The sequence below is a fragment of the Streptomyces sp. NPDC006384 genome (genome assembly GCF_042870695.1).
Lineage (GTDB): Bacteria > Actinomycetota > Actinomycetes > Streptomycetales > Streptomycetaceae > Streptomyces.
Genome location: NZ_JBIAHR010000016.1, coordinates 34225 through 148578 on the forward strand (window position 1 = coordinate 34225; position 114354 = coordinate 148578).

Annotated in this window: 97 protein-coding genes, 4 pseudogenes and 1 riboswitch (1 of these 102 only partly in view); of the genes and pseudogenes, 32 read left to right on the forward strand and 69 right to left on the reverse strand. The window is 70.8% G+C overall.

Annotation, left to right across the window (positions count from 1 at the left end):
- Window positions 1-41: 41 nt before the first annotated feature.
- Window positions 42-566 (reverse strand): dUTP diphosphatase, encoded by a 525-nt coding sequence (gene dut, locus ACFYOJ_RS22145; RefSeq protein WP_388597568.1) that lies wholly within the window; start codon window positions 564-566, stop codon window positions 42-44.
- Window positions 563-1147 carry a PaaI family thioesterase gene (locus ACFYOJ_RS22150; RefSeq protein WP_356558044.1) on the reverse strand — a complete coding sequence of 195 codons (585 nt, stop codon included), beginning with the start codon at window positions 1145-1147 and terminating at the stop codon, window positions 563-565. Before ACFYOJ_RS22150 ends, dut begins: the two co-directional genes overlap by 4 nt.
- Before the next feature lie 57 nt (window positions 1148-1204).
- Between ACFYOJ_RS22150 and ACFYOJ_RS22155 the strand changes: the two genes are divergently transcribed.
- Complete coding sequence (locus ACFYOJ_RS22155; protein WP_356558043.1) at window positions 1205-1666, forward strand: DUF3093 domain-containing protein; 462 nt, start codon at window positions 1205-1207, stop codon at window positions 1664-1666.
- Between the two features lie 13 nt (window positions 1667-1679).
- On the opposite strand, the gene ACFYOJ_RS22160 is transcribed toward ACFYOJ_RS22155, so the two are convergent.
- The 4 genes from ACFYOJ_RS22160 to ACFYOJ_RS22175 form a co-directional block, all read right to left on the reverse strand.
- Window positions 1680-2630, reverse strand: a complete 951-nt coding sequence (locus tag ACFYOJ_RS22160; protein WP_356558042.1) for a hypothetical protein — start codon at window positions 2628-2630, stop codon at window positions 1680-1682.
- 13 nt (window positions 2631-2643) lie between these two features.
- Window positions 2644-2940: a DUF4193 domain-containing protein gene (locus ACFYOJ_RS22165; protein ID WP_003993510.1), complete on the reverse strand. Its 297-nt coding sequence runs from the start codon at window positions 2938-2940 to the stop codon at window positions 2644-2646.
- A gap of 408 nt (window positions 2941-3348) precedes the next feature.
- Window positions 3349-4596 (reverse strand): HAMP domain-containing sensor histidine kinase, encoded by a 1248-nt coding sequence (locus tag ACFYOJ_RS22170; RefSeq protein WP_356558041.1) that lies wholly within the window; start codon window positions 4594-4596, stop codon window positions 3349-3351.
- A 6-nt stretch (window positions 4597-4602) separates the two neighbouring features.
- The gene (locus ACFYOJ_RS22175) at window positions 4603-5256 is read right to left on the reverse strand and encodes a response regulator transcription factor (RefSeq protein ID WP_003993508.1); all 654 of its coding nucleotides are present in this window, start codon (window positions 5254-5256) and stop codon (window positions 4603-4605) included.
- 459 nt (window positions 5257-5715) lie between these two features.
- On the opposite strand from ACFYOJ_RS22175, the gene ACFYOJ_RS22180 reads away from it, so the two are divergent.
- A complete protein-coding gene (locus ACFYOJ_RS22180; protein WP_356558040.1) occupies window positions 5716-5889 on the forward strand; it encodes a hypothetical protein in 174 nt (57 codons plus the stop codon).
- 75 nt (window positions 5890-5964) lie between these two features.
- Here the strand turns inward: ACFYOJ_RS22180 and ACFYOJ_RS22185 are convergent, their stop codons facing one another.
- A complete protein-coding gene (locus tag ACFYOJ_RS22185; protein ID WP_356558039.1) occupies window positions 5965-6786 on the reverse strand; it encodes an inositol monophosphatase family protein in 822 nt (273 codons plus the stop codon).
- A 7-nt stretch (window positions 6787-6793) separates the two neighbouring features.
- Window positions 6794-7921, reverse strand: coding sequence for a ferrochelatase (locus ACFYOJ_RS22190; RefSeq protein ID WP_356558038.1), 1128 nt, complete (start codon window positions 7919-7921; stop codon window positions 6794-6796).
- 142 nt (window positions 7922-8063) lie between these two features.
- Here ACFYOJ_RS22190 and ACFYOJ_RS22195 point away from each other — a divergent pair, with 142 nt between their 5' ends.
- Window positions 8064-9320, forward strand: a complete 1257-nt coding sequence (locus tag ACFYOJ_RS22195; protein WP_356558037.1) for an MFS transporter — start codon at window positions 8064-8066, stop codon at window positions 9318-9320.
- Window positions 9262-10599, forward strand: coding sequence for a D-arabinono-1,4-lactone oxidase (locus tag ACFYOJ_RS22200; RefSeq protein WP_356558036.1), 1338 nt, complete (start codon window positions 9262-9264; stop codon window positions 10597-10599). Before ACFYOJ_RS22195 ends, ACFYOJ_RS22200 begins: the two co-directional genes overlap by 59 nt.
- On the opposite strand, the gene ACFYOJ_RS22205 is transcribed toward ACFYOJ_RS22200, so the two are convergent.
- The gene (locus ACFYOJ_RS22205) at window positions 10523-11419 is read right to left on the reverse strand and encodes a hypothetical protein (RefSeq protein ID WP_356558035.1); all 897 of its coding nucleotides are present in this window, start codon (window positions 11417-11419) and stop codon (window positions 10523-10525) included. The genes ACFYOJ_RS22200 and ACFYOJ_RS22205 overlap by 77 nt on opposite strands.
- 483 nt (window positions 11420-11902) lie before the next feature.
- Here ACFYOJ_RS22205 and sepH point away from each other — a divergent pair, with 483 nt between their 5' ends.
- A complete protein-coding gene (gene sepH, locus ACFYOJ_RS22210) occupies window positions 11903-12973 on the forward strand; it encodes a septation protein SepH (RefSeq protein ID WP_356558034.1) in 1071 nt (356 codons plus the stop codon).
- A gap of 115 nt (window positions 12974-13088) precedes the next feature.
- Here the strand turns inward: sepH and ACFYOJ_RS22215 are convergent, their stop codons facing one another.
- Window positions 13089-13940: a sulfurtransferase gene (locus ACFYOJ_RS22215; RefSeq protein WP_356558033.1), complete on the reverse strand. Its 852-nt coding sequence runs from the start codon at window positions 13938-13940 to the stop codon at window positions 13089-13091.
- Between the two features lie 261 nt (window positions 13941-14201).
- Between ACFYOJ_RS22215 and ACFYOJ_RS22220 the strand changes: the two genes are divergently transcribed.
- Window positions 14202-14996 carry a VOC family protein gene (locus ACFYOJ_RS22220; protein ID WP_356558032.1) on the forward strand — a complete coding sequence of 265 codons (795 nt, stop codon included), beginning with the start codon at window positions 14202-14204 and terminating at the stop codon, window positions 14994-14996.
- A gap of 66 nt (window positions 14997-15062) precedes the next feature.
- Here the strand turns inward: ACFYOJ_RS22220 and ACFYOJ_RS22225 are convergent, their stop codons facing one another.
- Together ACFYOJ_RS22225 and ACFYOJ_RS22230 are read right to left on the reverse strand one after the other, a co-directional pair.
- Window positions 15063-15443, reverse strand: coding sequence for a hypothetical protein (locus tag ACFYOJ_RS22225; protein ID WP_356558031.1), 381 nt, complete (start codon window positions 15441-15443; stop codon window positions 15063-15065).
- The gene (locus tag ACFYOJ_RS22230; protein ID WP_356558030.1) at window positions 15440-15697 is read right to left on the reverse strand and encodes a hypothetical protein; all 258 of its coding nucleotides are present in this window, start codon (window positions 15695-15697) and stop codon (window positions 15440-15442) included. The genes ACFYOJ_RS22225 and ACFYOJ_RS22230 overlap by 4 nt, the downstream gene beginning before the upstream one ends.
- A gap of 520 nt (window positions 15698-16217) precedes the next feature.
- Between ACFYOJ_RS22230 and ACFYOJ_RS22235 the strand changes: the two genes are divergently transcribed.
- From ACFYOJ_RS22235 to ACFYOJ_RS22250, 4 genes are all read left to right on the forward strand, one after another.
- Window positions 16218-16754, forward strand: a complete 537-nt coding sequence (locus ACFYOJ_RS22235; RefSeq protein WP_356558029.1) for an RNA polymerase sigma factor — start codon at window positions 16218-16220, stop codon at window positions 16752-16754.
- Window positions 16751-17419: a hypothetical protein gene (locus ACFYOJ_RS22240; protein WP_356558028.1), complete on the forward strand. Its 669-nt coding sequence runs from the start codon at window positions 16751-16753 to the stop codon at window positions 17417-17419. The genes ACFYOJ_RS22235 and ACFYOJ_RS22240 overlap by 4 nt, the downstream gene beginning before the upstream one ends.
- 316 nt (window positions 17420-17735) lie before the next feature.
- The gene (locus ACFYOJ_RS22245) at window positions 17736-18671 is read left to right on the forward strand and encodes a helix-turn-helix domain-containing protein (protein WP_388597637.1); all 936 of its coding nucleotides are present in this window, start codon (window positions 17736-17738) and stop codon (window positions 18669-18671) included.
- Window positions 18668-18883, forward strand: coding sequence for a DUF397 domain-containing protein (locus ACFYOJ_RS22250; RefSeq protein WP_356558026.1), 216 nt, complete (start codon window positions 18668-18670; stop codon window positions 18881-18883). Before ACFYOJ_RS22245 ends, ACFYOJ_RS22250 begins: the two co-directional genes overlap by 4 nt.
- A gap of 118 nt (window positions 18884-19001) precedes the next feature.
- Here ACFYOJ_RS22250 and ACFYOJ_RS22255 read toward each other — a convergent pair whose 3' ends face one another.
- The 7 genes and pseudogenes from ACFYOJ_RS22255 to ACFYOJ_RS22285 form a co-directional block, all read right to left on the reverse strand.
- Entirely contained in the window at window positions 19002-19826 is an 825-nt protein-coding gene (locus ACFYOJ_RS22255) for a hypothetical protein (protein WP_356558051.1), read from the reverse strand.
- A 122-nt stretch (window positions 19827-19948) separates the two neighbouring features.
- Window positions 19949-20254: pseudogene (locus tag ACFYOJ_RS22260) on the reverse strand (type I restriction enzyme endonuclease domain-containing protein); the annotation flags it as partial.
- Window positions 20255-20272: 18 nt separating this feature from the next.
- The gene (locus tag ACFYOJ_RS22265; protein ID WP_356558025.1) at window positions 20273-21166 is read right to left on the reverse strand and encodes an endonuclease/exonuclease/phosphatase family protein; all 894 of its coding nucleotides are present in this window, start codon (window positions 21164-21166) and stop codon (window positions 20273-20275) included.
- Window positions 21167-21268: 102 nt separating this feature from the next.
- A complete protein-coding gene (locus ACFYOJ_RS22270; RefSeq protein WP_356558024.1) occupies window positions 21269-21919 on the reverse strand; it encodes a thymidine kinase in 651 nt (216 codons plus the stop codon).
- Window positions 21920-21969: 50 nt separating this feature from the next.
- Window positions 21970-23163, reverse strand: coding sequence for a nucleotide pyrophosphatase/phosphodiesterase family protein (locus ACFYOJ_RS22275; RefSeq protein ID WP_356558023.1), 1194 nt, complete (start codon window positions 23161-23163; stop codon window positions 21970-21972).
- The gene (locus ACFYOJ_RS22280) at window positions 23163-23759 is read right to left on the reverse strand and encodes a DUF5998 family protein (protein ID WP_030402578.1); all 597 of its coding nucleotides are present in this window, start codon (window positions 23757-23759) and stop codon (window positions 23163-23165) included. The genes ACFYOJ_RS22275 and ACFYOJ_RS22280 overlap by 1 nt, the downstream gene beginning before the upstream one ends.
- Before the next feature lie 118 nt (window positions 23760-23877).
- Window positions 23878-26775 carry a GNAT family N-acetyltransferase gene (locus ACFYOJ_RS22285; RefSeq protein ID WP_356558022.1) on the reverse strand — a complete coding sequence of 966 codons (2898 nt, stop codon included), beginning with the start codon at window positions 26773-26775 and terminating at the stop codon, window positions 23878-23880.
- 197 nt (window positions 26776-26972) lie between these two features.
- On the opposite strand from ACFYOJ_RS22285, the gene ACFYOJ_RS22290 reads away from it, so the two are divergent.
- A complete protein-coding gene (locus tag ACFYOJ_RS22290; protein WP_356558021.1) occupies window positions 26973-27254 on the forward strand; it encodes an HPr family phosphocarrier protein in 282 nt (93 codons plus the stop codon).
- 193 nt (window positions 27255-27447) lie between these two features.
- On the opposite strand, the gene ACFYOJ_RS22295 is transcribed toward ACFYOJ_RS22290, so the two are convergent.
- From ACFYOJ_RS22295 to ACFYOJ_RS22305, 3 genes are all read right to left on the reverse strand, one after another.
- Window positions 27448-28212 carry a M23 family metallopeptidase gene (locus ACFYOJ_RS22295; protein ID WP_356558020.1) on the reverse strand — a complete coding sequence of 255 codons (765 nt, stop codon included), beginning with the start codon at window positions 28210-28212 and terminating at the stop codon, window positions 27448-27450.
- A gap of 12 nt (window positions 28213-28224) precedes the next feature.
- Window positions 28225-28388, reverse strand: a riboswitch (cyclic di-AMP (ydaO/yuaA leader).
- Window positions 28389-28577: 189 nt separating this feature from the next.
- Window positions 28578-29966, reverse strand: a complete 1389-nt coding sequence (locus ACFYOJ_RS22300) for a pitrilysin family protein (protein ID WP_356558019.1) — start codon at window positions 29964-29966, stop codon at window positions 28578-28580.
- Window positions 29963-31321, reverse strand: a complete 1359-nt coding sequence (locus ACFYOJ_RS22305) for a pitrilysin family protein (protein WP_356558018.1) — start codon at window positions 31319-31321, stop codon at window positions 29963-29965. The genes ACFYOJ_RS22300 and ACFYOJ_RS22305 overlap by 4 nt, the downstream gene beginning before the upstream one ends.
- 295 nt (window positions 31322-31616) lie before the next feature.
- On the opposite strand from ACFYOJ_RS22305, the gene ACFYOJ_RS22310 reads away from it, so the two are divergent.
- On the forward strand, window positions 31617-34073 hold the full coding sequence (locus tag ACFYOJ_RS22310; protein WP_356558017.1) for a DNA topoisomerase IV subunit A: 2457 nt from the start codon (window positions 31617-31619) through the stop codon (window positions 34071-34073).
- 7 nt (window positions 34074-34080) lie between these two features.
- Here ACFYOJ_RS22310 and ACFYOJ_RS22315 read toward each other — a convergent pair whose 3' ends face one another.
- Window positions 34081-35157, reverse strand: a complete 1077-nt coding sequence (locus ACFYOJ_RS22315; RefSeq protein ID WP_356558016.1) for a GTP-binding protein — start codon at window positions 35155-35157, stop codon at window positions 34081-34083.
- Between the two features lie 227 nt (window positions 35158-35384).
- Between ACFYOJ_RS22315 and ACFYOJ_RS22320 the strand changes: the two genes are divergently transcribed.
- The 3 genes from ACFYOJ_RS22320 (at window position 35385) to ACFYOJ_RS22330 (ending at window position 38867) form a co-directional block, all read left to right on the forward strand.
- Window positions 35385-36332, forward strand: coding sequence for a sucrase ferredoxin (locus ACFYOJ_RS22320; protein WP_356558015.1), 948 nt, complete (start codon window positions 35385-35387; stop codon window positions 36330-36332).
- Between the two features lie 136 nt (window positions 36333-36468).
- On the forward strand, window positions 36469-38190 hold the full coding sequence (locus ACFYOJ_RS22325; RefSeq protein ID WP_356558014.1) for a sensor histidine kinase: 1722 nt from the start codon (window positions 36469-36471) through the stop codon (window positions 38188-38190).
- Window positions 38187-38867 (forward strand): response regulator, encoded by a 681-nt coding sequence (locus ACFYOJ_RS22330; RefSeq protein ID WP_356558013.1) that lies wholly within the window; start codon window positions 38187-38189, stop codon window positions 38865-38867. The genes ACFYOJ_RS22325 and ACFYOJ_RS22330 overlap by 4 nt, the downstream gene beginning before the upstream one ends.
- Window positions 38868-38897: 30 nt before the next feature.
- On the opposite strand, the gene ACFYOJ_RS22335 is transcribed toward ACFYOJ_RS22330, so the two are convergent.
- From ACFYOJ_RS22335 to ACFYOJ_RS22345, 3 genes are all read right to left on the reverse strand, one after another.
- A complete protein-coding gene (locus tag ACFYOJ_RS22335; RefSeq protein WP_356558012.1) occupies window positions 38898-40490 on the reverse strand; it encodes a cation acetate symporter in 1593 nt (530 codons plus the stop codon).
- On the reverse strand, window positions 40487-41038 hold the full coding sequence (locus ACFYOJ_RS22340) for a DUF485 domain-containing protein (protein WP_356558011.1): 552 nt from the start codon (window positions 41036-41038) through the stop codon (window positions 40487-40489). The genes ACFYOJ_RS22335 and ACFYOJ_RS22340 overlap by 4 nt, the downstream gene beginning before the upstream one ends.
- An 87-nt stretch (window positions 41039-41125) precedes the next feature.
- On the reverse strand, window positions 41126-43249 hold the full coding sequence (locus ACFYOJ_RS22345) for a DNA topoisomerase IV subunit B (RefSeq protein WP_356558010.1): 2124 nt from the start codon (window positions 43247-43249) through the stop codon (window positions 41126-41128).
- Between the two features lie 444 nt (window positions 43250-43693).
- Between ACFYOJ_RS22345 and ACFYOJ_RS22350 the strand changes: the two genes are divergently transcribed.
- Window positions 43694-43924 carry a hypothetical protein gene (locus tag ACFYOJ_RS22350; RefSeq protein WP_356558009.1) on the forward strand — a complete coding sequence of 77 codons (231 nt, stop codon included), beginning with the start codon at window positions 43694-43696 and terminating at the stop codon, window positions 43922-43924.
- 129 nt (window positions 43925-44053) lie between these two features.
- On the opposite strand, the gene ACFYOJ_RS22355 is transcribed toward ACFYOJ_RS22350, so the two are convergent.
- The 6 genes from ACFYOJ_RS22355 to ACFYOJ_RS22380 form a co-directional block, all read right to left on the reverse strand.
- Complete coding sequence (locus ACFYOJ_RS22355; protein WP_356558008.1) at window positions 44054-44911, reverse strand: serine protease; 858 nt, start codon at window positions 44909-44911, stop codon at window positions 44054-44056.
- Between the two features lie 178 nt (window positions 44912-45089).
- Window positions 45090-46622, reverse strand: coding sequence for an RNA polymerase sigma factor (locus ACFYOJ_RS22360; protein WP_356558007.1), 1533 nt, complete (start codon window positions 46620-46622; stop codon window positions 45090-45092).
- Window positions 46623-47081: 459 nt separating this feature from the next.
- Entirely contained in the window at window positions 47082-47969 is an 888-nt protein-coding gene (gene whiH / locus ACFYOJ_RS22365; RefSeq protein ID WP_356558006.1) for a sporulation transcriptional regulator WhiH, read from the reverse strand.
- A gap of 162 nt (window positions 47970-48131) precedes the next feature.
- Window positions 48132-50501 (reverse strand): ATP-binding cassette domain-containing protein, encoded by a 2370-nt coding sequence (locus tag ACFYOJ_RS22370; protein WP_388597641.1) that lies wholly within the window; start codon window positions 50499-50501, stop codon window positions 48132-48134.
- A gap of 110 nt (window positions 50502-50611) precedes the next feature.
- On the reverse strand, window positions 50612-51370 hold the full coding sequence (locus tag ACFYOJ_RS22375; protein WP_356558172.1) for an NUDIX hydrolase: 759 nt from the start codon (window positions 51368-51370) through the stop codon (window positions 50612-50614).
- A gap of 354 nt (window positions 51371-51724) precedes the next feature.
- On the reverse strand, window positions 51725-53260 hold the full coding sequence (locus ACFYOJ_RS22380; protein WP_356558171.1) for a DUF4192 domain-containing protein: 1536 nt from the start codon (window positions 53258-53260) through the stop codon (window positions 51725-51727).
- A 177-nt stretch (window positions 53261-53437) separates the two neighbouring features.
- On the opposite strand from ACFYOJ_RS22380, the pseudogene ACFYOJ_RS22385 reads away from it, so the two are divergent.
- A pseudogene (locus ACFYOJ_RS22385) lies at window positions 53438-53848 on the forward strand (DEAD/DEAH box helicase); the annotation flags it as partial.
- 371 nt (window positions 53849-54219) lie between these two features.
- Here the strand turns inward: ACFYOJ_RS22385 and ACFYOJ_RS22390 are convergent.
- From ACFYOJ_RS22390 to ACFYOJ_RS22405, 4 genes are all read right to left on the reverse strand, one after another.
- A complete protein-coding gene (locus tag ACFYOJ_RS22390; RefSeq protein WP_356558170.1) occupies window positions 54220-55335 on the reverse strand; it encodes an XRE family transcriptional regulator in 1116 nt (371 codons plus the stop codon).
- A gap of 88 nt (window positions 55336-55423) precedes the next feature.
- Window positions 55424-56221: a hypothetical protein gene (locus tag ACFYOJ_RS22395; protein WP_356558169.1), complete on the reverse strand. Its 798-nt coding sequence runs from the start codon at window positions 56219-56221 to the stop codon at window positions 55424-55426.
- A gap of 948 nt (window positions 56222-57169) precedes the next feature.
- Window positions 57170-57598, reverse strand: a complete 429-nt coding sequence (locus ACFYOJ_RS22400; protein ID WP_356558168.1) for a hypothetical protein — start codon at window positions 57596-57598, stop codon at window positions 57170-57172.
- 65 nt (window positions 57599-57663) lie between these two features.
- A protein-coding gene (locus ACFYOJ_RS22405; protein ID WP_356558167.1) for an IS3 family transposase occupies window positions 57664-58889 on the reverse strand; the annotation gives its coding sequence in 2 pieces (ribosomal slippage) (window positions 57664-58577 and window positions 58577-58889; 1227 coding nt in all).
- 607 nt (window positions 58890-59496) lie between these two features.
- Between ACFYOJ_RS22405 and ACFYOJ_RS22410 the strand changes: the two genes are divergently transcribed.
- The 3 genes from ACFYOJ_RS22410 to ACFYOJ_RS22420 are packed head-to-tail and all read left to right on the forward strand — an operon-like array spanning window position 59497 to window position 63212.
- Entirely contained in the window at window positions 59497-60729 is a 1233-nt protein-coding gene (locus ACFYOJ_RS22410) for an ABC-three component system protein (protein ID WP_356558166.1), read from the forward strand.
- Window positions 60726-61214 carry a three component ABC system middle component gene (locus ACFYOJ_RS22415; RefSeq protein ID WP_356558165.1) on the forward strand — a complete coding sequence of 163 codons (489 nt, stop codon included), beginning with the start codon at window positions 60726-60728 and terminating at the stop codon, window positions 61212-61214. The genes ACFYOJ_RS22410 and ACFYOJ_RS22415 overlap by 4 nt, the downstream gene beginning before the upstream one ends.
- A gap of 42 nt (window positions 61215-61256) precedes the next feature.
- Window positions 61257-63212 carry a DUF3732 domain-containing protein gene (locus ACFYOJ_RS22420; RefSeq protein WP_356558164.1) on the forward strand — a complete coding sequence of 652 codons (1956 nt, stop codon included), beginning with the start codon at window positions 61257-61259 and terminating at the stop codon, window positions 63210-63212.
- A gap of 189 nt (window positions 63213-63401) precedes the next feature.
- Here ACFYOJ_RS22420 and ACFYOJ_RS22425 read toward each other — a convergent pair whose 3' ends face one another.
- Window positions 63402-65555, reverse strand: coding sequence for a recombinase family protein (locus tag ACFYOJ_RS22425; RefSeq protein ID WP_388597594.1), 2154 nt, complete (start codon window positions 65553-65555; stop codon window positions 63402-63404).
- A 52-nt stretch (window positions 65556-65607) separates the two neighbouring features.
- On the opposite strand from ACFYOJ_RS22425, the gene ACFYOJ_RS22430 reads away from it, so the two are divergent.
- A complete protein-coding gene (locus ACFYOJ_RS22430; protein ID WP_356558162.1) occupies window positions 65608-67050 on the forward strand; it encodes a hypothetical protein in 1443 nt (480 codons plus the stop codon).
- Between the two features lie 39 nt (window positions 67051-67089).
- Here ACFYOJ_RS22430 and ACFYOJ_RS22435 read toward each other — a convergent pair whose 3' ends face one another.
- Window positions 67090-69249 carry a DEAD/DEAH box helicase gene (locus ACFYOJ_RS22435; RefSeq protein ID WP_356558161.1) on the reverse strand — a complete coding sequence of 720 codons (2160 nt, stop codon included), beginning with the start codon at window positions 69247-69249 and terminating at the stop codon, window positions 67090-67092.
- A gap of 292 nt (window positions 69250-69541) precedes the next feature.
- Here ACFYOJ_RS22435 and ACFYOJ_RS22440 point away from each other — a divergent pair, with 292 nt between their 5' ends.
- Window positions 69542-69925, forward strand: coding sequence for an endonuclease domain-containing protein (locus ACFYOJ_RS22440; protein WP_356558160.1), 384 nt, complete (start codon window positions 69542-69544; stop codon window positions 69923-69925).
- A gap of 40 nt (window positions 69926-69965) precedes the next feature.
- Here ACFYOJ_RS22440 and ACFYOJ_RS22445 read toward each other — a convergent pair.
- From ACFYOJ_RS22445 to ACFYOJ_RS22460, 4 genes and pseudogenes are all read right to left on the reverse strand, one after another.
- Window positions 69966-70127 (reverse strand): annotated as a pseudogene (locus ACFYOJ_RS22445) (IS5/IS1182 family transposase); the annotation flags it as partial.
- A gap of 259 nt (window positions 70128-70386) precedes the next feature.
- Complete coding sequence (locus tag ACFYOJ_RS22450; protein WP_356558159.1) at window positions 70387-71496, reverse strand: hypothetical protein; 1110 nt, start codon at window positions 71494-71496, stop codon at window positions 70387-70389.
- A 164-nt stretch (window positions 71497-71660) separates the two neighbouring features.
- Window positions 71661-72431: a transposase gene (locus ACFYOJ_RS22455; protein ID WP_356558158.1), complete on the reverse strand. Its 771-nt coding sequence runs from the start codon at window positions 72429-72431 to the stop codon at window positions 71661-71663.
- A gap of 42 nt (window positions 72432-72473) precedes the next feature.
- Window positions 72474-72734: a hypothetical protein gene (locus tag ACFYOJ_RS22460; RefSeq protein ID WP_356558157.1), complete on the reverse strand. Its 261-nt coding sequence runs from the start codon at window positions 72732-72734 to the stop codon at window positions 72474-72476.
- Between the two features lie 108 nt (window positions 72735-72842).
- Between ACFYOJ_RS22460 and ACFYOJ_RS22465 the strand changes: the two genes are divergently transcribed.
- Entirely contained in the window at window positions 72843-73457 is a 615-nt protein-coding gene (locus tag ACFYOJ_RS22465) for a TetR family transcriptional regulator C-terminal domain-containing protein (protein ID WP_356558156.1), read from the forward strand.
- A 129-nt stretch (window positions 73458-73586) separates the two neighbouring features.
- Here ACFYOJ_RS22465 and ACFYOJ_RS22470 read toward each other — a convergent pair whose 3' ends face one another.
- From ACFYOJ_RS22470 to ACFYOJ_RS22490, 5 genes are all read right to left on the reverse strand, one after another.
- Window positions 73587-74237 (reverse strand): hypothetical protein, encoded by a 651-nt coding sequence (locus tag ACFYOJ_RS22470; protein ID WP_356558155.1) that lies wholly within the window; start codon window positions 74235-74237, stop codon window positions 73587-73589.
- Window positions 74238-74261: 24 nt separating this feature from the next.
- Window positions 74262-74909, reverse strand: a complete 648-nt coding sequence (locus ACFYOJ_RS22475; protein WP_388597600.1) for a hypothetical protein — start codon at window positions 74907-74909, stop codon at window positions 74262-74264.
- Window positions 74910-75048: 139 nt separating this feature from the next.
- Window positions 75049-76287 carry an IS701 family transposase gene (locus ACFYOJ_RS22480; protein WP_356558175.1) on the reverse strand — a complete coding sequence of 413 codons (1239 nt, stop codon included), beginning with the start codon at window positions 76285-76287 and terminating at the stop codon, window positions 75049-75051.
- Window positions 76288-76409: 122 nt separating this feature from the next.
- The gene (locus ACFYOJ_RS22485; RefSeq protein WP_356558153.1) at window positions 76410-76787 is read right to left on the reverse strand and encodes a VOC family protein; all 378 of its coding nucleotides are present in this window, start codon (window positions 76785-76787) and stop codon (window positions 76410-76412) included.
- Window positions 76788-76877: 90 nt separating this feature from the next.
- Complete coding sequence (locus ACFYOJ_RS22490; RefSeq protein ID WP_356558152.1) at window positions 76878-77684, reverse strand: IS5 family transposase; 807 nt, start codon at window positions 77682-77684, stop codon at window positions 76878-76880.
- A 277-nt stretch (window positions 77685-77961) separates the two neighbouring features.
- Between ACFYOJ_RS22490 and ACFYOJ_RS22495 the strand changes: the two are divergent.
- Together ACFYOJ_RS22495 and ACFYOJ_RS22500 are read left to right on the forward strand one after the other, a co-directional pair.
- Window positions 77962-79740: pseudogene (locus tag ACFYOJ_RS22495) on the forward strand (helicase-related protein); the annotation flags it as partial.
- 280 nt (window positions 79741-80020) lie between these two features.
- The gene (locus ACFYOJ_RS22500; protein WP_356558151.1) at window positions 80021-80635 is read left to right on the forward strand and encodes a hypothetical protein; all 615 of its coding nucleotides are present in this window, start codon (window positions 80021-80023) and stop codon (window positions 80633-80635) included.
- 260 nt (window positions 80636-80895) lie between these two features.
- Here ACFYOJ_RS22500 and ACFYOJ_RS22505 read toward each other — a convergent pair whose 3' ends face one another.
- The 3 genes from ACFYOJ_RS22505 to ACFYOJ_RS22515 all read right to left on the reverse strand — a co-directional run bounded on the left by ACFYOJ_RS22505 (window position 80896) and on the right by ACFYOJ_RS22515 (window position 82990).
- Window positions 80896-81519 (reverse strand): hypothetical protein, encoded by a 624-nt coding sequence (locus ACFYOJ_RS22505; protein ID WP_356558150.1) that lies wholly within the window; start codon window positions 81517-81519, stop codon window positions 80896-80898.
- 67 nt (window positions 81520-81586) lie between these two features.
- The gene (locus tag ACFYOJ_RS22510) at window positions 81587-82288 is read right to left on the reverse strand and encodes a ribonuclease HII (RefSeq protein ID WP_356558149.1); all 702 of its coding nucleotides are present in this window, start codon (window positions 82286-82288) and stop codon (window positions 81587-81589) included.
- An 81-nt stretch (window positions 82289-82369) separates the two neighbouring features.
- Window positions 82370-82990, reverse strand: coding sequence for a TetR/AcrR family transcriptional regulator (locus ACFYOJ_RS22515; protein ID WP_356558148.1), 621 nt, complete (start codon window positions 82988-82990; stop codon window positions 82370-82372).
- 186 nt (window positions 82991-83176) lie between these two features.
- Here ACFYOJ_RS22515 and ACFYOJ_RS22520 point away from each other — a divergent pair, with 186 nt between their 5' ends.
- Complete coding sequence (locus ACFYOJ_RS22520; RefSeq protein ID WP_356558174.1) at window positions 83177-84724, forward strand: MFS transporter; 1548 nt, start codon at window positions 83177-83179, stop codon at window positions 84722-84724.
- A gap of 101 nt (window positions 84725-84825) precedes the next feature.
- Here ACFYOJ_RS22520 and ACFYOJ_RS22525 read toward each other — a convergent pair whose 3' ends face one another.
- The 3 genes from ACFYOJ_RS22525 to ACFYOJ_RS22535 form a co-directional block, all read right to left on the reverse strand.
- Window positions 84826-85758 carry an ADP-ribosylglycohydrolase family protein gene (locus tag ACFYOJ_RS22525; protein ID WP_356558147.1) on the reverse strand — a complete coding sequence of 311 codons (933 nt, stop codon included), beginning with the start codon at window positions 85756-85758 and terminating at the stop codon, window positions 84826-84828.
- Window positions 85759-85770: 12 nt separating this feature from the next.
- Window positions 85771-86430 (reverse strand): phosphoglycerate mutase family protein, encoded by a 660-nt coding sequence (locus ACFYOJ_RS22530; RefSeq protein ID WP_356558146.1) that lies wholly within the window; start codon window positions 86428-86430, stop codon window positions 85771-85773.
- A gap of 62 nt (window positions 86431-86492) precedes the next feature.
- On the reverse strand, window positions 86493-87098 hold the full coding sequence (locus ACFYOJ_RS22535; RefSeq protein ID WP_356558145.1) for a YdbC family protein: 606 nt from the start codon (window positions 87096-87098) through the stop codon (window positions 86493-86495).
- 155 nt (window positions 87099-87253) lie between these two features.
- On the opposite strand from ACFYOJ_RS22535, the gene ACFYOJ_RS22540 reads away from it, so the two are divergent.
- A complete protein-coding gene (locus tag ACFYOJ_RS22540) occupies window positions 87254-87787 on the forward strand; it encodes a TerD family protein (protein WP_356558144.1) in 534 nt (177 codons plus the stop codon).
- 68 nt (window positions 87788-87855) lie between these two features.
- On the opposite strand, the gene ACFYOJ_RS22545 is transcribed toward ACFYOJ_RS22540, so the two are convergent.
- Together ACFYOJ_RS22545 and nrdR are read right to left on the reverse strand one after the other, a co-directional pair.
- Window positions 87856-90750 carry a vitamin B12-dependent ribonucleotide reductase gene (locus ACFYOJ_RS22545; protein ID WP_356558143.1) on the reverse strand — a complete coding sequence of 965 codons (2895 nt, stop codon included), beginning with the start codon at window positions 90748-90750 and terminating at the stop codon, window positions 87856-87858.
- A gap of 164 nt (window positions 90751-90914) precedes the next feature.
- Entirely contained in the window at window positions 90915-91466 is a 552-nt protein-coding gene (gene nrdR / locus ACFYOJ_RS22550) for a transcriptional regulator NrdR (RefSeq protein ID WP_356558142.1), read from the reverse strand.
- Between the two features lie 573 nt (window positions 91467-92039).
- Between nrdR and lexA the strand changes: the two genes are divergently transcribed.
- Entirely contained in the window at window positions 92040-92819 is a 780-nt protein-coding gene (gene lexA / locus ACFYOJ_RS22555) for a transcriptional repressor LexA (RefSeq protein WP_356558141.1), read from the forward strand.
- Window positions 92820-92919: 100 nt separating this feature from the next.
- Here lexA and ACFYOJ_RS22560 read toward each other — a convergent pair whose 3' ends face one another.
- From ACFYOJ_RS22560 to ACFYOJ_RS22575, 4 genes are all read right to left on the reverse strand, one after another.
- Window positions 92920-94920, reverse strand: a complete 2001-nt coding sequence (locus tag ACFYOJ_RS22560) for an ATP-dependent DNA helicase (RefSeq protein ID WP_356558140.1) — start codon at window positions 94918-94920, stop codon at window positions 92920-92922.
- A gap of 161 nt (window positions 94921-95081) precedes the next feature.
- Window positions 95082-95861 carry a GNAT family N-acetyltransferase gene (locus ACFYOJ_RS22565; protein ID WP_388597608.1) on the reverse strand — a complete coding sequence of 260 codons (780 nt, stop codon included), beginning with the start codon at window positions 95859-95861 and terminating at the stop codon, window positions 95082-95084.
- Window positions 95862-95906: 45 nt separating this feature from the next.
- Entirely contained in the window at window positions 95907-97865 is a 1959-nt protein-coding gene (locus tag ACFYOJ_RS22570) for an IucA/IucC family protein (protein WP_356558139.1), read from the reverse strand.
- Window positions 97866-97929: 64 nt separating this feature from the next.
- Complete coding sequence (locus ACFYOJ_RS22575; protein ID WP_388597611.1) at window positions 97930-99354, reverse strand: aminotransferase class III-fold pyridoxal phosphate-dependent enzyme; 1425 nt, start codon at window positions 99352-99354, stop codon at window positions 97930-97932.
- Window positions 99355-99658: 304 nt separating this feature from the next.
- On the opposite strand from ACFYOJ_RS22575, the gene ACFYOJ_RS22580 reads away from it, so the two are divergent.
- Window positions 99659-100882 (forward strand): trypsin-like serine peptidase, encoded by a 1224-nt coding sequence (locus ACFYOJ_RS22580; RefSeq protein ID WP_388597614.1) that lies wholly within the window; start codon window positions 99659-99661, stop codon window positions 100880-100882.
- Window positions 100883-100945: 63 nt separating this feature from the next.
- Here ACFYOJ_RS22580 and hflX read toward each other — a convergent pair whose 3' ends face one another.
- The 6 genes from hflX to miaA all read right to left on the reverse strand — a co-directional run bounded on the left by hflX (window position 100946) and on the right by miaA (window position 109134).
- On the reverse strand, window positions 100946-102439 hold the full coding sequence (gene hflX / locus ACFYOJ_RS22585; protein WP_356557947.1) for a GTPase HflX: 1494 nt from the start codon (window positions 102437-102439) through the stop codon (window positions 100946-100948).
- A gap of 145 nt (window positions 102440-102584) precedes the next feature.
- Entirely contained in the window at window positions 102585-104111 is a 1527-nt protein-coding gene (locus ACFYOJ_RS22590; protein ID WP_356557946.1) for a M1 family metallopeptidase, read from the reverse strand.
- A 93-nt stretch (window positions 104112-104204) separates the two neighbouring features.
- Window positions 104205-106373 carry an HD domain-containing protein gene (locus ACFYOJ_RS22595; protein WP_356557945.1) on the reverse strand — a complete coding sequence of 723 codons (2169 nt, stop codon included), beginning with the start codon at window positions 106371-106373 and terminating at the stop codon, window positions 104205-104207.
- Between the two features lie 216 nt (window positions 106374-106589).
- Window positions 106590-107459 carry a diaminopimelate epimerase gene (gene dapF / locus ACFYOJ_RS22600; RefSeq protein ID WP_356557944.1) on the reverse strand — a complete coding sequence of 290 codons (870 nt, stop codon included), beginning with the start codon at window positions 107457-107459 and terminating at the stop codon, window positions 106590-106592.
- A gap of 128 nt (window positions 107460-107587) precedes the next feature.
- Window positions 107588-108088: a hypothetical protein gene (locus ACFYOJ_RS22605; protein WP_356557950.1), complete on the reverse strand. Its 501-nt coding sequence runs from the start codon at window positions 108086-108088 to the stop codon at window positions 107588-107590.
- A gap of 107 nt (window positions 108089-108195) precedes the next feature.
- On the reverse strand, window positions 108196-109134 hold the full coding sequence (miaA, locus tag ACFYOJ_RS22610; RefSeq protein ID WP_356557943.1) for a tRNA (adenosine(37)-N6)-dimethylallyltransferase MiaA: 939 nt from the start codon (window positions 109132-109134) through the stop codon (window positions 108196-108198).
- A 243-nt stretch (window positions 109135-109377) separates the two neighbouring features.
- Here miaA and ACFYOJ_RS22615 point away from each other — a divergent pair, with 243 nt between their 5' ends.
- Both ACFYOJ_RS22615 and ACFYOJ_RS22620 read left to right on the forward strand, forming a co-directional pair.
- Window positions 109378-109566: a gliding motility protein gene (locus ACFYOJ_RS22615; protein WP_356557942.1), complete on the forward strand. Its 189-nt coding sequence runs from the start codon at window positions 109378-109380 to the stop codon at window positions 109564-109566.
- A 24-nt stretch (window positions 109567-109590) separates the two neighbouring features.
- Window positions 109591-109884: an antitoxin gene (locus tag ACFYOJ_RS22620; protein WP_356557941.1), complete on the forward strand. Its 294-nt coding sequence runs from the start codon at window positions 109591-109593 to the stop codon at window positions 109882-109884.
- Between the two features lie 146 nt (window positions 109885-110030).
- On the opposite strand, the gene ACFYOJ_RS22625 is transcribed toward ACFYOJ_RS22620, so the two are convergent.
- From ACFYOJ_RS22625 to ACFYOJ_RS22640, 4 genes are all read right to left on the reverse strand, one after another.
- On the reverse strand, window positions 110031-110750 hold the full coding sequence (locus ACFYOJ_RS22625) for a class III extradiol dioxygenase subunit B-like domain-containing protein (protein WP_356557940.1): 720 nt from the start codon (window positions 110748-110750) through the stop codon (window positions 110031-110033).
- Between the two features lie 48 nt (window positions 110751-110798).
- Window positions 110799-112316, reverse strand: coding sequence for a tRNA (N6-isopentenyl adenosine(37)-C2)-methylthiotransferase MiaB (miaB, locus tag ACFYOJ_RS22630; protein ID WP_356557939.1), 1518 nt, complete (start codon window positions 112314-112316; stop codon window positions 110799-110801).
- A gap of 77 nt (window positions 112317-112393) precedes the next feature.
- Window positions 112394-113053 (reverse strand): response regulator transcription factor, encoded by a 660-nt coding sequence (locus ACFYOJ_RS22635; RefSeq protein ID WP_356557938.1) that lies wholly within the window; start codon window positions 113051-113053, stop codon window positions 112394-112396.
- Complete coding sequence (locus tag ACFYOJ_RS22640) at window positions 113053-114147, reverse strand: HAMP domain-containing sensor histidine kinase (RefSeq protein ID WP_356557937.1); 1095 nt, start codon at window positions 114145-114147, stop codon at window positions 113053-113055. Before ACFYOJ_RS22640 ends, ACFYOJ_RS22635 begins: the two co-directional genes overlap by 1 nt.
- Before the next feature lie 106 nt (window positions 114148-114253).
- Here ACFYOJ_RS22640 and ACFYOJ_RS22645 point away from each other — a divergent pair, with 106 nt between their 5' ends.
- Window positions 114254-114354, forward strand: the 5' portion of a protein-coding gene (locus ACFYOJ_RS22645; RefSeq protein ID WP_356557936.1) for a TrkA C-terminal domain-containing protein. Its footprint extends 385 nt past the window's final position; only the first 101 of its 486 coding nucleotides appear in the window; the start codon lies at window positions 114254-114256; the stop codon falls past the right edge of the window.

Below are 114354 nucleotides of genomic sequence, written 5' to 3' on the forward strand. Positions count from 1 at the left end.
CCCGACCAAACCCCACACTGCCCCCCCCGGCCTCAAACCCCCTACCCCCCCCCCCCCCCCCCGGGGGGCCCCCCCGCGGCCCCCCGACCCGTTGTGCCGCTCGCACGGTCCGTCCCGGCGTGGCCGCCGGTGGACCCGAAGCCCCCTTCGGCCCGCGCCGAGCCGGGAAGCTCCGCGACCGGACGGAAGCGGACCTTCTCGACCTGCTGGACGACCAGTTGGGCGATCCGGTCGAAGCGCTCGAACCGCACGCTCTCGCGCGGGTCGAGATTCACCACGATCACCTTGATCTCTCCACGGTACCCGGCATCGATCGTCCCCGGGGCATTCACGAGGGCGACGCCGCAGCGTGCGGCCAGACCGGAGCGCGGGTGCACGAAGGCCGCGTACCCCTCGGGCAGGGCCACGGACACACCGGTGGGCAGGACGGCGCGTTCGCCGGGGGCCAGTTCGCAGTCCACGGTGGTGCGCAGATCCGCCCCCGCGTCGCCGGGCTGCGCGTACGCGGGAAGCGGTACGTCGGGGTCGACGCGGCGGACGAGGACATCCAGGGGTTCGCGGCTCACGGGTTCACCTCGAAGGCGCGGGTGCGGCGGAGGTGGTCCGGGTCGTCCATGGCGGCGCGGATCTCCTCCTCGCGGCCGTTGTCCACGAAGTGGTCGATCTTGACCTCGATGAACACCGCGTCGGCGCGGACGGCGACGGGGCCGTCGGGCCCGCCGGTGCGGCCGGTGGCGGTGGAGTAGATCTTCCGGCCGGCCACCGCGGTCGCCTCGGCCTCCAGGTACAGGGTGGTGCCGACGGGCACCGGCCGCAGGAAGTCCGTCTCCAGCCGGCCGGTGACCGAGATGGTCCGCAGCAGCCAGTTCAGCGAGCCGAGGGTCTCGTCCAGCGCGGTGGCCAGCACGCCGCCGTGCGCGAGGCCGGGGGCGCCCTGGTGGGCGGGCTGGACGGTGAACTCGGCGGTGACCGACACACCTTCGCCGGCCCGCGCCTGCAGGTGCAGCCCGTGGGGCTGGTCGCCGCCGCAGCCGAAGCACTGGCCGTAGTGCGCGCCGAGCAGCTCGCCCGGGGCGGGCGCGTCGGGGTGCCGTACGGGTTTCGCGGCGTCGGCGGGGGGCTGGAGACCTGGGGAAGTACCACTCACAGGCGCAGACCTTACCCGCGCGTCGGCCGATCGCCGATACCGTGCCAAGCTTGCTTCATGCAGCTCTCCGCCACCCCGTACGAAGAACGTCTCACCGCGCCCCGCTCCTGGTGGCTGATCTCCTTCCTGGTGGGGGTCTCGTTCGCCCTGATCCTGCTGCCGCTGGGCACGCTGCCGATGCTGGGCGGTCTGGCGGGCGGCACGGCGGTGGCGGCGGTCGCCGCGAGTTCCTACGGCGCGGTCCGGATCCGGGTGGTGGGCGGCTCGCTGATCGCGGGCGAGGCCAAGGTGCCGGTGTCGGCTCTGGGCGAGGCGGAGATCCTCGACGCCGAGGAGGCCCGCGCCTGGCGCACCTACAAGGCCGACACCCGCGCCTTCCTGCTGCTGCGCGCCTACATCCCGACGGCCGTGCGCGTCGAGGTCACCGACCCCGAGGACCCGACGCCGTACCTGTATCTGTCCACCCGCGAGCCGGAGCGGCTGGTGGAGGCGCTGCGGGCGGCGAAGGCGGCGGCGTAGAGCGTCGCCGGGGTCAGTTCCGGCCTCTTCTTCGGCGGCGGCGCCCGGTCTCCTCGGCGAGGGCGTCCATGTCGAGGGCGTCCATGTCGAGGGCGTCCTGCGGGCTCTCCAGGGCGGGAAGCTCCTTGAGGGCGTCCCACGGCACCTGGCGTCCGCGCAGGTCCGCGCGGACCCGGTCGGCCAGCTGTCTGGTGTCGCGCCGGTTCATGACGGCGCCGACGGCCGCGCCCACCATGAACGGCATCAGGTTGGGCAGGTTGCGCACCATGCGCTTCATGATCTGCTGGCGCAGCTGGCGCTTCATGTGGCTGTTGACCGCCGTGCCGAGGGTCGACGGCTTGGTGACCTCGACACCGCGCTCGTCCGACCAGGCGTTCAGGTACGCGGTGCTGCGCTGGGTGAGGGTGCCGGGCGGACGTACGCCGTAGACCTCGTGGAGTTCGGCGATCAGCTTGAGCTCGATCGCGGCCACGCCGGTGATCTCGGCGGCCAGTTCGGCGGGCATCGCCGGCGGTACGGGGAGCATCGCCGCGGCGCCGATCCCGGCGCCGACGGTCGCGGTGCCGCGGGTGGCGCCGGCCACCAGCCGGTCGGCGAGCTCCTCGGGCCCGAGGCCGGGGAACTGCCTGCGCAGTGTCGCCAGGTCCCGTACGGGCACGCGCGGGGCCAGTTCGACGATCCGGTCGGCGATGTGTGCCAGGGCGGCCCTGGCGCGGTCGCCGCCCCTGCGGACGCCCCGTCCCGCCCGGTCGCGGAACGCCGCTGCCCGGCGCCGGGCAGCGGGCTCCGGTGTCGCGGCGGTCGCCGGGAGGTCACCCCGGTCGGTCCCCGGTTCGAGCGAGGCCGTCCCGGAGTCGGTCGGGCCCCGCTCGTCGTCGTGCGCGCGCTGCGGGCCGTCGGACGGCCCTTGGTCCGCTCCCCGCTTGGAGAAGCGGCGCTTCCAGGGAGGGGTCGAGCCAGTCACGGCCGACCCCGCCTCAGTCGCAGTCGCGACAGATCGGCTGGCCGTTCTTCTCACGGGCCAGCTGGCTGCGGTGGTGCACCAGGAAGCAGCTCATGCAGGTGAACTCGTCCTGCTGCTTCGGCAGCACACGGACGGCCAGTTCCTCGTTGGAAAGGTCTGCGCCGGGAAGCTCGAGGCCCTCTGCGGCTTCGAACTCGTCGACGTCGACGGCCGAGGCGGACTTGTCGTTCCGCCGGGCCTTCAGCTCTTCGAGACTGTCCGAGTCGACGTCGTCGTCGGTCTTGCGTGGAGTGTCGTAGTCGGTAGCCATGGTCGCTCTCCCCCTCTGGGTGTCTGCGGTGTCTCTCCAGCGCACGTAACGCGTGAGAGGCCGGACTTGTGCCCGACCTGAGGCGGAGATTTTGCCTCACATCAAGGTCTGTTACTCAATCGACACCCAACCGGATCTCTCGAGAGTGATCGGCTTGGATGGCGATGGGGACCGTACACGGTCCGAATGCCGCACTACAAAGGCGTCTCACCGTGTACTTCCCGTGACCGGGAACCCCGAAAACCGGGATTTTCCCGGCTTTCCGCCAGGGTGCATGATCACGGAGAGTGGGGAGCGGGAATGGCGCCACTGTGATCGATCACACATGCGAAACTCTGGACGTCGACCTGGGAATTCCGCCCAAAGCGAACATCCCCGAGGTTCCGGCGAGATGCCGGGGCCATGGTCTCAGACCGGGAGCGTGACACGCATCACGAGCCCTCCGCCCTCGCGCGGCTGTGCGTAGATGTGCCCGCCGTGCGCCCGGGCCACCGAGCGGACGATGGACAGACCGAGGCCGACGCCCTTGTCGCTGCCGGTGCGCTCGGTGCGCAGCCTCCGGAACGGCTCGAAGAGATTGTCGATCTCGTACGCGGGCACGACCGGGCCGGTGTTGGTGACGACGAGGACGGCCTGGCCGTTCTCGACCGTCGTGGTGACCTCCACCCAGCCGTCCTCGGCGATGTTGTAGCGCACGGCGTTCTGCACCAGGTTCAGGGCGATCCGCTCCAGCAGGACGCCGTTGCCCCGGACCACCGCGGGCTCGCGGTCGCCCGTGATCCGTACGCCCTTGGCCTGCGCCTCCGCGTGCACCTGGTCGATGGCCTGGCCGGCGACCTCGGCGAGGTCCACGGGCCCCCGCTCGACGATCTGGTTGTCGCTGCGGGCGAGCAGCAGCAGGCCCTCCACCAGCTGCTCGCTGCGCTCGTTGGTGGCCAGCAGCGTCTTGCCGAGCTGCTGGAGCTCCACCGGGGCGTCCGGGTCGGACAGGTGCACCTCCAGGAGGGTGCGGTTGATCGCGAGCGGGGTGCGCAGCTCGTGGGAGGCGTTGCCGACGAAGCGCTGCTGGGCCGTGAAGGCCCGCTGGAGGCGCTCCAGCATGTCGTCGAAGGTGTCCGCCAGCTCCTTGAGCTCGTCGTCCGGGCCGTCCAGCTCGATGCGCCGGGAGAGGTCGGAGCCCGCCACGGCGCGCGCGGTGCGGGTGATCCGGCCCAGCGGCGACAGGACGCGGCCGGCCATGGCGTAGCCGAAGGCGAAGGCGATCACGGCGAGGCCGAGCAGGGCCAGCAGCGAACGGCTGAGCAGGTTGTCCAGGGCGACCTGGCGCTGGCGGTCGATGCACTCGCTGATCGCGGCGTTGAACGTGGACAGCGAGAGGTTGTCCGCGTTGTTGACGACCGGGCACTTGTCGCTGGCGACCCTGATGTCGGTACCGCCGACGATCTTGAACAGCGGTTCGTTGCCGGTGGTCAGCGCCTGCGCCGCGAGCAGGTAGATGATCGACAGCAGCAGGATGCCGGCGATCAGGAACATGCCGCCGTACAGCAGCGTGAGCCTTATCCGGATGGTGGGCCGCAGCCACGGCAGGGGGGTCGCCGGGCGCGGGTCCCAGGTGGGTTTCGGAGGTGCCCCGGGGGGCGCGGGTGTCGTCGCCACGGCCGGTCAGATCCGGTAGCCGGAACCGGGCACGGTGACGATGACGGGCGGCTCGCCCAGCTTGCGGCGCAAAGTCATCACGGTCACGCGCACCACGTTGGTGAACGGGTCGGTGTTCTCGTCCCAGGCCTTCTCCAGCAGCTGCTCCGCGGAGACGACCGCGCCCTCGCTGCGCATCAGCACCTCCAGCACGGCGAACTCCTTCGGGGCGAGCTGCACCTCCTTGCCGTCGCGGAAGACCTCGCGGCGGTTGGGGTCGAGCTTGATGCCGGCGCGCTCCAGGACGGGCGGCAGCGGCACGCTGGTGCGCCGGCCCAGGGCACGCACCCGGGCGATGAGCTCGCTGAAGGCGAAGGGCTTGGGCAGATAGTCGTCGGCGCCGATCTCCAGGCCCTCGACCCGGTCGCTGACGTCGCCGGAGGCCGTGAGCATCAGCACCCGCGTGGGCATGCCGAGTTCGACGATCTTGCGGCAGACATCGTCGCCGTGCACCAGGGGGAGGTCGCGGTCGAGGACGACCACGTCGTAGTCGTTGACGCCGATGCGTTCCAGGGCGGCCGCACCGTCGTACACGACGTCGACGGCCATGGCCTCCCGGCGGAGTCCGGTGGCCACCGCATCGGCGAGCAGCTGCTCGTCCTCGACGACGAGTACGCGCACGTCGCTTGTCCTTCCTGTGTCCGCCCGCGCGGCGCCGGTCGGGCGCACGAGGGCAGGGGATCCGTGGGTGTGTTGCCCTCCATCCTGCCCTTTTCGGCCGTAAGTCGGCTGTAAGGCGGGTGGGGCGCGGGAGGCGGCGGTGACGGCACGGGAGGCCCGGCTGCGCGGGCGGCCGGGTACGGCCGTCGGAGCGGGAACGCGGAATTTTCTCGTGCGGTTGAGGTTTCCGCGAAAGAAAGCGGGGGGAGGACGGCTTTACACCCCGCGATCACGCTCTGCCCTGTACCGCGCGCCACGCGGTGCGACACGGTCCGCTTCCGCAGAGCGGGCGTGGGTGTCCGGCACCGTCGCCGCCCGGCAGGGTGGCGCTGGGCACTCCACCGGAGACGTGATCGTCCCTTTTTGACATCGGCACACCCCCGTGCCACCGACCCATGACCCAGGACGAGGGGGCGCAGCATGGACGCTTTCACCGCAGGACTTCTGCAGCGCATAAAGACGACCGAGTCCGACCTGTCCCGGGCCCGCGACGAGGGCGACGAGTTCCTCGTCGAGGTCGAGCTGGGCGAGCTGGACGACCTGCGCCGTCTCGCCGCGGAGCACGGTGTGGAGGTCGGCACGGTCGGCGTCTGACCGGCCCGTGCGTGTGAGGAGCCCCGGCGGGATCCAGCGCCGGGGCTCTTTCACGTCGGGCCGCGGCCGGCCGGGTCAGGCGCCGAAGTCCGCCAGGAGCCGCTGGAGCGGCTCGAAGAGGTCCGGGGTGGCGGCGATCGTCAGCTCGCGTGACGGGCGCTCCCCGGGGCGTCCGCCGGTCACCGCGCCCGCCTCGCGGGCGATCAGGTCGCCCGCGGCGAGGTCCCAGGGGTTCAGCCCGCGCTCGTAGTAGCCGTCGAGACGGCCCGCGGCCACGTCGCACAGGTCGATCGCGGCCGAGCCGCCGCGCCGGATGTCGCGCACCACCGGGATCAGCCGTCGCACGGTCTCGGCCTGCTCGGCGCGGACGTCGGCGACGTAGTTGAAGCCGGTGGAGACGAGGGCCTGGCCGAGCGGCGCCGGCGGGCGGCAGGCGAGCCTCCGTTCGCCGTCCCAGGCCCCGGTCGCCCAGGCCCCGCCGCCTCGCACCGCCCAGTACGTCTCGCCCCGCATCGGGGCCGCGACCACGCCGGCGACCCGCTCGCCGTCCTGTTCGGCGGCGATGGAGACGGCCCAGGTGGGCAGTCCGTACAGGTAGTTGACCGTGCCGTCGAGCGGGTCGATCACCCAGCGGACGCCGCTGGTGCCCTCGACGGCGGAGCCCTCCTCGCCGAGGAAGCCGTCGTCGGGACGGCTCTCGGAGATCAGGCCGGTGATCAGCTTCTCGGCGGCGATGTCCATCTCGGTCACCACGTCGACGGAGCTGGACTTGGTGGCGGCGACCCCGAGGTCTGCCGGGCGGCCGTCGCGCAGCAGTCCGCCCGCCCGTCGGGCGGCCTCCCGGGCGATCTCCAGCAGCTCGGTGTGCAGCGGGTCGGTCGTCGTCGTGTCGGTCATGGGTTCCTCACGCGTAGGGGCTGTCGGCGCCCGCGGCGGCGGGGCGGGGCGCGCGGGCGGGGCAGCAGCCGACCGGGCAGATGTCATGGCTCGGGCCGAGCGCGCCCAGGGCGCAGGGGGCGGTCTCCCGGCCGCGCTCTGCGGTCGCCCGCTCCAGGACGAGGTCGCGGACGGCGGCGGCGAAGCGCGGGTCGGCGCCGACGGTGGCCGACCGGCGCACCGGCAGCCCGAGCTCCTCCGCCTTGGCGGTGGCCTCCGTGTCGAGGTCGTAGAGGACCTCCATGTGGTCGGAGACGAAGCCGATGGGGGCCATCACCACGGCGGGGGCGCCGGCCGCGTGCCGCTCCTCGAGGTGGTCGCAGATGTCGGGCTCCAGCCACGGGATGTGCGGGGCGCCGGAGCGCGACTGGTAGACGAGCTGCCAGGGGTGGTCGACGCCGGTGCGCTCGCGGACGGCGTCGGCGATCACCTGGGCCACGTCCAGGTGCTGGCGGACGTAGGCACCGCCGTCGCCGTGCTCCTCTGCGGGGCCGGAGGTGTCGGCCGCGGAGGTGGGGATCGAGTGGGTGCAGAAGGCGATGTGCGCGCCGTCCCGGACCTCCTCGGGGAGGTCGGCGAGGGAGCGCAGGACGCCGTCGACCATGGGCTCGACGAAGCCGGGGTGGTTGAAGTAGTGCCGCAGCTTGTCGATCTTCGGGAGCTCCAGGCCCTCGGCCTCGAGGGCGGCGAGCGCGTCCGCGAGGTTCTCGCGGTACTGGCGGCAGCCCGAGTAGGAGGCGTAGGCGCTGGTGGCGAGGACGAGGATGCGGCGGCGGCCGTCGCGCACCATCTCCCGCAGGGTGTCCGTCAGGTACGGCGCCCAGTTGCGGTTGCCCCAGTAGACCGGCAGGTCCAGGCCGTGCTCGGCGAAGTCCTTGCGCAGCGCGTCCAGCAGGGCGCGGTTCTGGTCGTTGATGGGGCTGACCCCGCCGAAGAGGAAGTAGTGCTGGCCGACTTCCTTGAGGCGTTCGGTGGGGATGCCGCGCCCGCGTGTCACGTTCTCCAGGAACGGGACCACGTCGTCCGGGCCCTCCGGGCCGCCGAACGAGAGCAGGAGCAGGGCGTCGTAGGGGCTGGCATCGAGCACGTCAGGCATGTGTCGATCCTGCCACCCGGCACTGACAGCGGACATCGGCGGGTGCCCGCGGCGCGTCCGCGGGGGTATTGCCCCGGCACCCCGGCGCGTAAGCTGTACCGACTGTGATCGCACCTTACTGAGCCGTTTCCGGAGACCCCCGTTGCCCAGCCCCTACCGTGCCCTGTTCGCCGCCCCCGGCAGCAAGAGCTTCTCCGCCGCGGGCTTCCTCGGCCGGATGCCGCTGTCGATGATGGGCATCGGCGTGGTGACGATGATCTCGCAGCTCACCGGCCGGTACGGACTGGCCGGCGCGCTGTCGGCCACCATCGCGCTCGCCGCCGCCGTGGCCGGACCGCAGGTCTCACGACTGGTGGACCGGTACGGGCAGCGGCGCGTGCTGCGTCCGGCCACGCTGGTGTCGCTCGTCGCGGCGGCCGTGCTGCTGCCGGCCGCGCACTACGGATGGCCGGACTGGGTGCTGTTCGCGGCCTGTGTGGGCGTCGGCTGCGTGCCGAGCCTCGGTGCGATGGTCCGAGCCCGCTGGGCGGCCGTCTACCGGGGCACCCCGCAGCTGCACACCGCGTACTCCTTCGAGTCCGTGGTGGACGAGGTCTGCTTCATCTTCGGGCCGATCGTCTCCATCGGCCTGTCCACGGCGTGGTTCCCGGAGGCCGGTCCGCTGCTGGCCGCGTGTTTCCTGGCGGTCGGCGTGTTCTGGCTGACCGCGCAGCGCGCCACCGAGCCCGCGCCGCATCCGCGCGATCCCCAGGGCGGCGGCAGCGCGCTGCGCTCCCGCGGGCTGCAGGTCCTCGTCGCGACGTTCGTAGCGACGGGCACGATCTTCGGCGCCGTCGACGTGGTCACCGTGGCCTTCGCCGAGGAGGAGGGGCACAAGGCCGCGGCCAGTCTGGTGCTCGCGCTGTACGCGGCGGGCTCCTGCACCGCGGCCATGATCTTCGGACTGCTGCGCTTCGCCGGACCGCCCGAGCGCCGCTGGCTGCTGGGCGTCTGCACGATGGCCGTGAGTATGATCCCCCTCCTACTGGTCGGAAACTTGCCGTTTCTGGCCGTGGCGCTGTTCGTTGCGGGTCTGTCCATCGCTCCCACGATGATCACGACGATGTCCCTCATCGAAGAGCACGTACCACGTGCGCAGCTCACCGAGGGCATGACCTGGGTGAGCACCGGACTCGCGGTCGGGGTCGCGCTCGGCTCGTCCGTGGGCGGCTGGGTGATCGACGGGGCCGGGGCTCGCGCGGGGTACGTGGTTCCGGCCGTGGCCGGGGCCGTCGCGGTCGCGGTCGGTTTCCTCGGTTACCGCCGGCTCAAGCGGCCGGCTCAGCGTCGGGGAGGGACCGTTGAGCAGCACACGCACGGCGAGCGGGACGACGAGCGGAAAGAACCGCACATGGCGTAACTGGGGCGGCAACGTGTCGGCGCGGCCCGCGCGGGAGGTCGCTCCGGCCTCCGTGGAGGAGCTGGCCCAGGCGGTGCGCAGGGCCGCCGAGGACGGGCTGCGGGTCAAGCCCGTCGGCACCGGGCACTCCTTCACGTCCATAGCGGCGACGGACGGGCTGATGATCCGCCCTCATCTGCTGACCGGCATCCGCCGCATCGACCGCGACGCCATGACGGTCACGGTGGAGGCCGGCACCCCGCTCAAGCGGCTCAACCTGGCGCTCGCGCGCGAGGGCCTGTCGCTCACGAACATGGGCGACATCATGGAGCAGACGGTCTCCGGGGCCGTCAGCACCGGCACCCACGGCACGGGCCGCGACTCCGCCTCGATCGCCGCCCAGATCAAGGGCCTGGAACTGGTCACGGCCGACGGCTCGGTGCTCACCTGCTCCGAGAAGCAGAGCCCGGAGGTCTTCGCCGCCGCCCGGATCGGCCTCGGCGCCCTCGGCGTCGTCACCGCGATCACCTTCGCCGTGGAGCCGGTCTTCCTGCTCACGGCCCGCGAGGAACCGATGCCGCTGGACCGGGTCCTCGCCGACTTCGACGGGCTGTGGGCCGAGAACGAGCACTTCGAGTTCTACTGGTTCCCGCACACCGGCAGCACCACCACCAAGCGCAACAACCGCAGCGCGGGCCCGGCCCGGCCGGTGGGCCGGCTCCAGGGCTGGTTCGACGACGAGTTCCTCTCCAACGGCGTCTTCCAGGCGGCCAACTGGGTCGGCCGCGCGGTGCCCGCCACCGTCCCGGCGATCGCGCGGATCTCCAGCGGGGCCCTGTCCGCGCGGACCTACACGGACATCCCCTACAAGGTGTTCACCTCCCCGCGCCGGGTGCGGTTCATGGAGATGGAGTACGCCGTTCCGCGCGAGGCCGTCGTCGAGACACTGCGCGAACTGAAGGCGATGGTGGACCGGTCGCGGCTGCGGATCAGCTTCCCGGTCGAGGTGCGCACGGCCCCGGCCGACGACATCACCCTGTCCACCGCCTCGGGCCGCGACAGCGCGTACATCGCCGTCCACATGTTCCGGGGCACGCCCTACCGGTCGTACTTCACCGCCGCCGAGCGCATCTTCACCGCGCACGAGGGGCGCCCGCACTGGGGCAAGGTGCACACCCGGGACGCCGAGTACCTCGCCGGGGTGTATCCGCGCTTCGGCGAGTTCACGGCGCTGCGGGACCGTCTTGACCCTGATCGCCGCTTCCAGAACGACTACTTGCGCCGGGTGCTGGGTCCGTAGCGGAGGCGTCGGGGCTCGCGGTCCCGCCGGAGCCCTGGTCCCCGGTGGCGTCCGGTGCGGGCTCCTGGCCGGGGGCGGTGCCGCCGTTCTCCGCGGAGCCGTCGCCGGGTGAGGTGTCCGTGCCGGAGCCGCCGTCCGGGGTCCCTGAGGGTGTCGCCGCCGGGGTGTCGCCGCCGGAGCCGGACCTCCCCGGGTCGCCCCCGCCCGGGCCGTCCGGGTCCGCCGGGTCTCCCGAGGCCGTCGGGTCCGCCGAGTCCGTCGGGGCCGGGGATTCGCCGGAGTCCTCGTCGCCGCCCGACTTCCCCGGGCCGGACTCCGATCCGGAGTGACCGGTGAGCACCCTGCCCACGGTCGTGCTGTGTCCGCCGCTGAGGTTGTGACCGGAGACGACCTCGTAGACGGTGATCCCGCCCATGGTGACGCCAAAGACCAGGGCCGCCGCGATCAGCGGACGCTTCCAGCTCCTGACCCGCGCCCGGTAGACGGTGCCCTCGGTGAACTCGCCGGGGGCGGGCGCCGTCCGGCCGCCGGGACGCCCCGCGCCGGCCGCGGCGCCCGCCCCGGCGGCGCGCCTGGACCGCAGCTGCTCCGCGGTGCGCTTGAAGAAGTGCTGGAACACCGAGCCGCCGCACGTGGCGACGACGCTGATCAGGCCGGCGCCGAGGATGGTGCCGTAGACGCCGAAGGAGGAGGCGAGCTTGGCGGCCACCACCGCCGCGAGGGCGCTGCCCGCGACCTGGGGGACGCTCAAGTCGATCCGCCTGGATTCCACCTCCGTACGCATGTCCGCTTCCTCGACGACTTCGGGCTTTTCACGCATCCCCGGACCTTGCCTGCCTTTTCCGTACGTGATCGATCAACCGCATGAGAAGGGTACGCATGGGCGAAACCATTGGTTCCGTTTCTGGTGATTCCGTGAAGTACGCCACCCGTGGACGCGCGGAGCGCGGGCCGGGCGCGGACCGAGGGGAGCCGAGTGCACCCGCCCGCCGGAACTCGGACGGCGCGCCGATCCACGCACGTGGTCCGAATGGAGTACTGTTGCGAGCCCTGGGTCCGGTCTCCCGACCGGGGGTTCAGGGCACCGAAGGACCGCCGGGAGGGGGCTACTTGCACAGGGTGACCGAATTGGTCACTTAGCGTTGCGAACAGGTAACCGTGCCATAACGGCGATCCAGGGCCCACGCCCGACACGCCGGGCAACTCGGCAAGGTTGTGGCAGGCTGCACCCGGGCAGGCCACACTCGACAGAGCGGAAGCAGCGACGCACGTGACGTCGGCAGGCACCACCCGGGAGGTCCCCATGCCCGAACTGCGTGTCGTGGCCGTCTCGAATGACGGCACACGGCTGGTGCTGAAGGCTGCGGACTCGACGGAGTACACGCTTCCGATCGACGAGCGGCTGCGCGCCGCCGTTCGTGGCGACCGTCCCCGCCTCGGCCAGATCGAGATCGAGGTGGAGAGCCATCTCCGCCCCCGCGACATCCAGGCGCGTATACGAGCCGGCGCGACCGCGGAAGAGGTCGCCCAGATGGCCGGCATCCCCGTCGACCGCGTACGCCGCTTCGAGGGACCCGTCCTGGCCGAGCGCGCCTTCATGGCGGAACGCGCCCGCAAGACCCCCGTCCGCCGCCCCGGCGAGAACTCCGGTCCGCCCCTCGGCGAGGCCGTCCAGGAACGCCTGCTGCTGCGCGGCGCCGACAAGGACAGCGTCCAGTGGGACTCGTGGCGCCGCGACGACGGCACCTGGGAGGTCCTGCTGGTCTACCTCGTCGCGGGCGAACCGCACTCGGCGAGCTGGACGTACGACCCGCCCCGGCGGCTGGTCCAGGCCGTCGACGACGAGGCCCGCGCGCTGATCGGGGAGACCGACGACCTCGCCGCGCCCGAGCCCAGCTTCCCGTTCGTCCCGCGCATCGCCCGGCTGCCGCGCGACCGGCCGCTGGACCGCACCCTCGACCGGGAGCCCCGGGAGAGGCCCGGCCTGCCCGCGCCGCCGTCCGAGCCGGCCGAGGAGACCGCGGCCACCGCCACCGCCTCGGCCTCGGCCGAACGCGAACGGGACTCGCTGACCAGCCTGCTGGAGGCGGTGCCGAGCTTCCGGGGCGACCTGGTCGTCCCCGAGCGCGCGCCGGAGCCGGCCGAGGAATCCGCCGAGGAACCCGAGGTGGAGGAGCCCCCCGCCCCCGCGGCGTCGGCCGGTTCCGCCTACGCCGACGTGCTCATGCCGCGCTCGGTGGGCAGCCACCGTGACCGTCTCATCGGCTCCACCGACCGCCAGGCCGAGGCCGACGGCGTCCGCCCCGGCCGCCGCGCGGCGGTGCCGAGCTGGGACGAGATCGTGTTCGGGACGCGGCGCAAGAAGCAGGAGTAGCACGGACTTTGCCCGGACGTGGTCCGGGCCGCACCCTTCGGGGCGCGGCCCGGACCACGTTCACGGGCTCGGGGCGCGGCCCGGACCACGTTCACGGGCCTGTCGCCCGTGGCGCCTACTGAGGATCCGGCCCCACGGCCACCGGCCGCTCCGGGTCCGAGGACCACTCGGACCACGACCCCACGTACAGCGCCGCCGGGATGCCGGCCACCGCCAGTGCCAGCACCTCGTGGGCGCCCGAGACGCCCGAGCCGCAGTACACGCCGACCTCACCGCCGTCGGCCGCGCCCAAGGCCTCGAAACGGGACCGGAGTTCCCCGGCCGGCCGGAACCGGCCGTCCTCCCGCACGTTCTCCGTCGTCGGCGCCGACACCGCGCCCGGGATGTGGCCGCCGACCCGGTCGATCGGCTCGACCTCGCCCCGGTAGCGCTCCCCCGCCCGGGCGTCCAGCAGCACCCCGCTGCGGGCCAGCGCGGCGGCCCCGTCCGCGTCCAGCAGCCCCCACTCCCCCGGCACCGGCGCGAAGTCGCCCTCCTCGGGCTCGGGAACGTCCGTGGACAGGGGCCCCTGCCAGGCCGCCAGGCCGCCGTCCAGCACGCGCACGTCCGGATGGCCCGTCCAGCGCAGCAGCCACCAGGCGCGGGCCGCCGCCCAGCCCTGACCACCGTCGTACACGACGACCGGCCGGCCCGACGACACGCCCGCCCGGCGCATCGCCGCGCCGAACTCCGCCACGTCCGGCAGCGGATGCCGGCCGCGCTCGCCGGGCGCGGAGGCGAGTTCACGGTCCAGGTCGACGAAGACGGCGCCGGGGATGTGACCCGTCGCGTACTCGGCCCGCCCGTCGAAGACCGGCGCACCGGTCGCCTTGGCGGTGCTCAACTGCCAGCGGACGTCGAGGAGGACGGGCGGCCGCGCGCCCGCCAGGGCGTCCGCGAGTCCGGATGCGGAGATGATGGCGTTCATGGCCCCATCCTGGCGTACCGAGTGGCCACCGCGCCGATGTCGGGCTAGTCTGCCCGCCGGACAGCACCGGTCACGAAGCGTACGGGACCGGACGCATGCTGTACCGGACGGGCAGCCGGGTCGATCTCACGGCACGCCCGGGCACGCGACAGCGGATCCGGTGCGGGAATCGCCACGAAGGACCGCACGGAAGGCTCCCAGGAGGGGCCGGCAGAGCGAGAGCGGACGCACGGCCCGTGCAGGGCCGAGAAGAGAGTGACGATGACCGACGCACGGGGCCCGGCCGGCAGCGGTGACGGAACACACACGCGGCACACACCCGGCACTCCCTGCTGGGTGAGTCTGACGGTCCACGGGCCGGACGCGGCCCAGGAGTTCTACGGATCGCTGTTCGGCTGGGAGTTCCAGCCCGGCCCCCGGCAACTCGGACCCTACGCGCGGGCCCTGCTCGACGGGCAGGAGGTGGCGGGCATCGGCCGGCTCCCCGCGGACCGTCAACTCCCCGTCGCCTGGACGCCGTACCTCGCCTCCGGCGATGTGGACCGGACGGCCGAAACGGTACGTCTGTGCGGCGGCACGGTCGGCGTGGGGCCGCTGGACGCGGCCGAGGCCGGGCGTCTGGCCATCGGCTCCGACCCGGCGGGCGCCGTCTTCGGCGTCTGGCAGGCCGCGGCCCACCTCGGCACCGCCGTCACCGGCGCGCCCGGCACGCCGGCGTGGAACGAGCTCACCACCTACGACGCGGCGGGCGTCGCCAAGTTCTACGAGACGGTGTTCGGCTTCGTCCTGGAACCGGACGGCCCCGACCGCGTGACCCTCCTCCTCGACGGCCGCCCCGTCGCCGGCGTCCACGGCCTCGGCGACGCCCTGCCCCGCGAACGGGGCCCGCACTGGACGACGTACTTCGAGGTGGCCGGCGTCGAGGAGTCCCTGGAACTTCTCATCCGCCTCGGCGGACGCGTCCTGCGACCGGCCCGGGACACCGACCGCGGCCGCGTCGCGCTGGTCGCGGACCCGGAGGGGGCGCGGTTCGCGGTGGTGCAGAGCGGGGGGTGACGGGCGGCCTCATGCGGTGGAGCCGGGAGCTCGAACCGGTGGTGCCCCGTGTCCTCCCTGGTCCTCTCACGAACTGAGGTCGAGGACTCGTACAGGCTGCCCCTTCCACACCTCAGGCTCTGTGGTGGCGACCACGGCCCCGTCCGGCCGTTCCGCCGTCGGCTCGGCGGCGTACCGGGTCTGAGCGGGTGCCCATGACGAGTCACGGGCCACAGCAAGTACCGCCGGCAGGTCCAGGTCCAGCACGGTGATGCCGGGGAGCGCGGCAAGGTGTTCCGCCGTACCGGGCCGTACGCGATCGGCCTCCACCAACGCGCACGCGGGGGCATAGAGAAACCAGCCCGCCTCGGCGTGCGCGCGGTGGATCAGGCGTGAGGCAAGCACGTTGCCCCGGCCCGCCGCCACCATTGCCGTCTCGTCCAGGACGATGTGCAGAGCCTCGGTCACCTGGCGCCCGCCTCGCTGAGCCGCCGGTCCAACTCCGCGTCGAGCTCGGCTTGTTCACCGGCACTCGGGTCATAACCGTTCCACGCCCGAAGCTCGGCCCGCGCCTGGTCGGCGCGGGCCGCACGCTCCTCGGGGGTGAGCAGGGTTTCCGCGAGGTGGGACAGGTAGCCCCGCAGGGACATGCCTTCGGAGGACGCTATCCGGGCGAGCCGGTCACGCGCTTCGGCGGGGATGCGGATGTTGGCGTCGGACATGCGGACCTCCTCAGTCAGCCTCCGAGGATACGGGTACGGGTACGTACCCGTCCAGGCCGAGTCGAGTGATCCGGTTCGGCTCACCACTGGGGCCGTGCCGGAAACGCATACTCCGCCCAGGTGGCCTTCCCCGGCCCGTCCGGGCGCGGGTGCCAGTCCCAGCGGGCCGCGAGGTGCGCCACGAGGAACGGTCCGCGGCCGGTCTCCTCGGCGCCGGCGGTACCTTCCGAAGCGGCGGGGCTGCCTCCAGGGGGACGGAGGGGTGGGTGGTGGCGGTGAGCTGGACAGGTTTCGTCGTCACGCCCACCACGGTCCCGCCGGTCGCGCATCATGACCAGTGGTTACGCGGCGACAGAGGCGGTTGTACGCGTGCTGCTCGCGTGAGTCGGAACTGCGCGCTGTGTCCGTGTACGCCTGGGGCCGGGGGAACCGGCGACCGTCAGGCCGGGTCGGCGGCTGTGTGAAACAGAAAACGGGGACCGGCTGTAAGGAAGTGCCGGACCCATGACATGTACGGGGCGTGGACGACATTCAGACCGCGAGCGACCGGGAGCGCGTCGTACGGTTCACGGCCTTCTACGTCCGTGAGCATCCGCGCGTGACCGCCTTTGTGTACCGGCGCCTCGGTGACCGCGGCTCGGCGGAGGAACTGACGGCCGACGTCTTCCGGATCGCGTGGGAGCGCACACTCGGCGGCGGGGAGGTGAGCACCGGCTGGCTGTTCGTCACCGCCCGGAACCTGCTGAGCAACCATCACCGGGCGGCGGCCCGGCTGACCGAGCTCCACCGGCGTGTCACCGACGAGCTGGGCCGCGCTCCCGCTTCCGAGGAGGACTCCGCCGTTCTCGAGACCCTGGAGCGACTTCCCGTACGGCATCGGGACGTGCTGCTCCTGCGCTACTGGGACGGGCTCAGCGCGTCCGAGGCGGCTGAGGTCCTCGGGTGCAGTGTGCCGGCGGTATGGGTCCGGCTGCACCGCGCCCGGGAGGCGTTCCGCGGCATCTACGCCTCACACACCCACCTCGCTCTCGAGGACTCACCCGAGGAGTCGTCATGATCAACGTGAAATCCCTTGTCGCACGGGCCGATCCTGTGCCGGACACGGCGTCGGACGAGCTGTCGGCACGTGCCGCCGAGGAACTGGCCGCCCTGGTCGGAAGCACGCCTGTGACGCAGCGTGGGGTACGGAAGCGGCGTACGCTCCGCGGGGTGTCCCGGCGTGGGGCACTCGTGGCCTCCGTCGCCTGCACTGCCGCCGCGGTGGTCGCGGGGGTCGCCTTCTTCACCCTCGACGGCCCGGAGGAACCCGGGGGCGGGGGGCGGCTCTCGGACGAGCCGTACTTCGGAACGACCGCCGAGCTGGAGAACGCGGCGGACCTGATCGTCCGGGTACGGCTGGGCGCGGGGCACGAGGAGTCCGTCGACGGCATCGACGAGACCGTCGCCACGGCTCGGGTGACTGCGGCCGCCAAGGGGGACGAGTCCTCCGGAAGGAGCATCGAAGTCGTCTACACGACACCCGGTTCCGGTCCCGAGACGGCCGACCTCGCCGAAGGCAAGGAGTACGTTCTGCTGCTCGACACGATGGACGGTGGACGCTTCGCCCTGGTCAACACGACACAGGGCGCGTACCGGGTCGAGAACGGGCACGCAGTGGCGTCCGGCGACAACGACGTCGCCCTGAGCCCCGGTGTGAACAAGGCGTTGCGGCTGACGTCCTGACACCGGGTGCGCGAACAGGACGTGCCCGCGCGCCCGGAGGCGGCGGCTGCCGTCGACCGGCACGGCAGCCGCCGCCGTTCAGTACTGCTCGGACCCGCGTGGAGTCCTGTGGGCACTCACTCGGACCCGGCCGCCACGCGGGCCCCGGCCGCCAGTTCGCCGACCGTGCCGATGCCGTCCGGTCGCGTGGCGTGGCGAGTTCAGTGGTTGCGCGGTGACAGGGGTGGGTTGTACGCGCGTTGTCCGCGGGTGTCGGAGGTGTGCGCCGTGTCCGCGTCCGTCGTGGGGGCGTTGGGGTGAGGAGGCGGTGATGCACATGACGGAGCACGGGAGTACGGAGGCGGGGGCCGAGGTGGCGTCCGGGGAGCGTAAAAGTGGTGGCGCGGGGGCGGCCGTGAATCTCGGGGACGGGTGGGACAGCGACGGCGGGGCCGGGCGGCGGCCGGAGGACGAAGCGGGGCGTGGTGTCGTCGTCGCGTTCGGGCAGACGATGAAGACGCTGCGGCTGCGGGAGGGCCTGGAGCGCGAGGAGTTCGGGAGACGGCTCGGGTATTCGGCGTCCACGATCGCGTCGTTCGAGCAGGGGCGGCGCATCCCGCCGCCCAGGGCGATCGAGCGCGCCGATGAGGTGCTGGGAGCGGGCGGGCTGCTGTGCCTGTGGAAGGAGCAGGTGGAACGGGCGCAGTACCCGGTGTTCTTCCAGGGGATGGCCCAACTGGAGAAGGAGGCCGTCGAACTGGTCTCGTACAGCATGCCTGTGCTCAATGGACTGCTTCAGACCGAGGAGTACATGAGGGGGCTGCTTGCCATGAGGCGCCCTCCTCTGGTCGAGGAGGTCATCGAGCAGCGTGTAACGGCACGGTTGATCCGGCAGGACATCTTCGATCGTCAGCCGGCGCCGTTCCTGAGTTTCGTGCTCGACGAGTCGCTCCTACGACGTCCGTACGGCGGTAAGGCAGTGCTGCGCGGACAGTTGGAACACCTGCTGCTGATCGGACAGAAGCGCAACGTCGAGATCCAGGTCATGCCGCTCGACCGTGAGGACAATGCGGGCGTGAACGGGCCGTTCACGGTCGTCACACGCAAGGACGGAAAGAAGTTCGTGTATGCCGAGGCACGGGGAGTCGGCTCTCTGCAGACCGACCCGGAGCAAGGGGTTCTGGCGGCCACCCTCCATGGGATTATCCGATCACAGGCTCTCAGTCCGCGAGAGTCAACGGAGTTCATCGAAAGGTTGCTGGGATCGCTATGAACAACGCTGAGTCCTCGGCCATCGCCTCCGGCCTCGCCTGGCTCAAGAGCAGCTACAGCGGGACCGAGGGCGGCGAGTGCGTAGAGGTGGCGGCCACCACGGCAGTTGTGCACGTCCGGGACTCGAAGGCCGAGGCCGGGCCCATGGTCACGGTCTCGCGTGAAGCGTGGTCGGGATTCATCGGGCTGGCCTCGTCGGAGCCGTTCGTCTGACGCTCCTACGGGCGGGAGCGCCCCGGCCGGATCCCGCTTGGGGCGCCGCTGACGTACCCGGGCTCACGAGGGCCCGGATACGTCAGCGAGCGGCGGCAGGCCGAGGGCCGTGGTTCAACTACCTGGAGGCGGTGTCGTCCCCGTCGGACTGTTCGTCGTAGTCCGCGGTGGAGGGCTTGTGGTCCTGCACGACCTCGACATCCTCGACTCGGAGGGTGGGTTTCGTCATGTCCAGTTCGGCAAGGTGGTTCTTCAGCTTCTTCGCCATGGGGCGGAAGGTCGCGAACGTGAGACCGCCGGAGACGACGGCGCCGACGACAGGGACCGCCTTGGAGACGGCCCTTGCGAAGGTCTGCTTCGTGATCTCCTTACCGAGGTGAGCCGCGATCTTCTTCACGAGGGGGTAGATGAAGCCCTTCGTGAGCGCCTTCTTGGGAAGGCTCTTGGCGACGTGCTTCGACATCTCCTCCGCGACCTTCCCGATCGCGGTGGTCGCCGAATGGGTGCCGAACATCACGCCGACGAAGAGGGTGAGCACTCCCGCGGTCGCGTCGTCGATGTCGTCGCCGTCTCCGGAGAACAGGTCGGGCCAGCTGTAGAGGTAGGCGAGCTTCTGCGCGATGCGCAGCATGTGCCCCATGTACTGCGCCAAGTCGGCGGGGACCGTGGCGGGAAGGAAGAGCAGGCCGGGCAGTCCGGCAGCCGCGGAAGCGGCGCTGACCTTGGCGGTCTCGTACTTGATGGAGTCGTTGGCCGCCTTTTCCAGAATGTCGAGGGAGATGCCCGCCGCTGCCGGGGTCTCTTCGATCGCTTGCTTGATCTGCTCTTCGGAGCAGTGGCGAGACAGCGCCTTCCGGAGGTACGCCTCTCTATGGATGCGCACACCCGGAAGTTTCGCCGCAGCGACCAGCACCGAGGAGAAATACGACCCCGGGTCTTCCATCTCTTTACCCGCCATGAAATAAACCTGACCTTTCGGGAGGAACCACCTCCCTGTATGTCTCCAGAGTTCCGGTGAGCCGGTGAGCAATCCTCGCTCAGGGGCGAGGGATTGTGGGTGGAAGCTCAGTTGCCGGTCTCTCCGTTGATGAAGTGTTCCATCTGGCGGAGGACCAGGTCGATGGCTTCCTTCTGCTGGTCCGGCGGGTAGTTGTTGCGGTCCAAGAGGCACTTGATGGTGCTGCGCAGGCGGGCCCGTACGGACTCGCGGGCGATCCAGCCGAGCTTGAGCTGGAGGCGGGCCTCGGTGACCAGTTCGCGGGCGATGCCTGTCAGGACCTCGTCGCCCATGACAGAGCGAGCGGTGCCGTGGTCAGCGACGGCGTCGTAGAAGGCGAGTTCGCGCCGGTTCAGGGGCGGGTCGGACGTCTCGCCGCGGCGGGCGGCTGTTCAGCGGCCGCGCCGGTGCAGCAGCAGGTCCGTGACCACCGGGCGGTGGTCCGAGGCGTCCGTGGCGACCGTCTCGGCGCCGGTCACGGTGATGTCGGGCGAGACGGTGATCAGGTCGATGCGCTTGACCGGGACGGTCGCCGGGTACGTCCCGCCGCCGTCGGGGGCGGCGTCCCGCAGGTGCCGCCACAGCGGTGCCAGCTCGGGCGCGGTGGGCTCGGCGTTGAAGTCGCCGACGAGGATCTTCGGTCCGCGGTCGGCGGCCAGCACGCCGAGCATGTCCGCCACCTGGGCCGCGCGGATCGACGGGTCGGCCCGGTAGTCGAGGTGGGTGACGTAGACGTGGGCGTGTGCGCCCCGCACGTTGACCGTCACCTCGGCGAAGCCGGGCGCCGGGGCCGGCACCGGGGTGGGGGTCTGGGTGGAGAGGCGGGTGATCTCGTGGTTCTCCGCCGTGATGATCGGATGACGGCTGAGGACGGCGACGCCGTAGCGGCGGCGTTCCGCTCCCTCGGTGGCCGGGTCGAGGTCGTAGATCGGTGCGAAGTACACCCGCATGTCCAGCTTCTCGGCCAGTGCGCGGGCCTCGTCGGTGAAGCCGCTGCGGGCGCCCCAGTGCACGTCGACCTCCTGGAGACCGATCACGTCGGCCCGCAGGGCGCGTACGGCCTCGGCGGTGCGGTCGAGGTCGAAGACCTGGTCGGCGCCGGCCCCGGCGTGGATGTTGTAGGTCGCCACCCGCAGCGGCACCGCCGGGGCCCGCGTCCCGGGGGCGTGCCCGTCCAGGGCCGACGCAGGTGCCGCCACAGCGAGCAGCGCGGCGGCGAGCACGGTCACGAAGGCGCGGCGGGTACGGCGTGTACGGCGGGCGGGACGCCGGGAACGGGGCTGCATGCCATCTCCGATCGGGCGGGGCGCAGGAGCGGGACGGCAACAGTGACACCCATCACCTGACGGCACGTCAAGCACGCGTGTACGGCGTGTGTTCCGGCGGTGTCAGACCGGGGTGACCGGCAGCACGTCCGGGGACAGGGCCGCCGCGTGGGCCGTCGCCGCGGTCATGCGGCGCCGGTGGTGGCGTCGGCACAGGACCTCGTAGCCGATCTCGTCGGAGGACCGGGTGACGTCGCCGATGACGACCTGGGCGCCCTCGACGACCATGACGCCGCCCACGGTGCGGGCGTTGTGCGTGGCGCGGGCGCCGCACCAGCACAGGGCCTCGACCTGGAGCACCTCGACGCGGTCGGCGAGTTCGACCAGCCGCTGGGAACCGGGGAACAGCTTGGAACGGAAGTCGGTGGTGATGCCGAAGGCGTACACGTCGAGTTCGAGGTCGTCCACGACGCGCGCGAGCTGGTCGATCTGCTCGGGGGCGAGGAACTGCGCCTCGTCCGCGATGACGTAGTCGGCGCGGCCGCCCTGGGAGAGGTGGTCGACGACGTGGGCGTACAGGTCGTGGCCGTCCTCGACCTCGACCGCGTCCGTGACCAGACCGAGGCGGGAGGAGAGCTTGCCCTCGCCCGCGCGGTCGTCGCGGGTGAAGATGATGCCCGCCAGGCCCCGCGCGGAGCGGTTGTGCTCGATCTGGAGAGCCAGGGTCGACTTCCCGCAGTCCATCGTTCCGGAGAAGAAGACCAGCTCGGGCATGAGGGGTTGAGCACCTTTCGGCGAGTGGACGGGATGGGGGGAGGGCGGGGTCAGGAACGTACTTCGAGCAGGGGGACGAGCTGCTCGGCGGGGGTCATCGAGCCGTGGTTGCCGACCATCGACGACTCCTTCGGCTCCCGTTCGGAGGCGATGAGCAGGACGTCGTCGCGGGCGGCGGCGACCACGTCGCCGATGCGGCCGTACACCCGGTCGTCGATGTGCGGGCCGAACCAGCCGGCCTCGATCGCCTCGTCGCGCGAGGCCACCCAGAACTGCTCGCCGAGCACCTCGCGCCAGCAGGTCAGCACGTCGTTCGCGGCGCCGGGGACGGCGTAGACGTGCCGGGCGCGGCCCTCGCCGCCGAGGAGGGCGACGCCCGCCCTCAGCTCCCAGTCCTCGTCGAAGTCGATGCGGTGGTCCTCGTCGAAGGGCACGTCGATCATGCCGTGGTCGGCGGTGACGTAGAGGGCGCTGCGCGGCGGGAGCTGCTCGGCCAGGCGCTGCACCAGGCGGTCGACGTGCATGAGCTGGCCGCGCCAGGTGTCGGAGTCGATGCCGTACCGGTGGCCTGCGCCGTCGACCTCGGCGTAGTACGTGTAGACGAGGGCTCGGTCGGCGGCGGCCAGCTGCTCGGCCGCGAGGTCCATGCGGTCCTCGCCGGTCAGCCGGCCGTGGAAGGTGCCGCCGCTGAGGGCGACCTTGGTCAGCGGGGTGTCGGCGAAGGTCGGGGAGGAGACCTGCGCGGCGTGCACACCGGCCTGGTGGGCGAGGTGGAAGACGGTGGGGTACGGCTGCCAGGCGCCGGGCGCCGTCCATGGCTGCCAGCGCAGCTGGTTCATCAGCGCGCCGGTGTCCGGGTCGCGCACGGTGTAGCCGGGCAGGCCGTGGGCGCCGGGGGGCAGGCCGGTGCCGACGGAGGCGAGGGAGGTGGCGGTGGTCGCCGGGTAGCCGGCGGTGAGGGGACGTCCGGTGCCGCCGCGTGAGCTGCCGAGCAGCGCGCTCATGAAGGGGGCTTCCTCGGGGTGGGCCCGCAGCTGCTCCCAGCCGAGGCCGTCGATGAGGAAGACGCAGTTGCGGTCGGCGGGCGTCAGCTCCGTGATGGCCGCGGTCATGCCGGGGACGCCGAGGCCGGCGGCCAGTGTGGGCAGCAGGTCGGCGAGCGAGCCGGACCCGTACTCGGGCACGGGGGCGGAGTCGACGGGGAGGGGTTCCGGGTGGGTGTCCCACAGGGCGGTGCGGTCCATCAGCGGGCGGAGTCCGCGGTCGCCTCGGAGAGGGCCTGGGCGAAGGCGAGCGCCTGGCGCACCGTCTCCGGGCCGTCGCCGGCCTCGCTGACGCGCAGGCTCAGGTCGTCGGCGGTCGAGCTGCCGGTGTAGCCGTGGTCGGCCTCGCAGTTCGGGTCGCCGCAGGCGGCCGGCTCCAGATCGAGGCGGGAGACGGCGCCCCAGCCGATGGTGAGCACGATCTCACGGGGCAGGGTGCCCGGCTTGTACTGCTCCGGGTTGGCGACGACGCGGCTGACGACGATGGACGAGATCCGGCCGAGCTTGACGGACTCCGTGGACGTCGTGGCGTAGGGCGTCGGGGAGGTGTCGTCGGCGGCCTGCTCGTCGGTGTGGCTGACGATGAAGCGGTTGCCGGTGAGCACCAGCACGGTGACGTGCCGGCGCACTTCGTTCTGGTCGAACGTGGTCTCCTGGTGGACCAGGTACGACCGGACGGGCTCGCCGCCCACGGCGGCCTCCACCGCCTCGGCCACGAGGGCCGGGTAGTAGCCGCTGCGCTCGATCGCCGCTCGCAGCCCCTGGGTCGTCGTACTGGTCTTGGCCATGCGGTCCATCCTACGGGGACCCACTGACTGCGCGGGACGCCCTTGCGGCGCCCGGCCGGTCCCCGCCGGGTCTCGTCGCGAGTACCGGCGGAGCCCGTGCGGTCGTGTCCGGTGCGGCCGTGCGCGGTCAGTACGCCGGCAGGGTGCGCGGGCCGAGGTCGTCGCGGGCCGGCGGGGGCGCGAGGCGGACGGAGGCGTCGAGGACGCTCAGTCCGCGCGGGGCGACGACGACCGGTTCCAGGGTGACGGCGACGACCTCCGGGTGGTCGTCGACCAGCCGGGACACGCGCAGCAGCAGCTCCTGGAGGGCGGCGGTGTCGACCGGGGCCGAACCGCGCCAGCCGAAGAGGAGGGGCGCGGTGCGGATCGAGCGGATCAGGGAGCCGGCCTCCCGGTCGGTGACCGGGATCAGCCGGTGCGCCGTGTCGCCGAGGAGCTGGGTGGCGGCGCCGGCGAGACCGAAGGAGAGCACCGCGCCGGCCGCCGGGTCGATGACCGCCCGTACGACGGTGTCGACGCCGCGCGGTGCCATGCCCTGCACCACCGGCCGCAGTTCCTCCGGCTTCCCGAAGAGGTCGGTCAGCTCGGCGTAGGCGCGGCGCAGCTGGTCCTCGTCCGCCACGTCCAGGCGGACGCCGCCCAGGTCGGCGCGGTGGCGCAGGTGGGGGGCGGTGGCCTTGAGGGCGACGGGGTAGCCGAGGGTGCGTGCGGCGGCGACGGCGTCGTCGGGGGTGGGGGCGGGCAGGGCGCGGTGGACGTGGACGCCGTACCTGCCGAGCAGCTCGCAGGTGTCGTGGGCGGCGAGGGTGAGGCCCTGTCCGCGCGCGAGATGGCCGCGGATCAGCTCGGCGGCGCCCTTCTCGTCGATGTCGTCGTACTCCGGGACCCTGCCGGGGTCGGCGGCGTCGCGTCGCCACTGTCCGTAGGCGACGGCGTGGGCGAGGGCCCGGACGGCGCGCTCGGCGGCGGGGTAGGCGGGGATGAGGCGGGCGCCCTCGGGGGCCTGGACCTTCCCGGCCGGCGTTCCCGCGTCGGGGGCGCTCCCCTCATCGGGAGCGGAGCCCGTGGCGGGGGCGGAGCCCGTGGCGGGCGGCGGCTCCGGGGACGGGGTGCTCGCCGCGGTCCGGGGCGCGGTGCCCGCCGCGGACTGCGGTGCCGTGCTCGCCGCGGCGGACAGGGCCTGGGCGAGGCCGCCCAGCTCCACATGGACGACGAGGACGGGCTTGTCGGGCGCCGTGGCCGCCGCCGAGCGCAACGCCTCGGCCAGTGCCGCGTCGCCCGCCGACCCCTCCCCCACGGCCGGGATGGCGGTCACCACGACCGCGTCGCAGGTGTCGTCGGCCAGGGCCCGGGACAGGGCGGTGTGGAAGTCGGACGCGGAGGCCGCCGTCGTCAGGTCCAGCGGCGGGTGCGGACGCAGGCCCTCCGACAGACACGCGTCGTAGGTGAGCAGACCGAGCGACTCGGAGTTCCCGAGGATCGCCACCCTCGGTCCGGCGGGCAGCGGCTGGCGGGCGAGCAGCAGGCCCGCGTCGACCAGGTCGGTGATCGTGTCGACCCGGGTCACCCCGGCCTGCCGCAGCAGCGCGGAGACCGTCGCGTGCGGCAGCCGCGTCGCCCGTACGGCGTGACCCTGCGGCGCGACGCCGCCGTGCCGGGCGCCCTGCACCACGACCAGCGGCTTGACCGCGGCCGTGCGCCGGGCGAGGCGGGTGAACTTGCGGGGGTTGCCGATGGACTCCAGGTACATCAGCGCGACGTCGGTCTCCGGGTCGTCGTACCAGTACTGCAGGACGTCGTTGCCGGAGACGTCGGCCCGGTTGCCGGAGGAGACGAAGGTGGACACGCCGGTCACGCCGGTGACGCCGCCGCCGCGCCGGTGCAGCCGGGAGAGCAGGGCGATGCCGATGGCGCCGGACTGGGCGAACAGGCCGATCCGGCCGGGGCGGGGCATCTCGGGGGCGAGGGAGGCGTTGAGCCGCACCGCGGGCGAGGTGTTGATGACGCCGAAGGCGTTGGGGCCGATGATCCGCATGCCGTACGTGCGTGCCTGGCGCACGAGCGCGCGCTGGCGTTCGCGCCCCTCGGGGCCGCTGTCGGCGTACCCGGCGGAGATCACGACGAGGCCCTGGACGCCGTGTTCGCCGCACTCGGTGACGACCTCGGGGACGTGCTCGGCGGGCACGGTGACGACGGCGAGGTCGACGGGCCCGTCGATGTCGCGCACGCGGCGGCGGGCGGGCACACCGTCGAGTTCCGTCACCTCCTCGGCGAGGGCCCTGTTCACGGCGTACAGCCGGCCGGTGTAGCCCGCGTCGCGGATGTTGCCGAGGATGCTGCGGCCGACGCCGCCGGGGGCGCGGCCGGCGCCGACGACGGCGACGGAGCCGGGCTGGAGCAGGCGCTGCACGGAACGGGCCTCCGCGCGCTGTTCGCGCGCGTACTGCACGGCGAGCGAGCGGTCGGTCGGCTCCAGGCCGAACTCCAGGCGGACCACGCCGTCCTCGAAGCTCCGCTTCTGCGTGTATCCGGCGTCCGTGAACACCTTGATCATCTTGGTGTTGGCGGGCAGCACCTCGGCGGCGAAGCGGCGGATGCCGCGCTCCCGGGCGACGGCGGCGATGTGCTCCAGGAGCGCGGAGGCGACGCCGCGGCCCTGGTGGGCGTCCTGGACGAGGAAGGCGACCTCGGCCTCGTCCGCCGGCGCCGAGGCGGGCGTCCCCCCGGCGCCGATCCGGTCGTAGCGTACGGTGGCGATGAACTCGCCGCCGATGGTGGCCGCGAGTCCCACCCGGTCCACGAAGTCGTGGTGCGTGAAGCGGTGGACGTCCTTGGCGGACAGGCGAGGGTACGGCGCGAAGAAGCGGTAGTACTTCGACTCGTCGGAGACCTGCTCGTAGAAGCTGACCAGGCGCTCGGCGTCATCGGCGGTGATGGGGCGGACGCGCGCGGTGCCGCCGTCGCGCAGCACCACGTCGGCCTCCCAGTGAGCGGGGTACTCGTGCCGGTCCGACGAGGTCTGCATGGGCCCCAGAGTACGGCTCGCGTACGACAATGGCGCGAGGCAGTCTGTGGGGTACGGACGCCGGGCCGAGGCCGCGGTCCGGCGGTCCTCCGGGGCGGCGCACGGTGGCGTTCCGGCACGCTTCACGATATGGGAAACTGGTCTAGACAAGACTGGTCTAGACAACTTGACCTCGAACACCTGAAGGGCAGCATCACATGGCTGAGCGCCGCGTCAACGTCGGCTGGGCCGAGGGCCTCCACGCCCGCCCCGCCTCCCTCTTCGTCCGGGCCGCCACGGCCACAGGCGTCCCGGTGACGATCGCCAAGGCCGACGGCAAGCCCGTCAACGCGGCCTCCATGCTGGCCGTTCTGGGCCTGGGCGCCCAGGGTGGCGAGGAGGTCGTCCTCGCCTCCGACGCCGAGGGCGCGGACGCCGCTCTGGACCGGCTGGCGAAGCTGGTCGCCGAGGGGCTCGAGGAGCTTCCCGAGACCGTCTGAGGTGACGGCACACCCGATGTGACGGCACACCGACGAAGGCCCGCCCGGACCACCGGGCGGGCCTTCGTCCGCTCCGCGGCTCCCCGGGAGGCCATCGGGTTTCCGGGGCCCCGGCTCCCGGAACACGGACAGGCCCCGGCGCGCGAGCCGGGGCCTGTCGGGGTTCTGCCGTCGGATGTTCCGCCGTCGGTCGTCAGATGTCCACGCCGTGGGAGCGGAGGTAGGCGACGGGGTCCATGTCCGAGCCGTACTCGGGGCCCGTGCGGGCCTCGAAGTGCAGGTGGGCACCGGTGACGTTGCCGGTGGCACCCGAGAGGCCGATCTGCTGGCCGGCCTCGACCGGCTGCCCCACCGAGACGTCGACGGACAGCAGGTGGCCGTACTGGGTGTAGGTGCCGTCGTGCATCCTGATCACGACCTGGTTGCCGTACGCGCCGCCCCAGCCGGCCTCGACGACGGTGCCGACGCCGACCGCGTGCACCGGGGTGCCGGTGGAGGCGTGGAAGTCGATGCCGGTGTGGCTGCCGGAGGACCACAGGGAGCTGCCGGCCTGGTAGGCCGTGGAGACGTAGGAGGCGGTGATCGGCGAGACGAAGGTGTTGAGCCGCTCGCGCTCCGCCTCACGGGCGGCCCGCTCCTTGGCCTCACGGGCGTCCTTCGCGGCCTCGGCGGCCCGCTCGCGCGCCGCCTCCATCGCCGCCTCGCGGGCGGCGGCGTGCTGGGCGGCCTGCTTCTGCGCGGTGGCCTGCGCGTCGATCTCGTCGGCCACGGTGTCGCCGATGGAGACGACGGGGGTGAGACCGGTCTGCTCGGGATCGGGCTCGGCGGCGAGAGCCGGGGCCGCGAGGGTGCCGACGACGCCGGTGGTGGCGAGGGCCGCGACGCCCGCCGCGCGGGCGGTGGTGCGGTGCATGCGGCTGGGACGGCGGTGCTTCCCTGAGGCGCGCGTGAACGCCATGTGGCGGCTGATCCTTTCCTTCCCTCTCGCCTACCGGGTTAGCTGACGGGTTCGGAGCAGGAAGGTCTCCTACGGACCCCCTCGCCGAAGCGCGGGCGTCCGATTCACCCCAGGGACTGCGTTGGGTCCCCGGCTCCCCTGGCTCGCGCCGTACGGGGACTCGGCGATGACTGTCCGGTGCCGCGGGTGCGGCGCACTGCCTGACGGACAGCCGGGACGACGCTAGACGCGAGTGTGTTCAATCCTCAAACGCAACAGGGTTTTTGTAGCGCACGCCACAGCGCAGACGGGCAACCTCTCCCCCAATTCGGACATGTGACGGCCCGGTGACGCGAGCGTCACCGGGCCGTCACCCGCGCGTGCCGCTACTCGGCGGCCACGACGGTGACTTCACCGATGCCGAGGGCCTCCACGGGCTCCTTGATCTGCGCCGCGTCACCGACCAGGACCGTCACCAGACGGTCCACCGGGAAGGCGCTCACGACCGCCGCCGTGGCCTCCACCGTGCCGGTGGCGGCGAGCCGACGGTACAGCGTGGCCTGGTAGTCGTCGGGCAGATGCTGCTCGACCTGGTCGGCCAGCGTGTCCGCGACGGCCGCCGCCGTCTCGTACTTCAGCGGCGCCACGCCCACCAGGTTCTGCACGGCGACGTCGCGTTCGGCGTCGGTGAGGCCGCCCTCGGCGAGCGTGCGCAGCACTGTCCACAGGTCCTGCAGCGCCGGACCGGTGTTGGGCGTGTCCACGGAGCCGCTGATGGCGAGCATCGCGGCGCCCGTGCCGTCGGGCGCGGACCGCAGGACCTGCCCGAACGCCCGTACGCCGTAGGTGTAGCCCTTCTCCTCGCGCAGGACGCGGTCCAGGCGCGAGGTGAGGGTGCCGCCGAGGCAGTACGTGCCGAGCACCTGCGCGGGCCACACCCTGTCGTGCCGGTCGGGCCCGGTGCGGCCGATCAGCAGCTGCGTCTGGACGGCACCGGGCCGGTCCACGATGACGACCCGTCCGGTGTCGTCGGCGGCCACCGGCGGCACGGGGAGCGGCTCGGCGGCGGAGCCGGTCCACGCGCCGAGGGTCTCGCCGAGCAGCGCGTCGAGGTCGACGCCGGTGAGGTCGCCGACGACCACGGCGGTGGCCGTGGCGGGGCGGACGTGCTTCTCGTAGAAGGCGCGGACGGCGGACGCGTCGATGTTCGCGACCGTCTCCTCGGTGCCCTGGCGCGGGCGCGACATGCGCGAGCCGGCCGGGAACAGCTCCTTGTAGAGCTCCTTGGCGGCGCGCCGGGAGGGGTTGGCCAGCTCGTGCGGGATCTCGTCGAGCCGGTTGCGCACCAGCCGTTCGACCTCGCTGTCCGCGAACGCGGGTGCCCTGAGGGCGTCGGCGACCAGGCCGAGGGCCTTGGCGAGGCGGGAGACCGGCACCTCCAGGCTCAGCCGGACGCCGGGGTGGTCGGCGTGCGCGTCGAGGGTGGCGCCGCAGCGCTCCAGTTCGGCGGCGAACTCCTCGGCGGAGTGCTTGTCGGTGCCCTCGGAGAAGGCGCGCGCCATGATCGTGGCGACGCCGTCGAGACCGGCCGGCTCGGCGTCCAGGGGCGCGTTCAGCGACACCTCGACGGCGACGACCTGCTGGCCGGGGCGGTGGCAGCGCAGCACGGTGAGGCCGTTGCCGAGGCTGCCGCGCTCGGGGGCGGGGAAGGCCCACGGCTTGGGCTCGCCGGCCTGCGGACGGGGGTGGAATTCCATGGTGGCGAGCTCGGTCACTTGGCCGCCTCCTCGTTCTCGTCGGCGTCGTCGGCGGCGTTCTCGTCGGCGGGGGCGGTGGGCTCGTAGACGAGCACCGCGCGGTTGTCGGGGCGCAGGCGGGCCTTGGCCACCTCCCGGACCTCCTCGGCCGTCACCTCGAGCACCCGCTGCACGGCGGTGAGGGCGAGCTGCGGGTCGCCGAACAGGACGGCGTACCGGCACAGTTCGTCGGCGCGGCCGGCGACCGTGCCGAGCCGGTCCAGCCACTCGCGCTCCAGCTGGGCCTGGGCGCGCTCCATCTCCTCGGCCGTGGGGCCCTCCTCGGCGAACCGGGCGAGCTCCTCGTCGATGGCGGTCTCGATGACCGGCACCTCCACGTCTCCGGACGTCTTCACGTCCAGCCAGCCCAGGGAGGGCGCCCCCGCCAGCCGCAGCAGGCCGAAGCCGGCGGCCACGGCGGTGCGGTCGCGGCGCACCAGCCGGTTGTAGAGGCGGGAGGACTCGCCGCCGCCGAGGACGGTGAGGGCCAGGTCGGCGGCGTCGCACGCGCGCGTGCCGTCCTCCGGCAGGCGGTAGGCCGCCATCAGGGCGCGGGCCGGGACCTCCTCCTCGACGACCTCGCGCAGCTGCTCGCCCATGATGTCGGGCAGCGAACCGTCCCGGGGCGGCTGCTTGCCGTCGTGCGAGGGGATGGAGCCGAAGTACTTCTCGATCCAGGCGAGCGTCTGCTCGGGGTCGATGTCGCCGACGACCGACAGCACCGCGTTGTTCGGCGCGTAGTAGGTGCGGAAGAACTGGCGGGCGTCCTCCAGGGTCGCCGCGTCCAGGTCGGCCATCGAGCCGATCGGGGTGTGGTGGTAGGGGTGGCCCTCCGGGTAGGCGAGGGCGGTCAGCTTCTCGAAGGCGGTGCCGTAGGGGACGTTGTCGTAGCGCTGGCGGCGCTCGTTCTTGACGACGTCCCGCTGGTTCTCCATGGACTCCTCGTCCAGGGCGGCGAGCAGGGAGCCCATGCGGTCGGCCTCCAGCCAGAGGGCGAGCTCCAGCTGGTGGGCGGGCATGGTCTCGAAGTAGTTGGTGCGCTCGAAGCTGGTGGTGCCGTTGAGCGAGCCGCCGGCGCCCTGCACCAGTTCGAAGTGGCCGTTGCCCTTGACCTGGGCGGAGCCCTGGAACATCAGGTGCTCGAAAAGGTGAGCCAGACCGGTGCGTCCCTCGACCTCGTGGCGCGAGCCGACGTCGTACCAGAGGCACACCGCCGCGACCGGGGTCAGGTGGTCCTCGGAGAGCACCACGCGCAGGCCGTTGGCCAGGCGGTGCTCGGTCGCTGTCAGGCCGCCGGAGCCTGCCCGGGTGGTGGCCGTGTGACCCATGGGCATGTACGTCCCTTCGATCGCCGAAATCTCGGTGGAATCATCGGGCGGAACTGCGGAATTCCGCCGGTCCTGCCACTGTATGCAAGCGTGCGGGCGACCGGTGGAGTTCCCGGACCTCGTACGCCGAGAGCGAGAACGCGGCGGGCGTGGCGCCGGACCGCCCGGGGCGGGGGCGTACCCTGCGGGCAGCGCCGGGGCCGGGCGGCCCGTGACGGGTCCCGGTCGGTCGCTGTCAGTGCCGCGGTCCACAATGGACCGCGTCAGATCACCGTCACGCTTCAGCAAGGAGCCGGCAGCGATGGCCCGCCGTAGTACGAAGACCCCGCCGCCCGACGACTCGTACGAGGAGAAGATCCTCGACATCGACGTCGTCGACGAGATGCAGGGCTCCTTCCTCGAGTACGCGTACTCGGTCATCTACTCCCGTGCGCTCCCGGACGCCCGCGACGGCCTCAAGCCGGTGCACCGCCGCATCGTGTACCAGATGAACGAGATGGGCCTGCGTCCCGACCGCGGCTACGTCAAGTGCGCCCGCGTCGTCGGCGAGGTGATGGGCAAGCTGCACCCGCACGGCGACACGTCCATCTACGACGCCCTGGTCCGGATGGCGCAGCCGTTCTCGATGCGCGTGCCCCTGGTCGACGGCCACGGCAACTTCGGTTCCCTGGGCAACGACGACCCGCCGGCCGCCATGCGGTACACCGAGTGCCGGATGACCGAGGCGACGAGCCTGATGACGGAGTCCATCGACGAGGACACCGTCGACTTCGGCCCCAACTACGACGGCCAGGAGCGGGAGCCGGTGGCCCTGCCCGCCGCCTTCCCGAACCTGCTGGTCAACGGCGCCTCCGGCATCGCCGTCGGCATGGCCACGAACATGCCGCCGCACAATCTGCGCGAGGTGATCGCGGCCGCCCGGCACCTGATCCGGTACCCGAACGCCGACCTCGACGCGCTGATGAAGCACGTGCCGGGTCCCGACCTGCCCACCGGCGGCCGGATCGTCGGCCTGCCGGGCATCAGGGACGCCTACGAGAAGGGCCGCGGCACCTTCAAGATCCGGGCGACGGTCAGCGTGGAGACGGTCACGGCCCGCCGCAAGGGCCTGGTCGTCACCGAGCTGCCCTTCGCGGTCGGCCCCGAGAAGGTCATCGCGAAGATCAAGGACCTGGTCGGGGCGAAGAAGCTCCAGGGCATCGCCGACGTCAAGGACCTCACCGACCGCGAGCACGGCCTGCGCCTGGTCATCGAGATCAAGAACGGCTTCGTGCCGGAGGCGGTCCTGGAGCAGCTGTACAAGCTGACGCCGATGGAGGAGTCCTTCGGCATCAACAACGTCGCCCTGGTCGACGGCCAGCCCCTCACGCTCGGCCTCAAGGAGCTGCTGGAGGTCTACCTCGACCACCGTTTCGACGTCGTCAGACGCCGCAGCGAGTTCCGGCGCACCAAGCGCCGCGACCGTCTCCACCTGGTCGAGGGCCTGCTCACCGCGCTGATCGACATCGACGAGGTCATCCGCCTCATCCGTTCCAGCGAGAACTCGGCGCAGGCCAAGCAGCGTCTGATGGACCGCTTCTCGCTGAGCGAGGTGCAGACCCAGTACATCCTGGACACGCCGCTGCGCCGGCTGACCAAGTACGACCGCGTCGAGCTGGAGGCGGAGAAGGACCGGCTCAACACGGAGATCGAGGAGCTGACGCGGATCCTGGAGTCGGACTCGGAGCTGCGCAAGCTGGTCTCGGCCGAACTGGCGGCGGTGGCCAAGAAGTTCGGCACCGACCGGCGTACGGTGCTGATCGAGTCGCCGAGCGCGCCGGTGGCCGCCGTGCCGCTCCAGGTGGCGGACGACCCGTGCCGGGTGCTGCTGTCCTCGACGGGACTGCTGGCCCGTACCGCGAACGACGCGCCCCTGGTCACCGAGGCCGGGGCCAAGCGCGTCAAGCACGACCTGATCGTCTCGGCGGTGCCGGCCACGGCGCGCGGCGAGGTGGGCGTGGTGACGTCCGGCGGCCGGCTGCTGCGGGTGAACGTCGTGGACCTGCCCCAGCTCCCCGAGCCGATGCCGGTGCCGAATCTGTCGGGCGGCGCGCCGCTGGCGGAGTTCGTGTCCCTGGAGGACGACGAGACGGTCGTCTGCCTGACCACGCTGGACGAGTCCTCGCCGGGGCTGGCGCTCGGCACCGAGCAGGGCGTCGTCAAGCGGGTGGTGCCCGACTATCCGTCCAACAAGGACGAGCTGGAGGTCATCACGCTCAAGGAGGGTGACCGGATCGTCGGCGCGGCCGAGCTGCGCACCGGCGAGGAGGACCTGGTCTTCATCACGGACGACGCGCAGCTGCTGCGCTACCAGGCCTCCCAGGTGCGTCCCCAGGGCCGGCCCGCGGGCGGCGTGGCGGGCATCAAGCTGTCCGAGGGCGCGAAGGTCATCTCCTTCACGGCGGTGGACCCGGCGGCGGACGCGGTCGTGTTCACGGTCGCGGGGTCGCGCGGCACGCTGGACGACTCCGTCCAGACCACGGCCAAGCTGACCCCGTTCGACCAGTACCCGCGCAAGGGCCGCGCCACGGGCGGCGTGCGCTGCCAGCGGTTCCTGAAGGGCGAGGACTGCCTGGCGCTGGCCTGGGCGGGTCCTCTCCCGGCACGGGCCTCGCAGAAGAACGGCACGCCGGCCCCGCTCCCGGACATCGACCCGCGCCGCGACGGCTCGGGTGTGTCGCTGCCGAAGACGGTGGCGGTGGTGGCGGGCCCGGCCTAGAAACCGCTCAGGCGGTGGGCGGCGGCCCCTCGTCGCCGCCCACCGCCTCCCCCGGATCGCCGTCCTCGGGGTCCGGTACGTAGCGCAGGACCCCCCACATGCCGTGTTCGTCGGCCTGAGCGTCGTCGCTGCGGCACGCGTCGAGCTCCCTGGCGAGCGCGGACGCGTCGATGCCGGCACCGATCAGGACGAGCTGCGTGAGGCGGGTGTCGGCGGGCACCCAGGGCTCCGGACGGAAACGCAGGAAGCGGCCGACGGCGTGGACGCCGTACCGGTTGCGCGGGTCGTGCGGGCCGAAGTCGACGTACCCCTTGATCCGATAGAGGCCCTCGGGCCTGCTGTCCAGGAACCGCATCAGCCGGCGCGGGTCCAGCGGCACGTCGGAGACGAAGGACACGCTGTCGTAGGCGGCGTGCAGATGGCCGGAGTGCGCGTCGTCCGGCGTGTGGTCGTGCAGGTCGTCGAAGGACAGCTGCCCGACACGCTCCTCGCTGGGCCGGCAGTCGAAGAGGAACTCCGGGTCGATACGGCCCCAGGCCGCGGGGACGACGGCCGCGCCGTCGGTCAGGGACCGGACCAGGGCGAGGACGCGCTCGGCGTCCGGGGCACGGTCGGTCTTGTTGACCACGACGAGGTCGGCCAGCGCCAGATGCCGGTCGATCTCGGGGTGCTTCGCACGCGTGGCGTCGAACTCGGCGGCGTCGACGACCTCGACGAGACCGCCGTACACGATCTCCCGCTGTCCGCTGGCGAGCAGCATGCGCACGAGCTCCTGCGGCTCGGCGAGACCGCTGGCCTCGATGACGATGACGTCGATGCCGGCCTCGGGCCGGGCCAGCTTCTCCAGGTACACGTCGAGTTCGCCGGCGTCGACGGCACAGCACAGGCACCCGTTGCCGAGCGAGACGGTGGAGTCGCCGAGCGCGCCGGCGACGGCCATCGCGTCGATCTCGATGGCACCGAAGTCGTTGACGATGGCACCGATCCGGCTGCCCCCGCTGCGGTGCAGGAGGTGGTTGAGCAGGGTGGTCTTCCCCGAGCCGAGGAATCCGGCGAGTACGACGACCGGGATCTGCTGCGACATCGGGCGCTGCCCCACCGTGCGACCTCTCTCTCACCTACGCGTACACCGCCCCGCGGCGGAGCGCGCCCGCGGGAACGGAACTGCCCGCTCAGGATACGAGCACGGGGAACGGGCCCTGAGCGGACGATCGCCGGCAGCACGTGCCCGGACCTCCGCGCTCACCGTCCGGAGCAGCCGCTGGCGCGGCTGGAAGTCACCGCGGCGCAAGTCAGGTTAGGCTCACCTCTGTGAGTACGTGCTCAACCGTCTCCCGGGACCTCGCCGAGCCCGTCGCGGGTACGGCCCCCGTCGCGAGGACCTGGCTGCTGCTCGAGCAGCCGGGGCCGTGGGGTGCCAAGGCGCTCACCTCGAGCCACCTGGATCCCGCACTGGGCCGCGCCCTCGAGGCGGCCGCGAAGGGGACGGGCGTGCGCATCGCGCTCATCCGCCGCCCCGGACGGCACGCCGACGGCGGCGGCGCCCCGGCCGAGCGCCGGGTGTACGCGGCCCACACCACGCCCGGGAACGTCTGGCTGCACGGTGCCACGATCACGGACCCCGGCCGGCTCCTCGACCTCGACTTCGCCGCACTCGGCAGGGGCGAGAGCGGCTCCTTCGACGCGGCGCTCCCCGGCGGGCCCCACACCGGCGATCCGCTCGTCCTCGTCTGCACCAACGGCAAACGTGACCGGTGCTGCGCGCTCCTCGGCCGTCCCCTGGCCGCCGAGCTCGCCGCCTCGGGCGTCGAGGGCATCTGGGAGGTCACCCATCTCGGCGGGCACCGTTTCTCCCCCACGATGCTCGTCCTGCCGTACGGGTACGCGTACGGCAGAGTCCGGGCCCACACCGTCGAGGACATCCTGGAGGGCGTGCGGGACGGCCGGATCGTCGTGGACGACTGCCGCGGGAACTCCGCATGGGACCGTCCCGGCCAGGCCGCCGAGCTCGCCGTGCGCTCGGCGCTGGGCGAGGACGCCGCGCAGGTGCTGAGCGTCGTCCGCACCGACGGCCGCGCACCGCACTGGGAGGTGACCGTGTCCCACGCCGACGGGCGGCACTGGCGGGTCACCGTCGTCCAGGGCGCCTCGCTGCCGGCCCGTCCGGAGAGCTGTGCGGCGTCGGTGCTCGGCTCACCGGCCCGGATGGAGGTCACGGCGGTGCGGGAACTGACGGTGGCGGCGGCACTGGCGAGCTGAGCCCGGTGCCGCGGCACCGCCGCCGACCGGCCGTACACCCCGCCTCCGCGGCGACGCGAGCGCGGGAGGCACACCGCGCGAGATCCGCGCCACACCCCTCTGCGGCCCGCCGCGCCTCCCACGTACCGTCATGGGTATGAGCTCCACTTCCCCCGTGCGCCGCAGGCGTCTCGGACTGCCGCGACGGGTGTTCTCGCAGGTGCTGCTGATGCAGCTGGCGATCGCCGCGGGAGTCGCGGTGCTCGCGACCGGGCTGTTCCTGGCGCCGCTGGGCGACCAGCTGGACGACCAGGCGATGCGCCGGGCCCTCGCGATCGCGCAGACCACCGCGCAGCAGCCGCAGCTCGTCCGCGACCTGCGCGCCGCCCCGCCTGCACCGGACAACCCCGTGCAACGGGAGACGGAACGGATCCGGCAGGCGACCGGGGCGGAGTACGTCGTCGTGATGGACCGGCAGGGCGTGCGGTGGTCGCACACCGATCCGGAGCGGATCGGCGAGGTCGTCTCGACCGACCCCGGGCAGGCGCTGGCCGGCCGTGAGGTCATGGAGATCGACGACGGCACCCTGGGCCGTTCCGCGCGCGGCAAGGTCCCGCTGCGTGACGCCGACGGCCGCGTCGTCGGGGCCGTCTCGGTCGGCATCGCGTACGACAGCGTCCGGGCGCGGCTGATCCACGCCATCCCCGGGCTGTTCGCGTACGCCGGCGGCGCGCTGGCCGTCGGTGCCCTGGCCGCCTGGCTGATCTCGCGCCGGGTGCAGCGGCAGACGCGGGACCTGGCCTTCTCGGACATCGCCGGGCTGCTCGCCGAACGCGAGGCCATGCTGCACGGCATCCGCGAGGGCGTCGTCGCCCTGGACCGCGGGGGCAGGATCCGGCTGCTCAACGACGAGGCGCAGCGCCTGCTGGGCCTCGGTCCGCAGGACGTCGGCCGTTCCCCCGACGAGGCGCTCGGCGCGGGCCGCACCGCCGACGTCCTGGCCGGCCGGGTGACCGGCACCGATCTGCTGACCGTGCGCGGCCAGCGGGTCCTGGTCGCCAACCGGATGCCCACCGACGACGGCGGCGCCGTCGCCACCCTGCGCGACCGCACCGAGCTGGAGCAGCTCGGCCGAGAACTGGACTCGACCCGCGGGCTCATCGACGCCCTGCGCGCACAGGACCACGAGCACGCCAACCGCATGCACACGCTGCTGGGCCTGCTCGAGCTGGAGATGTACGACGACGCCGTGGACTTCATCGGGGAGGTGGTCGGCGACCACCGGGCCACCGCGGAGCAGATCACCGAGCGCGTCGAGGACCCTCTGCTGGCCGCCCTGCTGGTCGGCAAGGCGACGGTCGCGGCCGAACGCCAGGTCGCCCTGTGGGTGTCGGACCGGACGCGGCTGCCGGACCGTCTCGTCGATCCCGGTGGCCTCGTCACGATCGTCGGCAACCTGGTCGACAACGCGCTGGACGCCGTCGCGGGCACGCTCCACGCGCGCGTGGAGGTCGAGCTGCGCGCGCAGGGGCGTGCGGTGACGCTCACGGTGCGTGACACGGGGCCCGGAGTCCCGGTGGAACACCGTGAGCTGGTGTTCACGGAAGGGTGGTCCACCAAGGAGCCGCCCGCGCACCGGCAGCGCGGCATCGGGCTGCCCCTGGTGCGCAGGCTGGCGGAACGGCAGGGCGGCAGCGCCACCGTCGACGCGGCGTACGGCGGAGGTGCGGAGTTCGTCGTGGTCCTGCCCGAGGCGCTGGCCGAGACCGCCCCCGCCCTCGCCTCCTCCGCTCCCGTCGACGCCGCTCCCGTCGACGGTGCCGTCCCGTCCGCGCGCACCGCTGCCGCGCACGCCTCTGCCGAGGAGGAGTCCCGATGATCGAGGTCCTGGTAGTGGACGACGACACGCGGGTCGCGCGGGTCAACGCCGCCTACGTCGAGAAGGTGCCGGGCTTCCACGTGGCCGGTGAGGCGCACAGCGCGGCGGAGGCACTGCGCGGCATCGAGAGCCTGCCTCGTCTGGACCTGATCCTCCTGGACCACTACCTGCCCGACCGGACCGGTCTGGAGGTCGTCCGGGAGATGCGGCGTCGCGGCCACCAGACCGACGTGATCATGGTGACCGCGGCGCGGGACGTGGCCACCGTGCAGGCCGCGATGCGGCACGGGGCGCTGCAGTACCTGGTCAAACCGTTCGCCTTCGCCGGGCTGCGCGCCAAGCTGGAGGCCTACGCGGAGCTGCGCCGCACCCTCGACGGCGGGGGCGAGGCGGAGCAGGCGGAGGTGGACCGCATCTTCGGCGCCCTGTCGGCGCCGTCGGAGCCGGAGCTGCCCAAGGGGCACTCCCCGACCACCGCCGAGCTGGTGCGCCAGTGCCTGATGAAGGCCGACGGGCCGCTGTCCGCGCAGGAGATCGCCGAGCGGACCGGGGTGAGCCGCCAGACCGCCCAGCGCTATCTGAAGCTCCTGGAGCGCACGGGGCGAGCCAGGCTGACCCTCAAGTACGGCGACGCGGGCCGTCCGGAACACCGTTACCAGTGGGCCACCCGCTCCTGAGGAGGATCAGGGCGGTCAGGCCGCCGCTTCCTACACGGCTCCCGCCCCCGTCAGCGACCGCACCTCCGTCTCGGCGTGCCTCGCCTCGTCCGGGACCTCCGCCGAGGTGACCGTGCCGAGCCAGCCCGCGGCGAAGCCCAGCGGGATCGAGACCAGGCCGGGATTCTGCAGTGGGAAGCACTGGAGGTCGATGCCCGGGAACAGCGACTGCGGGCTGCCCGACACCACCGGTGACAGCAGCACGAGCACCACGGCCGGGACCAGACCGCCGTAGACGGCCCACACGGCACCGCGTGTGGTGAAGCGCCGCCAGAACAACGAGTAGAGCAGCACTGGCAGGTTGGCGGAGGCCGCGACGGCGAAGGCCAGGCCGACGAGGAAGGCCACGTTGAGGTCGCGTGCGAGCAGACCGAGGGCGATCGCCACGACGCCGATGCCCACGGCGGCGGCGCGCGCCACCGCGACCTCGCCGCGCGCCTCGGAGCGGCGCCGCCGCAAGGAGGCGTACAGGTCGTGGGCCACGGACGCAGAGGAGGCCAGGGTGACGCCGGCGACCACCGCGAGGATGGTGGCGAAGGCGACGGCGGCGACGACCGCGAACAGCACCGTCCCCCCGGTGGAGTCCGCGCCGCCGCCGAGGTCGAGCGCCAGCAGCGGCACCGCGGTGTTCCCGGCCGCGTTCGACGCGCGTACGGCGTCCGTGCCGACGACCGCGGCGGCGCCGAGGCCGAGCACGATCGTCATCAGGTAGAAGCCACCGATGAGACCGATCGCCCACACCACCGACCGCCGGGCGGCGCGGGCGGTGGGCACGGTGTAGAAGCGCGACAGGATGTGCGGCAGGCCGGCCGTACCCAGCACCAGGGCGAGTCCGAGGCTGATGAAGTCGAGGCGGGAGGTCCAGTCCCCGCCGTAGGCCAGTCCGGGTGCCAGGAAGGCGTCGCCGTGGCCGCTGCGCCCGGCGGCGGTGCGCAGCAGCTGGTCGACGTCGCCGTGGAAGCGCACCAGGACCAGCGTGGTCAGCGCCACGGTGCCGCCGAGCAGCAGCACGGCCTTCACGATCTGGATCCAGGTGGTGGCCCGCATCCCGCCCAACGACACGTAGATCACCATCAGTGCGCCGACCCCGATGACGGTCCAGGTCCGCGCGGCCTCGCCCGTGCCTCCGAGCAGGAGGGCGACCAGGCTGCCCGCGCCCACCATCTGCGCGACCAGGTACAGCACGGACACGGTGACCGACGAGGTGCCCGCCGCGATCCGCACCGGTCTCTCCCGCATGCGCGCGGCCATGACGTCCGCGAGGGTGAACCGGCCGCAGTTGCGGACGAGTTCGGCGACGAGGAACAGCACGACGAGCCAGGCGACCAGGAAGCCCACCGAGTACAGCATGCCGTCGTAGCCGTAGAGCGCGATGAGACCGGAGATGCCCAGGAAGGAGGCGGCGGACATGTAGTCGCCCGCGATGGCGAAACCATTCTCCATCGGGGAGAAGAGGCGGCCGCCTGCGTAGAACTCCTCCGCCGATCCCTGCCTGCGCCGGCTCACCCAGGTCGTGATCCCCAGGGTGACGGCGACGAACGAGCTGAACAGCAGCAGTGCCAGTGACTGGTGGTCTCCCGTCATGACGTGCCACCCCGGACGCCGCGGGTCAGTTCCTGGGTGTCCCAGCGCAGTTCGAGAGCGGCGCGGTCCCGGCGCAGCCGGGCGTGCCGGGCGTAGGCCCAGGTGAGCAGGAACGTGGTGAGGAACTGGCCGAGTCCCGCGAGCATCGCCACGTTCACGGCCCCGGCCACCGGGCGGGCCATCAGCTCCGGGGCGGCCGTGGCGGCCACCACGTAGGCGAGGTACCAGACGAGGAAGGCGACGGTCGCCGGTACCACGAACCTCCGGTACCGGCCGCGGACCTCCTGGAAGGCCGCGCTGCGCTGCACCTCGAGATACACGTCGCCCGTGCCCCGGGGAACGTGCTCCGTCGCCTCCCGGCGCATCGACGGCACCGCCGCCCCGGTCCCCTCCGCCCCCGCCGGCTCGCCCCAGCCGGAGGCGAGAGCGTCGTACCAGGGGTCGTCGTGCCCGGGGGCCGCGGGCGCCTCGGCGCCGGTGCGTCCCCGGGCTGTACCGGCGTCGGGGCCGTCCCCGGCACGGCGGAGGCGATCATCACTTGACTGCATGCCCAAGGATGGACAGAACGGGAAGATCCCCGACTCTTCTTCTTCCCGTACTTCACCCCATCAGGTGACTCGGGCCCGTGTGTCAGGTCAGGCGTCGATGCGTGAGCGGTCCAGCGTCGCCGCCGAGTTGGAGATGAACTCCTTGCGCGGAGCCACGTCGTTGCCCATGAGGAGGTCGAAGACCTGCTCGGCGGAGTCCAGGTCGGTCAGGTTGATGCGGCGCAGGGTACGGCGCCGCGGGTCCATGGTGGTCTCCGCCAGCTGGTCGGCGTCCATCTCGCCGAGGCCCTTGTACCGCTGGATGGAGTCCTTGTAGCGGATGCCCTTGGTCTGGAACTCCATGAGCTTGTCGCGCAGCTCGCGGTCCGAGTACGTGTAGACGTACTTGTCCTGTCCCTTCTTCGGCTGGACCAGTTCGATGCGGTGCAGGGGCGGTACCGCGGCGAAGACCCGGCCGGCCTCGACCATGGGACGCATGTAGCGGTGGAACAGCGTCAGGAGCAGCGTCCGGATGTGGGAGCCGTCCACATCGGCGTCGGTCATCATGATGATCTTGCCGTAGCGGGCCGCGTCGATGTCGAAGGTACGCCCCGACCCCGCTCCTATCACCTGGATGATCGCGCCGCACTCGGCGTTCTTCAGCATGTCCGTCACGGAGGACTTCTGGACGTTGAGGATCTTGCCGCGGATCGGCAGCAGGGCCTGGAACTCGGAGTTCCGGGCGAGCTTCGCCGTGCCCAGCGCGGAGTCGCCCTCGACGATGAACAGCTCGCTGCGGTCGACGTCGTCGCTGCGGCAGTCGGCGAGCTTCGCGGGCAGCGACGAGGTCTCCAGGGCGGTCTTGCGGCGCTGGGCGTCCTTGTGCTGACGGGCGGCGATGCGCGTCCTCGCGGCGGCGACGGCCTTCTCCATGACGGTGCGCGCCTGCTGGGCGGCGTCGCGCTTGGACGAGGTCAGGAACGCCTTGAGTTCCTTGCTGATCACGTTGTTCACGATGCGGCGGGCCGCCGAGGTGCCGAGGACCTCCTTGGTCTGCCCCTCGAACTGCGGCTCGGCGAGGCGGACCGTCACGACCGCCGTCAGCCCCTCCAGGGCGTCGTCCTTGACGATGTCGTCCTCGGCGACGCGCAGCAGCTTCTTGGCCCGCAGCACCTCGTTCATCGTCTTGGCGACCGCCTGCTCGAAGCCGGCGACATGGGTGCCGCCCTTGGGGGTGGCGATGATGTTGACGAACGACTTGACCGTGGTGTCGTACCCGGTGCCCCAGCGCAGCGCGACGTCGACCCCGAGCTCGCGGGTGACCTCGGTGGGCGTCATCTGCCCGTACTCGTCGAGGACCGGGACGGTCTCCTTGAAGCTGCCCTGCCCGCTGAAGCGGAGGACGTCGCAGATGGGCCTGTCGCCGGCCAGGAACTCGCAGAACTCGCTGATGCCGCCGTCGAAGCGGAAGGACTCCTCGCCCTTGCTGCCGCCGTCGCCGAGGCCGAACTCGTCGCGGACGACGATCGTCAGGCCGGGCACGAGGAACGCGGTCTGGCGGGCCCGCTGGTGCAGATTCTCCAGGGAGAGCTTCGCGTCCTTGAGGAAGATCTGCCGGTCGGCCCAGTACCGCACGCGGGTGCCGGTGCGGCTCTTGGGGATCTTCCTGGTCTTGCGCAGTCCGCTCCCGGCCTCGAACTTGGCGTCCGGGCCGGCGCCGGAGAAGGCGCCCGGGACGCCGCGCCGGAAGCTGATGGCGTGGGTGTGTCCGCCGCGGTCCACCTCGATGTCGAGCCGGGCGGACAGCGCGTTGACCACGGACGCGCCGACGCCGTGCAGACCGCCCGAGGCGGCGTACGAGCCGCCGCCGAACTTGCCTCCGGCATGCAGCTTGGTCATGACGACCTCGACGCCGGACAGGCCGGTCTTGGGCTCGACGTCGACCGGGATGCCCCGGCCGTTGTCCCGGACCTCCACCGACGCGTCGTCGTGGAGGATCACCTCGATGTGGTCGCAGTAACCGCCGAGCGCCTCGTCGACGGAGTTGTCGATGATCTCCCACAGGCAGTGCATCAGGCCGCGGCTGTCGGTGGACCCGATGTACATGCCCGGACGCTTGCGCACGGCCTCGAGCCCCTCGAGGACGAGCAGGTGCCGCGCGGTGTAGTTGGATCCGTCCCGGTCTGCTCCTGCCAGCAGCGCAGTGGACGGCACGGACGTCTCGGCGGTCACGCGGTTCGCTCCTCGCTGAATTTCAGATGGGGCCCCGCTGGGTAAGGGCGCGGCTCGGTTCACCGCTCAGAGGGTACCGAGGCCTGGTAGAGCCGTTGTCACGCCACCCTCGTCGCGTTCCCACCCTAGTCCACCGTCGCATGCTTGTTCGATCCCTCGATGGGGTGAAGCACACATCACGTTCCCTTCGAGGCATGAACCATTTAGGCTCCGGGCACGTCCTCATGAACAAACCGGCAACCCAGCCGGCGGGACCGACCCACTGACCGACTGCGCGAACCCGTACGACACACAGACACGCAATACGGCACATTCGCCGCCAACCGGCGACACCCGGCCACTCGGAAGAATTTTTTTCGAGGAAAAGCCACGAGCGGGAACGTTTTGGGGCTGGTTGGATGTTGACCCTGGTACGACAGCTCGTCGAGCTAGAGAAGAGGCGACGTGACTACTGTTCTGACTTCCGCGAGCCCGCTGACGGCCGCTGATCGCTGCGACCGCTGCGGCGCCCAGGCATACCTGCGCGTCGTCCTGCTGAGCGGCGGAGAGCTGCTCTTCTGCGCCCACCACGGTCGCAAGTTCGAGCCGGAACTCAAGAAGATCGCCGCTGAGATACAGGACGAGACGGAGCGACTGACCGCCGTTCCGGCGTCTCCCCCCGAGGAAGACCGCTGATACTGCGCGCCTGACGACGAGCGATGCCGGCACAGGCCGGCGGACGGGCGGCCACCTCCGTTGGGAGGTGGCCGCCCGTGTTCGTGCGCGCGGTGCCCGTAGGCTCCCCTCCGGGCGTCTCCGGCGCGCTCAGGCGCCCTGGTGCCGGCTCGTGGCCGTGCCGTCCCAGTCCAGGGCCCGCAGAACGGCGGAGACACGCGTGTAGACCCCGGGACTGCCGGCCCGCCCGCAGCCATCGCCCCAGGACACCAACCCGATGAGCCTGCCCTGGGCGACCAGCGGCCCCCCGCTGTCGCCCTGACAGGCGTCCCGCCCGCCGGTCTCCTCCCCGGCGCACAGCATGCTGTCGGCGAGATACCGCCCGTCACCACCCCCCGGGTACGCCCGCTCACATTTCGTGTCGGGCAGGACGCGCACGCGCGACGCCCGCAGGGCGTTGGCGTAGTCCCCGGCCCCCGAGGTGTCCCCCCACCCGTAGACGAGCGCCCCGGTCCCGGGCTTGTACGCCGGGTCGCCGTCCGCGGCCATGCCTATGGCCGAGCCGGCGGGGAGGGCCTGGGAGAGGGTGAGGACGGCGAAGTCCCCGGCATTGCTGACGTCGTCGTGCGCCGGGTTCACCCAGACGGAGCGGACCGGGATCTCGGCCCCCTCGTCGGAGAGCAGGTTCGTGCGGCCGGCGACGACCTTCAGGTCACGTACCTGCTCGGGCGGGGACCCCAGGACCTCCTCGTCCAGACAGTGGGCTGCGGTGAGCACGGTCGTCCGGCCGACGGCGACGCCCCCGCAGAACTGTCCCGCCCGCGTACCCCCGAACCGGTCACGGCTGGACAGGGCGACGGTCCACGGGCTTTCGGACACATCGACCGGGAAGCCTCCCACGACGATGCTGTCGGCGGTCGCGGGGGCGGCGGACGCCAGCGGTATCGCGGTGGCCGCGGCGGCCAGGACCAGCGGCCGGGCCAGCGCCCGGGCGAAGAGGCGGCGCATACGGGGCTCCTCACTGAGTGGGGGTCAGGGAACACCCAGAGTCATCCACCCCGCCGCGCCGCGCACCCGCTGGTCAGCACGGAGGCCCGGCTCCCTCGGGGAGCCGGGCCTCGTCGGCCGTACAGCCGTCGCGCGTGGTCCTGCGGTCGCACCGGCCGTACTGGTCGTACCGGCCGTACTAGTCCAGGTAGTCCCGCAGCACCTGGGAGCGCGACGGGTGGCGCAGCTTGGACATCGTCTTGGACTCGATCTGACGGATGCGCTCACGCGTGACGCCGTAGACCTTGCCGATCTCGTCGAGGGTCTTGGGCTGACCGTCGGTGAGACCGAATCGCATGGACACGACGCCGGCCTCGCGCTCGGACAGGGTGTCCAGGACGGAGTGCAGCTGTTCCTGCAGGAGGGTGAAGCTGACGGCGTCGGCCGGCACGACCGCCTCGGAGTCCTCGATGAGGTCACCGAACTCGCTGTCGCCGTCCTCGCCCAGCGGGGTGTGCAGGGAGATCGGCTCACGGCCGTACTTCTGGACCTCGATGACCTTCTCCGGGGTCATGTCGAGTTCCTTGGCCAGCTCCTCCGGGGTGGGCTCGCGGCCCAGGTCCTGGAGCATCTGACGCTGGACGCGCGCGAGCTTGTTGATGACCTCGACCATGTGCACCGGGATACGGATGGTGCGGGCCTGGTCGGCCATCGCGCGGGTGATCGCCTGGCGGATCCACCAGGTGGCGTACGTGGAGAACTTGTAGCCCTTGGTGTAGTCGAACTTCTCGACCGCGCGGATCAGACCGAGGTTGCCCTCCTGGATGAGGTCCAGGAAGAGCATGCCGCGGCCGGTGTAACGCTTGGCCAGGGAGACCACCAGACGGAGGTTGGCCTCCAGCAGGTGGTTCTTGGCACGGCGGCCGTCCTCGGCGATGATCTCCAGCTCGCGCTTGAGCTTGGGCGCGAGCTTGTCGGAGTTCGCCAGCTTGTCCTCGGCGAACAGGCCCGCCTCGATGCGCTTGGCGAGCTCGACCTCCTGCTCGGCGTTGAGCAGGGGGACCTTGCCGATCTGCTTGAGGTAGTCCTTGACCGGGTCGGCGGTGGCGCCGGCCGCGGCGACCTGCTGCGCGGGGGCGTCGTCCTCGTCCTCGTCGGACAGCACGAAGCCCGCGTTCTCGGTGCCCTCGGGCTCCTCGGCCGCGCCCTTCGGCTCCTCGACCACCTCGTCCTCGAGAAGCTCGCCGTCGTCCTTCTTGGCGGTCGTCTTCTTGGCCGCCGTCTTCTTGGCGGTCGTCTTCTTCGCGGCCGTCTTCTTGGCGGTCGCCTTCTTGGCCGCCGCCTTCCTGGCCGGCGTCTCTTCCTCGGCCGCGGAGTCGGTCGCGGGCGCCGTCGGGGCGGCGGGGGCGGTGGCCTTCCTGCTGGTCACCGTCTTCGCTGCGACCGTCTTGGTGGCGGTGCGCTTGGCGGGGCTCTTCGCTGCGACGCTCTTTCGGGTGCGCTTGGGCTCTGCGGCACTGACCATCAGCGTCACACCCTCTTCCTCGAGGATCTGATTGAGGCTGCGCAGTACGTTCTTCCACTGAGTGGCCGGAATCTGGTCAGCTTCGAAGGCCCGACGCACGTCATCGCCGGCGATCTGCCCCTCAGCCTTTCCCCGCTCGATGAGCGCCATGACAGAGACGGACTCGGCGATCTCCGGCGGGAGCGTACGGGATGTGCTGGCCGACACGAACAACCTCTCGGAACGTTGGAAAACGGCTTCCGGCCCTGTCCGGGTGGAACAGGAGCCGACCGCCGGCTTGGGGATGGGCCGACGGCGCGGGCGGGGGCCGGGGAGATGCACAGCGCCGTGAACGGCGTCCGTATTCCTTCCGCGGCTGTCACCTCTTAGGTCATCGCGTTGTTCCCGCGAGCGTTACGCCCAATCCGCGTGGCCCGAGTCACACCCCGTAACCGGTCAAAACAAGCCATATGGAGACATATGCGATCACCAGTGGTGCCGTTCCCACCGCGTCCGGAGAGCTTATGGAGCCTTTGCCGCTCATCACACCGTAGGAACACCGCTGGACCCCGCGGGACGGGAGGGATGGTCCCACGGGGTCCGCGACTGTGGGCGACCGGCCGGCGGCGGTCACGGCCACAGGAGGGGCGCGGCACGGTCGGCGCGCGCCGCGCCGGTGGAGTGCGGTCAGTGCTCGCGCGGAGCGGGCACCACACGTTCCACCTCGGGGTGAACGGTCAGGAGCTGGCGCATGGCCGCCTCGGCGGCCGCGCCGTCACCGGCGGCCAGGGCATCGACGATCCGCCCGTGCTGCGCCAGCGAGGTGTCGTTCGGCCGGTCACAGCCCGTGACCGGGCCACCGGACACGTGGAGGGCGGCGGACACGATCCCGGAGAGGTGGTCCAGCATGCGGTTGCCCGCGATCTGGATGAGCAGCGAGTGGAACTCGGAATCGGCGCGCGAGAAGGTGAGCGCGTCCCCCTGCCCCATGGCGTGTCCCATGATCCCCACCAGATCGCCCAGCCGCTGCTGGATGTCCTCACGTCCGTGCCCGGCGGCGAGGCGGGCCGCGAGCGGCTCGATGGTCCAGCGCAGTTCGCTCAGCTCGCGGCGCTGATCGTCACGCTGCGGTCCGAAGGCCCTCCATTCGATGATGTCGGGGTCGAGCAGATTCCAGTCACTGACGGGACGCACGCGCGTGCCGACGTTCGGGCGGGCGCTGACCAGGCCCTTCGCCTCCAGGACACGGAGCGATTCACGGACGACGGTGCGGGAAACCTCGAAACGCTGGCCGATCTCCTCGGGCACCAGGGGGCGATCGGCGCCCAGATCACCCGAAACGATCATCTGGCCGAGCTGCTGGACGAGTTGCCCGTGCAGTCCGCGCCCACGGTTGCCCGTGGTGCGCCGGCCCACGCGCCCCAGCTCCGGTTCCATCCCTTCCCAGGCGGGCGTCCCGACGCGGTCGACGGCGGGCGCCTCGGCGTAGGGGTAGCGGTCGAGTTCGCCCGGGTTCGCGAGGCCTGAGTCGGCGGAGCGGGCGGTGGTCATCATGGTGTGCGCAAGGGTACTCACGCATCCTTTGTCGGCCCCGTTCCCAACTCCCTTGAGGGCTTTGGTGAAAAGCACACGAAAGGGTGATCGCTCACCTCGTCGCAATTGACGCCTTATCGGAAAGAAATGGGCTTTCCCCGGGGAGTTGCGCGCACGATCCGACCTGCAGGGTGCGGACGACTGTCATCGGGGCCTGCTGCGCAGGGTCGTGAGCAGGTAGGCGCAGAGCAGCGCCGTGAGCGACAACGTCATTGCGCCGCCCACAGGTTGGGCGAGCACGCGCAGCACCTCGGCGATGTGACGCTGCCCGCCGAAGGGCCACTGCGACAGAAGCACCTCGCGCAGTCGCAGGGAGAGTCCGGCGGCGGTCCGCACGGACGGACCCTCCCAGACCTTCTGTACGAGCGGTACGACGAGGACCGGCACCGCGACCACCGCGGCGAGCCCGGCCGTCGTGGACCGGAAGATCCCCGCGGCGAGCACGCCGGACCATGCGCATCCGACGCACAGCCCGAGCCAGCCGGCACCGAGCGCCGGCCAGTCCGCGGGGACCCGGGCGACCTCCTGTCCGTAGAACAGGTGGAGCACTTCCGCGTCACAGCCCACGGTGAGGACGGCGAGAACCAGCGCGGTGGCGGCGGAGACGAGGAGCTTGGCTGTCAGGAGCCCCAGTCTCCGGGGCACGGTGCCGCGGTCCGCCGCCAGGGCGGGGTGGCGGAACTCGTCGCCGAAGGCCAGCGCGCCGAGCAGGCCCGCGCCCAGCGCCGCCGGTGGCAGTGGCAGCTCGCGTGGCCATGCGGCCAGCAGACGGGGCTGCGGGGTGTGACCGACGCGCGCCAGGATCACGGCGGTGACCGCGGAGACGGCCAGGACGGCCATCCCGGTCAGGTAGGCGGTGCCGACGCCGGTGACCCGGCGCAGTTCGTACCGGAGCGGGCGGAGCGGGCTCGGTGCCGAGCGCACGGAAATAGGGGGTGGGAGGGAGGGCAGTGTCCGGCCGCTTCCCGGTCGCCCGGATCCGAACGCCGAGCGCGGGCGCGGTGTCCGGCGGGTGACGCCGGGCTTCTGCACGGGCGCGGGGCGGTGGGCCCCGGACTCCGGGTCCGCTGCGGCCGGCGCCTCGGGCGCGAGGGGCATTTCGACCGGCGGTGCGGGCATGGTGTCCGACTCCGTCGGCATCGTCGGCACGGGGGCCGTCTCGGCTCGTGTCGCGGGGACGGGTGCCTCGCCGGCCGAGGGCTTCTCGGGCACGGATGCGCTTCCGGCGCGGGTCTCCTCGCGCTCCGGGTCATCACCGCACCGCGTCTGCCCGGGCACGGGACCAGCCTCGGTATGCGCTCCCCGGAGCACCGGGTCGTCACCGGCGGACGCACAGCCGGTTCGGGTCTCGGGGGTGCGGTCGGCTTCCTGGGTATCGGGGGACGCGGACCGGTTGCCGGGGAGGCCGTCGGGGCCGGCGGGACCGTGCTTCGGTCCGGTGGCCGGAGGGTGCGCGCCCTCGCCTTGGGGCAGGCCCTCGTCAACGGGCCCGAGGCCGGTGGCCGTGGGACGGGTGACTGTGGGACGGGTGGCAGTGGGGTCGGTGCCGTCCGGCCGGCGGGCCGCCGGTGTCCGGCCGGTCCCGGTGGCCCGCGCCGGACGGAGCGCTCCGGCGCCGTCCTCGCGGAGCACCGCACCCGGCCCCATATCGCCTTCCTCGTCGGCGAGTTGGTGTACGAGAATGCCGTTGCGGAAGACGATCTCGCCGACGTCCGCGCACGTACTGCCGTACACCGCGAGGCGGTTGCCGCTCTCCTGCACGACCTCGACGGAACGGCGGGCCGCTCGCGCCTCCTTGGTGAGGAGAGCGGCGAGACGGGCCGCGTGCGGGCTGCGCACGGCGACACGGGGACGCAGGCGGGTACGGGAGAAGTCCGCCGCCTCCTGGTCGGCGACGACTCTGCCCCGGTCCAGGGTGACGACACGGTCGGCGACGCGAGCCGCCTCCTTGGGGTCGGCCGTGCTGATCAGTACGGCCCCGCCCTGGTCCGCGTGGGCTCGCAGCATCCCGTGCAGCCAGCGGGCCTCGCGCGCACAGAGCGCTCCGGCCGGATCGTCGAGCACCAGGGTGTGCGGATCGGCAAGCAGGGCGCAGGCCAGACCGAGGCGCCGGTCCATACCGCGGGCCAGTACGCCGAGGCGTTCGTCGCGCAGACTCTCGAGGCCCACCGCCTCCAGGACTTCGTCGCCCCGGCGGACGGGTACCCCGACGGCCGCGCACAGCATCCGCACGTGACCGCGGACGGTGCGGGACGGATGTCCCGGCACATCTCCCAGCAGCACCCCGACTTCACGCGAGGGGTGGGCGATGCGGTGCAGGGGGCGGCCTCTGAAGTGGGTGATGCCTCGGCCGTGTTGCAGCTCGAGCATGAGTCTGAGCGTTGTCGTCTTGCCCGCGCCCGGTGCTCCGAGCAACGCGGTGACGCGACCCGCGTGCGCCTCGAAGGAGACGTCGTCGACAGCGGGCGGATGCTCCTTGCGGGGGTTGCTGGTCAATCCGAAGGCCTGGATCACCCGCAGCAAGATAGCGTGCATTGCATCACTTATCGGGCATCATGCAACTTTTCGGACATGTGGAGATCGGTTGCGCCGTCCACCGTTGCCGCTCGGCCGGGGTGCCGGCGTCACACCTCGGGACGCAGCATCGGGGGGTTGAGAAGCGTCGCGCCACCGGCCCGGAAGAGCTGGGCCGGACGACCGCCCTGACGGGTCGTCGTACCGCCGGTGGGAACGAGGAATCCCGGGGTGCCCGTCACCTTGCGGTGGAAGTTGCGCGGGTCGAGGGCCACGCTCCACACCGCCTCGTAGACACGGCGCAACTCGCCGACGGTGAACTCGGGCGGGCAGAACGCGGTGGCCAACGACGAGTACTCGATCTTGGAGCGGGCTCGCTCCACCCCGTCCGCGAGGATCTGGGCATGGTCGAAGGCGAGCGGAGCCACCGGCTCGCCGTCACGGCCGCGGCCGCCCTGCTCCAGCAGTTCCTCGACCGGCGCCCAGCGCGCGTTGCTGGCGTCGCCGCCCGCCCGGGGGGCGGGCAGATCAGGGGCGAGCGCGAGGTGCGCGACGCTGACCACGCGCATCCTCGGGTCGCGCTTCGGGTCACCGTACGTCGCAAGCTGTTCCAGGTGGGCACCGTCGTCCTGGACAGGCGCGGCAGGGTCGTGGACGCGCAGCCCCGTCTCCTCGGCCAGTTCCCGCGCCGCCGCCTGCGCCAGGTCCTCGTCGGCCCTCACGAAACCACCGGGCAGGGCCCAGCGCCCCTGGAACGGCGGCTCTCCCCGGCGCACCGCCAGCGCGCACAGGGAGTGGCGGCGCACGGTCAGCACGACCAGGTCCACGGTCACGGCGAAGGGCGGAAAGGCTGACGGGTCGTAGGGCATGCGGCGATCATAGTCGTCTGCCTGACGATAAACACTCCCCTCTGCGACCGCCCGGTCGCTGTTCCGCTTCGGTACGGCACCCTCGGGCACCCGGGGAGGGCCACCGCGTCGGCCATGCCGGGCCGCGTCATGCCCGGTCACAACCCGTCGGCCGCTGCTTCGGCCAGGCGGGGCCGAGCCGGCCGTCCTCGACGGAGAAGGGCTGCCGGTGATCCGCAGTGGCCCCGGCGGCGGTGCCGGAGCAGTCCGCCGGGACAGGGGAGGCGCCTTCTGCCCGTCGCCCCGTGCCGTCGGCACCGGTGTGTCCGGTGACGCCCGGCGCCCCTGTGGCTCCGCTCGCCGAAGCTCTCCGCGTCAGGACTCCCCCGGGCGCTCACCTCCCGGGGTCACGCTCTGCCCGTCCGCCTCCCCCTCGCGCACGGCCCGTGAGAGAGCACGGCTCGCCCGCGTCCGGCCGGGGCGGGTACCACCGGCGGCGGCGCGCGGACGCACCACCTTCGCCGACGGCCCGCCGCGCCGCGTCCGCACCCGACGGCGAGGGCCGTCGGCCGGGGCCACAGGTGCTGTCCCGCACCGGCGGGTGGCATGTGCCCCCGCTGCGGCCGGGGCCTCGTCCGTCCCATGGCGCGGGTGCGTCTGCCCATCGGCCGGCTCGGCGACGCCCGGACCGGCGGCTGCCGTCCGCCCGGCGCCCGTCCGCTCCGTACGCAGACAGCGACGGACCGACTCGGGGTCCAGCCCCTCGTTGCACGCCTGGTGCAGGAGGCGGGCGAAGAGGTAGTCCGGGTCGGCGCCGAGTGCCATCGCCAGCGCTTCACGGGCTTCCAGTTCGTCGCCGGTGGACCAGGCGACCCATCCGGCGAGAGTGAGGGGCGCGGCGGCGTGTTCGCCGTACGGGCCGACGCATCGGCGGGCCAGAGCCCGCCACAGGCGCAGTGCGGGGCCCGCCTCCTCCCCCTCCATCCAGGCGGCCGCGCGATCGCGGGTCGTACGGTCCTGCAGGCCGAGGATCAGCGCCGCGGCCTCGTCGGTCCCGATCAGCCGGTCGTCCCGCCGGTCCTGCGCCTGTGTACCGGACACCGGTGCGGCCCCGGCCAGACGCCCCATGACCCGTTCCGCCAGGGCGAGCGTCTCCTCGGCCACGTCGGCGCGCCTGGCGTCGTCGAGGATTCTGGAGACCAGCGACAGGCCGGCGGCGTCCAGGGCGGCCTCCTGTGCGAGTGCGGCGGAGTCCTCCCACGGGAGCAGCCTGGCCCGCAGCTCGCGCAACGAGCCGCGCACCTGGATGCCGGCGTAGGTGGCCGCGGCGGCCAGCACCGACGTACCGGGCAGGCCCATGGGAAGGCCCTCGGAGGGGCAGCAGGTCTCGTCGTCGCAGCAGTAGGACCAGAAGCGGCCGTCCGAGATGCACAGTGCCTCGACCACCGGCACGTCGAGGGAGCCGCACTCGATCCGCAGTTTCTGGGCCAGGGGGCGCAGTCGTTCCATCACCTGCCGGCCGGTTTCACCCGGAGACGGTTCCCGGCAGAGGTAGGCGACCATCTGCTCGGGCCGCGCGCCACGCCGCTCACTGCCGGTCACCAGGCCGTGGACCAGTTGCCCCGCCGCGCTCGCCCAGTCGTCCCGGTTCGCCGGAATGCCGAGACGGGCGCGTCCGCCGAAGCGGCCGCGTCCGTCCCTGTCACGCAGGGCGACCAGGACGATGCTGTCCTCGGGCCGGTACCCGAGCAGGTAGGGCAGGGCGTCCGCGAGTTCGGCCGGGGTGCGCAGGGTGACCTGGGGCTCGCCGCCCGGGTTGCCGTACGAGGTGTGCGGGGCCTGTTCCGGCCGGGCGGGTCGTGCGATGTCGCCGTTCTCGGCGGGTCCGGTCGCTTCGCTGTGGTTCGTCATGGCCCGACGATCTCGCGGATCGCGAACTTCCGCTTCGCCCTGTGGATAACTCGGCTGTGGACAAGTCCGGCCGGGGTCACGTCGTCAGGTGTTTCCTGCGGGCGCGCCCGTCGCGCGTGGTCATCCCTTTCCCGCCCGCGGCACCGGTTGTCAGTCCCGTCCTGTTGTATGGAGGACATGGAGCACACGAGCAACGCGGACCTCAGGACCATGGCCGACACGGTCCTCGCCCGCCTCGTCGGGGACCCCTCCGGGGCGGCGCGCCTGCGCGAGGACCAGTGGCGGGCGATCGAGGCGCTGGTGGCCGACCGGCGCAGAGCCCTGGTCGTCCAGCGCACGGGATGGGGCAAGTCCGCGGTCTACTTCGTGGCCACCGCGCTGCTGCGGGCCGCGGGCAGCGGTCCCACCGTGATCGTCTCTCCACTGCTCGCGCTGATGCGCAACCAGGTCGAGGCGGCGGCGCGGGCGGGGATCCGCGCCCGGACCATCAACTCCTCCAACACCGAGGAGTGGGGCGCCGTCCAGGACGAGATCACCGCGGGGGAGGTGGACGTCCTGCTGGTGAGTCCCGAAGCGCTGTCTTCTCCACGCACCATGCAAAGCGCTGAGACGCTGGGCCTACAGAGCCTCGTCCGACGCAAGGACCTTTATGGACGCCGCACGCCCACCGCTGGGCCGCGGCCCCAGGCCCTCCGCTCCCCCATTCAGGGGCGAGGCCGCCGCCGAGGCCCGCATCGAGGCCGCTCCGCTGTACCGGACGGGCGGGCTGGGGCACCTTGTCTCGTTGCGCGAGCGCCTCGTGCTCGGTTCGGCGACCCCGTCCGCCTGAGCTGGGCCTATGAGTCGCAAGCGCCTCGCTGCCACTGATTACACCCCCTCACGTTGAGTGAGAAGGCCGGTTATCTGTGACGGCTCGGCGTTCCTGTCGCTCGACATAGCCAGCACCAGTGAAGCGACGCTCAGGGTGTGCTCCCGACCAACCGGAGGGCCGGCCGGTCTTCCTCGGCGCCGAGCATCCGACGGACCTGGGGCACGCTCCAGGCCAGTTCGCCTGCCAGCTCCGTGATTGTCAGGCCGTGGTCGCAGGCAAGAGCGAACGCCTGGGATAGCAGTGCGGGCTGCTCGCCGGGGTAGCCAGCCAGTGGGTCCGGAGCGAAACCGGGTTGTCCCTGCAAACTGTGCAGGCGCTGATAGGCACGGCTCGCCGAGGAGTCCGACAGGAGACCGAGTTCTCGGCAGCGATACAGCAGGGAGTGCACCGATACCCCCCAGATATCACGCAACTGCGACAGCTTGTGCAGGTCGGCTCGTGCGGGCAGCTCGGACAGGATCGACTCACGGGGGGTGAGGAACTCTGCTGCGAAGGTGTCGGCTTCACGTTCCTGGGCAATGTCACCGGGGCTGGCGTCACCGTGCAGAACCAGATGCCCCAGCTCGTGGGCTGCGCTGAAACGGTGCCGGTAGACGTCGTCGGTCCTGTTAGGAGTCAACACGATCAACGGCCGGGGAAGGCGCGATGTGGAGAAGGCATCGACGGATCGCAGGTCCTCGTCGCGTTGCGGTGTGATCACCACGATGCCGCGTGCTTCCAACCGTCGGATCAGGTGGGTGATCGGCCCGGCGCCCAGGTTCCACGCGATGCGTAGGGCCCGAGCGGCGGCAGTTGGGTCGCTGGGCAGTTCGGTGCCCGAGAGGACCTCCCCACCGGCGAAGCCGGGCAGGTCGACCACCGGGAGCCGGACACGCTTCTCCAGTGCGTAGGTCAGCTCCCATACCTGTTCGGTGAACGCAATGGCTTTTGCACGCTGGTACGACCGCGTACTGCGCAGACTGCGGAAATGCGCGGCCGAGGGATCCAGTCGGGCGTGAGGGCGCCCCGACAAGAAGTAAGCCAACGGCACCTGCAGAATCTCCGCCAATCGCGGCAGGAGGTCAGGGCGGGGCCGGTTGGTGCCCATTTCGTACTGACTCACCGCGGCCGGGGTCACTCCCAGCTCGTCGGCCAGACGCCTCTTCGTCATCCCCAGAAGGCTGCGCGCCTGGGCCAGCCGAGCGGGATCGAATACTTCGTGCACTGCGGTCGGGGTGGGCTGTTCAAGCCCGGCGCGGCCTCTGCGGACGCTACGGCTGCCGGGCGCAGTGAACAGCGATGGCTGGGTTTCGTTACTCATTGCCGTTTTCGGTTTGGGAAGTTGTCGGTTCCTGTTCGGCGGACGGGCGCTTGATGGGCTCGATGCGCGGCGCGACATCCAACGAAGGCACCTCACCCCCCGCCCAGCCCTGCGTGGAGATGGCGGCCCCCGCATCGTTCAGATTACGGCGAGAGCTACCTGATTCCTGTGCTGTGGCGATGCTCATGTCGAGCCGCTCGGGCTCCCACAGCATGGTGCCGTCATCCTCCAACGAGTGGGGTGTACCCCACCAAGCAGCCAGAACGTCGTCGCTGTCGGCGTTGGCCACATACGCGACGTAGACCACCGTCAGCTTCTCCGCCCTGGCCGCCGCAGCGGCTTCGGCCACCGTCGGGCTCGTGTCCGCTTCGGAAGCGTCGAACAAAGTCGGAGCGGGGTCCACACCATTCTCACGAGACACCTGATGAGGAATCTTCGTGCTCAACTTCGCACGAGAGATCGGCTCCTTCAGTGTCGTGGCGTGCCGGAAGGGAATCAGTACCCGTCCGTTGACCACCGCCAGGCTGTACGACGCCCCCTTGGGCCTGTGGAGCTCGTAGCCGGGTAGCGAAGCCAAGTCGAACTGTGAGACAACGTGGTGGTAGCGCGTGGCCCACATGCTGCCGTAGGCCCGCTTGTCCTCGGCTCCTGCGCCTTCGGCCGCCACCTGCACCAGACGGGCCGCCTTTTGGCCCCGCACCAACCCCGTGACCACATGCCGCATCACCTCTGCGACATGCTTACCGAATTGCTCGACGGCCCACCGCGACGGCGTGACCCCACCAGCCATGATCCCCCCAGAGAGCCAGTCGCTTACTAAACTAGCACCAACATAGCACACTCACTTAACTTATGTGCATCAAATGCCCAGCAAGTTACCGAGGTTGGACTCGCGATGCCGCAGGGACTGTCTGATCCCAGCGACGGTTCCACGATGTCCGTCCCCCGCCCTCCGTGAAGGCGTCTGGCGTGGCGAGGTGAGCCTGGTGCCGTCTACCAGCGGTACCTGGCCACTTCGGGTGCGGCGTCACGCGTGACAGAGTGGCCGTCTCCTACGACAAAGAAAAAGGCCCAGGACACGACGTTGTCGCCTGTGCGCTGGGTACCGCTTTCGAGTTGGAAGCCGTCGCAGAAGGGGTCGCCAGTGGTACTGAACCTCGGACCGGTGTCGTACTTGGCCGCGTGGGCTTCCATCTCCTACGCGAGTTGCGAAGGCACACGACCGATGAGCCGGATCCCCTCACAGGTCGCCTGAGGGGCGAGGCGTCCGTCAACGAGGGCATAGAGGCCAGCTCTCGGTCTTCATGGAAGTAGGGCTCCACCGGCGCCTGGCTGGTAGGGGCATCTTTCTTGGCGAAGCGCACGGGATCCCACCTTGGTCTGTATCCGTCCTGCCAGCTGGCGAAGCCGTGCGCGGCCAGGGTCGCGATGACCTCTTCCTCCGCCCAGGTCAGCGGGGTCTGGCCTGGCAGGCACCGAGGCTGATGGCGGTGTAGACCATCTCTCGGGTCTGCAGTCCTCCTGGCGGCGCCGGTGGAGGAGCAAGGCCAGCCGCGCTTCTGGGAAGGCGATCCCGTCCATGCTCGCCGCGATGGCCATGGTCATGACCGAGCGGGCCCCTGCCACCCGTGCCCGATCCCGGAGACGATGCATACCACCGGCATCTGCTCCCACGGCAGGGTCTTCATCTGGGCCGACGCGATCGCCGCTTTCCTTTGTTGGCCGCGATGCAGTGGGCTTACTTCTCCTGCACCAGCCAGCGCACCCGGCATTTGACACTGCACAGGGCGCCGAAGGTGACCACAGCACCAGCCAGGTCGAGTGGTTCCAGCAGCGGGTAGAAGGCAGCTGTCTCGTTGGCTTTGGCTCTCACCTTCCGCTGCCCCATGGCAGCGGTGGGGCCTTGGATGACGGCGGTCAGCAGGTGCTGGTGGCGCTGCTGTCGGTGCACGGACCCGGACAGCGCCTTGCCGGCCGCCCCGTTCGCCGGCCACGGTGCCGAGTCGGCGGCACCGATGGCGGTTTGATCGCGTCTAGTCAGGTAGGCGCCGATCGCAGCGTCCAGGGCATCGCCGTCGAGGGCGGCCAGGAGTCGGGTGAGCGCGGCGTCGGACGAGGCGCAGCGACGTCCAGGCAGGTGGCGGCGGATGCCGAGCAGTTCCAGCACCGTGGTGGTGGCGCGCTGTCCTCACTCGGGGGCCTTCCCCCGTGATGGTGGACACGCTTAGTTGATCACGCGGCGAGCGTGAGCTTAGCGGTGTGGTGTCGTCGTTCGTATTCGTTGGGGCTGAGGTGGCCGCAGGCGGAGTGCCGGCGGCGGGTGTTGTAGCGGGTCAGCCAGGCGAAGACCGTGTTCCTGCAGGTGGCGGCGTTGCCGTAGTCGTGGGCTCCCTGGAGGGTCTCGCGTTTGAGTGACGCGTGGAAGCTCTCGCAGGCGGCGTTGTCCGCGCTGGAGCCGGCCGCGCCCATGGAGCGGGTGACCTGGAGCTGGTCGCAGAGGCGGGCGAAAGCTCTGGAGCCGTATTGGGCTCCGTGGTCGGAGTGGAAGGTGGAGCCTTCCAGGCTGCCGCGGGTGCGGGCGGCCATCAGCAGCGCGTCGGCGACCAGGTCGGTGCGCATGTGGTCGGCGATGGGCCAGCCGACGATCTTGCGGCTGAAGCAGTCCAGGACTGTGGCGAGGTAGAGGAACCCGCCATCCGCAAGGGGCAGATAGGTGATGTCGCCCATGTATTTGCGGCCCGGCCCGGCGGCGGTGAAGTCCCGCTGGAAGAGGTCCGAGACCTGGGAGGCCGCCGGGTCGGGGACGGTGGTGCGGACGCGTCTGCGCAGGCGGACGCCGGTGATGGCAAAGGTCCGCATGACGCGGGCGATGCGTTTCTCGTTGACGTGCAGGCCCTGGTCGCGGAGCTCGGCGGTCACCCGCGGAGAGCCGTAGGCGCCGCGGGTCTCGCCGTGAACCTCACGCATCCTGGCCGTCAGGCGCTGGTCTGCCCGTTGCCGGGCGGCCCGGGCCTCCTGGCCGGCCCGCCACTTGTAGTAGCTGGACCTGTTGACCTCCAGGACCTGGCAGAGCCGCTTCGCCTCGAAGGCGTCCCGGTGGTCGTCGACGAACTGAAAGCGGCTCCTCACCAGTTCGTCTCCCCGGCGAAATACTTGGCCGCCTTGCGGAGTATGTCCCGCTCGGTCGCCAGCTTGCGCTCATTCGCCTCGAGCTGCCGGATCCGCTCGTCCGGGTCCGCGGACGGCGCCGCCTGCGTGGCTCGGGCGGCTGTCTGCCCGGCCCGTGCGGCGGCCGGGCCGGCACCCCGGCGTTCCCGGTCCCGCAGCCCCCACTCGCGCAGGGTGGCCCGGTTGATGCCCAGGTCGGCGGCGATGCTCTTGTACGTCGCCCCGGGGGTGGACTCGTACAGGGCCACGGCACCGGCCTTGAACTCGTCCGAGTAGTCCTTCATCGCCATCGGCGGTCTTCTCGCTTCCTCCGGATCAAGCAGATCCAGTATCAGCGTGTCCACCACTCAGGGGAAGCCCCCGGTGATCTCGGTGATGGTCCGAGCACCAAATACGACTGCGCAGGCACAGCTCAGCAGCAAGCCGGCCAAGGGATACCACCGTACGCAACGTGAACGCGGGGCGGGTACGCGCTGGAGATGGGCACGCAGGCGGCCGGTGTCGTGTTGGTGGAGGGGACCCAGTTTCACCAAATCGGCAGGGACCGGGGAGGATGGAGCGGCAGCCACGGAACCTCGATGTGATCAGCTGACGAAGACACCCTGATGATCACCGGTCTCGTGCCTGTGCTGCTGCCACGGCAGGTCCCGCTGGTCGCGGACGATCTACGCGATTCTGGAACTTGCAACCGCCCTGCCGTGCCTGGGCCTATGGGGCGATGAACCGCCCATTGCCAGCAACGCGGCAAAGGTGATAATCGGTAGGCGCAGCAACGGCACCCACCATCAGTACGCCATTCAGGGCAAACCAGCGCGAGGGCCCTGAGGCGCGTGGACTTGGTCGCGCCAGCGGGCGGGCGCCGTACATGGCCCTTGCACTCGATCACTAGTGGGGAACGTGGCGCAAGCAGGATCGCATTCGGCGGCCGGCCAGATGATCGGGTACCTCTACCAGTGCGAGTTGGCCCTGTTGGAACTGGCCGAACGCAGCTGGGACGACCCTGCGGCCGAGGTGCGCATGGAGGTGCTCGACGACATCGAGTTCCTCCACGGGAGCGGAACACCCGCGGAATTGTTGCAGTCCAAGCACCGTGGTGAGGCCGGGCAGCTCAGCGAGACAGGCAAGGACTTCTGGCGCTCGGTCGCTTCGTGGATCGATGCCCTCAGCAAGCTCGGCAATCCCGGAGCCGAGTCGATGCCGCTGCTGCGACTGGTGACCACGCAGGTGGCTACGGCGGGCACCTTCTACTACCTGTTGCGTCGCGGAGACCAGCGGGACGTGTCCGCCGCGCTGGCCCGCATGGAAGAGGTGGCTGCCGCAGACGGCCCGCAGACCACGGCCGGCGAACGCAAGATGTTCCTGGACTTGTCCGCACCGCAGCGCTACCAGTTCGTCGATGCCCTCGTGATCAGCGACGGCTCTCCGGTGATGTCAGACCTCGACCCTAGTCTTGCCAAAGCGATGGGGATCCGAGCCAATCAGCAGGACGCGGTCCTCGACCAGATTAAGGGGTGGTGGTATCGCGTGGCCGTACAGCTGCTAGAGCGCAAAGATCCTGCGCGGCGGCGGGCGGCGGTGTCTGCTCAGGAACTGCTGTGCCGCCTCGATGAAGTGAGCGACCAGTTCGCCGGGGAGAACCTGCCCATCACGGAGGAGCTGCGCCGTCTGACTGCCGCGGAGGTCGCCGCGTACAACGACGACTTGGTTGTTGCCCAGATGCGATGGATCGGCCTGAAGGACCGTGCCATCGCCACTTACCTGCGTGACTACCATCATGCGCGCGCCCAGCGCTCCGAGTGGCTGCGCACCTTCAAGATCACCGAAGAAGGGCTGGAGGACTACGAGCAGCGGCTGTGGGACGAGTGGGACCACATCTTCGTCGACCTCACCGACGAGCTTGATGACGACAGCGATGAGGCTGACAAGCGCACCGTCGGAAAGAACGTGCTACGCAAGACGATGGAGAAGGTGGCCGACGAGCCGGCGCGCCTGGGCAGCAACACCGTCGGCTGGGTGGGGCGGGGCACCATGCACAGCCTCGCCGACCGCGCGGATCCTGACGAAGGCCCGGGCTGGCACCCCGACTTCTCGTCCCTGTGTCAAGATCGCGCCGATGAGCAGGAGAAATGACCGTGGCTTCCACCAGGCGTCTCCCGGAGGCCCAAGCCCTTCTTAATCCGGCCTTCGGCGCTTATCTGCTGGCCTGCAGCGTCAACACGGCCACCAAGACCGGCGCCCGCAACCCCCTGCCCTGGCCCAGCGCCTTCCTCGTCCTGCCGCTCGTCCTGCCCGCGGACACCCGCGCGGATCTGCCGGTCAAGGCCAGCCGCACCATGGCCGCCTGGCTGACCGAACACCCCCGCCACCAGGCCGCCTTCGCCGACCGCGCAGCAGCGCTGACCGACTACACCCGCGCCAGCCTGCGTACCGGCCTGCGCCACGGGGCCGTGGAGATAGCGGGTCAGGGCCTGCGCTGCCCGCGAACTCCCCGCCCTGTCACTGCTGACAACGGCAGTGAAGTCGCCGACTGCGCACGGCGCGCGGCCCTGGTCGGACGGTGGCTGGCCGCGACCGATCCCGTAACCGCGTTCACCCTCCTCGGTGTCCGTCCCTAACCCTTCCTCCTCCTCGCCTCGCAAAGGAGCTACAGACCCGCCATGCAGCTACTCGCCCTGGCCCTTTATCACCGAGACGGTCGGCCCGTTCCCCGGGTCATCCGTTTCCGCCCCGGGGCGCTGAACATCCTCACGGGCGAATCGGAGACCGGAAAGTCCGAAGTACTCGACATCGTCGAGTACTGCCTGGGCCGCAAGAAGCCCAATTTTCCCGACGAGCCCATCGACCAGACCATCGGCTGGTACGCCATTCTGGTTACCTTCGGCACCACCCGGATGGTCCTGGCCCGCCCACGCCCCGTCGGCGACTCCACTACCAAGGCCATGATCCGTATCGGCGACGAGAGCCTTGATCTGCCCCGCAGCGACGAGCTGCGGCCAGACGCCGACGTCACCGCGCTACGCAGTCAGCTCAGCGCCCGCCTGGGCATCGAGGACTTCCGCTTCCAGCCGCCCACGGGTGCGGCCCGCTACCCCTTCGACGTCTCCATTGCCCAAGCAGCCCTGTTGTGCTTCCAGAAGCAGAACGAGATCGCCAACCAGAGCGCACTCTTCCACCGCCAGAGTGAGAGCGGCATCGCACAGGCGATCAAGGACACCCTGCCGTACTTCCTCGGCGCCGCCGGTCCCGAACAGGCCCTGCGCCGACACCAACTCGGCGAGGCGCTGCGCGAACAGCGCGCAGCCCAACGCAAGTTCGATGACGCAGTCCGCCGTAGGGATGGCATAGACACCCGTCAGGCAGCCCTGCTGCGTCTGGCGGAACGCGAGGGGCTCCTGCAAGATCTCCCGCCAGCCCTGGACCCACAGCAGATCCGGTCGCTGCTGGACCAAGCACTGACCGTCACACCCATCACCGTAAACGAACCAACCGACCTGCAAGACCGCCGCCAGGTACTCACCCAGGAGCGCCGGCAACTACGTGAGCGCTGGCAACAACTCAACGACGCCCTGGCCATGGTGGACCGCTGGCACCAGCAAGGCCACGCCTTTACCGGGGAACTCCACCTCCAGCTCGACCGGCTCAAGACCCTCAACCTGCTCGGCCCCGAAGGGGAGGACCAACCCGCCGGCGTCTGCCCCCTATGCACTCGCCCGCTCGACGCCCCGGATCCCTCGGCCGCAGACATCGCTGCCCTGGCGCGGCATCTGGCCGACGAGCTCTCCCACGCCGAAACCCTCCAGCCGGTACGCGAAGAGCACCGCCGCAGCCTGGAGAACCAACGCGACGCTGTCGCCGAGCGTCTGCGTCTCAATGGCGCCCAGCTGAAGGAGATCAACGCCAGTGACGAGCAGATGAGGAATCTCCAGGACCAGCAAATCCGTGTCGCCTACGTTCAAGGTCGCATCGCGCAGGAACGCGCCGCCTCCGGCGAACTCGCGGACGATGACCTACGCCGACTCCGCAACGACCTGACCCTCGCCCAGGAACGTGTCGAGGCGCTGCAGGACATGGTCGACGAGGACGACGTCACCGCCGAGACGGAACGTCGTCTCACCGACGTTGCAGCGCTCATGACGCCTTGGGCGCAACGACTGAGTCTTGGCCAAGCCGTCACGGCCGAAGAGGTCCGCATCAGCCTCTCCCAGCTCAACGTCATTGTCCGCCGCCCCGAGGGCCGCCTGCCTCTGACACGCATCGGCAGCGCGAAGAACTGGATCGGCTACCACCTAATCGCCCACCTGGCCCTGCACACCTACTTCCTACGCGAACGCAGGCCCGTACCGCGTTTTTTGATGCTGGACCAGCCCACGCAGGCGTTCTTCCCTGAAAAGATCCGTGACGCTGCCACCGTGGAGGATGCTGACTGGGCAGCGGTCACCACCTACTTCAAGCTGCTGCACGACGTCACCGAAGAAGCCAACGGGGGCCTACAAATCATCGTGTGCGACCACGCCAACCTGCACGAGAAGTGGTTCCAGGACGCCGTTGTCGAGAACTGGCGTCCCCAGGCCGGCTATCGCAGGGCGCTGATTCCGGTCGACTGGCTGGAGTGATCCACCACCCACTGCTTCGGGGTGCCATGTGAACCGGGCTGACATGCAATGCGTAAAGAGGGCAGGTATGGTTCACCATCTGTTGCCGAGGTGGCTGGTAACACTTCTATCGATCAGCGTATACAATTATCAATAATTGCCATGGCATACGGAATGCCATCGACTGGGAAACCGTAAATGACGCATCCACTAGGGCTCCAGCTCTACCCAGAACCTGAACTCCCTCTCCGTACCGTGACCCTGCAGTGAGGCACTGAGGTTTCCCCGCTGCGCACCACTCAGTAGATTCAGTGGCTCGATGGAGCACTCGATCCGGGTTTTTATACCAGGCGACGTAGAAAGTGGTGTACTTTTGGCAGCCGAGAGGGATCGCATGGCATTCTCCCAGAAACCAGACTCGCGCCAGCGGGCCGCATAGGTCTGCAACGTAGAGGAAGAGCCGAACAGGTCAGGGAGAGCGTTCCAAGGTGTGCCGGTGCGGGCCTTGTAGAGGATTCCGGTCATCACCAGCCGGGGGCTTACTCCCCGTGGCCGGTGGGTGATCATCGGCTCGATCGCCGCCCATCCCTCGTCGGTCAGCAGCGGGACCTGCAGTCGTCTGTCGGTGAACCATGCAGCCAGCGCGCACAGCTGCCCCTTGCGCCCTCGCCGAGGTGGTTCGTGGAACGACACCTCGACGTCCAGTACGGCCATAAGCTTCTTCTGCCGCTCCAGCGAAAGGCTGCCCCACATCCGTCGTGTCATAGCCGCAAGCTCGACCAGTTGAGCGGACCGCTCCCGTTCCGTATCCGTTTTCGCCAGCCGGTCTTTCAGCTCCCTTTGGGCATCAAGCAGCGCACTGAGTTCAGCCTGCAGCGGCGCGATCTGGCGCTCCACCGCTTTCTCCGACTCCTCCAGGCCAAGATCGTGCGCGGCGACTTCCTTCGCGGCTACACGGAGGGCGATGGCGAGGGCCTGTCTGTGAGTCCTGATCTGCCGGTCGAGTTCGCCCCTGCGCTTCTCTGAACCGTCACGCTGGGCAGTTGATGGGGCGCTATGGCAGCCGGCCATCCCCCTGAGACGGTCGGCGTCGCCGAGGAGTGTCCTCACTCGTCGCCAGGTCTGCTCCTCGACTGAATCAGCAGCCAAGTAGGGGCAGGAGCAGGTGGGTGCGCCGACGTACGCTTTGTTCCGGCCCTGGCACCGGTATGCCTTTGTCCTCAGGATCGTTCCGCCACCTATATAGCGCTTGCCGCAGGGGCTGACGATCCGGCCGCTGAGCGTGTAGACACGGACCCTCTGCAGAGTGCGGACCGGGCGTCTGCTGGCCACCCGGAGTTCCTCCACCTCGGCCGGAGTGAAGACCGGCGGCAGCGGGATGACTACCCGGTCGCCGTTCACCGGCCGTCCCTCATGGTCTCGGCGCACTCCTCTCGAGCCGCGGAACACCTGCCGTGCCTCCAGGACGATGGGATTGAGCACCTGCTGGCGCAGACTCTGACCATCCCACAACCCGCCGTTCCGCCTCCGGAAGCCCCCCGCGTTCATTGCGTGCGCCGCCCGGCTCCAGTCCCTCGAGACTACGTAGAGCTTTCGCCCTCGCCGCAACGCGCACGCCTCGTGCCCGGCCGTGCAGTGATTGTCCCCAAGACACTCATCCAGGACGAGGTGGCTGGCATCGACCCGGTAGCCGTACGGGACCTTGCCGCCAACGTAACCGCCGCTCTCGGCCTTCTCCTGAATACCGCCCTGCGTCCGCTCCCGGATGATCTCCCTCTCGTCCTCGGCGTAATCGGCGTCCTTGCGCATCTTGCTCTCCCCCTCAGGAGTGCTGTTGTCGTAGTCCCGCTTGACCACGGCAACGAAGATGCCGATCTCCTGGAGTTCCCAGACCCACCTCCAAAAGGCACGCCCAGTACGGCCGATGGCCCGGCCCTCGTTCACGACGACGATGTCGAACGGCCGCGGGACCGTCCACGCCTGCTCCATCAGCCGCCTCAGACCTGGGCGTTGGCGGGACTCCAAAGCCCCAGAGACGCCTTCATCCACAAAGGTACCGACGTGCTCCCAGCCCTTCTGGCTGATGTATCCGGCCGTCTTCTTGCCCGAGTACGCGATGCCGTAGCCCTTGGTCTGCTCCTCCGTCGACACACGCAGGTAGTCCACAGCCCGCAACGCCCGTCGTCCCGACCGCAGCCGAGCTGCCACCACTTCCGCGTAAGGTTCTTGCACGTCAGTCCCGTTACCCTGGAATGCTGGCCGTGGAAACCTTCGCGGGGAGCGGACAGTTCCCAACCATTCCCCCCTCCGATCACACCAGTACAGCTTGAGCACCGTGCCAGGTAGGCCAGCTTGTGGCGGCACCGGGATGAGACAAGCCGGCTCGCAGGGTGATCGTTCGCACTACGCTCCGACCGTGGCCTACATCGTGACGCTGCCAGCGAGGCAGATGAAAAAGATCCACGAACAACTGCGCTTGCAGCTCCGCCTGACCAAGGTTCTCGCAGCGCAAGATCAGCCAGCTGGGCCGAATCCAGGCCCGCCCATGGTCTTGGTGATCAGCGAAGACGCGGAGAGCAGCGTCGACCGGCGATCCCGACGCCTGATCTGGATGGGCAGCGTGGCCCGACACAACACCCCCGGCACTGTCGACAAGAGCATAACTATCGACCCCCTGCGGGAGTGCATGGAAGATGTGCCCATCGACGGGGAGGGCGGCCTTCTCGCCCTTTTGGGCGCCGACTTGCGGAACGAATTCGAGCAAGCAAGTCTCATCGGCACCGCCAGATGGTGCAGTCGTGAAGTCTGGCAGGCGCTTGAGACAGGGATCCGCATCAGGTTTCCCCGTCTCATCCCACTGCTCGACTGGCTGCTCGTCCAGGCCAATCCGCCTGTCCTTGATAGTCGTGACGAAGCAGACCGCGCGTGGCAAGAACAGCAAGATGCGGTCCGGAGCATCTTGCGGATCGCCGACTTCCCTCTGCCTTCGCTAAACGCCTGGAAGCGCCCCGAATCCCGCGACGCTCCCTACACCGCAGGCATCATCCCGCAGCCCTCGGAGAACAGCCTGATTGATTATGACGTGCGCGCCGCAGGGCGGGCGTTCGGCCTGGACAGCGACTGGGTGAACGGGAGCGGAGCCAGATGCGACATCAACGTGCTCTGGGATTCCAGCGGGCGGCGACGACTGGAGGTGACCAACGTCAATGCTCTTCCGCTGGAGTTCCGGACCGGAACCGACATGATTTACTATCACGTCCCCACCAAAAGCTTTACACTCGTTCAATACAAGCGCCTAGATCCACGCAGGCGGGAGATACGGGTCGACGAACGGTTGCGAAGCCAGCTCGATCGACTCGAAAAAGTGGCACAGCTGAACAGTCCACCCACGCAACCGCACGAATGGCGCCTAGGAAACGATCCCTGCTTCCTCAAGCTCGCCTACTGGCCTGAGGGCACCTCCAAGAAACCAGTCGAGGGACTCGCTCACGGAATGTACCTTCCGGTTTCCTACGTGCGCATGCTGCTTGAGAACGACTGCACGCTCGGCCCCCAGAAAGACAGTCAAGCTCGACTGTTGGGATACGACCGAGTCGAACGCCACCTTGTAGGAGCACAGTTTGTCGAACTGGTCAAGGAAGGGTTGGTCGGCACGATCGGTACCACGCGAGAGCAGTTGTGGTCCATGGTCAAGCGTCGCGTCAGCGAAGGTCAGAATGTCCTCGTCGCCGAGGAAAACAGCAGCGAGTCCGTCCGCGACCGACAAAAACGCAATCGAACTCGAACCTCCAAAGACAATTCGTATGTGCACAAGGTATACCGGCAAGAGACGCTCTTCGGCCCTGACTCCGAGCAGTAGCCACCTGGCTGGCCTGTTGCCATGGCCACCAGAGTTCGCCTACCCGGCCAGGGCAAGGACGAGCGGGAGCACCTGGCTGGCTCCAGCCTGGCGCAGGAGGCGTGTGCCGACGGCCAGGGTCCAGCCGGAGTCGGTGTAGTCGTCTACGAGTAGGACCGGGCCGGGGGTGGCGGCCAGGGCGGCGGCGAGTTCATCGGGCATGGTGAACGAGTCGGCCAGGGCGCGTAGCCGCTGGGCGGAGTTGCTGCGATGCGCGTTGTGTCCGTCCGCCTGGGGTGTGTAGGCCAGGCTACCGAGGAAGGGGAGCCTGCCGACTCCTGCGACGCCCTCGGCCAGCGAGGCGACCAGTTGTGGGCGGGTGCGGGACGGCATCGCGACGATGCCCACGGGCCGCGTGATCGCGTCGGGTGTGCCGCTGGCCCAGCCGCCCGGGGAGCGGGCCCAATCGGCCAGCACGGTCACCACCGCGTTCAGCACGTCGTCCGGGACCAGCCCGTCCGCCGCCTGCGGCGCCAGGATGGACCGCAGGCGGTTGCCCCAGCCGATGTCCGACAGCCGGCCCAGCGCGCGACCAGTGGCCGCCTGCTGGCCCGGGGGGATGCGGCCCTTGAGGTCCATGCCAACCGCGGCAAGGCCGGTCGGCCACATCTTGCGCGGCTCGACCTCGACCCCAGGCCGGTCCAGCTCCCCCGTCGCCGCCGCGAGAGCCGCCGGGGAGACGGCGGGATCCAGCCAGGGGCCTGCGCAGTTGTCACAGCGCCCGCACGGTACCGCCTTTTCGTCATCGAGCTGTCGCTGCAGGAACTCCATCCGGCACCCGCTGGTCGCCACATAGTCCCGCATCGCCTGCTGCTCCGCTTCACGCTGCTTCGCGACCCACGCATACCGCTCCGCGTCGTACGCCCACGGCTGCCCGGTCGCGATCCAACCGCCCTTGACCCGCTTCACCGCCCCGTCCACGTCCAAGACCTTCAGCATCGTCTCCAGCCGCGAGCGCCGAAGATCCACCAGCGGCTCCAGCGCCGGCAGCGACACCGGACGCCCCGCCTCCTCGAGCACTGACAGGGTGCGGCGGACCTGCTCCTCGGGTGGGAAGCCCACCGAGGCGAAGTACGCCCAGATCGCCTCGTCCTCCCGCCCCGGCAGCAGCAGCACGTCCGCATGATCCACACCACGCCCCGCACGTCCCACCTGCTGGTAGTAGGCGATCGGCGACGAGGGTGAGCCCAGGTGGACGACAAATCCCAAGTCGGGCTTGTCGAAGCCCATACCGAGCGCCGAAGTCGCCACCAGCGCCTTCACCCGGTTGCCCAGCAGGTCCTCCTCCGCCTGCAGCCGATCGGCGTTCTCCGTCTTCCCCGTGTAGGAAGCCACCGGATACCCGCGCTGCCGCAGGAACGCCGCAACCTCCTCCGCGGCCGCGACCGTGAGCGTGTAGACGATCCCCGAACCCGGCAGGTCTCCCAGCCGCTCACCCAGCCACGCCAGCCTGTGCGCGGCATCCGGCAACTCCAGCACACCCAGACGAAGACTCTCCCGGTTCAACGGCCCTCGCAGCACCAGGGCGTCCCCACTGCCAGTTCCCAGTTGCTCCGCGACGTCGGCCGTCACCCGGGCGTTCGCGGTAGCCGTAGTGGCCAGCACAGGCACCCCCGCTGGCAGTTCCGCGAGCATCGTACGCAGCCGACGGTAGTCGGGCCGGAAATCATGTCCCCAGTCGGAGATGCAGTGCGCCTCATCGACCACGAGCAGACCGGTCGTAGCCGCGAGCTTGGGCAGGACCTGATCGCGGAAATCCACGGAGTTGAGGCGTTCAGGGCTTACGAGGAGGACATCGGTCTCGCCGCGCTCCACCTCCCCGTAGATCGTCTCCCACTCCTCCGGGTTGGCCGAGTTGATCGTGCGAGCCCGAATCCCAGCCCGCTCCGCCGCCTCCACCTGGTTACGCATCAACGCCAGCAGCGGCGAGATGATCACCGTCGGGCCGGCACCACGCCTACGCAACAGAGCAGTGGCCACGAAGTACACCGCCGACTTGCCCCAGCCGGTCCGCTGCACCACCAGAGCACGTCGATGCTCCTCCACCAGCGCCGACACAGCTTGCCACTGGTCCTCCCGAAGGCGGGCCGCCCCTCCCGGGGCGCCGACAAGCTCGGCAAGGACGACATCGGCTTCACCACGGAGCTCCAGGTTGTCCATGCCCCCATAGAACCCGATCCCACCGACACTCGGCGAATCCGCCTCAGACGTGCGACGGAGGGAGACGCCTTTTATCAGCTTCCTTGGTCGGATGCAAGGCCCAGCAAATTCCCGTCTATTCTTGCGATGCCGACAGAAGACCGAGTGCGCCAAAGATCGCTGGTCCTGTTGAGCGAAAACAAGCAGACGCCCGCAGGAAGGGCAGGTGGTTCACCCTCCTCAGGCCCGGACACCAACTGATATCTGAGCTCAACATCTGACGCACCTACCGAAAGGATCCGTGAATTCCGTAATGTCGATTGTCGAGGGCACGGCCAAGTGTGCGTGCTGCGGAGGAAGGAATGAGCGCAGGTTCGTTTCCGTCGGGAGCGAAACCGTGTGGAGATACGTGTGCGATAGCACCAAGTGCAATGAAGACCAGAAAGAGATCGCCAGGCGGGCGGCCAGACACGGCATCACATACGACAGATACTCGGAGATCCACCTGGACCAAGGTGGCCGATGTTCGATATGCGGAGAACATCTCGGGAAGTTCGGCAGAGACGTTGTGATCGACCACGATCACTCCTGCTGCCCCCGGCAGACATCCTGCGGCAATTGCGTGAGAGGCATCCTTCACCGACGCTGCAACTCCGTGATCGGGTACCTCGGCGACGACCCGGACAAATTTGAATGAATAGCCGAGTATCTCCGGGGCTACTGAGCCCTTTCCAACCTCACGCGGAGGCGTGTTGAAGGATGAGGACGGCTTTGAAGATCGCGGTGATGCCGTTGGTGCTGCAACGGAACTTTCGTAGGAGGCGCCAGTCCTTCAGGGTGGCCATGGCCTGCTCGCCAAGGCAGCGGATTTTGGCGTGTGTGCTGTTGTGCCGGCGCTGTCAACGGCCTCTTGCAGGACAGCCGTAGACGGTGGTTGATCGGTGTCGTAGCCGTCAGCGTTGCCGTTGAAGACACCAGGAGCGGGAAGCCGGAGACGGCCGCATAGATCGGGCCGACCAACCCTGCGCCGGCCACGCCTGCCAGGTCCGCCTGAACAAGCCGCGCAAGCCAAGCACCCCGCGACCAGTGGCCGCAGGGCTGTTCTATGTGCAGACGGTCGAGTCCCCGTGCCCGCCGAACCAACTCCGCGCTCACTGCTCAGGTAGTAGCCCACTCCTCTATGACCGATGCGGTTTCCTCAATACAGCTATCAACGGCCTCGACGAACGATGCAGCGTCGTGCGACGGAAAATAGATCGGCACGAGTCCAAAGAGTGGCTGAGATGCATCCACCCTCGCCAGGTCGACGCGAGAGTCTAGGGTGTAGTGCATCAGGGTGTTGCGGAACGGCTTTGCTGAGCGATCCATAATCAGGCTTGCCGACCACGTGCCCGTGATCTTCTCGATAAGCCTCGTGGACTGCGTGGTGAGGTCACCGGGTCGTTCGTCATGAAGCATCTGCAGGCTGCCAAGAACCTGGTACAGGGTCAGAAAGCGCATCTTGAATACGGTGTACTCGACCTCATTCGCATCTGAGCCCAGCCCGAGCATCGAGTCGACGAAATTCATCAAACCCCGGAACACCATCAGTAGCCGGTTGATGTCTGGCGTACCCTTTCCATTGAATACCTGACCGTAGTACTTAGTCGATCGAACGTCGTTGTCCCGCTGATCAAAGCGCATCGGATCGAGATGACTCACAAAGGTCTTCGCGCCTGAATCGGTCCTCGCGCCCAGCCCGCAGAAGTAACGGCCGTACTCTTCGTAGACGGATTGCAGATTCGGACCCGACCCCTCCTCCAGTAGTGCAACAGGATCAAATCCCAGATGGAACGTGGCGGCATGCGTTGTCGAGATAATCCTTCCGTCGTAGCTGTAGAGACCCAAGTCTGTCTCTAGAAAGCGGGCTGCCTTAAGCCACGTGTTGTTCAGGAACCTATCCACGTGTGCAGGCGAGATCTCGTCACGGAAGTATGCAAGCTGCCCTTCAATACCGCGCCGGTTGTCCTCGAAAAGCTTCAAACTGTGGCGTGAACGCGCCACGATTGCTTCGGCGTCAGCCGACAACAAGGCGGGCAAGGCGGGATCAATGCGCTTGAGCTTGCTATACGACTCATGTACAAACAGTGACAGGTACGGCGCCAAACAGAACATGATGGTACCGCTGTGTTCGGAGGCTCTCGATGCACCCAAATCGCGACTGAACCGGCCGACATAGGCAGCATCACTTCTTATGCCGAGCGCCACCACATCATCTTGAACTGTCATTATTCCCTCTTCTTTCGATCAGAATTATTCTCGGCACACCTGACGTCATGACATCATCACAATTGCCCAAGTCATCCGTACGCTAAGGGTGGCTGCTAAGGGCTGTCCCGTAATGGATCTTGGATTACGGTGCTTCTTTGGTAGGTGGCCTGGTGGTTGCCGGGTTATCCGGCGAGGGCGAGGTTGTGCAGACGGGCGATGCCGAGCATGGCGTGGTGAACGCCGTCACCTTTCAAGCGGCAGTCGCGGAGGATCTTCCAGGTCTTCATGCGGGCGAAGACATGCTCGACGCGGGCGCGGACGCTCTTGTGTGAGCGGTTGTGTTCCTCCTTCCAGGCGACCAGTTCCTGGTCCTTGCGCGTGCGACGGTGGGGAATGACCAGGCCGGTGCCGCGGTAGCCGCCGTCGGCGATCGTGGTGGTCTTCCCGACCGCCGCCTTGGCGCCGGACTCCTCCCATGCCCTGCAGTCGTTGCGGTTGCCCGTCACGGGCCGACCGACCGCGACGACCAGGCAGGAGTCCGCGTCGATGACGACCTGGTGGTTGGTGGAGTACCGGTAGTTCTTCGACTGCTCGGCGACGGTGTGGTCGCGGGTGGGGACCAGGGTGCCGTCCACGATCAGCACGGTGTCTTTGCGGTAGCGGCGGCGCTGCTGCAGCGCCAGGCGCGGGCCGAGGTCGTTGATGATCCGGTCGGCGGCGGACTTCGAGACGCCGAACAGCGGGGCGAGCTGCCGCAGGGTCAGGTTGGTGCGCCAGTAGGCGGCGACCAGCAGGGCCCTGTCCTCCAGTGGCAGGCTCCAGGGCCGGCCGCGCCGTACCGCATCAGCGCCCTCGCGGCGCAGCCCTGTCACCAGCTTCTGGAACAGCCGTGGGCTCAGCCCGGTGAACGGGGCTATCCAGGAAGGCTCCGACGCCGTGATCACACCAGTCACGCCAAGAGCTTCCCACGCAGCGGTGGTTGGCCTCTGGACCGCTCACGGACGTCGGTGCGCCTGCCTCCTCGCATGGTGACGGCGCGCCGCTGTCGCCAGTAGGGCGGCACCTGCAAAGCCGACCAGGAGGGTTCCCCACTCAGGCACGTGGGCTGCCCGCAGAAGGCCGGCGACACCGAAGCTTGTATCCCACCCGGCCTCCGTGATGGCGGAGCCGAACCCCTGGATGGCCAGGATGGCACCGAACAGCCAGAGCAGCCCCTCGCCTGAGCTGTTGTTCGACTTCTTGAGCTGCTTCCCCATGACAGACTTCCTCTCCGCAGTGCGCACATCGTTCCGATGCGATCGCATCACATCGTGCAGTGCAGCCGGATACGATGCAAGTGCATCGGAAGACAGGAGGAGCTGAGCGTGCCCAAGCAGGTCGACTACGAGGACCGACGCCGCCGGATCGCCGAGGCAGTCTGCACTCTGATCGCGCGTTCCGGCATGGAAGCCGTCAGCCTCCGCGACGTCGCCGCTCAGGCGGACGTGTCCATGGGCGCCGTCCAGCGGTGTTTCCGCACCAAGGAGGACATGCTGCTCTTCGCGCTGGAGCACGTCTCCCAACACGTCAGCGAACGCGCCAGCCAGCGCATCGCCACAGCCTCCGCCCCTCAGGCCGCATCCACTCTGCTGTCACACACTCTGGCCGAACTCGCCTTGCTGAATGAGAAATCGAAGACGCAGGCGCACGTCTGGCTGGCCTTCGTCGCCCACGCACCGGCCAGCGAGAAACTAGGCGCCGTCCTGCACGACACTTATGCCAAGCTCCATGACCTCATCGCGTGGCTCATCCGCTATGGCCAGGACACCCAGGAAATCCCACAGCGCCTCGACCCCACCCGCGAGGCCCACACCCTCCTCGCTTTGGCTGATGGCCTCACGGTCCACGTCCTTGCAGGCCACCACTCTCCGGAGATGGCGCTGGCCATCCTTCAACGCCACATCGACCACCTGCTGCAAAGAGCATCCAGCCACGGATGACGCGCCCAGCCCCAATGTGTTGCGCACCGCACGCTTCTGACGCCCACAGCCTGCTCGGGGCTGGTCAGCAGATACGGGACAGCCCTTAGTGAGAAGTCTTCACACCTACCCCTGACCTACTGGGTTCGCCTACGCTGGGTACTTCCTCATGAAGGCTTCTACTCCACCGATGAACCGATGTACCTGATCGCGGTCGTAGTCGGCGTAGTCCCCGTGGGCTGCCTTGTTCCGGAGGTCCATCCAGGCGGTAACTTCCTTCTGCTGCAAGCCGTCGTACACTCCAGCCTTCTTGAGGTCGGCGTTCATGGTGTCGGCCTTCTTTGGCTTGCCTGCCACTGCCGTCGTCACATTGTTCTTCGCGCACAGAGCGCGCACATGAACTTCGAGGGACGTTCCCGTGATGACGGCTGCGGCGTCCTTGTATCCCTTGGCAAGCAGCCCCTCCGCCATTTCCAAATAATCGCGGTAGGTGTCGGCGTGCACCAGCTCGACGACCGATTCAACCCACCCGGCGACCAAATCGTCACGTAGTCCCAGCGCGACGATGCGCACTTCTCTGAGTCGATAAGGCTGTACTCTACGGCGGGCAATGTCAAGCTGCTTCATATACATAGAGGTCGGTCGCGTAGCTCGCTCGATTGCGGCTTCGAGCCGGTTGCTGAGAACAACGGGGTCGTCTGCCCCGTCATACAGGAGAGACCAGTTATCGTTCCGTGCATAGTTTTCGGAAGCCTTGATCAGAAAGTTGAGCTGCTCGACTACCTTGTCGATGTTGGCCATCGTTTAATTCCCCTCTTCTGCGCGCTATGCCGAGTACTTCAGCATGAAGTCTCGCACGCCATCAATGAACATACGTACCTGGTGTTCGTCGTAGCTTTGGTAGTCACCGTGAGCCGCCTTGTTGCGCAGGTCCATCCAGGCCGTAATCTGCTTTTGCCGTAGTCCGTCATAGACGTCAGCCTTCTTCAGGTCGGCGTTCATGACGTCGGCCTTCTTCGGTGCACCACTGGCCAGTTCGGTGTCTACGCCATATTTACCACAGAGCGTTCGCACATGAACTTCCAATGACGTACCTGTGATGACAGCTGCGGCGTCCTTGTACCCCGATTGCAACAACGCCTCTGCCATATTCAGGTAATCGCTATGGGTGTCAGCGTGCACCATCTCAACAACTGTCTCCACCCATCCGGATGCCAGATCGTGATGGAGGCCAAGAGCAATGCTAAAGACCTCTCGAATCTTCAGCGAGGTTCGCTTTTGTTCCCGATAGACATCTAGCTGCCTTACGTAGCTACTACCAGGAGGTGCCAAGCGATCGATAGCGGCTTCGAGACGGCTCACAAGGAGCTTGGCTCGATCAGAGGCCAGTACTCCTTCGGTACGGGTGCTGATCATTTCTCGGTACTCAGCAATAAGCTCATCAAGCTGAGCCAGCATCCTCGCTACGTCCATCAACTCGCAACCTCCGTGTGGTAGTTGATCATCGGAGAACGGATCAGGATATGACCCGACAGCGCCCTCGCGCCAGTGGATTGCCGAGGTCCACCGAACCGGTGCGGCCTGCTAGTACTCCAGCTGTAGATCGTGATCTTCATGGCTGAGATGTGGCTTTTCGTTGGTAATGGCTGGTGCGTGATCGCTGCTGATGGCGGCGTCGCCAGTCCGACCAGCCGAGTCGGTGGGCGATGTCGTGGAGGGGCTGGACGACGAGTGTGATGAACAGGCGCTGGATCTCGTTGCAGGACAGCGGGACCAGCTCGTCCGGAGCGGGGTTGCGGGCGTGTTCGTCGGCGCGGACGACGGCGAGGAAGGCATGGGCGAGCATGGCCAGGGTGACCCAGCGGGTCCAGGAGGGGTAGCGGCGCACCTGGTGCTCATCGAGTCCGGCCAGCCCCTTCTTGGTCTGGATGGTCTCTTCCACCCGCCATCTGGAGCCGGCGACCCGCACCAGCTCGGTCAGCGGCACCGGCTGGGGTGAGAAGCAGCGGTAGTAGGCGAGTTCGCCGGTGGTGCGGTTGCGGCGGATCAGCAGCTGACGGCTGCCCGGCGCTGGCTCGGCGAGATCGATGACAGCCCAGTCGTAGAACCGCTCTCCCTTCGCACCACGTCCGGCCGAGAGCTTCTGCCAGGCCCGCTTCGGCACCTTCTGCACCAGGGCATCGGCGCGGAAGGCGCCCGCACCAGTGGTCACTTCGGCTGAGCAGGCCACCGCGAGGACATAGCCGATGCCACGTTCCTCCAGAGCCGTGCGCAGTTTCGGGTTGCCGCCGTAGACCTCGTCACCGGTGACCCAGCCGATGCGGTGTCCGGCGTCCAGGAAGCGTTCGATCATCGTGCGGGCCAGTTCCGGCTTGGTTGCGAAGACGGTGCCCTCGCCGAGCCCTGCAGCCCGGCAGCGATCCGGGTCGCACGTCCAGGAGCGCGGTATGTACAGCTCCCGGTCCACTGCCGCGTGTCCCCGGACGCCGGCGTAGACGAGGTAGACGGCGACCTGGGAGTTCTCGATCCGCCCGGCTGTTCCGGTGTACTGGCGCTGGACCCCGACCGTGTGGGTGCCCTTCTTCAGGTCACCGGTCTCGTCGACGACCAACACCGCCGCCTCATCGTGGAGGTGCTCGACGACGTATTCCCGCACGTCGTCGCGGACGGCATCGGCATCCCAGACCGCCCGGCACAACAGATGCTGCATGCCGTGCGGGCTGGCCTCCCCGGCCCACTCCGCGATCGTCCAGCAGTTCTTGCGCGGCAGGTCCGACAGCAGACCCAGCACCAGCCACCCGGCCCGCAGCCGTGGCTCGACCCGCGTGAACCGGCCCGCTATCCGGCCCATGGCCACCTCGAACGCCTCCCGCCAGCGCGCGGGATCTATGCTGTGACCCGCGGCCACCGTCTCTTCGTCAGTCCACACAACTCACGATGATCAACGGTGGCCGCACCCCTGCGGTCTCCCTGTCAGTGCCGGACGAGACAGAACGGGTGTCCTGCCGGATCCGCAAAGACGCGCCAACTCCGCTGCTTGTCACCCGCGTCGAGCAGTGCGGCGCCCCGCTTGAGGACGTCTTCCTGAGCTTGTTCCAGGTCCTTGACCTCCAGGTCGAGGTGGAACTGCTGAGGACGCGCGGAGTCCGGCCACCGCGGCGGCTGATAGTTGTCCACCCGCTGGAAGGCCAGCACGAACCCACCGTCGGTGTGGAGCGTCGCCCAGCCCTCGCCGAGCGACCACCGCGGATCCGGCTGGTTGACTACGCCGCCGAGAAGCGACTGGTAGAACCGGGACAGCTCAACGACATCGGCACAGTCCAACACCACACACTGCAGCTTGGCGATCATGAAGGGCAGCGTCCCACGACGCCTGATCACGATCTACAGCTGGAGTACTAGGCCGTGTATCGAAAGTGAATCTTGGTCAGTGAACCTCTTTCATCCTGAATAGTTGCAGATCAGGAGTATGTGGACGGCCTGGACGATGGTGCCGATGCGGCGGGTGGAGCATCTGGCTCGCCGGAGCAGTCGCCATGACTTCAACTGGACGAAGGCCCGTTCTCCGGGAGCTCGCAGTCGGGCGTGGTCACGGTTGAACTGCTGGTAATGGGCGGGCTGTTCGCGGTGGTGGTAGTACGGGGTACGGAAGGTGGCGCCGGCGCCCTGGTAGGCGCGATCGGCAAGGACGAGGATCTGCCGAGTCAGGCAGGCCTGGACGATGCCGTGGGCCCGGGCCGCGGTCAGGTCATGGGTTCTGCCCGGTGTCGCGCGGGAGAACCACAGCGGGGTGCCGTCGGGACGGGCGATGACCTGCACGTTCATGCCGTGCCGGCGGTGCTTCATCGAGTAGTACGGCTCGTCCGCACCGATCCGGTCGGTGGGGATCAGGGTGCCGTCGACGATGACGTGGTCGCCCTCACCGAGCCCGGTGAGGGCTTCATGGAGACCGGGCGCCCAGCCGGCCAGCACGTCCAAGGTCTCGTCGACGTAGCGCCAGGCGGTGGCCTGGGATATCCCGAAACCGGCTCCGAGCTGCGAGAATGTCTCGTTCTTCCGCAGGTGCACCAGCGTGAGAAGCGCCTGTTTGAAGCAGCCGAGCTTCCGCCAGCGGGTGTTGCGGGCCTGGCGGTGTTCGTGCAACAGCCAGACGACATGCTCGACAAGCTCGTGCGACACGTCGAGCATGGCAGGATACGGAACCAACAGGGCCCCTTCGGTCGCCGGTGTGCTGAGTGAGATCACCACGCCAACGACGAGGGGCCCTGCCTCGTCACCACACCCGCTGACCAGCCCATTTCACCCTCCAACACAGGATGAAAGAGGTTCACTGACGGCGCCCACGCACTTGGCACCGCGCGTCTCAGGTGGCTGCCTCTCGAGGTAGCCACCTACACGGAAGGGCTGGGCAACGAAGGCGCCAGGGAGACCCGGCCATCCCCTTCGCCTCTTTCCCCAGTACAGCGTCTTTCCGCATGTCAAGGGCCCACATCGGCCTGAAACTTAAATGCCTTCCCCGTTCCGTAGCCCCGAGCGGCTCAACAACCCCGACTTCCGTGACCAGGTACTGCCCGAACTCGCCGCCGCCACCGGGTTGCTCGTGGTGGACGAGGCTCACTGCATCTCGGACTGGGGGCATGATTTCCGGCCCGACTACCGGCGGTTGCGGACGATGCTCGCCGATCTCCCGCCCGGTGTGCCGGTGCTGGCGACGACCGCCACCGCCAACGCGCGCGTGACCGCCGACGTCGCCGAACAGCTGGGCACCGGGGGTACGTCGGACGCGCTGGTGCTGCGCGGACCGCTGGACCGGGAGAGCCTCAGCCTGGGCGTGCTGCGGCTGCCGGACGCCGCGCACCGGATGGCGTGGCTGGCCGACCATCTCCACGAGCTGCCGGGCTCCGGGATCGTCTACACGCTGACGGTGGCCGCCGCCGAGGAGGTCACGGCCTTCCTGCGGCAACGCGGCCACACCGTCGCCTCCTACACCGGGAAGACGGAGAACGCCGACCGGCAGCAGGCCGAGGACGATCTGCTCGCCAACCGCGTCAAGGCCCTGGTCGCCACCTCGGCGCTGGGCATGGGCTTCGACAAGCCGGACCTGGGTTTCGTGGTGCACCTGGGCTCGCCCTCCTCCCCCATCGCGTACTACCAGCAGGTCGGCCGCGCCGGACGCGGTGTCGATCACGCCGAGGTGCTGCTTCTGCCGGGCAAGGAGGACGAGGCGATCTGGGAGTACTTCGCCTCGCTGGCCTTTCCGCCGGAGGAGCTGGTGCGCCGCACCCTCGACGTCCTCGCAGATGCGGAGCGCCCCGTGTCGCTGCCCGCGCTCGAACCTCTGGTGGAACTGCGCCGCTCCCGCCTGGAGACCATGCTGAAGGTCCTCGACGTGGACGGTGCGGTGAAGCGGGTCAAGGGCGGCTGGATCGCCACCGGCCGGCCGTGGACGTACGACGCCGAACGGTACGACTGGGTGGCGCGCCAGCGCAGGGCCGAGCAGCAGGCGATGCGCGACTACGCGTCGACGACGGAGTGCCGGATGGAGTTCCTGCAGCGTCAGCTGGACGACGAGGGCGCCAAACCTTGCGGCCACTGCGACAACTGCGCCGGACCCCGGTTCACGGCGGACACCTCGGCCGACGCCCTGGACGCGGCACGCGCCGACCTGGGCCGCCCCGGTGTCGAGGTGGAGCCGCGCCGTATGTGGCCGACCGGGCTCCCCGCGATCGGCGTCGATCTCAAGGGGCGCATCCCCGCCGGGGAGCAGGCGGCACCGGGACGGGCCCTGGGCCGTCTTTCCGACATCGGGTGGGGCAACCGGCTGCGCCCGATGCTGGCGGCGCACGCACCCGACGGCCCGGTGCCGGACGACGTCGCCCGGGCCGTCGTGACAGTGCTGGCCGACTGGGCGAAGGGGCCGGGCGGCTGGGCCTCCGGCGCGGCCGACGCCCCGCCGCGCCCCATCGGCGTCGTGACGATCGCCTCGCGCTCGCGACCGCGGCTGATCCGGTCGCTCGGCGCCCGCATCGCCGAGGTGGGGCGGCTGCCGCTGCTCGGCTCGGTCGAGTACACGGGAGAAGCGCCTCCGATGTCCCGCAGCAACAGCGCGCAACGGCTCAAGGCGCTCGACGGCATGCTCACGGTGCCGCCCGGCGTCGCCGCCGAGCTCACCGGCCGGCAGGGCCCGGTTCTCCTGGTGGACGACTACACCGAGACCGGCTGGACCCTCGCCGTCGCGTCCCGGCTGCTCCGCCGGGCCGGTGCGACGGGGGTGTTGCCACTGGTCCTGGCCGTGCAAGGGTGATCACCCCCGGGGATCGCACCGGAGTCACCTGGCCTTCCGGGGCTCCGGCCGGTCCGCACCGTGCGTCGTGCGACGCCTCCCTGGGTAGGGATATAGAGCGCGCATCGCCCGATAAGGGTCGACAGTACCAATTGCTCGTTGCCGCATTCCAGTTCGACAGGAAGAATTGAAGTCCGCTCCCCGCACGGCTCGTCCGTGTCCCGGAAGGGCTTCACTGCGGTGCGCGCTCCCCCGAATCCGACCCCGCCCGCAGTGTGGGCGCGTAGCCGAAGGGAGGAACGTGACCTTCGGACTCGCTCCGTCCTCGGCGGCATCCTTGTCGCCGTCCGCCACTTCTGCCACTCGCCTGCTCGAACCCGCGGAGTGGGCCTCAGCCGGAATCCCCCTGCTGCGCAATCCGCGAGAGGTCGTCAGCGGACTGCACTCGCGGCATCGCCCCGAGCCGGCGACCGCGATCGTGGCCGTGCTCGATCCGGACGAACGGCTGTGCGCCAGCGCCTCGTTCACCAGCCGCCGCACACCGGTGGACGGATGGATGTTCCGCAACGCGCTGCTCGCCCAGCTCCGTCGGGTCATCCCGCACGATCTGCGCCGCCGTACCCCGGTGCGCACCGCCGTGCTGCTCTACTGCCGTGAGGGCGACGCGCGTTGGACCGAGGAGGACGGCGCGTGGATGTGGGGTCTGCGGGACGCGTGCACGCTGCACGGGCTGCGGTGCGGGGCGTACATCACGCTGACCCGTGACGGGTGGCAGGTCCTCGGCGAGGCCCGTGGCGGCCGGCGGCCGAACGCCTCGTCGGCACCGGAGCCGTTCGCCACCTCGCAGGCGCCGCCCCCACCGCCGCGTACCGGCGGTGTCGCCTCCGACGTACTGCGCCGCGCGGCGGCTCGCTGAACAACGCCGGGGTCAAGGGGAGAAGCGGCGGGGAAGCCCGGTGCGCGGGTCCACCGGCCGGTGTCTCCGCGACCACCGGGCCCGGACAGCCCGCTGCCGGGCCCCGATCCCCTGCACCGTCGAGTCCGCCCCCCGTCCGCCGGCCGTGGTACGCCACGGCCGGTGCCGGGCACCGCGCCCTCCGGTGCCCCCGCCGCGGGAGTGCCCACGCGGCGGTTTCCGGTGCCGGCCCGGCGCCTGTCGGACGTGGCGCGGACGGCTCAGGCGCTCGCGCCCAGCACCGAGTTGATCCGCTGCGGGTCGCCGCAGACGATCAGCAGGGCGCCGGCCCTGGAGTGGGCCACCGAAAGAGCCGTGACGGCAGCGGCTTCGGGGCCGCCGTTGAGCGCCACGACGACCACGGGGCGCTTCGCGGCACGGTCGGCGACGGCGGCGTCCGCGTAGAAGACGTCGTCGCCCGCGTCGTGCTGGGCCCAGTAGGCGGCATCGCCGAAGGACAGTTCGTGGGCGGCCCACGGGTGGGACTCGCCGGTGGTGATCACCAGCACGTCGCCGGGTGCGCGGCCCGAGTCCAGGAGCAGGTCCACGGCTTCCTCGGCGGCGTCGAGCGCACCTTCGGGGGAGGCCGGGATCAGCTGGATCTGCGGGCCGGCGGGAGCGGCGGCCGGAGCCGACGGTCCGGTGCCGGCCGGGGCGGTGTCGCGTGAGGTGCGTTGCGCCGGCGGCGCCGGCCGCACGGGGCCGGGACGGCCGGGGCGCGGTGGAGCCGCGGGACGGGGACCGGGTACGGGGCGGGGGGTCGGCGCGGTGCGGCCGCTGGCCGGAGTGGCGCGGGGACCCTGGGCCTTCTCGTGAATCTGAGGCTCCTCGGGAATGAGAGGCATGAGCTGATTTTTATCAAACATTGGTGCGGCCGGCGTGGGCGGGTGGTGCATACCGGCGGGCAAAGTGTCAGAAATCGAAGCCGAGCTGGCCCTCGATTTCCGGAACGCTTGCGTCCGTCCAGCCGCGGGCCTTCTTCAGGTGCCGCCACTGGGGCAGCGCATCAAGATACGCCCACGACAAACGGTGGTGCGGGGTGGGCCCCCGTTCCGCCAGCGCGGCCTTGTGCACGGGTGACGGATACCCGGCGTTGTCCGCGAAACCGAAGTCTGCATGGTCGGCACCCAGTTCGGCCATCATTTTGTCGCGGTGGACCTTGGCGATCACCGAAGCCGCCGCGACCGCCACGCACGACCGGTCCCCCTTGATCACCGTTCGCACCCGCCAGGGCGACCCGAGGTAATCGTGTTTGCCGTCGAGGATGACGGCGTCGGGACGGACCGGCAGGCCCTCCAGGGCACGCACGGCCGCCAGTCGCAGCGCCGCGGTCATCCCCAGGGCGTCGATCTCCTCCGGGGAGGCGTGCCCCAGGGCGTAGGACGTCGCCCACTCCTGCAGCACCGCGGCGAGTTCGGTCCGCCGTTTGAGGGTGAGCAGTTTGGAGTCGGTGAGGCCTTCCGGGGGCCGGCGCAGTCCGGTGATCGCGGCGCAGACGGTGACCGGACCGGCCCACGCTCCGCGCCCCACCTCGTCGACACCGGCGATGATCTTGGCTCCGGTCGTGGCGCGGAGGGAGCGCTCGACGGTGTGAGTGGGTGGTTCGTACGGCATGACGCCCATAGCCTACGCCGCCCCGGAAGTCCGGCGACACTCCGGTCCCCGAAGAGTGCCGCACCCGTCCGGGTGCGGAAATCAGATGCCCTGGGGCCGCAGCAGCGGGACCATCAGCTGGTCGATCATCTCCTCGATCTCGGCGTCGGTCCATTCGCTTCCACAAATCTTCGTCCGGTACATCATCATCGCCGGAATGGCGTCGAAGACACAGCCGTTCGCCGCTTCCCGCCGCACTTCCCCGCGCTCGATTCCTCGGGTGATGACCTCGCGGAGCATCCGGAGGGTCGGCTCGACGACACCTTCGAAGATCACCGCATGGAAGCGTTCCGCCTGCCGTGTATCGCATTCGTGAATGACGGATCGCAGGGCGAACCCCGACCGGGAGAACATCGCGTCGCGGGCCCGGCGGCAGAGCGCCAGAAGGTCCTCGCGCACGTTCCCGAGATCGGGGGCGGCGTCGAAGCCCGGGAGTCCGGAGCGCAGGGCGTCCGCGACGAGGTCCTCCTTGGACGGCCAGCGGCGGTAGACCGCCGCCTTGCCCGTCTGGGCGCCGGCGGCCACGCCCTCCATGGTCAGGCCGTTCCAGCCGACGGTGCCGAGCTGGTCGAGCGCGGCGTCGAGGATGGCGCGTTCGAGGACGGCACCGCGTCGGCGGGAGGGAGCCTGGGCGGTGACGGCCTCCCAGTGCGAGGGAACCATGTCGGGGGTCTCCAGTGAGCAGTGAGCCGGTGTTCGGGGGAGGAAAACGCCGCCACGCGCCCCCGACGGGGGACGGGGCACGCGACGACGACACAAGTGAACGCTTGCGTTCACTGTCGGGGAGTCACTACCGTTGACACAACAGTGAACGAGTCCGTTCACTAAGTCGTTCGTGGGGGACACATGGTGACGACCTCTTCCTTGATCAAAGACCAGAAGCCGAAAGCGGCCCGCCGGGAGGGGCGTCCCGGCATCGCGCTCGCGGTCATCGCGGCCTGCCAACTCATGGTGGTACTCGACGCGACGATTGTGAACATCGCGCTCCCGCACATTCAAGAAGCCCTCGCGTTCAGCACCACCGACCTGACGTGGGTCGTCAGCGCCTACACGCTCACCTTCGGCGGCCTGCTGCTGCTCGGCGGACGGGCCGGCGACATCCTCGGCCGGCGCCGCGTCTTCATGACCGGCATCCTGCTGTTCACCGCCGCCTCGCTGCTCGGGGGTTTCGCCCAGGAACCCTGGCAACTGCTGGCGGCACGTGTCCTGCAGGGGGCAGGAGGCGCGATCGCGTCACCCACGTCGCTGGCCCTCATCACCACCACCTTCCCCGAGGGACCGGAGCGCAACCGGGCGTTCGGGGTCTTCGCGGCCGTCTCCGCGGGCGGCGGCGCGATAGGCCTGCTCGCGGGCGGCATGCTCACCGAGTGGCTCGACTGGCGCTGGGTGCTCTTCGTGAACGTACCCATCGGTGTCCTGATCGCCGTGCTGACGCCGCTCTACATCAACGAGTCCGAGCGGCACTCCGGACGCTTCGACATCCCCGGGGCCGTGACCTCGACGGCGGGCATGGCGTCCCTCGTCTACGGCTTCATCCGTGCCGCCGACGAGGGCTGGCGGGACACCCTCACCATCGGGTCCTTCGCCGCGGCGGTGGTCCTTCTGCTGGTCTTCACACTCATCGAGTCGCGGGCCAGGGAGCCGATCACCCCCCTGCGGATGTTCGCCGACCGCAACCGTTCCGGCACCTACGTGATCATGCTGTGCCTGGCCGCGGCGATGTTCGGCATGTTCTTCTACATCGTGCTGTTCGTCCAGAACGTGCTGGGCTACACCCCGATCCAGGCCGGCCTCGCCTTCCTGCCGGTCACGGTCGTGATCGCGCTCGGCGCCGGTCTGTCGCAGCGCTTCCTGCCCCTGTTCGGCCCGAAGCCCTTCATGCTCGTCGGCTCGGCGCTCGCCGCGCTCGGACTGGGCTGGCAGACCCTCATCAGCGCCGACAGCTCCTACGTGGGCGGAGTGCTCGGTCCGATGCTGGTCTTCGGCTTCGGCATGGGCCTGAACTTCGTGACCCTGACACTGACCGCGGTCTCCGGGGTCGCCCAGCACGAGGCGGGCGCGGCGTCCGGGCTGCTCAACGCGACGCAGCAGGTGGGCGGCTCGATCGGGCTGGCCATCCTGACGACGGTGTTCGGCACGGCCGGCAGGGACGAGGCGGCCAGGCTGATGCCGGACTTCCTCGCCAACAGCTCGGCCGAGCAGAAGGCGGAGTTCGCCAGGACCCACCAGCTGCCCGCTCCCTGGGGGCACGAGGTCCTGGCCGAAGGCATCTCGGCGGCCTTCGTCCCCGCCGCCGCCATGGCCGTACTCGCCCTGGCCACGGCATGGTTCGTGATCCGGGTCCGCAAGAGCGACCTGGAGGCGCTCTCCGGCTCGGCCGGACCGGGAATGGGCTGAGGCGGGGGGCCAGGCTCCGCTCTGGCCGGCCGGCCGGAGCACACCGACGGGCGACGTCACACCTGCCCGTCGGCCGGCGCGTCACCCGCGGACCGGGGACGTCACCCGACGGGCCCGGCCGCCCCCGGCAACCACGACGGCAGCGCCTCGGTCCGTGCCACCCAGTCGGCCGGCGGCGTCCCCGCCCGGCCCGCGGCGATCACCCCGCCCACGATGGCGCAGGTCGTGTCGACGTCCCCGCCCACCTGGACGGTCGTCCAGAAGGCACGCTCGTAGTCGCCCAACGCCCGCGCCGCGGACCAGAGGGCGAAGGGGACCGTGTCGTGGGCGGTCGTACGCCTGCCGCAGCCCAGCACGGCGGCGACCGTGGCCGCGTCGTCGTAGTCGAGCATGTCGCGGGCGCGGCGCAGCCCGGCACCGACGGCGCTCTTCGGCACCAGATCGATCACCCCGTCGAGGAGCGCCTCCCCTCCGGGCGGGCCACCGGGGGACGCGGCCAGCGCGGCGGCCGCGGCGACCGCCATGGCGCCGACCACCGCCTCACGGTGCTGGTGCGTGGGATAGGCGGAGATCTCCGCCTGGTGGGTGGCCTGCTCGGGGTCGTCCGCGTACCAGGCGCCCAGCGGCGCGATGCGCATCGCGGCACCGTTGCCCCAGGACCCCTGGCCGTTGAAGAGCGCGGCGGCGAGTTCGCGCCAGTCCCCGCCTTCCCGGACCAGCCTCAGCAGCCGGTCGACCGCCGGTCCGTAATCGCGGCCGGAGTCGTGGTGCTCGGCGAAGGAGCGGGCCAGAGCGTCCTGGTCGATGCGGTGGTGGACGGCCAGGACGGCGACCACGGAGGCGGCCATCTCGGTGTCGTCGGTCCACTGCCAGGTGCCCGGCGGCAGCCCGCGGCGTTCCAGCAGCGGGTAGTTCACGGGCACGGAGAACTGTGAGCCCAGCGCGTCCCCCACCGACAGTCCGCGCAGGCCCGCAAGGGCCCGGACCAGGCGCTCGTCGGAATCGGAAGATGAAGGAGATGAATGAGCGGTCATCGCCCCGCCACCCTAACCCGTGATCCCGTACGGCTCCGGTTCCCGCCAGCGCGAAAAAGGCCGGTCCAGCGTGTACTTGCCGTCCTCGCCCAGAACGAGCATCCGGTACTCGCCGTTCCCGGGGTTCGACAGCGACTCGAATTCCGCGACCGTCCAGTGGAACCACCGCATGCAGAACAGCCGCATCGCCAGTCCGTGGGTGACGATGAGGACGTTCGGCGGATGATCGGGGTCCTCGAAGCTGCGGAACAGGCTCTCCAGGAAACCGCCGACCCGGTCGTACACGTCGGCGCCGGACTCGCCCTGGGCGAAGCGGTAGAAGAAATGGCCGTACGCGTCGCGGTAGGCCTTCTGCAGGCGTACGTCGTCCCGGTCCTGCCAGTTCCCCCAGTCCTGCTCGCGCAGCCGGGGCTCCTCCCGTACTCGTATGAGCCCGGGGTCGAGGTGGAAGGCGCGCAGCGTCTCATGGGTACGGCGGTACGGGGAGACGTACACGCTGACGCGTTCGCGGCCGAAGACCTCACGCAGCTCCTTGCCCGTCTCCTCGGCCTCGGCCCAGCCGCGCTCGGTGAGGGCGAGCGCGTGGTCGGGTTCGCGCTCGTACACGGAGTCGTCGACGTTGCCCGTCGACTCGCCGTGCCGGACAAGAACGATGCGCCGTGGTCGTGCCATGCCGAAACCCTAGATCGTGGGACGCGGAACCGAGGACTCGAACCTGCCCCGTACGGCGCAGGTCACACGGTCCAGGAGGGCTCCAGCTGCACGATGTCCCCGGTGAGGGCGGCGATGTCGGCCTCGGTCTGGGCACGCAGGGCGAGCCGCTCCACCCGCTCGGTGCGGTACTTGCCGTGCTCGGCGGCCGACCGCCACATCGACAGCACCAGGTACTCGTTGCCGGGCGCCTCGCCGAACAGCCCGCGGATCATGCCGGGCGAGCCCGCCATCGCGGGGTTCCAGACCTTCTCCTGCATCAGCACATAGTGCTCGGCCCGGTCCTCGTGGACGCGGCACAGTGCCACCCGCAGCAGGTCGGCGTCGGTGAAGCGGGGCTCGAAGCCGGTCTTCACGTCGAACCGGTGATCGAAGAGCCTGACCTGCGCGTCCTTGAAGGTCCCGGCCTGCGCCGCGGCGAGCCGGTCGTGCGAGCGCGCCATGAAGGAGTCGTAGAAGGTCCTGCTCTCCCAGAAGGCGAAGACGTGCGCGACGTCCGGCCGTCTCCGGCTCCAGCCGCCCCCCTGTCCCCGAAATCCCGGCTCCCCCGGGAGCCCCGCCCACTTCCGCTGCCCCCGCTCGAAACCGCGGCGGTCCACCACGGTGCAGCGAATCCACTTGACCAGCACCGCGCCATGGTACGGCCAGGGACGTGGCACCGGTCACTTCCCGGCCGGCCACGGCCCGTTACCGCCCTCGCGTACATGGCAGGATGGGCAACCGGCCGGCCGCGTTCGGCAGTTGGCCGGGCGGGGCAAGGCAGGGACCGGGGAAAGGGAAGTCTGTGAACGGCCTCAGCAAGGGGATCCGCAAGGTCGAGATCGCGCTGCGGTGGGATCCGAACCCGGCGGGACAGTCGCCCGCCGACCTGGACATCGTCGCCGGGACCTATCCGGCGGACGATCCGTACGGCGATCCCGTGTACGTGGTGCACTTCGACAGCCGCTCCCCCGACGGCACCATCTATCTCAACCGGGACAGCAAGGACGGCAAGGGCTTCGGGTACGACGAGGTCATGACGCTGGAACTGGAGCGGCTCGACGTCCGGTACGCGCGCGTGGTCGTCGGCGTGGTGATACAGCAGCGTTCCGGGCAGCGGACCTTCGCCGGCGTGGTCAATCCCGGCCTGCGCATCCGCGAGGGCCACACCGTGCTGGCCGAGGACGGCTTCGGCGGTGTCCCCGCCGCGTCGGCGGCGACGGTCGCGGAGTTCGTCCGGGACGGGACCGGGGCGTGGGAGTTCCGCGGCGGCGTCCACGGCTTCGAGGGCGACCCGGCGACGTTCACCGGCGTCATGGGCGCGCGACGCCGGCCCTGAACCCGACGGCACGAGCAAGGGGGCGCCGGCCGTGGCCGGCGCCCCCCTCACTCATGGGGTCTCAGCGGTCAGCTGCAGCCGCTGGTCGAGCCGCAGCCCTCGCAGATGTAGCAGGAACCGGCCCGCTGCATCTTCGTGCCGCAGGAGAAGCACAGCGGGGCGTCGGCCTGGATGCCCAGCTGCATCTCCACCAGTTCGGCGCTGGTGTGCGCCTCCTTCGGGGCGGGCTTGGCCGCCTCGGCCTCGGCCTTCGGCGTGGCGACGGCCTTCAGCTCCTGGGCGCGCGGCGCCGACTGGGCCAGGCCCTCGACGTCGACCTCGTCGTCGGACGGCTCGTACGAACCGGTCTCCAGGTGCCGCTGGCGCTCCTCGGCGGAGTGGATGCCGAGGGCGGAGCGGGTCTCGAAGGGCAGGAAGTCCAGCGCCAGGCGGCGGAAGATGTAGTCGACGATCGACTGCGCCATCCGCACGTCCGGGTCGTCCGTCATGCCGGCCGGCTCGAAGCGCATGTTGGTGAACTTCGAGACGTACGTCTCCAGCGGCACGCCGTACTGGAGGCCGACGGAGACCGCGATGGAGAAGGCGTCCATCATGCCCGCGAGGGTGGAGCCCTGCTTGGACATCTTCAGGAAGACCTCGCCGAGACCGTCGTCCGGGTAGGAGTTGGCGGTCATGTAGCCCTCGGCGCCGCCGACCGTGAAGGAGGTGGTGATGCCGGGACGGCCCTTCGGGAGGCGCTTGCGGACCGGGCGGTACTCGACGACCTTCTCGACCGCGGCGCGGATCGTCTCCTCGGCCTTCTCGGTGACCTCGGCCTTCTCCTTCTCCTTGGTCTTCGCGGAGAGCGGCTGGCCGACCTTGCAGTTGTCCCGGTAGATCGCGAGCGCCTTGACGCCGAGCTTCCAGGCCTCGTAGTAGATCTCCTCGACCTCCTCGACGGTCGCCGTCTCCGGCATGTTGACCGTCTTGGAGATGGCGCCGGAGATCCAGGGCTGGATCGCGGCCATCATGCGGACGTGGCCCATCGGGGAGATGGCGCGCTCGCCCATGGCGCAGTCGAACACCTCGTAGTGCTCGTGCTTGAGGCCGGGGGCGTCGATCACGTTGCCGTGCTCGGCGATGTGGGCGACGATCGCCTCGATCTGCTCCTCCTGGTAGCCCAGGCGGCGCAGGGCCTGCGGGACGGTGCCGTTGACGATCTGCATCGAGCCGCCGCCGACGAGCTTCTTGAACTTGACCAGGGCGAGGTCGGGCTCGACGCCGGTGGTGTCGCAGGACATGGCCAGACCGATGGTGCCGGTCGGGGCGAGCACGGACGCCTGCGAGTTGCGGAAGCCGTTCTTCTCGCCGAGGCGCAGCACGTCCTGCCAGGCCTCGGTGGCGGCGGCCCACACCGGGGTGTCCAGGTCGTCCATGCGCACGGCGGCGCCATTGGCGTCGGAGTGCTGCTTCATGACGCGCTTGTGGGCGTCGGCGTTGCGGGCGTAGCCGTCGTACGGGCCGACGACCGCGGCGAGTTCGGCGGAGCGGCGGTAGGCCGTGCCGGTCATCAGGGAGGTGATGGCGCCGGCGAGGGCGCGGCCGCCGTCGGAGTCGTAGGCGTGGCCGGTGGCCATCAGCAGGGCGCCGAGGTTGGCGTAGCCGATGCCGAGCTGGCGGAAGGCGCGGGTGTTCTCGCCGATCTTCTGGGTCGGGAAGTCCGCGAAGCAGATCGAGATGTCCATCGCGGTGATGACCAGCTCGACGACCTTCTGGAAGCGCTCGGTCTCGAAGGACTGGTTGCCCTTGCCGTCGTCCTTCAGGAACTTCATCAGGTTCAGCGAGGCGAGATTGCAGGACGTGTTGTCCAGGTGCATGTACTCGCTGCAGGGGTTCGAGCCGTTGATCCGGCCGGACTCCGGGCAGGTGTGCCAGTGGTTGATCGTGTCGTCGTACTGGATGCCCGGGTCGGCGCAGGCCCAGGCGGCCTCGGCCATCTTGCGGAAGAGGGCCTTGGCCTCGACCTCCTCGATGACCTCGCCGGTCATGCGGGCCCGCAGACCGAACTTGCCGCCCTGCTCGACGGCCTTCATGAACTCGTCGTTCACGCGGACCGAGTTGTTGGCGTTCTGGTACTGGACGGACGTGATGTCGTCGCCGCCCAGGTCCATGTCGAAGCCCGCGTCGCGCAGGGCGCGGATCTTCTCCTCTTCCTTGACCTTGGTCTCGATGAAGTCCTCGACGTCCGGGTGGTCGACGTCCAGGATGACCATCTTGGCGGCGCGGCGGGTGGCGCCGCCGGACTTGATGGTGCCGGCGGAGGCGTCGGCACCGCGCATGAAGGAGACCGGGCCGGAGGCGTTGCCGCCGGAGGAGAGCAGTTCCTTGGAGGAGCGGATCCGGGAGAGGTTCAGGCCGGCGCCGGAGCCGCCCTTGAAGATCATGCCCTCTTCCTTGTACCAGTCGAGGATCGACTCCATGGAGTCGTCGACGGACAGGATGAAGCAGGCGGAGACCTGCTGCGGCTGGGGCGTGCCGACGTTGAACCAGACCGGGCTGTTGAAGCTGAAGATCTGGTGCAGGAGGGCGTAGGCCAGCTCGTGCTCGAAGATCTCGGCGTCGGCGGGCGAGGCGAAGTACCTGTGGTCCTCACCGGCCTTCCGGTACGTCTTCACGATGCGGTCGATGAGCTGCTTGAGGCTCACCTCGCGCTGCGGGGTGCCGACGGCGCCCCGGAAGTACTTGCTGGTGACGATGTTGACCGCGTTCACCGACCAGAAGTCGGGGAACTCGACGCCGCGCTGCTCGAAGTTGACCGAGCCGTCGCGCCAGTTGGTCATGACGACGTCACGACGCTCCCAGGCCACCTCGTCGTAGGGGTGGACGCCGGGAGTGGTGTGGACGCGCTCGACCTGGAGTCCCTTGCCCGCCTTCGTGCCCTTGGCGCGGGAGCTCCGTGCCGGACCGCTCGCCGTCTCTGTCATGCCGCCTCCCATGTACGGGCGAAAACGCCCTGAAGTGCCCCGGTTGTTCCCGTGGCACGGTGTTCTGTCTGGTGTCGCGGGCCCCTCTGATCCGCCCGCGACAGGTCTTTCTCATTCGCCGCCGTCCGCCGGGCCCGGTTCCTGCCTCCGGGTCCGGCCGCCGGTCAGTCGGCGGCGCCTGCGGGCTCGGGGACCTGTGCCGCCCCCGTGGACCCGCGGTCGTCTTCCTGGCTCCCCGCGCCGGCCCCGTCGCCGGCCGTGCCGGGATGTCCCGTCGCCTCCCTGAGCTCCGCGATCGCGGCCTCGAAGTCCTCGAGCGAGTCGAACGCCCGGTAGACCGAGGCGAACCGCAGATAGGCGACGAGGTCGAGCTCCTGCAGCGGTCCGAGTATGGCCAGCCCCACGTCGTGGGTGGTCAGCTCGGCGCTCCCGGTGGCCCGCACCGCCTCCTCGACCCGCTGGCCGAGCTGTGCGAGGGCGTCCTCGGTGACGGGCCGGCCCTGGCAGGCCTTGCGCACACCGTTGATGACCTTGGTGCGGCTGAACGGTTCGGTGACCCCGGACCGCTTCACCACCATGAGCGAGCACGTCTCCACGGTCGTGAAGCGACGGGAGCAGTCGGGGCACTGTCGGCGCCTGCGGATCGCCGTGCCGTCGTCGGTCGTACGGCTGTCGACGACGCGGCTGTCGGGGTGCCTGCAGAAGGGGCAGTGCATGAACTCCCCACCTTCCTCACAGCAGACTCGAACAGCCCCACGAGGCCCTCGGGCCCCTCGAAGCAGCCCCCAGCATAGGCGATCGCGGCGGGCCCGAAGACCGGGGGCACCACAACTTGTGGGCTGCTGTCGCAATACAACCACTAGATGTGGGGTACGGCTCATTCATTCACGCGCCGCACGCGTGTCGCGTCGGCACGCGAGGCGGCACACGGGTCCCGCCGCATGGGGAGCTACGCGGGGGCACGGCGCGGCACCCCGGAAGGTCCTGCGCGTACGGAGATCCGGTGGGCACCGCGAGGAGAGGTCGTGGGGCCACCGCGCAGACGGCGCATCGGGCCCGGCCGGACGGGGTGCCCGATGACAGACTGGTACGACGGCCCACGAGGCCGCAGCCCGGCGGTGAAGAGTACAGCGACGGACCGCTCTGCCCGCCGGGCGGCGCGAGAGCTATACACCCAGATGTCATTTCCGGGTGAGCGATTCGCGATTTTTCACTCGAACGTGTGTTTGGCGCAACCTTTCGAAAGCAACTACCGTTGAGCCGCAGGGAGACCACCGAGAGGGGCCGACGTGACCACCACCGCCGACAGCGCCACCGTCACTGCCCAGGACCGCCCCCAGGGCCGACCTGAGCCGATGCACACGATGAGCGACGCCACGAATCCCGAGGAGCCCAAGCGCGCCCTGCCGGGCCGACCTCCCGGTATCCGGGCGGACAGCTCCGGACTCACCGATCGCCAGCGCCGGGTGATCGAGGTCATCCGGGACTCCGTGCAGCGACGCGGCTACCCGCCGTCGATGCGCGAGATCGGCCAGGCCGTCGGACTCTCCAGCACCTCCTCCGTCGCCCATCAGCTGATGGCGCTGGAGCGCAAGGGCTTCCTGCGCCGCGACCCGCACCGCCCGCGCGCCTACGAGGTGCGCGGATCCGACCAGGCCGCCTCCGTGCAGCCCGCGGACACCGCCGGCAAGCCGGCCGCGTCCTACGTCCCGCTGGTCGGACGCATCGCGGCGGGTGGCCCGATCCTCGCCGAGGAGTCGGTGGAGGACGTCTTCCCCCTGCCGCGGCAACTGGTCGGCGACGGCGAACTGTTCGTGCTCAAGGTCGTCGGCGACTCGATGATCGAGGCCGCCATCTGCGACGGCGACTGGGTCACGGTCCGCCGCCAGCCGGTCGCGGAGAACGGCGACATCGTGGCCGCGATGCTCGACGGCGAAGCCACCGTCAAGCGCTTCAAGCGCGAGGACGGCCATGTCTGGCTCCTCCCGCACAACGCGTCGTACGAGCCCATCCCCGGCGACGACGCGACCATCCTCGGCAAGGTCGTGGCCGTACTGCGCCGCGTCTGAGCGCCACGACGGGCGGATCCCGCGCGGCAGCGATCCGCCGCACCGACCGGGCCCCGGAACCTCTGCGCCGGTTCCGGGGCCCTGCTCTGTCCGGGGCTCCTCAGCCCTCCTCGGCCTGCCGGGCCGCCGCGTCGATGGCGGCGAGCGACCTGCGGACCTGATTGCGATCCGTGGTGTACCAGAAGTCGGGCAGGGACGCCTTCAGGTAGCTGCCGTAGCGGGCCGTCGCCAGCCGCTGGTCCAGCACGGCGACCACACCGCGGTCGCCCGACGCGCGGACGAGGCGGCCGGCCCCCTGGGCCATGAGCAGCGCGGCGTGCGTGGCGGCGACCGCCATGAAGCCGTTGCCGCCGGCCTCCTCCACCGCCTTCTGGCGGGCGCTCATCAGGGGGTCGTCCGGCCGCGGGAACGGGATCTTGTCCATGACGACCAGCTGACAGCTCGGCCCCGGGACGTCCACGCCCTGCCACAGCGACAGCGTGCCGAACAGACAGGTCTTCGGATCCGCGGCGAAGTTCTTGATCAGCTCGCCGAGCGTCTCCTCGCCCTGCAGCAGGATCGGGTATTCGGGGATGCGGGAACGCAGCTCCTCTGCGGCCAACTGGGCCGCCCGCATCGAGGAGAACAGGCCCAGGGTGCGTCCGCCCGCCGCCTGGATCAGCTCCGTCAGCTCGTCGAGCATGTCGCCCCGGTCGCCGTCGCGCGCCGGGCGGGCCAGGTGCTTGGCGACGTACAGGATGCCCTGCTTCGGGTAGTCGAAGGGCGAGCCGACGTCGACGCCCTTCCAGCGGGGCACGTCGTCGCCCTCCGTGCCCTCGGGGGCGAGGCCGAGGGAAGCGCCGACACCGTTGAAGTCGCCGCCCAGCTTCAGCGTCGCCGAGGTCAGCACGACGGAGCGGTCGGTGAAGAGCTTCTCGCGCAGCAGACCCGAGACGGACATGGGGGCGACGCGCAGAGACGCTCCGCTGTACCGATATGCGGCTCCGCCGCGGGGCTCATGACGTTCGTACCAGACGACGTCCCACTCGGAGCCGTTGGTGATCCGCTCCGCCACGTCGTGCACGGACTCCACCGAGGCCAGGGCCTGCTTGCGGACCGCGTCCTCGTCCTGCACGGACTTGTCCCGGGTGGCACCGATCGCGGAGATGACCGTGCGGCAGGCGTCACGCAGCGCCATCAGGGCGTAGCCGAGGTCCTCCGGGATCTCCTCCAGGCGGCCCGGCAGCGCCAGCTCCATCAGCCGTTCGAAGCCCTCCGCGGCCGTCTGGAGCTGGTCGGCGGCCTTCTCGTTGACCAGCTTCGCGGCACGGCGCGCCGCACGGTTGACCTGGCCGGGGGTGAGCTCGCCGGTGGCGACCCCCGTCACGCGGGAGACCAGCTCGTGCGCCTCGTCGACGATCAGCACCTCGTGCTGGGGCAGGACGGGAGCGCCCTCGATGGCGTCGATCGCGAGCAGCGCGTGGTTGGTGACGACGACGTCGGCGAGCTTGGCACGCTCGCGGGCCGTCTCGGCGAAGCACTCGGCGCCGTAGGCGCACTTGGAGGCGCCCAGGCACTCCCGGGAGGAGACCGACACCTGGGACCAGGCCCGGTCGGAGACACCCGGCGTGAGGTCGTCGCGGTCGCCGGTCTCGGTCTCGTCCGCCCAGTCGCGCATGCGCAGCAGGTCCTGGCCCAGCTTGCTGGTGGGGGCGGCGGCCTCGAACTGGTCGAAGAGGCCCTCCTCCTCGTCCTGCGGGACGCCCTCGTGCAGGCGGTGCAGGCACAGGTAGTTCGACCGGCCCTTGAGCATCGCGAACTCCGGGCGGCGGCGCAGCTGGGGGTGGAGGGCGTCGACCGTGCGCGGCAGGTCGCGCTCCACCAGCTGGCGCTGCAGGGCCAGGGTCGCGGTCGCCACGACAACGCGTTCCCCGTGCGCCAGCGCGGGCACCAGGTAGCCGAGCGACTTGCCGGTGCCGGTGCCGGCCTGGACCAGCAGATGGGAACCGTCGTCGATCGCTTCCGCGACGGCTTCGGCCATGGCCACCTGGCCGGGACGCTCCGTGCCGCCGACGGCGGTGACGGCGGCGTGCAGGAGTTCGGGGAGTGAAGGCTTCGTCATAGCGCGACCACCCTACGGCCCGGGACCGACAGACGGACGCCCGCCGGGGAGGGGCGGGACGGCGAGGGGGCCGGAGACAGCGGGAACAAGGGTGAGGACGGCGGGGACAAGGGTGAGGACGGCGGGGACAAGGGTGGGCTCCTTGGCGGGCGGGAGATCGGTCAGGCGGACTCTGCGGCGGCTCGCGTACGCGTCTCCCGGACCATCCGTGTACGCCGGTCCCGGATCATGAGGGCGGCTCGCTTGGCGGGCAGGTCGACCTCGGCGGCGAGCCGGAAGCCGGCGCCGCAGAAGGCCGCGACGGACGGAGTGTTGCGCAGGTCGGGTTCGGCCAGGACGCGCGTGCAGCGGGCCCGGTTGGCGAGCACGAGGCCGGCGACCGCCCTGATCAGCTCGGTGCCGAGCCCCCGGCCTCGGTCGGCGCCGTCGCCGATGAGGAGGTGGACGCCGGTGTCGTGCGGCCGGACGGGACAGTACCGGGCCAGCGGGTCGAGGTCGGCCCGGTAGATCTCCCAGTAGCTCACCGGTACGCCCTCCAGCAGACCGAGGCAGGGAACGCTGCGTCCGTCGCCGTCGAGCTGGGCCCGCACGTGCTCCTCGGTCACTCCGCGTGGCCCGGACAGCTCCCAGAAGGCGGCGACCGCGGGGTCGTTCATCCAGCGGCTGATGAGCGCGGTGTCCTCGTCGGCGCGTACGGGGACCAGCTGGAACAGCCCCCGGGAGGTGGCCGTCGGACCCCAGTCGGCGACGCGGTCGAGCAGGTCGTCGCCGCTCTGCGACGGCGGAGGGGAAGCGGCCGGCCCCTGCCGGAACCGGGCGGCGAACTCCTCGGGCACCTGCAGTTCCAGGGTGTCGTCCCCGTCGGTGTCCGTGCCGGGCTCCGGACCGGTGCCGGGTGCGGTAGGGGTGGCGGAGGCTGTGCGGGCGTCGGTGGCGGGCACGGGGTCGCTCCTTTCGAGGGGGCCGGGCGGCGTGGCCGTCGGTGGTCAGGGGTGCAGGGGGTTGGCGATCGTGACGTAGACGGACTGGGTGTCGACCGGGCCGACGAGTTCGTCCAGGCCCCGCAGCCGGGTCAGCAGGTTGGCCTTGCAGCGCAGCACGGGCGAGTCGAGGAGCCGGGCGGGCAGCGGGCTGCGCAGCGGGGCCGGGCCCGAGGCGAGGAAGCGGCGGAACGCGGCGAGCAGCAGCCGTTCGTCGGCGAGGCCCTGGGAGCCGAAGGCGCCGATGAGGCCGAACACGTTGTTGACGGCGAGGTAGTAGGCGAAGCGCTCGTCGGTGACCTCGTCGGGGACGAACGTGTCGCTGTGGTCGCCGATGCCGGGCAGCCGGGCGTGGAGCTCCGCGCGGCGGGACTCGCGGAAGTAGTAGCCCTGGTTGTCACGGTAGCGGCCGCCGGCGGGCCAGCCGTCGGCGTCCATGAGGAGCAGGGTGTTCTGCTGGTGGGCCTCCAGCGCGACACCGGCCTCGGCGTCCAGCCACAGCACGGGGCGGACGACGTGCTCCAGGTACCGCAGGAACCACTCGGCGGCGACCGCGCCCCGCGGCCGGCCGGTGCGCGTGGCGAGACGGCCGACGACGCCCGCGAGCCGTGACCGGGCGGCGGGGCCCGTCCCGTCGGGACGCCTGCCGCCGGGGCCGTCGGCGGGCCGTGGCGGTCGCGGCGCGGTGAGCGCGGCGACGCAGGTGACGTCGTCCGAGGGGCGGAACGGGTTGTGCCGGACGACGGCGTCGAGTCCGGGGACGGGGGTGCCGTCCGGTGTGTCGACGGCGATCCAGGCCGGGTCGCGGACGATGTCGAAGTGCGGGTGTGCGGCCCGCCACTGCCGGGACAGGCCGCCGCGCAGCAGACGGTGGACCTCGACTCCGCGGTGCAGTTCCTTGCGGAGGTTCTCCCGGCGGGAGTTGGTGATGTGCAGGGCCAGCGACAGTTTGAGCATGGCGGGGGCGCCGCTTCGGTAGACGGTCCGCAGGGAGGACGTGGGGTGCCAGGGGTCGCCGTGGGTGCCGAGGTCTCGCAGGAGTCCGGCGTCCAGCAGCGCCCGGACGCCGGGCCGGTGCCGGACCTCGCGGTACTGCCAGGGGTGCAGGGGCAGGGCCGCGTGACCGTCCGGCAGGGCGAGGCCGGGGCCGGCGAGGCGTGCGGTGAGCCGGGGCGCGGCGACCGGGCGTCCGTGCTCGGTCCAGGCCGAGTCGCCGGCGAGCACCGAGGGCGCGACGGCCAGCCAGTGCAGCGGGAACGAGCCGCGCAGCTCGGGCGAGTACAGCGGGGCCTCGGCGTCGGTGAGCCCCTCGCGGCTCTTCGGGGTGGGGTGCAGGGGGTGGCCGAGGAGGAGCGCCTGCTCGGCGGCGAGGAAGAGGTCGGATCCGTCGCCGGGGCCTTCGCACCGGTCGCTCAGGTCACACCGGTCTCTCCGGTCTCTCCGGTCGTTCCGGTCGCGGAGGAAGACGGCGGTGCGGCGCACGGAGTCGGCGACGCGGGCGACGAGGTCGGCACCGTGGGCGCCACCTCCCCCGCCCGCCTCCCGGGTGAGCAGCGCGGCGAGCGTCACGGCGTCCACCGGCGGCGTCGAGGCGGGGACTCCGGTCAGGCGCGGGGGGCCGAAGCGGTGGTGTCCGGTCGGGGACCAGTAGCGCACGGGGACGGTCAGGGCCGTGCCGGTGGCGGGCAGGGGGATCCTCAGCAGCCGGTCGTCCGGGGACGCCAGGTCCGCCTCCCGGACCCAGCAGCGCAGCAGGTTCTCCACCGCGACGGCCTGGGCGGTGGTGTGCGGGTCCGAGTGGCCCTGGTCCGGGTTCCGGTGGTCCGGGCCCGGGTGCCGGCGGTCCGGCTCCGAGTCCCGGTGATCCGGACCCGGTGGTTCCGTGACCGGGCGCGTCGGGGCCGGGTGGTCCGGGTGGTCCGGGCGGACGGGGAGGGCGGCGAGAGGTGCGGGGGTGGTGTGCAACGCGGGTCCTCGTGACGTGCGGTGTCGGGCGGCGCCGGTCGTGGCGTCGTCCGCGGGGGCGGGTTCACCGCGGCTCGCGCGGCTCGCCGGATGTGGCGGGGACGGGACGGTGCGCGGTCGCCGCCACCGTCCGGAGCGCGTCGGCCAGCCGTTCCAGTACCGCCGCCGCCTGGTCCTCGGTGATGGTCAGCGGCGGCAGCAGCCGTACGACGTTCGCGGACGGGCCCGTGCGGTCCACGACGAGCCCGCGGCGCAGGCACTCCCGTTGGACGGCGGCGGCCGTCCGAGGAGCGGCGCCGCCCTCGCCGTCCGGTGTCACCAGTTCGACGCCCAGCATCAGACCCCGTCCGCGCACCTCGCCGACACAGGGCAGCTCCGCGCCCAGCCCTCGCAGCCGGGCCAGCATGCCCGCGCCCAGGGCCGCGGCGTGCTCGGCGAGCCGGTTCGCGCGGATGTGGGCGAGGGTCGCCGTGCCCGCGGCGAGGGCGAGTTGGTTGCCCCGGAAGGTTCCGGCGCCGGGCTCCCCGGCACACAGGTCGTCGCGGTGCACGATCGCGGCCAGTGGCAGGCTGCCGCCGATCGCCTTGGACAGGACGAGCACGTCGGGGGTGGTCCCGCTGTGCTCCACCGCCCAGAAGGCACCGGTCCGTCCGGCTCCCGTCTCGGTCTCGTCGACGATCAGCGGGACGGACCGCTCGGCCGTGAGCCGCCGCAGGTGCCGCATCCAGGCATCGGGGGCGGGGACCACCCCGGCCTCGCTGTCCACCGGTGCCACGATCAGCCCGGCCGGCGCCGTCTGCCCCGGCAGGTGGCCGCCGAGGACGGACTCGTCCCGGCGGGCGGCGCTGCCGGCGTCGCCCTCGCCCCCGCGGGGACGGCCGTGGTCCTGTGGAAGCCGTGGGCGTACGAGCACCCCGTCGCCGCGGCCGCCCCCGGGGACCGGCTCCCCGGCGGCCGTGCCGTGACGGGCACCGGCGAGGGAGACCACCCGGCTCCGTCCGGTGGCCGCGCGGACGAACGCGACGGCGGCCTCGACCGCGTCCGTGGCGGAAGGCCCGCAGAACCGCACCCGCGCCCGGCCGGCCAGTCCCGGCGGCAGGCTCTGCGACAGCTCGGTGACGAAGGCCTCCTCCACCGGGGTGGTCAGGTCCATGACCTGCAAGGGGGCGCCCGAGTCGAGCACCTTGCGGATCGCCTCCAGCACCACCGGGTGGTTGTGCCCCAGCGCCAGGGCCCCGGCGCCCGAGACACAGTCCAGGTACCGCCGGCCGTCCGCGCCCTCGATGATCAGGCCCCGGGCCCGCACGGGCACGATCGGCAGGGCGCGCGGGTAGGTACGGGCGGCGGACTCGCGCGCCGTCTGGCGCCTCGGCGCCCCCTCGCACACCTCACGCGTCCTCGCGGCCGTCCCGGCCCCGGTCCCCTTCCCGGCGGTGGGTCCGGCGTCCTGGCCCACGGCCGCCGGCTCCCCGTACGCGGTTTCCGCCACGGCTCCCTGTCCTCCCGCAGTCCAGGGGCGAGCGCGCGGTCGCCCTCGTCGCCCTCGGCACGGGGGCCGCATCCGGACAGCGGACCCCCGACCGCTACAACCCCCGCCCGTTCACCGGGTTACGGGTTGCCTCAAGATCCTTGCCGTGACGCAACCGTTGCCGTTCCGTCGGAACTCCCCCACAGCGACCGCATAGTGTGTGGTGCCGTTCCAGGCTGCCGTGCGGAGTGCGCGAACCCGCTTCCGGGCTCGCGCGGAAGCACCGGCGCGGCGTCACTCGTTCACAGCAGGGGGAGTCAACACCATGCGATCCATACGGCCGTCGTTCACCACGCGCGGGCACAGGGGCGGGCGGCGCCGAACCTTCCCCCTGCCGGCCGCCGTGGCCCTCGTCTCGGCGCTCGTCCTCACCGCCACCGCCTGCGAGTCGGGCGGCGCCGAGGCGGGCGGCGACGCCTCCGCGTCCGCGGCGGACGCCGGCAACGGCGAGATCAGGATCCCGGACCACATCAAGGACAAGCTCAAGGAACACGGGATCGACGTCGACCAGTGGCGGAACGGCGCCTGGAAGAACTGGAACAAGGACGACTGGCTGCGCGAGGCGCAGGACTTCGTCAACCCGATCATCGAGGACCTGTGGGACCCGGACCGCATGCGGGACGCCGAGGAGCCGGACCAGAAGATCGACGAGGGCGACCTCTCCGGTGACCAGGGCGTGACCGACCCGGAACCGCAGCCGGTCCGGGCCGAGGCCGTGCCGCCGTCGTACCACGAGAACGCCGCCACGGCGGGCAAGGTGTTCTTCGACTCCCCCGAGGGCACCTCGGTCTGCTCGGCGACGGTCGTCCAGGACCCGGCGCATCCCGGCAAGTCGAACATGGTGTGGACGGCCGGCCACTGCGTGCACGCGGGCAAGAAGGGCGGCTGGTACCGCAACATCGCCTTCGTCCCGTCGTACAACGACTCCGGCAGGTCGGCCGCCGAGCTGGAGGGGGCGACCAAGGAGCAGGTCGCTCCCTACGGCGTGTGGTGGGGCGACTGGGCGCAGACCTCGGACCAGTGGATCGAGCAGGGCGGCGCCACGGGCGGCGACGGTGCCTCGTACGACTTCGCGGTCATCCACGTGACGCCGGAGAAGGGCGGCGACGGCAAGTCGCTGGAGGAGACGGTCGGCGCCGCGCTGCCGGTGGACTTCGAGGCGCCTGCCGTGCAGGAGATGGAGAGCGTCACCGCGACCGGTTACCCGGCCGCGCCGCCGTACGACGGCCAGAAGCTGTTCCGGTGCGCCGACAAGCCGGGCCGCCTGTCGCTGGCCGCGTCGGACCCGACGATGTACCGCATCGGCTGCACCATGACCGGCGGTTCGTCGGGCGGCGGCTGGGTCGCGGAGGGCGCCGACGGCAAGCCGGCGCTGGTCTCCAACACCTCGATCGGCCCGGTGACGGCCGGCTGGCTGGCCGGTCCGCGCCTGGGCGAGGAGGCCAAGGGTGTGTTCGACGCGGTCAGCGGCAAGTTCGCCGGCCGGTGACCGGCACGGCCGAGGGCCCGTCCCCCGCCGTGACGGGGGACGGGCCCTCGGCCGTCATGCTCGTCAGACGAGCGGCGCCGGAGCGTACGGCGTGAGTTCCGCCGCCAGCTCCTCGTGCACCCGGACCTTGAGCAGGGTGCCCTCCGCGGTGTGCTCCTCGGAGATCACCTCGCCCTCGTCGTGGGCGCGGGCGACCAGCTTGCCCTGGGTGTAGGGCACGAGCGCCTCGATCTCCACCGCGGGGCGCGGCAGTTCGCTGTCGATCAGCGCGAGCAGCTGGTCGATGTTCCGGCCGGTGCGCGCCGAGACCGCGATGGACCGCTTCTCGATGCGCAGCAGCCGCTGGAGCGTCAGCGGGTCCGCCATGTCGGCCTTGTTGATCACGACGATCTCGGGCACGGCGGTGGCGCCGACGTCCCTGATCACCTCGCGCACGGCGGCGAGCTGCTCCTCCGGGGCCGGGTGCGAACCGTCCACCACGTGCAGGATCAGGTCGGAGTCGCCGACCTCCTCCATTGTGGAGCGGAACGCCTCGACCAGGTGGTGCGGCAGGTGCCGGACGAAGCCGACGGTGTCCGCCAGGGTGTACAGCCGCCCGCTCGGGGTCTCGGCCCGGCGTACGGTCGGGTCGAGGGTCGCGAACAGGGCGTTCTCGACCAGCACGCCCGCGCCGGTGAGGCGGTTGAGCAGGGAGGACTTGCCGGCGTTGGTGTAGCCCGCGATGGCCACGGACGGCACCTTGTGGCGCTTGCGCTCCTGGCGCTTGATCTCGCGGCCGGTCTTCATCTCCGCGATCTCCCGGCGCATCTTCGCCATCTTCTCGCGGATCCGGCGCCGGTCCGTCTCGATCTTGGTCTCACCGGGACCGCGGGTGGCGAGGCCGCCGCCCTTGCCGCCGCCCATCTGCCGGGACAGCGACTGACCCCAGCCTCGCAGCCGCGGCAGCATGTACTGCATCTGCGCGAGCGCGACCTGCGCCTTGCCCTCCCGGGACTTGGCGTGCTGGGCGAAGATGTCCAGGATCAGGGCCGTACGGTCGATGACCTTGACCTTGACGACGTCCTCGAGATGGATCAGCTGGCCCGGGCTGAGCTCACCGTCACAGATGACGGTGTCGGCGCCGGTCTCGAGGACGACGTCACGCAGCTCCTGGGCCTTGCCGGAGCCGATGTAGGTGGCCGCGTCGGGCTTGTCGCGGCGCTGGATCACGCCGTCGAGCACGAGCGCGCCCGCGGTCTCGGCGAGGGCGGCGAGCTCCGCGAGGGAGTTCTCCGCGTCCTGCACGGTGCCCGTGGTCCAGACGCCGACGAGGACGACCCGCTCCAGGCGGAGCTGGCGGTACTCGACCTCGGTGACGTCCTCGAGCTCGGTGGACAGGCCCGCCACCCGGCGCAGGGCCGCGCGGTCGGAGCGGTCGAACTGCTCGCCGTCCCATTCCGAGTCGTTCTCGTGGCTCCGGGCGACGTCCTCTTCCATCAGGGCATCGGCCCGGAGGCCCTCGGGGTAGGTCTGCGCGAGACGCTTGGTGTCCTGGGAGGGGGAAGAAGAGGAGGTCATTGGATCCTTACGCAGTCGGGATGCGAGGCGTGCGGTACAGAACCGACGCACTGTTCACAACGCGCGGGCCGCCGGGGAGATTCCCGTGGCCGCCGTCGCGCCGTCCGGAAGATGGTCGCACGGCACGAGTCGTCTCGTCACCGGCTTATTCCCCGTGCGTCTTCCCCTCGGCGGACCTGGGCGCTCCGTCGTCCGCCGTCGGCTTCCAGTCCGGGTGGCCGGGCATCGGCGGCGTCTTCTCGCCGTACAGCCAGCCCCGGAGGAAGCCGGTCAGGTCGCGGCCGGCGGTCTCGGAGGCGAGCCGGACGAAGTCGGCGGTCGAGGCCGTGCCGTCCCGGTGCCGGGCGAACCAGTCCCGTTCGAGGCGCTCGAAGGCAGGGGTGCCGATCTCCTGGCGCAGGGCGTAGAGGACGAGGGCCGCGCCGTCGTAGACGTTGGGACGGAAAATGCCGATCTTGTCACCGTTCTCCGGTGGCTCGGGCGCGGCCGGGGGGCCGCCCGCCGCGCGCCAGCGGTCGGAGGCACCGTAGGCGGCCTTCATCCGCTCCTCCATGGGCTTGCCCGCCGTCTCCTCGGCGTACAGGGCCTCGTACCAGGTGGCGTGTCCTTCGTTGAGCCACAGGTCGGACCAGGAGCGTGGGCCGACGCTGTTGCCGAACCACTGGTGGGCCAGCTCGTGCACCATGATCGACTCGACGTACCACCGGGGGTTGGCGGGCTCGGTGAACAGCTCGCGTTCGAAGAGGGAGAGCGTCTGGGTCTCGAGCGCGAAGCCGGTGGTGGCTTCGGCCATCAGCAGGCCGTAGGTCTCGAAGGGGTAGCGCCCGACCTTGCTCTCCATCCAGGCGATCTGGCCGGGGGTCTTCTCCAGCCACGGTTCGAGGGCGGCGCGGTGTGTGTGCGGCACGACGTCCCGGACGGGCAGTCCGTGCGGGCCGGTGCGGTGCAGCACGGCGGAGCGGCCGATGGAGACCTGGGCCAGTTCGGTCGCCATGGGATGCGCGGTCCGGTACGTCCAGGTGGTCGTCCTGCCCGACCGGTCCATGCCGGCCGGCAGTCCGTTGGCGACCGCGGTGAGTCCGTCGGGGGCGGTGACCCGGATGGTGAAGCGCGCCTTGTCGGAAGGGTGGTCGTTGCAGGGGAACACCAGGTGGGCGACGTCGGCCTGGTTGGCCATGGCGAGCCCGTCGGCGGTGCGCACCCAGCCGCCCTCCCGGTTCTCGGGGGAGACGGGGTCACTGGTGTGCCGCACGGTGATCCGGGTCCGTTCGCCTTCGTCGAGCGGTTCCCCGGGGGTGACGACGAGGTCCTCGCCGGCCGTGGCGAAGGCGGCCGGTTCGCCGTCGACCTCGACGGAGTCGACCCGGCCGTGGGCGAAGTCGAGGTTGATCCGGTCCAGGCCGGCCGTGGTGCGCGCGTCGATGACGGTGACGGCCTCCAGCGGTTCGCTGTTGCTGCCGGAGTAGGTGAAGGACAGGTCGTACGCGGCCACGTCGTACCCGGGGTTGCCCAGGTGGGGGAAGAGACGGTCGCCGACGCCGAGGGGGACCGGCGGGGCGCTCGCGGCGACCAGGCAGACGGAGACGGCCGACGCGAGCAGCGCCGCTGCCCTGAGCCGGCGGCGGGTTCGCGAGCGGGGGCGGGAAGCCGTGGGGTGGGGGGTGTGCAGCATGCCCCACGGCTATCAGCGCGCGTGTGCACCGCGGTGACGGCGCGCGCCCGGCGCACCCGAACGGGTAACCCCTGGTCCGCCGCCGCCCCGGGGTCAGGCGCCCGTCGGCTGCGGCTGGGCCCGGCTCACGTCGTACACCCCGGCCACGTCGCGCATGGCGCGCATGAGGGAGGGCAGGCGGGCGGCGTCGGGGAGCAGGACGGTGTAGGTGTGGCGTACCCGCTGCCGGACGGGGGGCTCGACGGTGGCGGAGACGATCTCGGCGCCCTCGACGGCCATGGCCTCGGTGAGGTCGGCCAGCAGGTGCGGGCGGCCGAACGATTCGGCGAGCAGTGTGACCCGGCACTCGCTGGTCTCGCCCCAGTGGACCCCGACCTCCTCCCGTCCCGCGCTCCGCATGCGGCCCACCACGGCGCACTCCGCGCGGTGGACGGTCACCGCTCCCCCGCGCACGGCGAAGCCGGTGATCTCGTCGGGCGGTACGGGGGTGCAGCAGCGCGCCAGCCGTACGGTCGCGCCGGGCCTGTCGGCGAGGACGTCGGCGGGGACGGAGCGGGGCGCGGACCCCTCGGAGGCCGGGTGCGGGGCCGACGCGGCGGCGGGGACCGGGTCCCGGGCCGGTTCCTCGGCGTCGGCCGGTACCGGAGAAGCGGAGCGGGCCGCGAGCCGGCGCTGGATGGCGATCCGGGCGGCGGGGGTGCGGGCGTGCTCCAGCCACTGCCGGGAGGGCTCGGACGCGGGGTCCTGGCCCATCAGGAGCTGCACGGTGTCGCCGTCCTTCAGTACCGTGCTCATCGTCGCGAGCCGCCCGTTGACGCGGGCGCCCATGGCCGCGTGGGCGTCCTCGCCGTACTGCGCGTAGGCGGCGTCCACGCAGGTGGCGCCCTCGGGCAGGCCGAGGGTGCCGCCGTCGGGGCGGAAGACGGTGATCTCCCGGTCCTGGGCGAGGTCCTCGCGCAGGGTGGACCAGAAGGTGTCGGGGTCGGGTGCTCCGCGCTGCCATTCGAGCAGGCGGGAGAGCCAGCCGGGCCGGGTGGGGTCGGCGCGCTCGCCGTCGCCCGCTGCCTGGTCCTCCGCCGGTGCGGCGTAGGGGTTGCCGAGGGCGACGACTCCGGCCTCGGCGACCTTGTGCATCTGGTGGGTGCGGATGAGGACCTCGATGACCTGCCCGTCCTCGGCGCGGGCCACGGCGGTGTGCAGCGACTGGTACAGGTTGAACTTGGGTACGGCGATGAAGTCCTTGAACTCCGAGACGACGGGCGTCATGCAGGTGTGCAGCTCGCCGAGGACGGCGTAGCAGTCGGCGTCCTCCTGGACGAGGACCAGCAGGCGGCCGAAGTCGGCGCCGGTGAGGGGGCCGCGTTTGCGGGAGACGCGGTGCACGGAGACGTAGTGCCGGGGCCGGATGAGGACCTCGGCGGTGATGCCGGCCTCGCGGAGCACCTTGCGGACGTCGTCGGCGACGGCGGCGAGCGGGTCGTCGGCGCGGGCCGCGTTCTCGGCGACCAGTTCCCGGGTGTGCGCGTACTCCTCGGGGTGCAGCACCGCGAAGACGAGGTCCTCGAGCTCGGACTTGAGGGCCTGGACACCGAGCCGTTCGGCGAGCGGGATGAGGACGTCCCGGGTGACCTTGGCGATGCGCTCCTGTTTCTCCTTGCGCATGACGCCGAGGGTGCGCATGTTGTGCAGCCGGTCGGCGAGTTTGATCGACATCACGCGGACGTCGTTGCCGGTGGCGAGGAGCATCTTGCGGAAGGTCTCGGGCTCGGCGGCGGCGCCGTAGTCGACCTTCTCCAGTTTGGTGACGCCGTCGACGAGATAGCGGACCTCGGCGCCGAACTGGTCGCCGACCTGGTCCAGCGTGACGTCGGTGTCCTCGACGGTGTCGTGGAGGAGGGAGGCGGTCAGGGTGGTGGTCTCCGCACCGAGTTCGGCGAGGATCAGGGTCACGGCGAGGGGGTGCGTGATGTACGGCTCGCCACTCTTGCGCATCTGGCCGCGGTGCGAGGACTCGGCCAGCAGGTAGGCACGGCGCAGCGGGTCGAGGTCGGCGTCGGGGTGGTGGGCGCGGTGGGCCTCGGCGACGTGGCCGATGGCGTCGGGCAGCCGGTCGCGCGAGGTGGTGCCGAGGAGCGCGGCGCGGCCCAGGCGGCGCAGGTCGATCCGGGGGCGGGCCTTTCTGCGGGCCGCCGCGGGGACTGCGCCGGAGACCGGCGGCGTGACGGGGCCTGGGCTCGCGGGATTCACGGCCTCCGCATTCATGGGCACCTCCGGCTGCGCGGACCGGCGGACGGGGAGCCCCAGGGCGGACACGGCTCAGGGGATGGCATCGGTCCCCCGTCCCGGCCGGTGCTTGATGCTATCGAGCCCATCACGTACCGCTGACCGCCTCTCGCCGAGCGTGAAACGGATCACCCATTCGAGCGATGGCTCGGGGGTTTACGTTTTCGCACTGAGTGTCATGGACCGGGCTGTGGTTCAGTTCAGGACCTCCTCCAGCCATGCGGCGTCGATCTCGCCCTCGGCCACGATCACCGCCGGGCCGGTCATCTCGATCTCGCCGTCGGGCCGTTCGGTGATCACCAGGGTGCCGCCGGGCACGTCGACCGTGTACGTCACCGGGGTGCCGGTGACCGCCGGGTCCGCGCCGTCCCTGCGGGCGGTGGCGACGGCGACGGCGCACGCGCCGGTGCCGCACGAACGGGTTTCCCCGGAACCGCGCTCGTGCACACGCATCGCCACGTGCCGGGGGCCGCGGTCGACGACGAACTCGACGTTCACCCCGTCCGGGTAGGCGGCGGCCGGCCGGTACGCCGGCGGGTCGTACAGGTCGCCCGCGTGCTCCAGGGCGGCGACGAAGGCCACGGCGTGCGGGTTGCCCATGTTCACGTTCCGCGCGGGCCAGCTGTGCTCGCCGACGCTCACCTCGACGTCGCCCTCGGGGAGCAGCGCCCGGCCCATGCCGACGGTGACCTCGCCGTTCTTGGCGAGGTGCACCCGCTTCACGCCGCCGCGGGTGGCGACGGCGAGGTCGCCCTCGGTGACGTGGCCGGCGTGCTGGAGGTAGCGGGCGAAGACGCGGACGCCGTTGCCGCACATCTCGGCGACGGATCCGTCGCCGTTGCGGTAGTCCATGAACCACTCCGCCTCGGCCGCCATGTCCCGGGCCTCGGGGTGGGCCGCGGAGCGCACCACGTGCAGCAGTCCGTCGCCGCCGATGCCCGCGCGGCGGTCGCACAGGGCGGCGACGGCGGAGGGCTGCAGGTCGACGGTGTTCTCCGGGTCCGGGACGATCACGAAGTCGTTCTCGGTGCCGTGACCCTTGAGGAAGGCGATCCGCGTGCTCATCCCTCGATCGTACGGCGTCCGTGCGGCAGTACGACGAGGGCTCCGGTCTCCTCAGGCCGGCTCACGTCCCCGGGGCGGGCGTGGACCGTGGCAGGCCCGGCGGGCGTGGGCCCGCGGGGAGAGCGGCGTCAGGTGCGCAGGCGGGCCACCCGCCACACGGCCAGGACGACGACGGCGGCGACCGTGAGGGTGTAGGCGAGGATCACCCGCCAGTCGGCGCGGCGTCCCGAACCCCGCTGCGGCAGGCCCGGCCAGGTGTGGCCCACCTTGCGGGCGGCCATCATGCCCCAGCCGGCGGCGCAGGAGCAGATCAGCAGCCCCAGCATCGCGATCACGGCCCCGCTGTCGCCGAAGTCGAAGGCGAGCGGGAAGGCGAACATCAGGGAGCCGAGCGAGGCCAGGCCCACGATGGGCGCGAGCTGCCAGATCCGCAGCCGGCGCTGCGGGCGCAGCTCCACCTCGACCTCGTCGCCGTACAGCTCGTCGGGCTCGGGGCCGTCGGCGGACACGCCGTCCGGCGTCTCGTCGGGGCCGTCGGGGCTCAGACGGGCACCGTCCGGGTCCCCGTCGCCGCCGTCGGCGGCGCCGTGCCCGGTGCTCGGTACGGTGTCGCGAGGGCCGGCCTCCATCGCCACGCGCCCTCCCAACTAGGACTCACTCGGTCGATCGAAGCTCGATGATGGCACGGCGCCGAAGGCCGCGATGACGGCCTGGGCGTCCCGATGCCATCACGTGATCAGGCTGTAACCGGTCGTTCGACCAACGACAGCGCGAGCCGCGGAAGTTCCCCGCGGTCCGCCGCGGCTCCGCTCAGCCAGTGCACCCGCGGATCGCGCCTGAACCACGAGTCCTGGCGGCGCGCGAAGCGTTTGGTGGCACGGATCGTCTCGCTCCGCGCCTCCTCCAGCGTGCACTCGCCGGCGAACGCGGCGAGCACCTGCTGGTAGCCCAGCGCGCGCGACGCCGTGCGCCCCTCGCGCAGCCCTCGCGCCTCGAGCGCGCGCACCTCGTCCACCAGGCCGGCCTCCCACATCCGGTCGACCCGGCGGGCGATGCGCTCGTCGAGTTCGGGACGTGCCACGTCGACGCCGATCTGCACGGTGTCGTACACGGAGTCGTGGCCGGGGAGGTTGGCGGTGAAGGGCCTGCCGGTGATCTCGATCACTTCCAGGGCCCGCACGATGCGGCGGCCGTTGCTCGGGAGGATCGCCCGCGCGGCCTCCGGGTCGGCGGCGGCCAGACGCTCGTGCAGCGCGCCCGGGCCGTGCAGCGCGAGTTCCTCCTCCAGCCGGGCCCTGGTCACGGGGTCGGTGCCGGGGAACTCCAGGTTGTCGACGGCGCCGCGGACGTACAGCCCGGAGCCGCCGACGAGGATCGGCCAGCGTCCCGCGGCGAGCAGGGCGTCGATCCGTTCCCGCGCGAGGCGCTGGTACTCGGCGACCGAGGCCGTGACGTCCACGTCCCAGATGTCGAGCAGGTGGTGCGGGACGCCGCCGCGCTCCTCGGGCGTCAGCTTGGCGGTGCCGATGTCCATCCCTCGGTAGAGCTGCATGGAGTCGGCGTTGACGACTTCGCCGCCGAGCCGCTGGGCCAGGAAGACGCCCAGGTCGGACTTTCCGGCCGCGGTGGGGCCGACGACGGCGATGACGCGGGGGGCGGGGGGTGCGCTGCTCACCGTCCCAGTCTCCCAAACCTCGAGGACTGCTCTCGAACGAGTTACGTGACGGTGCGCGGCCGGGGTCGTTGCCTGTTGCGGGGTTCCCGACCCCGGCGCACCGGACGCCGCGGAATCTCACCCGCACGAGTACCGTATGGAGTTGATATGGGCGTTTTTGCACGAATCTTTCGGAGGTCGAGGACCACGGAAGAGGCCTCGGCCACCGGAACGCGGACCGAGTCACCGGTCCCCGGGGACACGGTGGACGAGGGCTCGGCGGACAAGGACGCGGCGGAGGAGAAGGCACCGGACGGCGCCGGATCCGCAAGGACGGTCCCGGCGGTGACGGAGGCCGCCGAGGCCGCGGAAGCGGAGGACGTCGGCATCCCCCAGCAGCAGTCCGCCGGGGAGGCCGTCGACAACGAGGCCGGCAAGGGCGCCCGCACCTGACCGCCTCGTGAGGGAAGGCGAACCATGGGTCTGCTGGACGACGTGAAGGCCAGGCTGGGGCCGGCGAAGGACAAGGTCTCCGATCTCGCGCGGCAGCACGGGGACACGATCGACCGCGGTCTCGACAAGGTGGCGAGGACCGTGGACGAGAGGACCAAGGGCAAGTACAGCGACCGGATCCGGAAAGGTACGGGCAAGGCCCGGGACGCCGTGGACCGCCTCGCCCACAAGGACCGCGACGGAGGTGCTCCGGGCGCCACGCCCGGAGGCCCGCCCCCGGGCGGCCCGCCCCCGTCCGGGCCGCCGCCGGCTTCCTGACCCGCCCGCGTCTTCGGCGCGAAGAGGACGTCTTCGGCGCGAAGAGGAGGGACACCGGCGCACGACGGCCGCACCGGCGGACGGCCACGGGGCCGACCGGCTGCGCGGCCGTCCGCCCCGCCCCGCCCTGCCCCGTGGCCCGGCTGCTACGACCAGGCGGCCGCGACGTATCCCACCCCGTACGGCGCGTCCTCGTACAGCAGGGCGCCGGACAGGCCCGCGCCCTGCGCCGCACCCGCCAGGACCTGCCAGGGCGCCCGGCCGGACACCTTCAGCTCGCGGGCGAGCCCGGCGTCCAGCGCCATGAGCGCGGCCGTGTCCGCCGCGCCCAGCGCGCGCCCGGCCTCCGCGTCGAAGGGCGCCGCCCGCTCGTCCAGGTAGCCGGGTGCCTTGAGCGTGCGGCAGGCACTGGCGTCGCCCATCACCAGCAGCGCGACCCGCGAGGCGCGTCCGGCGACCTCCCGCCCGAGGCCGGCGCACCGCTCGGGCGGGAGTTCCTCGCCCACGCCGAGACCCTCGACGGGGGCGTCGGCCCAGCCGGTCCGCGTCAGCAGCCAGGCGCCGACGGCGAGTCCGTACGGCAGCTCCCGTACGGGCACCGGCCCCGGGGCCTCATGGGCGCCGAGGCACACGTCCAGCTCCACGCCGAAACCGCGGAACGAGCCGCGCGTGCCCACCGGGTACGTCTCGGGACCGGCGACCGGCGCGGGACCGACGACCACGAGCCGGTCGGGCCGGGCGGCGGCGAGCACGCCCAGCGCGTCCGTGCACGCGGCGCGTGCGGCGTCCAGTTCAGGTGCGGCACCCGCGGCGACCTCCGGTACGAGGAGCGGCGGGCAGGGGCAGACTGCGGCGGCGACAAGCATGATCGGCAGCGTAACCCCGACGGCCGCCGCAGGCGGTGCGCCCTGCGGTCAGTCGCAGCCGCAGCCGCTCGCCACGGCCGGCTGGGGCTCGGGCACGCCGATCTTCGGCAGGCCCAGCATGACGCCGGCGGGCTTGGCCCGCTCGGCGGCGTTGCGCTTCTCCCAGGCGTCGCCCGCGCGGGTGCGGCGCACGCCCTGCACCGCGCCCTCGGCGAGGAGGTGGTGCGGGGCGGCGTAGGTGATCTCGACCGTCACCACGTCGCCGGGGCGAACCTCCTGGTCCGGCTTGGTGAAGTGCACCAGCCGGTTGTCGGGAGCGCGGCCGGAGAGGCGGTGGGTGGTGCCGTCCTTGCGGCCCTCCCCCTCGGCGACCATCAGCTCGACGGTGCGGCCGACCTGCTTCTTGTTCTCCTCCCAGGAGATCTCCTCCTGGAGGGCGACCAGCCGCTCGTACCGCTCCTGGACGACCGCCTTGGGGATCTGGCCGTCCATCTCGGCGGCCGGGGTGCCGGGCCGCTTGGAGTACTGGAAGGTGAAGGCCTGGGCGAACCGGGCCTCGCGCACCACGTGCAGGGTCTGCTGGAAGTCCTCCTCGGTCTCGCCGGGGAAGCCCACGATGATGTCGGTGGTGATCGCCGCGTGCGGGATGGCGGCCCGCACCTTCTCGATGATGCCGAGGAAGCGCTCCTGCCGGTAGGAGCGGCGCATCGCCTTGAGCACCGGGTCCGAGCCGGACTGGAGCGGCATGTGAAGCTGCGGCATCACGTTCGGCGTCTCGGCCATGGCGGCGATGACGTCGTCGGTGAAGTCGCGCGGGTGCGGGGAGGTGAAGCGCACGCGCTCCAGGCCGTCGATCTTCCCGCAGGCGCGCAGCAGCTTGCTGAAGGCCTCGCGGTCGCCGATGTCGGAGCCGTAGGCGTTGACGTTCTGGCCGAGCAGGGTGATCTCGGACACGCCCTCGGCGACCAGGGCCTCGACCTCGGCGAGGATGTCGCCGGGACGGCGGTCCTTCTCCTTGCCGCGCAGCGCCGGGACGATGCAGAAGGTGCAGGTGTTGTTGCAGCCGACGGAGATGGAGACCCAGGCCGCGTAGGCGCTCTCGCGCCGGGTGGGCAGCGTGGAGGGGAACGCCTCCAGGGACTCGGCGATCTCGACCTGCGCCTCCTCCTGGACGCGGGCGCGCTCCAGCAGGACGGGCAGCTTGCCGATGTTGTGCGTGCCGAAGACGACGTCGACCCAGGGGGCGCGCTTCACGATGGTGTCGCGGTCCTTCTGCGCCAGGCAGCCGCCGACCGCGATCTGCATCCCGGGCCGGCTCGCCTTCTTCGGGGCGAGGTGGCCGAGGTTGCCGTACAGCTTGTTGTCGGCGTTCTCCCGCACGGCGCAGGTGTTGAAGACGACGACGTCCGCGTCGCCGTCGGCACCCTCGGGGGCGCGGACATAACCCGCGTCCTCCAGCAGTCCGGACAACCGCTCGGAGTCGTGGACGTTCATCTGGCACCCGTAGGTGCGTACTTCGTAGGTGCGTGTGCCGCCCACTGACTGGCTCCGGTCGATGCTGCTCATGGCACTAAGGGTAGGCGGTCGGCGGCGGTGTCCCGGGCCGCCTGTGGACAACGGGGGTCACGGCAGGTCAGGGCTGGTCAGGGCTCGATGAGGCCGGCGCGGATCGCGTACCGGGTGAGCTCCAGGCGGTCGCGGACGCCGAGCTTCTGCAGGAGGTTGGCACGGTGGCGTTCGACGGTCTTGGCACTGATGAACAGCAGCTCGCCGATCTCCTTGGAGGTGTGACCCTCGGCGACGAGCTTGAGGATCTCCTCCTCGCGTTCGGTGATGGGCCGCTCGGGCAGGCCGCCGCCGCTGTGCAGCCGGTCCAGGTAGGAGCGGACCAGGGCCCGTTCCGCCCCCGGGTAGATGAACGGCTCGTCCCGCACGGCCGCGCGGCACGCCTCGACCAGGTCGCGGTCGGCGACGGACTTGAGGACGTATCCGCAGGCACCGGCCTTGAGGGCCTCGAAGAAGTACTGCTCGTTGTCGTACATGGTCAGGATGAGGATGCGCAGCTCCGGCAGGCGCCGGGAGAGTTCACGGGCCGCCTGGAGACCCGTCATGCGGGGCATGGCGACGTCCAGGACTGCGAGGTCGGCCTCGGTGGCCCGGGCCGCCGCGACGGCCTCGGCCCCGTCGCCGGCCTCGGCGACGACCGTCAGGTCCGGTTCGCCGTCGAGGATGAGGCGTACGCCACGGCGTACGAGGGTGTGGTCGTCGGCGAGCAGGACGCGGATCGGGGGCCGTGCGGGCATCAGGGACGGTCTCCGGTGCGGTCTGCGGCGAGAGGCGCGAGGGGGGCTGCGGTCGGCCCTTCGGCCGGTACGGGGACGCGCAGGCGTACGTCGGTGCCCCCTGCGGGGGCGGGTGCGAGGTGGATCTCGGCTCCGATCAGCAGGGCCCGTTCGCGCATGCCGCGGATGCCGGCGCCCTCGGGGGCGCCGCCGAGTCCGGTGCCGTTGTCGCGGACGAGCAGTTCGATGCCGCCGGGCAGCGGGCGCAGGGTGAGTCCGGCCCGGTCGGCGGCGGCGTGGCGGGCGGTGTTGGTCAGGCTCTCCTGGGCGACCCGGTAGATCACCAGTTCCGCCTCCGGGGAGAGCGGAGGCAGGTCGCCGGGGACGTGGTGGGTGACGGTGAGTCCGTGGTGCGTGAACTCGGCGGCGAGTGCGCGCAGGGCGCTGGCGAGGCCGAGTTCCTCCAGGACGCCGGGGCGCAGCCGGCGGGCGATGCGGCGGATCTCGTCCAGGCCGGCGCGGGTGGCCTCCTGGGCGAGGGTCACCTCCTCACGCAGCTCGCCGGGGACCCGGTCGGCGACGCGTTTGAGCTGGAGGAGGACGGCGGTGAGGGTCTGGCCGACCTCGTCGTGCAGCTCGCGGGCGATGCGGTGGCGCTCGCGCTCCTGCGCGTGCAGGGCACGGCCGGCGCCGGCGGCCCGTTCGGCCCGGAGCCGGTCGAGCATCGTGTTGTACGTCGCGATCAGCTCGGCGGCCTCCGCGGGCCCGGCGACCTCCGGCCGGGCGCCGGGCACCAGCAGGTCGGCGGTGCTCATGGCGCGGCCCAGCCGGTGCAGCGGGGTGAGCCCTATGCGCAGCACGAACGCGTTGCCCGCCAGGAGCACGGCGAGGCCGGCGAGCAGGACGAGGGCCTCGTGCGCCAGGACGGGCGTCGACACGGTGACCGGTCCCAGCAGCAGCGCGGTGGCCGCGACCAGGCCAGCGGCGTTGAGCGAGAAGATCCGCCAGAAAAGCGACACGGTCCGCTTTCCGCTCCTCCCGTACTTCGCCGACCACACGGCCGGAACCAGTCTGGCCGCCCACGACCGGCTCCGTATATCCGTCACGACACCCATACCGCCACCGTACGCGCGGGTGACAGCATGGCCGGGCCGCGGGCACGTCACGGAAGAACGTGCGCCACGCGCAGCAGCACCTGCAAGACGAACGAGGGGAAGACTCGTGTCCGCTCCACGCCTGAGGGCGACGCCGCTACCGGGTATCGGGGTCCAGTACGACCTGGTGACCCGGGAACACCGTCATCTGTCGGTGGTGGCACACCG

Bases quoted from the DNA above. Each gene is read 5' to 3' on its own strand.
- ACFYOJ_RS22155 (WP_356558043.1), top strand. From the start codon at position 1,205: ATGCAGCTCTCCGCCACCCCGTACGAAGAACGTCTCACCGCGCCCCGC.
- ACFYOJ_RS22255 (WP_356558051.1), bottom strand. From the start codon at position 19,826: ATGGAAGACCCGGGGTCGTATTTCTCCTCGGTGCTGGTCGCTGCGGCG.
- ACFYOJ_RS22620 (WP_356557941.1), top strand. From the start codon at position 109,591: ATGGGTCTGCTGGACGACGTGAAGGCCAGGCTGGGGCCGGCGAAGGAC.
- ACFYOJ_RS22595 (WP_356557945.1), bottom strand. From the start codon at position 106,373: ATGAATGCGGAGGCCGTGAATCCCGCGAGCCCAGGCCCCGTCACGCCG.
- ACFYOJ_RS22395 (WP_356558169.1), bottom strand. From the start codon at position 56,221: ATGGCTGGTGGGGTCACGCCGTCGCGGTGGGCCGTCGAGCAATTCGGT.
- ACFYOJ_RS22450 (WP_356558159.1), bottom strand. From the start codon at position 71,496: ATGACAGTTCAAGATGATGTGGTGGCGCTCGGCATAAGAAGTGATGCT.
- ACFYOJ_RS22190 (WP_356558038.1), bottom strand. From the start codon at position 7,921: ATGCCTGACGTGCTCGATGCCAGCCCCTACGACGCCCTGCTCCTGCTC.
- ACFYOJ_RS22375 (WP_356558172.1), bottom strand. From the start codon at position 51,370: ATGCCCTACGACCCGTCAGCCTTTCCGCCCTTCGCCGTGACCGTGGAC.
- ACFYOJ_RS22275 (WP_356558023.1), bottom strand. From the start codon at position 23,163: ATGGACCGCACCGCCCTGTGGGACACCCACCCGGAACCCCTCCCCGTC.
- ACFYOJ_RS22340 (WP_356558011.1), bottom strand. From the start codon at position 41,038: ATGCAGTCAAGTGATGATCGCCTCCGCCGTGCCGGGGACGGCCCCGAC.
- ACFYOJ_RS22515 (WP_356558148.1), bottom strand. From the start codon at position 82,990: ATGGTTCCCTCGCACTGGGAGGCCGTCACCGCCCAGGCTCCCTCCCGC.
- ACFYOJ_RS22220 (WP_356558032.1), top strand. From the start codon at position 14,202: ATGACCGACGCACGGGGCCCGGCCGGCAGCGGTGACGGAACACACACG.
- hflX (WP_356557947.1), bottom strand. From the start codon at position 102,439: ATGACCTCCTCTTCTTCCCCCTCCCAGGACACCAAGCGTCTCGCGCAG.
- ACFYOJ_RS22545 (WP_356558143.1), bottom strand. From the start codon at position 90,750: ATGACAGAGACGGCGAGCGGTCCGGCACGGAGCTCCCGCGCCAAGGGC.
- ACFYOJ_RS22330 (WP_356558013.1), top strand. From the start codon at position 38,187: ATGATCGAGGTCCTGGTAGTGGACGACGACACGCGGGTCGCGCGGGTC.
- ACFYOJ_RS22480 (WP_356558175.1), bottom strand. From the start codon at position 76,287: ATGGGCCGGATAGCGGGCCGGTTCACGCGGGTCGAGCCACGGCTGCGG.
- ACFYOJ_RS22590 (WP_356557946.1), bottom strand. From the start codon at position 104,111: ATGCTGCACACCCCCCACCCCACGGCTTCCCGCCCCCGCTCGCGAACC.
- ACFYOJ_RS22505 (WP_356558150.1), bottom strand. From the start codon at position 81,519: ATGCCTCTCATTCCCGAGGAGCCTCAGATTCACGAGAAGGCCCAGGGT.
- ACFYOJ_RS22510 (WP_356558149.1), bottom strand. From the start codon at position 82,288: ATGCCGTACGAACCACCCACTCACACCGTCGAGCGCTCCCTCCGCGCC.
- ACFYOJ_RS22265 (WP_356558025.1), bottom strand. From the start codon at position 21,166: ATGCAGCCCCGTTCCCGGCGTCCCGCCCGCCGTACACGCCGTACCCGC.
- ACFYOJ_RS22355 (WP_356558008.1), bottom strand. From the start codon at position 44,911: ATGCGCCGCCTCTTCGCCCGGGCGCTGGCCCGGCCGCTGGTCCTGGCC.
- ACFYOJ_RS22230 (WP_356558030.1), bottom strand. From the start codon at position 15,697: ATGTCCGACGCCAACATCCGCATCCCCGCCGAAGCGCGTGACCGGCTC.
- ACFYOJ_RS22460 (WP_356558157.1), bottom strand. From the start codon at position 72,734: ATGGGGAAGCAGCTCAAGAAGTCGAACAACAGCTCAGGCGAGGGGCTG.
- ACFYOJ_RS22325 (WP_356558014.1), top strand. From the start codon at position 36,469: ATGAGCTCCACTTCCCCCGTGCGCCGCAGGCGTCTCGGACTGCCGCGA.
- ACFYOJ_RS22245 (WP_388597637.1), top strand. From the start codon at position 17,736: ATGACGGAGCACGGGAGTACGGAGGCGGGGGCCGAGGTGGCGTCCGGG.
- ACFYOJ_RS22290 (WP_356558021.1), top strand. From the start codon at position 26,973: ATGGCTGAGCGCCGCGTCAACGTCGGCTGGGCCGAGGGCCTCCACGCC.
- ACFYOJ_RS22525 (WP_356558147.1), bottom strand. From the start codon at position 85,758: ATGACCGCTCATTCATCTCCTTCATCTTCCGATTCCGACGAGCGCCTG.
- ACFYOJ_RS22580 (WP_388597614.1), top strand. From the start codon at position 99,659: ATGCGATCCATACGGCCGTCGTTCACCACGCGCGGGCACAGGGGCGGG.
- ACFYOJ_RS22380 (WP_356558171.1), bottom strand. From the start codon at position 53,260: ATGACGAACCACAGCGAAGCGACCGGACCCGCCGAGAACGGCGACATC.
- ACFYOJ_RS22280 (WP_030402578.1), bottom strand. From the start codon at position 23,759: ATGGACCGCATGGCCAAGACCAGTACGACGACCCAGGGGCTGCGAGCG.
- nrdR (WP_356558142.1), bottom strand. From the start codon at position 91,466: ATGCACTGCCCCTTCTGCAGGCACCCCGACAGCCGCGTCGTCGACAGC.
- ACFYOJ_RS22605 (WP_356557950.1), bottom strand. From the start codon at position 108,088: ATGGAGGCCGGCCCTCGCGACACCGTACCGAGCACCGGGCACGGCGCC.
- sepH (WP_356558034.1), top strand. From the start codon at position 11,903: ATGCCCGAACTGCGTGTCGTGGCCGTCTCGAATGACGGCACACGGCTG.
- ACFYOJ_RS22470 (WP_356558155.1), bottom strand. From the start codon at position 74,237: ATGGCCAACATCGACAAGGTAGTCGAGCAGCTCAACTTTCTGATCAAG.
- ACFYOJ_RS22310 (WP_356558017.1), top strand. From the start codon at position 31,617: ATGGCCCGCCGTAGTACGAAGACCCCGCCGCCCGACGACTCGTACGAG.
- dapF (WP_356557944.1), bottom strand. From the start codon at position 107,459: ATGAGCACGCGGATCGCCTTCCTCAAGGGTCACGGCACCGAGAACGAC.
- ACFYOJ_RS22335 (WP_356558012.1), bottom strand. From the start codon at position 40,490: ATGACGGGAGACCACCAGTCACTGGCACTGCTGCTGTTCAGCTCGTTC.
- miaB (WP_356557939.1), bottom strand. From the start codon at position 112,316: ATGAGCAGCATCGACCGGAGCCAGTCAGTGGGCGGCACACGCACCTAC.
- ACFYOJ_RS22475 (WP_388597600.1), bottom strand. From the start codon at position 74,909: ATGGACGTAGCGAGGATGCTGGCTCAGCTTGATGAGCTTATTGCTGAG.
- ACFYOJ_RS22215 (WP_356558033.1), bottom strand. From the start codon at position 13,940: ATGAACGCCATCATCTCCGCATCCGGACTCGCGGACGCCCTGGCGGGC.
- ACFYOJ_RS22625 (WP_356557940.1), bottom strand. From the start codon at position 110,750: ATGCTTGTCGCCGCCGCAGTCTGCCCCTGCCCGCCGCTCCTCGTACCG.
- ACFYOJ_RS22560 (WP_356558140.1), bottom strand. From the start codon at position 94,920: ATGACGAAGCCTTCACTCCCCGAACTCCTGCACGCCGCCGTCACCGCC.
- ACFYOJ_RS22240 (WP_356558028.1), top strand. From the start codon at position 16,751: ATGATCAACGTGAAATCCCTTGTCGCACGGGCCGATCCTGTGCCGGAC.
- ACFYOJ_RS22250 (WP_356558026.1), top strand. From the start codon at position 18,668: ATGAACAACGCTGAGTCCTCGGCCATCGCCTCCGGCCTCGCCTGGCTC.
- ACFYOJ_RS22530 (WP_356558146.1), bottom strand. From the start codon at position 86,430: ATGGCACGACCACGGCGCATCGTTCTTGTCCGGCACGGCGAGTCGACG.
- ACFYOJ_RS22315 (WP_356558016.1), bottom strand. From the start codon at position 35,157: ATGTCGCAGCAGATCCCGGTCGTCGTACTCGCCGGATTCCTCGGCTCG.
- ACFYOJ_RS22635 (WP_356557938.1), bottom strand. From the start codon at position 113,053: ATGCCCGCACGGCCCCCGATCCGCGTCCTGCTCGCCGACGACCACACC.
- ACFYOJ_RS22440 (WP_356558160.1), top strand. From the start codon at position 69,542: ATGTCGATTGTCGAGGGCACGGCCAAGTGTGCGTGCTGCGGAGGAAGG.
- ACFYOJ_RS22435 (WP_356558161.1), bottom strand. From the start codon at position 69,249: ATGGACAACCTGGAGCTCCGTGGTGAAGCCGATGTCGTCCTTGCCGAG.
- ACFYOJ_RS22270 (WP_356558024.1), bottom strand. From the start codon at position 21,919: ATGCCCGAGCTGGTCTTCTTCTCCGGAACGATGGACTGCGGGAAGTCG.
- ACFYOJ_RS22420 (WP_356558164.1), top strand. From the start codon at position 61,257: ATGCAGCTACTCGCCCTGGCCCTTTATCACCGAGACGGTCGGCCCGTT.
- ACFYOJ_RS22415 (WP_356558165.1), top strand. From the start codon at position 60,726: ATGACCGTGGCTTCCACCAGGCGTCTCCCGGAGGCCCAAGCCCTTCTT.
- ACFYOJ_RS22165 (WP_003993510.1), bottom strand. From the start codon at position 2,940: ATGGCTACCGACTACGACACTCCACGCAAGACCGACGACGACGTCGAC.
- ACFYOJ_RS22185 (WP_356558039.1), bottom strand. From the start codon at position 6,786: ATGACCGACACGACGACGACCGACCCGCTGCACACCGAGCTGCTGGAG.
- ACFYOJ_RS22485 (WP_356558153.1), bottom strand. From the start codon at position 76,787: ATGATCGCCAAGCTGCAGTGTGTGGTGTTGGACTGTGCCGATGTCGTT.
- ACFYOJ_RS22285 (WP_356558022.1), bottom strand. From the start codon at position 26,775: ATGCAGACCTCGTCGGACCGGCACGAGTACCCCGCTCACTGGGAGGCC.
- ACFYOJ_RS22180 (WP_356558040.1), top strand. From the start codon at position 5,716: ATGGACGCTTTCACCGCAGGACTTCTGCAGCGCATAAAGACGACCGAG.
- ACFYOJ_RS22640 (WP_356557937.1), bottom strand. From the start codon at position 114,147: ATGGGTGTCGTGACGGATATACGGAGCCGGTCGTGGGCGGCCAGACTG.
- ACFYOJ_RS22205 (WP_356558035.1), bottom strand. From the start codon at position 11,419: ATGCGTGAAAAGCCCGAAGTCGTCGAGGAAGCGGACATGCGTACGGAG.
- ACFYOJ_RS22295 (WP_356558020.1), bottom strand. From the start codon at position 28,212: ATGGCGTTCACGCGCGCCTCAGGGAAGCACCGCCGTCCCAGCCGCATG.
- ACFYOJ_RS22305 (WP_356558018.1), bottom strand. From the start codon at position 31,321: ATGCCCATGGGTCACACGGCCACCACCCGGGCAGGCTCCGGCGGCCTG.